Annotated in this window: 80 protein-coding genes, 1 tRNA gene and 1 pseudogene; 39 read left to right on the forward strand and 43 right to left on the reverse strand. The window is 64.3% G+C overall.

Going from position 1 to position 86,094, the window contains the following annotated elements; genetic code table 11:
* Nucleotides 1-322: 322 nt before the first annotated feature.
* The 5 genes from recF to rpsT form a co-directional block, all read right to left on the reverse strand.
* Nucleotides 323-1,459 (reverse strand): DNA replication/repair protein RecF, encoded by a 1,137-nt coding sequence (gene recF / locus AB4Z51_RS20560; RefSeq protein ID WP_441497860.1) that lies wholly within the window; start codon nucleotides 1,457-1,459, stop codon nucleotides 323-325.
* A 90-nt stretch (nucleotides 1,460-1,549) separates the two neighbouring features.
* The gene (locus AB4Z51_RS20565) at nucleotides 1,550-1,915 is read right to left on the reverse strand and encodes an endonuclease domain-containing protein (protein WP_441497861.1); all 366 of its coding nucleotides are present in this window, start codon (nucleotides 1,913-1,915) and stop codon (nucleotides 1,550-1,552) included.
* A gap of 127 nt (nucleotides 1,916-2,042) precedes the next feature.
* Nucleotides 2,043-3,161: a DNA polymerase III subunit beta gene (dnaN, locus tag AB4Z51_RS20570; RefSeq protein WP_014491013.1), complete on the reverse strand. Its 1,119-nt coding sequence runs from the start codon at nucleotides 3,159-3,161 to the stop codon at nucleotides 2,043-2,045.
* Nucleotides 3,162-3,441: 280 nt separating this feature from the next.
* Nucleotides 3,442-4,854, reverse strand: a complete 1,413-nt coding sequence (gene dnaA / locus AB4Z51_RS20575) for a chromosomal replication initiator protein DnaA (protein WP_063980098.1) — start codon at nucleotides 4,852-4,854, stop codon at nucleotides 3,442-3,444.
* Between the two features lie 1,245 nt (nucleotides 4,855-6,099).
* Complete coding sequence (rpsT, locus tag AB4Z51_RS20580; protein ID WP_028151115.1) at nucleotides 6,100-6,366, reverse strand: 30S ribosomal protein S20; 267 nt, start codon at nucleotides 6,364-6,366, stop codon at nucleotides 6,100-6,102.
* A gap of 398 nt (nucleotides 6,367-6,764) precedes the next feature.
* Between rpsT and AB4Z51_RS20585 the strand changes: the two genes are divergently transcribed.
* From AB4Z51_RS20585 to AB4Z51_RS20595, 3 genes are all read left to right on the forward strand, one after another.
* Nucleotides 6,765-7,082, forward strand: a complete 318-nt coding sequence (locus tag AB4Z51_RS20585) for a hypothetical protein (protein WP_007616084.1) — start codon at nucleotides 6,765-6,767, stop codon at nucleotides 7,080-7,082.
* A 168-nt stretch (nucleotides 7,083-7,250) separates the two neighbouring features.
* The gene (gene msrA, locus AB4Z51_RS20590; RefSeq protein ID WP_063980097.1) at nucleotides 7,251-7,907 is read left to right on the forward strand and encodes a peptide-methionine (S)-S-oxide reductase MsrA; all 657 of its coding nucleotides are present in this window, start codon (nucleotides 7,251-7,253) and stop codon (nucleotides 7,905-7,907) included.
* 210 nt (nucleotides 7,908-8,117) lie between these two features.
* Nucleotides 8,118-8,864, forward strand: coding sequence for a polysaccharide biosynthesis/export family protein (locus AB4Z51_RS20595; RefSeq protein WP_028151117.1), 747 nt, complete (start codon nucleotides 8,118-8,120; stop codon nucleotides 8,862-8,864).
* 1 nt (nucleotide 8,865) lies between these two features.
* On the opposite strand, the gene AB4Z51_RS20600 is transcribed toward AB4Z51_RS20595, so the two are convergent.
* The 4 genes from AB4Z51_RS20600 to AB4Z51_RS20615 form a co-directional block, all read right to left on the reverse strand.
* Nucleotides 8,866-9,345, reverse strand: coding sequence for a hypothetical protein (locus AB4Z51_RS20600; RefSeq protein WP_441497862.1), 480 nt, complete (start codon nucleotides 9,343-9,345; stop codon nucleotides 8,866-8,868).
* A 225-nt stretch (nucleotides 9,346-9,570) separates the two neighbouring features.
* Entirely contained in the window at nucleotides 9,571-10,242 is a 672-nt protein-coding gene (locus tag AB4Z51_RS20605) for a dienelactone hydrolase family protein (RefSeq protein ID WP_441497863.1), read from the reverse strand.
* 171 nt (nucleotides 10,243-10,413) lie between these two features.
* On the reverse strand, nucleotides 10,414-10,749 hold the full coding sequence (locus AB4Z51_RS20610; RefSeq protein WP_441497864.1) for a hypothetical protein: 336 nt from the start codon (nucleotides 10,747-10,749) through the stop codon (nucleotides 10,414-10,416).
* A gap of 24 nt (nucleotides 10,750-10,773) precedes the next feature.
* Nucleotides 10,774-11,538, reverse strand: coding sequence for an alpha/beta fold hydrolase (locus tag AB4Z51_RS20615; protein WP_441497865.1), 765 nt, complete (start codon nucleotides 11,536-11,538; stop codon nucleotides 10,774-10,776).
* Between the two features lie 489 nt (nucleotides 11,539-12,027).
* Here AB4Z51_RS20615 and AB4Z51_RS20620 point away from each other — a divergent pair, with 489 nt between their 5' ends.
* The 3 genes from AB4Z51_RS20620 to AB4Z51_RS20630 all read left to right on the forward strand — a co-directional run bounded on the left by AB4Z51_RS20620 (nucleotide 12,028) and on the right by AB4Z51_RS20630 (nucleotide 16,281).
* Nucleotides 12,028-12,519, forward strand: a complete 492-nt coding sequence (locus tag AB4Z51_RS20620; protein WP_014491023.1) for a (2Fe-2S)-binding protein — start codon at nucleotides 12,028-12,030, stop codon at nucleotides 12,517-12,519.
* A complete protein-coding gene (locus AB4Z51_RS20625; protein ID WP_441497866.1) occupies nucleotides 12,516-14,798 on the forward strand; it encodes a molybdopterin cofactor-binding domain-containing protein in 2,283 nt (760 codons plus the stop codon). The genes AB4Z51_RS20620 and AB4Z51_RS20625 overlap by 4 nt, the downstream gene beginning before the upstream one ends.
* Nucleotides 14,799-15,186: 388 nt before the next feature.
* Nucleotides 15,187-16,281, forward strand: a complete 1,095-nt coding sequence (locus AB4Z51_RS20630) for an HD-GYP domain-containing protein (RefSeq protein ID WP_166066153.1) — start codon at nucleotides 15,187-15,189, stop codon at nucleotides 16,279-16,281.
* Nucleotides 16,282-16,446: 165 nt separating this feature from the next.
* Here the strand turns inward: AB4Z51_RS20630 and AB4Z51_RS20635 are convergent, their stop codons facing one another.
* Nucleotides 16,447-18,027 (reverse strand): AMP-binding protein, encoded by a 1,581-nt coding sequence (locus tag AB4Z51_RS20635; RefSeq protein WP_441497867.1) that lies wholly within the window; start codon nucleotides 18,025-18,027, stop codon nucleotides 16,447-16,449.
* Nucleotides 18,028-18,255: 228 nt separating this feature from the next.
* Complete coding sequence (locus tag AB4Z51_RS20640) at nucleotides 18,256-18,675, reverse strand: VOC family protein (RefSeq protein WP_441497868.1); 420 nt, start codon at nucleotides 18,673-18,675, stop codon at nucleotides 18,256-18,258.
* A gap of 121 nt (nucleotides 18,676-18,796) precedes the next feature.
* On the opposite strand from AB4Z51_RS20640, the gene AB4Z51_RS20645 reads away from it, so the two are divergent.
* The 6 genes and pseudogenes from AB4Z51_RS20645 to AB4Z51_RS20670 all read left to right on the forward strand — a co-directional run bounded on the left by AB4Z51_RS20645 (nucleotide 18,797) and on the right by AB4Z51_RS20670 (nucleotide 22,249).
* Nucleotides 18,797-19,771 (forward strand): Bug family tripartite tricarboxylate transporter substrate binding protein, encoded by a 975-nt coding sequence (locus AB4Z51_RS20645; RefSeq protein WP_071908968.1) that lies wholly within the window; start codon nucleotides 18,797-18,799, stop codon nucleotides 19,769-19,771.
* A 149-nt stretch (nucleotides 19,772-19,920) separates the two neighbouring features.
* On the forward strand, nucleotides 19,921-20,199 hold the full coding sequence (locus AB4Z51_RS20650; RefSeq protein WP_247305812.1) for a DUF3551 domain-containing protein: 279 nt from the start codon (nucleotides 19,921-19,923) through the stop codon (nucleotides 20,197-20,199).
* A gap of 114 nt (nucleotides 20,200-20,313) precedes the next feature.
* Nucleotides 20,314-20,577 (forward strand): DUF3551 domain-containing protein, encoded by a 264-nt coding sequence (locus AB4Z51_RS20655; protein ID WP_063980087.1) that lies wholly within the window; start codon nucleotides 20,314-20,316, stop codon nucleotides 20,575-20,577.
* Nucleotides 20,578-20,677: 100 nt separating this feature from the next.
* Entirely contained in the window at nucleotides 20,678-21,154 is a 477-nt protein-coding gene (locus AB4Z51_RS20660) for an ArsR/SmtB family transcription factor (protein WP_063980086.1), read from the forward strand.
* An 11-nt stretch (nucleotides 21,155-21,165) separates the two neighbouring features.
* Nucleotides 21,166-21,498 (forward strand): annotated as a pseudogene (locus tag AB4Z51_RS20665) (SRPBCC family protein); the annotation flags it as partial.
* Between the two features lie 16 nt (nucleotides 21,499-21,514).
* On the forward strand, nucleotides 21,515-22,249 hold the full coding sequence (locus AB4Z51_RS20670) for a DUF899 domain-containing protein (protein WP_441497869.1): 735 nt from the start codon (nucleotides 21,515-21,517) through the stop codon (nucleotides 22,247-22,249).
* Between the two features lie 217 nt (nucleotides 22,250-22,466).
* On the opposite strand, the gene AB4Z51_RS20675 is transcribed toward AB4Z51_RS20670, so the two are convergent.
* Complete coding sequence (locus tag AB4Z51_RS20675; RefSeq protein ID WP_441497870.1) at nucleotides 22,467-23,711, reverse strand: S1C family serine protease; 1,245 nt, start codon at nucleotides 23,709-23,711, stop codon at nucleotides 22,467-22,469.
* A gap of 192 nt (nucleotides 23,712-23,903) precedes the next feature.
* Here AB4Z51_RS20675 and AB4Z51_RS20680 point away from each other — a divergent pair, with 192 nt between their 5' ends.
* From AB4Z51_RS20680 to AB4Z51_RS20700, 5 genes are all read left to right on the forward strand, one after another.
* Nucleotides 23,904-24,521 carry a hypothetical protein gene (locus AB4Z51_RS20680; protein WP_028155350.1) on the forward strand — a complete coding sequence of 206 codons (618 nt, stop codon included), beginning with the start codon at nucleotides 23,904-23,906 and terminating at the stop codon, nucleotides 24,519-24,521.
* Complete coding sequence (locus AB4Z51_RS20685) at nucleotides 24,508-24,882, forward strand: winged helix-turn-helix domain-containing protein (protein WP_063985952.1); 375 nt, start codon at nucleotides 24,508-24,510, stop codon at nucleotides 24,880-24,882. Before AB4Z51_RS20680 ends, AB4Z51_RS20685 begins: the two co-directional genes overlap by 14 nt.
* Nucleotides 24,883-24,911: 29 nt before the next feature.
* On the forward strand, nucleotides 24,912-25,652 hold the full coding sequence (locus AB4Z51_RS20690; protein ID WP_441497871.1) for a di-trans,poly-cis-decaprenylcistransferase: 741 nt from the start codon (nucleotides 24,912-24,914) through the stop codon (nucleotides 25,650-25,652).
* Nucleotides 25,653-25,773: 121 nt separating this feature from the next.
* Nucleotides 25,774-26,310, forward strand: a complete 537-nt coding sequence (locus tag AB4Z51_RS20695) for a GNAT family N-acetyltransferase (protein WP_166347665.1) — start codon at nucleotides 25,774-25,776, stop codon at nucleotides 26,308-26,310.
* A 76-nt stretch (nucleotides 26,311-26,386) separates the two neighbouring features.
* The gene (locus tag AB4Z51_RS20700; RefSeq protein WP_166347668.1) at nucleotides 26,387-26,875 is read left to right on the forward strand and encodes a Crp/Fnr family transcriptional regulator; all 489 of its coding nucleotides are present in this window, start codon (nucleotides 26,387-26,389) and stop codon (nucleotides 26,873-26,875) included.
* Here the strand turns inward: AB4Z51_RS20700 and AB4Z51_RS20705 are convergent.
* Nucleotides 26,814-27,641 carry a metallophosphoesterase family protein gene (locus AB4Z51_RS20705; RefSeq protein WP_166347671.1) on the reverse strand — a complete coding sequence of 276 codons (828 nt, stop codon included), beginning with the start codon at nucleotides 27,639-27,641 and terminating at the stop codon, nucleotides 26,814-26,816. The two genes, AB4Z51_RS20700 and AB4Z51_RS20705, sit on opposite strands and share 62 nt — an antisense overlap.
* Nucleotides 27,642-27,853: 212 nt before the next feature.
* Between AB4Z51_RS20705 and AB4Z51_RS20710 the strand changes: the two genes are divergently transcribed.
* From AB4Z51_RS20710 to AB4Z51_RS20720, 3 genes are all read left to right on the forward strand, one after another.
* A complete protein-coding gene (locus AB4Z51_RS20710) occupies nucleotides 27,854-28,543 on the forward strand; it encodes a DNA-3-methyladenine glycosylase I (RefSeq protein WP_166347674.1) in 690 nt (229 codons plus the stop codon).
* A gap of 25 nt (nucleotides 28,544-28,568) precedes the next feature.
* Nucleotides 28,569-28,862, forward strand: coding sequence for a DUF1330 domain-containing protein (locus tag AB4Z51_RS20715; protein ID WP_166347677.1), 294 nt, complete (start codon nucleotides 28,569-28,571; stop codon nucleotides 28,860-28,862).
* Between the two features lie 205 nt (nucleotides 28,863-29,067).
* A complete protein-coding gene (locus tag AB4Z51_RS20720) occupies nucleotides 29,068-29,361 on the forward strand; it encodes a hypothetical protein (protein WP_166347680.1) in 294 nt (97 codons plus the stop codon).
* 123 nt (nucleotides 29,362-29,484) lie between these two features.
* Here the strand turns inward: AB4Z51_RS20720 and dinB are convergent, their stop codons facing one another.
* Nucleotides 29,485-30,585, reverse strand: coding sequence for a DNA polymerase IV (gene dinB / locus AB4Z51_RS20725; protein ID WP_166347683.1), 1,101 nt, complete (start codon nucleotides 30,583-30,585; stop codon nucleotides 29,485-29,487).
* Between the two features lie 43 nt (nucleotides 30,586-30,628).
* Here dinB and AB4Z51_RS20730 point away from each other — a divergent pair, with 43 nt between their 5' ends.
* Nucleotides 30,629-31,072 (forward strand): TspO/MBR family protein, encoded by a 444-nt coding sequence (locus AB4Z51_RS20730; RefSeq protein ID WP_175627419.1) that lies wholly within the window; start codon nucleotides 30,629-30,631, stop codon nucleotides 31,070-31,072.
* A 94-nt stretch (nucleotides 31,073-31,166) separates the two neighbouring features.
* A complete protein-coding gene (locus tag AB4Z51_RS20735) occupies nucleotides 31,167-31,376 on the forward strand; it encodes a hypothetical protein (RefSeq protein WP_014491045.1) in 210 nt (69 codons plus the stop codon).
* 36 nt (nucleotides 31,377-31,412) lie between these two features.
* Here AB4Z51_RS20735 and AB4Z51_RS20740 read toward each other — a convergent pair whose 3' ends face one another.
* The 5 genes from AB4Z51_RS20740 to AB4Z51_RS20760 all read right to left on the reverse strand — a co-directional run bounded on the left by AB4Z51_RS20740 (nucleotide 31,413) and on the right by AB4Z51_RS20760 (nucleotide 35,792).
* Nucleotides 31,413-32,345, reverse strand: a complete 933-nt coding sequence (locus AB4Z51_RS20740) for a ferritin-like domain-containing protein (protein WP_166347686.1) — start codon at nucleotides 32,343-32,345, stop codon at nucleotides 31,413-31,415.
* A 466-nt stretch (nucleotides 32,346-32,811) separates the two neighbouring features.
* A tRNA-Arg gene (locus tag AB4Z51_RS20745) sits at nucleotides 32,812-32,888 on the reverse strand.
* Between the two features lie 103 nt (nucleotides 32,889-32,991).
* Nucleotides 32,992-33,711 carry a metallophosphoesterase family protein gene (locus AB4Z51_RS20750; RefSeq protein ID WP_441497872.1) on the reverse strand — a complete coding sequence of 240 codons (720 nt, stop codon included), beginning with the start codon at nucleotides 33,709-33,711 and terminating at the stop codon, nucleotides 32,992-32,994.
* A 25-nt stretch (nucleotides 33,712-33,736) separates the two neighbouring features.
* Nucleotides 33,737-34,672 carry a hypothetical protein gene (locus AB4Z51_RS20755; RefSeq protein ID WP_441497873.1) on the reverse strand — a complete coding sequence of 312 codons (936 nt, stop codon included), beginning with the start codon at nucleotides 34,670-34,672 and terminating at the stop codon, nucleotides 33,737-33,739.
* On the reverse strand, nucleotides 34,650-35,792 hold the full coding sequence (locus AB4Z51_RS20760; RefSeq protein WP_441497896.1) for an MBL fold metallo-hydrolase: 1,143 nt from the start codon (nucleotides 35,790-35,792) through the stop codon (nucleotides 34,650-34,652). The genes AB4Z51_RS20755 and AB4Z51_RS20760 overlap by 23 nt, the downstream gene beginning before the upstream one ends.
* Between AB4Z51_RS20760 and AB4Z51_RS20765 the strand changes: the two genes are divergently transcribed.
* Complete coding sequence (locus AB4Z51_RS20765; protein ID WP_441497899.1) at nucleotides 35,685-36,101, forward strand: hypothetical protein; 417 nt, start codon at nucleotides 35,685-35,687, stop codon at nucleotides 36,099-36,101. The genes AB4Z51_RS20760 and AB4Z51_RS20765 overlap by 108 nt on opposite strands.
* Before the next feature lie 68 nt (nucleotides 36,102-36,169).
* On the opposite strand, the gene AB4Z51_RS20770 is transcribed toward AB4Z51_RS20765, so the two are convergent.
* From AB4Z51_RS20770 to AB4Z51_RS20815, 10 genes are all read right to left on the reverse strand, one after another.
* Nucleotides 36,170-37,231, reverse strand: a complete 1,062-nt coding sequence (locus tag AB4Z51_RS20770) for a sensor domain-containing diguanylate cyclase (RefSeq protein WP_441497874.1) — start codon at nucleotides 37,229-37,231, stop codon at nucleotides 36,170-36,172.
* Nucleotide 37,232: 1 nt separating this feature from the next.
* A complete protein-coding gene (locus tag AB4Z51_RS20775; protein ID WP_441497875.1) occupies nucleotides 37,233-40,343 on the reverse strand; it encodes a bifunctional diguanylate cyclase/phosphodiesterase in 3,111 nt (1,036 codons plus the stop codon).
* A 176-nt stretch (nucleotides 40,344-40,519) separates the two neighbouring features.
* Nucleotides 40,520-41,605 (reverse strand): branched-chain amino acid ABC transporter permease, encoded by a 1,086-nt coding sequence (locus tag AB4Z51_RS20780; RefSeq protein WP_028149341.1) that lies wholly within the window; start codon nucleotides 41,603-41,605, stop codon nucleotides 40,520-40,522.
* Nucleotides 41,602-42,612, reverse strand: coding sequence for a branched-chain amino acid ABC transporter permease (locus AB4Z51_RS20785; RefSeq protein ID WP_085404082.1), 1,011 nt, complete (start codon nucleotides 42,610-42,612; stop codon nucleotides 41,602-41,604). Before AB4Z51_RS20785 ends, AB4Z51_RS20780 begins: the two co-directional genes overlap by 4 nt.
* Nucleotides 42,609-43,331: an ABC transporter ATP-binding protein gene (locus AB4Z51_RS20790; protein WP_212095247.1), complete on the reverse strand. Its 723-nt coding sequence runs from the start codon at nucleotides 43,329-43,331 to the stop codon at nucleotides 42,609-42,611. The genes AB4Z51_RS20785 and AB4Z51_RS20790 overlap by 4 nt, the downstream gene beginning before the upstream one ends.
* Nucleotides 43,328-44,092 carry an ABC transporter ATP-binding protein gene (locus AB4Z51_RS20795; protein WP_441497876.1) on the reverse strand — a complete coding sequence of 255 codons (765 nt, stop codon included), beginning with the start codon at nucleotides 44,090-44,092 and terminating at the stop codon, nucleotides 43,328-43,330. Before AB4Z51_RS20795 ends, AB4Z51_RS20790 begins: the two co-directional genes overlap by 4 nt.
* 63 nt (nucleotides 44,093-44,155) lie before the next feature.
* A complete protein-coding gene (locus tag AB4Z51_RS20800) occupies nucleotides 44,156-45,340 on the reverse strand; it encodes a substrate-binding domain-containing protein (protein WP_354113292.1) in 1,185 nt (394 codons plus the stop codon).
* Between the two features lie 345 nt (nucleotides 45,341-45,685).
* Entirely contained in the window at nucleotides 45,686-47,125 is a 1,440-nt protein-coding gene (locus tag AB4Z51_RS20805) for a sigma-54 interaction domain-containing protein (RefSeq protein WP_354239768.1), read from the reverse strand.
* A gap of 257 nt (nucleotides 47,126-47,382) precedes the next feature.
* Nucleotides 47,383-49,119, reverse strand: a complete 1,737-nt coding sequence (locus tag AB4Z51_RS20810) for a putative bifunctional diguanylate cyclase/phosphodiesterase (protein ID WP_441497877.1) — start codon at nucleotides 49,117-49,119, stop codon at nucleotides 47,383-47,385.
* A gap of 206 nt (nucleotides 49,120-49,325) precedes the next feature.
* On the reverse strand, nucleotides 49,326-50,291 hold the full coding sequence (locus tag AB4Z51_RS20815; protein ID WP_441497878.1) for a sensor histidine kinase: 966 nt from the start codon (nucleotides 50,289-50,291) through the stop codon (nucleotides 49,326-49,328).
* 179 nt (nucleotides 50,292-50,470) lie between these two features.
* Here AB4Z51_RS20815 and AB4Z51_RS20820 point away from each other — a divergent pair, with 179 nt between their 5' ends.
* Nucleotides 50,471-51,310, forward strand: a complete 840-nt coding sequence (locus AB4Z51_RS20820; protein WP_354239771.1) for an SDR family NAD(P)-dependent oxidoreductase — start codon at nucleotides 50,471-50,473, stop codon at nucleotides 51,308-51,310.
* Between the two features lie 305 nt (nucleotides 51,311-51,615).
* Here AB4Z51_RS20820 and AB4Z51_RS20825 read toward each other — a convergent pair whose 3' ends face one another.
* From AB4Z51_RS20825 to sthA, 3 genes are all read right to left on the reverse strand, one after another.
* Nucleotides 51,616-52,989, reverse strand: coding sequence for a cytochrome P450 (locus tag AB4Z51_RS20825; protein WP_441497879.1), 1,374 nt, complete (start codon nucleotides 52,987-52,989; stop codon nucleotides 51,616-51,618).
* A 138-nt stretch (nucleotides 52,990-53,127) separates the two neighbouring features.
* Nucleotides 53,128-54,363, reverse strand: coding sequence for an LLM class flavin-dependent oxidoreductase (locus AB4Z51_RS20830; RefSeq protein WP_441497880.1), 1,236 nt, complete (start codon nucleotides 54,361-54,363; stop codon nucleotides 53,128-53,130).
* A gap of 231 nt (nucleotides 54,364-54,594) precedes the next feature.
* Entirely contained in the window at nucleotides 54,595-55,986 is a 1,392-nt protein-coding gene (sthA, locus tag AB4Z51_RS20835) for a Si-specific NAD(P)(+) transhydrogenase (RefSeq protein ID WP_441497897.1), read from the reverse strand.
* A 148-nt stretch (nucleotides 55,987-56,134) separates the two neighbouring features.
* Here sthA and AB4Z51_RS20840 point away from each other — a divergent pair, with 148 nt between their 5' ends.
* Nucleotides 56,135-57,547: an MFS transporter gene (locus AB4Z51_RS20840; RefSeq protein WP_441497881.1), complete on the forward strand. Its 1,413-nt coding sequence runs from the start codon at nucleotides 56,135-56,137 to the stop codon at nucleotides 57,545-57,547.
* Nucleotides 57,548-57,685: 138 nt separating this feature from the next.
* Nucleotides 57,686-58,858, forward strand: a complete 1,173-nt coding sequence (locus AB4Z51_RS20845; protein ID WP_441497882.1) for an extracellular catalytic domain type 1 short-chain-length polyhydroxyalkanoate depolymerase — start codon at nucleotides 57,686-57,688, stop codon at nucleotides 58,856-58,858.
* Between the two features lie 48 nt (nucleotides 58,859-58,906).
* On the opposite strand, the gene AB4Z51_RS20850 is transcribed toward AB4Z51_RS20845, so the two are convergent.
* Nucleotides 58,907-59,209 carry a hypothetical protein gene (locus tag AB4Z51_RS20850; protein WP_223153830.1) on the reverse strand — a complete coding sequence of 101 codons (303 nt, stop codon included), beginning with the start codon at nucleotides 59,207-59,209 and terminating at the stop codon, nucleotides 58,907-58,909.
* A 200-nt stretch (nucleotides 59,210-59,409) separates the two neighbouring features.
* On the opposite strand from AB4Z51_RS20850, the gene AB4Z51_RS20855 reads away from it, so the two are divergent.
* A complete protein-coding gene (locus tag AB4Z51_RS20855) occupies nucleotides 59,410-59,778 on the forward strand; it encodes a winged helix-turn-helix transcriptional regulator (RefSeq protein ID WP_441497883.1) in 369 nt (122 codons plus the stop codon).
* A 3-nt stretch (nucleotides 59,779-59,781) separates the two neighbouring features.
* On the opposite strand, the gene AB4Z51_RS20860 is transcribed toward AB4Z51_RS20855, so the two are convergent.
* Complete coding sequence (locus AB4Z51_RS20860; RefSeq protein WP_441497884.1) at nucleotides 59,782-60,462, reverse strand: MBL fold metallo-hydrolase; 681 nt, start codon at nucleotides 60,460-60,462, stop codon at nucleotides 59,782-59,784.
* Between the two features lie 173 nt (nucleotides 60,463-60,635).
* Between AB4Z51_RS20860 and AB4Z51_RS20865 the strand changes: the two genes are divergently transcribed.
* Nucleotides 60,636-62,240, forward strand: a complete 1,605-nt coding sequence (locus tag AB4Z51_RS20865) for an alpha-amylase family glycosyl hydrolase (protein WP_441497885.1) — start codon at nucleotides 60,636-60,638, stop codon at nucleotides 62,238-62,240.
* A gap of 37 nt (nucleotides 62,241-62,277) precedes the next feature.
* Here AB4Z51_RS20865 and AB4Z51_RS20870 read toward each other — a convergent pair whose 3' ends face one another.
* The gene (locus tag AB4Z51_RS20870; RefSeq protein WP_441497886.1) at nucleotides 62,278-63,975 is read right to left on the reverse strand and encodes an alpha-amylase family protein; all 1,698 of its coding nucleotides are present in this window, start codon (nucleotides 63,973-63,975) and stop codon (nucleotides 62,278-62,280) included.
* 261 nt (nucleotides 63,976-64,236) lie between these two features.
* Between AB4Z51_RS20870 and AB4Z51_RS20875 the strand changes: the two genes are divergently transcribed.
* Nucleotides 64,237-64,728 (forward strand): MmcB family DNA repair protein, encoded by a 492-nt coding sequence (locus AB4Z51_RS20875; RefSeq protein WP_441497887.1) that lies wholly within the window; start codon nucleotides 64,237-64,239, stop codon nucleotides 64,726-64,728.
* 126 nt (nucleotides 64,729-64,854) lie between these two features.
* Here the strand turns inward: AB4Z51_RS20875 and AB4Z51_RS20880 are convergent, their stop codons facing one another.
* Both AB4Z51_RS20880 and AB4Z51_RS20885 read right to left on the reverse strand, forming a co-directional pair.
* Nucleotides 64,855-65,409 carry an ActR/PrrA/RegA family redox response regulator transcription factor gene (locus AB4Z51_RS20880; protein WP_441497888.1) on the reverse strand — a complete coding sequence of 185 codons (555 nt, stop codon included), beginning with the start codon at nucleotides 65,407-65,409 and terminating at the stop codon, nucleotides 64,855-64,857.
* Nucleotides 65,410-65,511: 102 nt separating this feature from the next.
* A complete protein-coding gene (locus AB4Z51_RS20885) occupies nucleotides 65,512-66,834 on the reverse strand; it encodes an ActS/PrrB/RegB family redox-sensitive histidine kinase (RefSeq protein WP_028149359.1) in 1,323 nt (440 codons plus the stop codon).
* 106 nt (nucleotides 66,835-66,940) lie between these two features.
* Between AB4Z51_RS20885 and AB4Z51_RS20890 the strand changes: the two genes are divergently transcribed.
* The 4 genes from AB4Z51_RS20890 to AB4Z51_RS20905 all read left to right on the forward strand — a co-directional run bounded on the left by AB4Z51_RS20890 (nucleotide 66,941) and on the right by AB4Z51_RS20905 (nucleotide 71,066).
* On the forward strand, nucleotides 66,941-67,744 hold the full coding sequence (locus tag AB4Z51_RS20890; protein ID WP_354177166.1) for an ABC transporter ATP-binding protein: 804 nt from the start codon (nucleotides 66,941-66,943) through the stop codon (nucleotides 67,742-67,744).
* Entirely contained in the window at nucleotides 67,741-68,559 is an 819-nt protein-coding gene (locus AB4Z51_RS20895; RefSeq protein WP_063980053.1) for an ABC transporter permease, read from the forward strand. Before AB4Z51_RS20890 ends, AB4Z51_RS20895 begins: the two co-directional genes overlap by 4 nt.
* Before the next feature lie 121 nt (nucleotides 68,560-68,680).
* Complete coding sequence (locus AB4Z51_RS20900; protein ID WP_063980052.1) at nucleotides 68,681-70,009, forward strand: polyhydroxyalkanoate depolymerase; 1,329 nt, start codon at nucleotides 68,681-68,683, stop codon at nucleotides 70,007-70,009.
* A gap of 217 nt (nucleotides 70,010-70,226) precedes the next feature.
* The gene (locus tag AB4Z51_RS20905; protein WP_441497889.1) at nucleotides 70,227-71,066 is read left to right on the forward strand and encodes a M48 family metallopeptidase; all 840 of its coding nucleotides are present in this window, start codon (nucleotides 70,227-70,229) and stop codon (nucleotides 71,064-71,066) included.
* 372 nt (nucleotides 71,067-71,438) lie between these two features.
* Here AB4Z51_RS20905 and AB4Z51_RS20910 read toward each other — a convergent pair whose 3' ends face one another.
* A complete protein-coding gene (locus AB4Z51_RS20910; RefSeq protein WP_441497890.1) occupies nucleotides 71,439-72,104 on the reverse strand; it encodes a hypothetical protein in 666 nt (221 codons plus the stop codon).
* Nucleotides 72,105-72,658: 554 nt separating this feature from the next.
* Nucleotides 72,659-74,872 (reverse strand): transglycosylase domain-containing protein, encoded by a 2,214-nt coding sequence (locus AB4Z51_RS20915; RefSeq protein ID WP_441497891.1) that lies wholly within the window; start codon nucleotides 74,870-74,872, stop codon nucleotides 72,659-72,661.
* A gap of 168 nt (nucleotides 74,873-75,040) precedes the next feature.
* Here AB4Z51_RS20915 and AB4Z51_RS20920 point away from each other — a divergent pair, with 168 nt between their 5' ends.
* Nucleotides 75,041-75,466, forward strand: coding sequence for a DUF1330 domain-containing protein (locus AB4Z51_RS20920; RefSeq protein ID WP_441497892.1), 426 nt, complete (start codon nucleotides 75,041-75,043; stop codon nucleotides 75,464-75,466).
* Between the two features lie 138 nt (nucleotides 75,467-75,604).
* Here AB4Z51_RS20920 and AB4Z51_RS20925 read toward each other — a convergent pair whose 3' ends face one another.
* The 3 genes from AB4Z51_RS20925 to AB4Z51_RS20935 all read right to left on the reverse strand — a co-directional run bounded on the left by AB4Z51_RS20925 (nucleotide 75,605) and on the right by AB4Z51_RS20935 (nucleotide 78,835).
* Nucleotides 75,605-76,831: an ABC transporter substrate-binding protein gene (locus AB4Z51_RS20925; protein WP_441497893.1), complete on the reverse strand. Its 1,227-nt coding sequence runs from the start codon at nucleotides 76,829-76,831 to the stop codon at nucleotides 75,605-75,607.
* A 273-nt stretch (nucleotides 76,832-77,104) separates the two neighbouring features.
* The gene (locus AB4Z51_RS20930) at nucleotides 77,105-78,331 is read right to left on the reverse strand and encodes an ABC transporter substrate-binding protein (protein WP_441497894.1); all 1,227 of its coding nucleotides are present in this window, start codon (nucleotides 78,329-78,331) and stop codon (nucleotides 77,105-77,107) included.
* Nucleotides 78,332-78,478: 147 nt separating this feature from the next.
* Nucleotides 78,479-78,835 (reverse strand): DUF1304 domain-containing protein, encoded by a 357-nt coding sequence (locus AB4Z51_RS20935; RefSeq protein WP_206706279.1) that lies wholly within the window; start codon nucleotides 78,833-78,835, stop codon nucleotides 78,479-78,481.
* A 97-nt stretch (nucleotides 78,836-78,932) separates the two neighbouring features.
* On the opposite strand from AB4Z51_RS20935, the gene AB4Z51_RS20940 reads away from it, so the two are divergent.
* The gene (locus tag AB4Z51_RS20940; RefSeq protein ID WP_441497895.1) at nucleotides 78,933-79,463 is read left to right on the forward strand and encodes a methylated-DNA--[protein]-cysteine S-methyltransferase; all 531 of its coding nucleotides are present in this window, start codon (nucleotides 78,933-78,935) and stop codon (nucleotides 79,461-79,463) included.
* A 230-nt stretch (nucleotides 79,464-79,693) separates the two neighbouring features.
* Here the strand turns inward: AB4Z51_RS20940 and AB4Z51_RS20945 are convergent, their stop codons facing one another.
* Nucleotides 79,694-82,483 (reverse strand): [protein-PII] uridylyltransferase, encoded by a 2,790-nt coding sequence (locus AB4Z51_RS20945; RefSeq protein ID WP_166347778.1) that lies wholly within the window; start codon nucleotides 82,481-82,483, stop codon nucleotides 79,694-79,696.
* 188 nt (nucleotides 82,484-82,671) lie between these two features.
* Here AB4Z51_RS20945 and AB4Z51_RS20950 point away from each other — a divergent pair, with 188 nt between their 5' ends.
* The 4 genes from AB4Z51_RS20950 (at nucleotide 82,672) to AB4Z51_RS20965 (ending at nucleotide 86,069) form a co-directional block, all read left to right on the forward strand.
* The gene (locus AB4Z51_RS20950; RefSeq protein ID WP_014491109.1) at nucleotides 82,672-83,643 is read left to right on the forward strand and encodes an aliphatic sulfonate ABC transporter substrate-binding protein; all 972 of its coding nucleotides are present in this window, start codon (nucleotides 82,672-82,674) and stop codon (nucleotides 83,641-83,643) included.
* A gap of 226 nt (nucleotides 83,644-83,869) precedes the next feature.
* The gene (locus AB4Z51_RS20955; protein WP_441497898.1) at nucleotides 83,870-84,715 is read left to right on the forward strand and encodes an ABC transporter permease; all 846 of its coding nucleotides are present in this window, start codon (nucleotides 83,870-83,872) and stop codon (nucleotides 84,713-84,715) included.
* Nucleotides 84,716-84,719: 4 nt separating this feature from the next.
* The gene (locus tag AB4Z51_RS20960; protein ID WP_085404059.1) at nucleotides 84,720-85,505 is read left to right on the forward strand and encodes an ABC transporter ATP-binding protein; all 786 of its coding nucleotides are present in this window, start codon (nucleotides 84,720-84,722) and stop codon (nucleotides 85,503-85,505) included.
* A 54-nt stretch (nucleotides 85,506-85,559) separates the two neighbouring features.
* On the forward strand, nucleotides 85,560-86,069 hold the full coding sequence (locus tag AB4Z51_RS20965; RefSeq protein WP_208083646.1) for an OsmC family protein: 510 nt from the start codon (nucleotides 85,560-85,562) through the stop codon (nucleotides 86,067-86,069).
* Nucleotides 86,070-86,094: the final 25 nt, after the last annotated feature.

The following is an 86,094-nucleotide window of genomic DNA, read 5'->3' on the forward strand; positions in this document are numbered from 1 at the left end:
ACGCTCCGCCACCCCCGGATGGGCGTTCCGCGTCAGTTCAAACGACCACTGGAGGAAATGACCTTGCAACCCCTCGACAACCCGAACGGCACGTGGTTGTCACCTATGTCTTAGGTACGTTCTGTTACCCATGTCTCCGGGTCGGACAACGCAAAGGCCAGCCATTGAGCCGGGACTCGCACCCCGGTCCTTACCGTCCGCATCTCATTCTCCAGGGTATTCGCGCGTGATGTCATTTGCGCGCTGGCGAAGGCCGTGACAGGCATCGCCGCGGCCTCAAAGGCTAGTCGCGATTGCAAACGGCCGGGTTCAACGGCGCGGTCTATCGCCGGGCGGAGACACGTCCGCTCTCGACGTCAAAGACATCGCCGCCTGCGCCAATGTCGGCGAAGGCGGCGGGGTCGGCGCCGGTCAGCCACACCTGCGCGCCGAGCTTGCGCAGCTCCTCGAACAGCGCCGCTCGCCGGTTCGGATCGAGATGCGCGACGACCTCGTCGAGCAGCAGCAGCGGCACGATGCCGGTCATCTCGGCGACCAGGCTCGCATGCGCCAGCACGAGGCCAATCAGCAGCGCCTTCTGCTCGCCGGTCGAGGCATCGCGCGCCGGCATGCTCTTCGGCGCATAGATCACCTGGAGATCGGTGAGATGCGGGCCGTCGGTGGTGCGGCCGGCGATGGCGTCGCGCGGGCGGTTGTCGCGCAGGATCTGGCGGTAGCGGTCCTCGACCGACGTCGCGGTCTCCGTGAGCAGCGCGTTCTCCATCCAGCCGTCCAGCGCGATTTGAGCGGACGGAAAGGCAGATTCCTGCGCGCGCGCGTTGAGCATGCCGGTGAGGCGCGCTGCGGTCTGGCCGCGCGTTGCGGCGACCGCGACCGCAAGCTCCGCGGTCTCGCGCTCGATTGCGTCACACCAATGGTCGTCGTAATTGCGCGTCTCGAGCAGGCGGTTGCGCGACCGCAGGGAGCGTTCGAGCGCGGAGATGCGGCTGGAATGCTCGCTGTCGATCGCCAGCACCAGGCGGTCGAAGAAGCGCCGCCGCTCGGAGGCCGCGCCCATGAACAGCCCGTCCATCGCCGGCGTCAGCCACACCATGCGAATATGGTCGCCGAAGGCGGTGGCCGAATTCACCGGCTCGCGGTCGATGCGGCAGCGCCGGCTGATCGTGCTGTCGGGGCGCGGCGCGTCGATACCGGTGCCGAGCGTGGCGAGCCCCAGCGCGCCCTCGACCTGCGCCGACACGGCCCAGGAGCCGTCGCCCTGGTTGTCGGCGACATCTTCCAGCGTGGCGCGCCGCAAGCCGCGGCCTGGCGACAGGAACGAGATCGCCTCGATGCAATTGGTCTTGCCGGCCCCGTTCGGCCCGACCAGCGCCACCATGTCGGCCGCCGTCTCGAGCCCCGCCGCCCGATAATTGCGAAAATGCGTCAGCGTCAGGCGTTGAATGCGGGAGGGGGTCATTTTAACTCGTCATTGCCGGGCAGTGCCTTCCCTCCCCCCTTGTGGGGGAGGGTGGCGCCTCACGAAGTGAGGCGACGGGTGAGGGGTATCTTACCGCCCGGCAAGCTTTGCAAGGATGTCTTCCAACACAGAAGTGGGCTGCTGTAGCACGTCATTGTTCCAGTAGCGGGCTATGGCGAAACCTTCGGCGGACAAGGCCGCGTCTCGAGCTGCATCGCTTTCTGATTCTGCATGTTGGCTTCCGTCAATCTCGATCACGAGTCTTTTCTCGAAACAGACAAAGTCGAGAATGTAGTTCTTGAACGGCTGCTGTCGGCGAAACTTGAATGTGGAGAGCCGACGATCCCTCAGCAAGCGCCACATTGCCCTTTCGGCGTCAGTCGGCTCGTGCCGCATCTTCCGTGCAAATTGGCGGAGAGGCGGGGAGGTAGGTCGATGGGACGGGTCTCGTGGCACCAACCCCTCACCCAAGTGAGTTTGCGTCAAACACCGGTGCAGCCCTCTCCCACAAGGGGAGAGGGCGCAGTAACGTGCATCGCGCTTGGTTCTAAAGGCAGTGTGCGCTGGCGAGGGAACACGTCCCTCACACCCGCATCGGCATCAGCACGTACAGCGCGCTCTTGTCGTCCTTGTCCTGCACCAGCGTCGGCGAGCCGGGGTCGGCGAGCTTCAGCGTGGCGACGTCGCCTTCGATCTGGGCGGCGATGTCGAGCAGGTAGCGCGAGTTGAAGCCGATATCGAGGGCGTCGGAGGCGTATTCGACTTCGAGCTCTTCGGTCGCGCTGCCGGAATCCGGGTTGGTGACCGATAGCACCAGCTTGCCCGGCGACAGCGAGAGCTTCACGGCGCGGCCGCGCTCGCTGGAGATGGTGGAGACGCGGTCGACCGCGTTCTCGAAATCCTTCTTGTCGACGACGAGTTCCTTGTCGTTGCCCTGCGGGATCACGCGGCCATAGTCGGGGAAGGTGCCGTCGATCAGCTTCGAGGTCAGCACCACATTGCCGATGGTGAAGCGGATCTTTGCCTGCGACAGCTCGATCGTGACTTCGGCCTCGTTGTCCTCGATCAGTCGCTGCACCTCGCCGACGGTTTTCCGCGGCACGATCACGCCGGGCATGCCGTCGGCGCCCTTGGGCTGGACCAGGTCGAGCTGGGCGAGCCGGTGGCCGTCGGTGGCAACGCCGCGCAGGGTGGCGGCCGTGGCCGTGCCCGCGGCGTGCAGATAGATGCCGTTGAGGTAATAGCGCGTCTCTTCGGTCGAGATCGCGAACTGGGTGCGGTCGATCAGCCGCTTGACGTCCTTGGCGGCGAGCGAGAACGAATGCGACATGTCGCCGGCGGCGAGATCCGGGAAATCATTCTCCGGCAGGGTCTGCAGCGTAAAGCGCGAGCGGCCGGCGCGGATCGCCAGCACGGCGCGGTCGCCGTCGGCCTCCAGCACGATCTGCGAGCCATCGGGCAGCTTGCGCACGATGTCGTAGAACATGTGCGCCGGCACGGTGGTGGAGCCCGCGGTCGCGGTTTCGGCCGGGAGCGTCTCGGTCACCTCGAGGTCGAGGTCGGTCGCCTTCAGCGACAATTTCGCGTTCTCGGCGCGGACCAGCACGTTGCCGAGGATCGGAATGGTGTTGCGGCGCTCGACCACGCGGTGGACATGACCCAGCGATTTCAGGAGTTGCGCGCGTTCGACCGTAACCTTCATTGCACTACTCGCCCGATCCCCAAGGAAACACAACGTTGGAAAAGCCGGGCGGCGGGACGCGCGCCACGGCATCGAAGACCCCGAAAAGCCGGATCATCCAGCCGATATGACCAAAGCCGTCAGGGTCGCGCAAGGTGGCGCGGAAAGCCATCCGTTTCAAGGGATTGCGGGGTGGTTCCCCACGATTTACAGCCCAAAAGGAGGGCGGCCGTCCCGGCAAACGAACACCGCCGCCCAGGCATGGCCGGGGCGGCGGGAGAATGGCAGGAGCCTTAGGCGTTTATTCCTGAAGCTGGCGCTTCAGCGACTCGACTTCCTCGGACAGCGCCGTGTCCTTGTTGACCAGCGCCTCGATCTTGCGCACGGCGTGCAGCACCGTGGTGTGGTCGCGCCCGCCGAAGCGGCGGCCGATCTCGGGCAGCGAGCGCAGGGTCAGCGTCTTGGCGAGATACATCGCCACCTGGCGCGGACGGACCACGTTGGCGGTGCGGCGCGAGGACAGGAGGTCGGAACGGCTGACATTATACTGCCGCGCCACCACGCGCTGGATGTCCTCGATCTTGATCCGCTTCGGCTCCTGCGGCCGGACCAGATCGCGGACCTCGCGCTCGGCCATCTCCAGCGTCACCGGCTGGTTGTTCAGCTTCGAATGCGCGAGAAGCCGGTTGATCGCGCCTTCGAGGTCGCGGCCGTTATGGGTGATGGTGCGCGCCAGATAGAGCAGCACCTCCTCCGGCACGTCGAAGGTGGCGTGATGGGCGCGGGCCGCGGCGACGCGCGACTTCAGGATGCCGTGCCGCAGCTCTTCGCCGAGCGAGCCCATCTCGACCACGAGACCGCCGGCGAGACGCGAGCGCACGCGATCGTCGAGGCTTTCGAGGTCGGACGGCGGACGGTCGGCCGCGATCACGACCTGGCGGCCGGCATCGATCAGCGCGTTCAGCGTGTGACAGAACTCGGCCTGGGTCGACTTGCCCTGCAGGAACTGGAGATCGTCGATCACCAGCACGTCGATGCCGCGCAGCGCTTCCTTGAAGGCGAGCGCCGTCTGCGTCTTCAGCGCGGCGACGAAGCCGTACATGAATTTTTCGGCCGTGAGATACAGCACCTTGCGCTCGTTGCCGGAATTGCCGGCCCAGGTCACGGCCTGGAGCAGATGCGTCTTGCCGAGGCCGACGCCGGCATGGATGTAGAGCGGGTTGAACATGACGGGATCGCCGCGACGCCCTTCGGCGACCTGACGAGCCGCCGCATGCGCCAGCGTGTTGGAGCGGCCGACGACGAAGCTTGCAAAGGTCAGGCGCGGATCGAGCGGCGAGCCGCCGAGCGCGTCATGATTTGCGGAGACCGGCGCAGTCGCCGTCGAGCGCAGTTCCGGCGCGGGTGCGCGGCGTGTTTCGACCGGCGCAGGCGTCTCCTTCTGCTGCACAACCGGGCGCACCGCGGAGCGAACGGTGAGATCGATGCGATGAACTTCCGGCGCCTCGGCCTGCCAGCACGACAGTACGCGCTCGGCATAATGCGCCTGAATCCAGCTCTTCAGGAAGCGCGTCGGCACCGAGAGCCGCACGCTCTCCTCCTGCACGCCTTCCAGATCCATACGGGCGAACCAGCTCGTATAGACGTCTTCGCCTACGTTCGAGCGCAGCCGGCTCTTCACGCGTGACCAGCGATCCTGTTCCGATGTGTTCATCGTCAAAAAACTTCTATTGAGAGATAAAGTTGCGTTGTGAGTGCCATGAAGGGGTCCCGCCAGGATCCTTCAAAGGGCACGACCTCGAGCGATTCCATCGTCGGACACAGCTCCGCCGTTCGGCGCGAACGCCGCGGGTCGGATTGGCGATGTCAGAGATGGAGGGGTCGCGAGGTCAGCGCGTACTCGGCGCTCCGTCACACGCGGGAGGCTGGAGGTTGGGCTGATCTAAACCGGCATCGTTGGAATAGGTGGCTTGTTTCAATACCGCGTTGAGTCCGTAAGACATGATACCCTCCCCGTCCTGCCGTGATTGCTCACGGCAAGGTCCTGCGTGTCCTGAAGACAACTGCGACTGAAGTCGCCGATGTCCCGCCCGTCTGCACTGTTCGTCCGCTCGGCTACGCCATCACGTGTGTCGCGGTAGTTTCATGACATCTCTCGTTTGCGTCTGGCGCGAGCGGGATCGAAGATCCCACTTGGAGACATTCAGACAAAGAGCTACCGTTCCCATATTGCTATGGGTTTTGAACCGACAATCGCTTGTTGAAGCGTCGCCTACGTGCACACCGCCGCCGATTTGCACGCTCGCCCCGTTTCTAAAACCGCGCTGGTCTTGAGATCGTGGGCGCTGCGGACGACTTAAGGAATACACTATGCGGAAAGACTCGCAACGAAATTGATTCACACTTGAGGCGACTAAAAACTTGACCAGCGTTAACGGCGCGCGGGAGTTGTGCACAGGCTTGCGAGCAAGAGTTTGAATCCGTGCACAGATTCGAAGGCGCCGCGCGTCATGTGACAAATCTCCGCCACCGCCAAAAATTTTTTACAAAAGCGTCACGCGCACGCCTTGCGGGCAATTTTTCCAAATGCTTGTCGGCGCTATGTCGATAAGTGATTATTGAGACACCGCTTTTTGAGTCTCGTTTCGCAGGGTAACTCCATCGCGAACCGGTTCCGGGAAAACTACGGTGTGCAGAACTCTCGCGCGCGCGGATTCAACTTAAGCCCGCCCCGCAGGGATTTTTCGCAGCGCAGTGAAAGTTTCCGCTGTTGCAAAAACATCCGCCAGTGAAATTACGGGCGCAGCGCAGCGAAGACGACACGAGTCTTCCAACGGAAGAGTAGTCGCCCAACGACCGCAAGCGTGAATTGTGACAGGCAACAAAAAGCCCGGCGCGAGCCGGGCTGATTGACGAGCGCGATGTCGATCCGATCAGTCGATCGGATGACTCGACGAGCTTACTTCGCGAGCTTGGCGATCTGCGCGGTGAGCCGGGAGACTTTGCGGCTCGCGTTGTTCTTGTGAACGATGTTGCGCTGCGCGGCCTGCATCAGCGCGGGCTCGGCGCTCGCCATCGCCTTCAGCGCGGCGGCGCGGTCGCCGGTCGCGATGGCTTCCTCGACGGTACGCACGGCACCGCGCATCTGGGTGCGGCGCGACTTGTTGACGGCGGTGCGGCGGGCGATCTTGCGCGTCGCTTTCTTGGCGGAAGTGGTATTGGCCATGGTCTCAATATCCTTTGCGGTACCGGTCGCGTCTTGGTCGGGTAGCGCCGGCTGCTTGACCGCTTAATCGACGCTCGGATTTAGGGTGTTCGGTTGCTGGGCTGTTCCCGGAACATGAGCGACGGCCTTGCGGTCGTCTCTGAGGCTCCAAGCCATTAAAGCTCATGGAGCCTGCAACTGCTCAAAGAACAGCGGCGGCAGGATTGCGCCCACCGCCAGTTGGCGCCCTTATAGAGGGGGTCTGCGGCACCGTCAACGCTTTCCGGGGCTGGAAAACGGGCCTTGGGCGCTCTAGCGCGCGCCGTAACGCCCTGAAGAGGTTGAATTTCTGCCGTCGCCCGGCTATTGGCTGGCGGCATTGCAGAGGTCGTCCGATCGGACGACCATATAGGTGAGGCATGATCCGCGGCTTTTTCCGACTGATTGGGCTGTTGCTGCTGGCCGGCGGGTTCATCTTCATGGTCTATGACGGCGCCCGCTGGGTGGCCGACCAGACCCTGCGGTTCACCCGGTTCGGCCAGTTCTGGAACGACATCAACCAGGCCAGCCAGACGGCGTTCCGGACCTGGGTCGAGGCCAAGGCGCCCTGGCTCTGGACCTCGGTGATCCGCCTCGTGCTGGATCAGCCGGTTTTCGCCGTGCTCGGCATTTTGGGCATCCTGCTGATGATCCTGTTCCGCCCGCGGAAGCCGCTGATCGGTTATTCCCGGGATTGATCTTTCAATTCCCGCCGAGACTGAACTTCGCGTTGACGGCAGCCGTAACAGAGCTGCCCCCTCCTGCGTAGATACCTATATTCCCACCTTGATCGCGAGCGCGCCGCCTGAGCCCTTGGCTTCTTGCATTGGCTCAAGCGACGGACAGCTCGTCTCGGAGAGCCAATCATGCTGTTCATGCGCAAGACCACCGCATTGCCGAGCGCCACGGAGGCGCTGCCGGGCCGTGCGCAAGCCATTCCCACCGCGACCACCCATTTCGTCAACGGCGCGAAGTTGCAGCCGCCCTATCCCGCGGGCCTCGAGCAGGCCGTGTTCGGGCTCGGCTGCTTCTGGGGCGCCGAGCGCAAATTCTGGCAGCTCGGCGACGGTGTTTACGCGACCGCTGTCGGCTATGCCGGCGGCCACACGCCGAACCCGACCTATGAGGAGACCTGTTCGGGACGCACCGGCCACACCGAAGTGGTGCTGGTCGTGTTCGATCCGAAGAAAATCTCTTACGAGAAACTCCTGAAGACGTTCTGGGAGAGCCACAACCCGACGCAGGGCATGCGCCAGGGCAACGATGTCGGCACGCAGTACCGAAGCGCGATCTACACTTACTCTGATGCGCAGAAGAAAGCGGCCGATGAATCGAAGGCGCTCTATCAGAAGGCGCTTGCTGCAAAAGGTCTCGGCGCCATCACCACCGAGATCGCGCCCGCCGGCGCGTTCTATTTCGCCGAGGACTACCATCAGCAATATCTGGCGAAGAACCCCGCCGGCTATTGCGGCCTCGGTGGCACCGGCGTGTCCTGCCCGATCGGCGTGGGCGTGAGCGCGTAAGTTCGCCACGAACAACTCGTCATGGCCGGGCTTGTCCCGGCCATCCACGATCTTCGTGCGGCACCAAGAACGTGGATGCCCGGGACAAGCCCGGGCATGACGGAGTGTGCGGTGTCATCGCATCCGCATTGCCGCGCTGCCCCCCTCAACGCTTTGTTAACCATAACCAGTGCAAGACTGGGGCCGTCTCGTTTCGAGGGATTAGGTCCGGTGCCGGTTGCACGCGCGTTTCGATGGTCGATCTTGACAGCCTCCTTGGCAGCGTCCGCCGCGCTTGCCCTCGGCGGCTGCATGCAGACCGCCGGTCCCGTCGCGGTCATGCAGCCCCGTGCCGATCTCGACTCCATGGCCTATGGTCAGCCCTATGGCGCACCACAGCCGGTCGTCGTCGCCGACGGTGGCGGCGCCATCGGCGCGTTGCGCAATTCCTTTGCCTCGTCGCCTGCACCCATGCCGGTCGGCTACGCCGCGCCGATGGCGGCGCCAGTGCGCTACGACTCCTCCTATCATCTCGATGCAGGCGACAGGCTGCGCGTCGTGGTCTACGGCCAGGAAGGCCTCACCAACAGCTACGCCATCGATGCCGGCGGTTCGATCACCATGCCGCTGATCGGCGGGGTGCCGGCCCGCGGCCGCACCCCGGCGGGTCTCGCCGGTGAAATCGCCGCGCGCCTCCGCAACGGTTACATCCGCGAGCCCTCGGTCGCGGTCGAGATCGAAGCCTACCGCCCGTTCTTCATCCTCGGCGAAGTCACCGCACCCGGCCAATATCCTTATGTGCCGAACATGACGGTCGAAAGCGCGGTCGCGATCGCCGGCGGCTTCTCGCCCCGCGCCAAGCGCGACGTGGTCACCGTCACGCACACCGAAGCCGGCGGCGCGATGCGCGCCATCGTCCCGCTCGGCACTCCCTTGAGCCCCGGCGACACCGTGTTCGTCGGCGAGCGCTGGTTCTAGCTCACCGCCTGAAATCCAGCCGCCCGTTCGGAAAGCATCCGTCGATGCGCGTGCCATCGACCACGTGCCCGACCCATGGCCGCGTGATCGCAGGCGTAGTCAGGTTGATGTACTTTCCAGCCAGGCGCGCGCCCTCGCGCGCAGCATCGATCAGGCCGTGCCGGCGGCCATGGTCCCAGTCGAAACGCAGATAGATCCGGCTCCCCGCGACGCGGACTTCGGCGTGCCCCTCTTTCCATCTGTCCGGCGTATCGCCCGCAATGGTCGGATCGGCGCCGCCATTCCATCTGCTAGCCCAGATGCCCTCGAGCGGATCGGAGAGGGCGGCAATGGATGTCCATGCCGCCGCGTTGATGTCGGCCGCATCGCCGGCCAGCGTGGCGGTCGCCGCGTAGTCCATGACTTCAGAATCGTCCGGGCCCGGGACGTCCATGGTTCCGAACGGATTGCGAATGACGAGGTGCGTGATGGCTTGCTGCATGGTGATCTCCCGGCGCGAGTTGGCTTGATCGGCCAGCTCTATCGCCGGGCGCCGTGATGCAGCCACCCGATTCCTGCTTTGAGGCCAGGCGCACGCACTCGCTCTGTCATTCCGGGGCGCGACGAAGTCGCGAGCCCGGAATCCATAACCCCAGTTCGTGGTTATGGATTCCGGGCCTGCGCCTTGCGGCGCATCCCGGAATGACAGCGGAGAGAGCCGCGCGCGCTATTTCAAATGCTTCGCGAAAAACGCCAGGCTGCGCGGCCAGGCGACATCCGAGCTCGCCTTGTCGTAGCTCGGCCGCTCGYCGCAATGGAAGCCGTGCTGGGCGCCTGGATAAATGAAGACCTCCACATCCGGTCGCTTCGCCTTGACGGTCTCGACGTCGGTCAGGGGAATGCCGGCGTCCTTCTCGCCGAAATGCAGTTGTGTCGGCACCTTCGGTTTCTCGTCGGCGAAGCGCACCACGGCGCCGCCGTAGTAGCCGATCGCGGCCTTCAGGCCCGACAGCCGCGTCGCCGCGACAAAGGCGACGCTGCCGCCCAGGCAAAATCCGATGATGCCGACCGGCCCGACGCTCTTCACCGCGTCGATCGCGGCCTGGGTGTCGCGCAGCATCGCGTCCCAGTCGGGACTGGCGACGAACTTGCGCGCCTCGGCGATCTCGTCGGGCGTGTAGCCCGACTGGAAGTTCGGCGAGGTCCGGTCGAAGATCGACGGCGCAATCGCGACATAGCCTTCCCCGGCGATACGGTCGCAGACCGAGCGGATGTGGTGATTGACCCCAAAGATCTCCTGGATCACCACCACCGCGCCCTTCGGGGCGCCTGAGGGATCGGCGCGATAGGCGCCGAGCTGGAAATTGTCGGAAGCCGTCAGCTTGATGTCTTGTCCCACGCGGGTTGTCCTTCTTGGTTACTACGAACTCTAATCTCTCCCCTCATCCTGAGGAGCGCGTCAGCGCGTCTCGAAGGATGGAGGCCGAGAAGCAGCAGCGGGGGCCTTCATCCTTCGAGACGCTTGCTCCGCAAGCTCCTCAGGATGAGGGGAGGCGGCTGTGCGTCGCTCTCACTCCCACATCCAGTTCTCGCCGTAGTCTTCCTTCCATCCCGCCAGCCGTCCGTGACGGAACTGCAGGAACAGGCGATGGCGGTAGGGGATCAGACCGCTGCCGCCGAGGTTGCGAAGCGCGAGATAGATCTCGTTGCCGGGCCGTCCGCGCACATATTGCAGCGGCTGCCCCAGTGCCCGCGCGGTCTGCTCGGCATCCATGCCGAAGGCGAGCGGCGTGTTGTTCGACAAGGTCGCAACGAAGGGCCGGCGCGGCGGCGTGCCGCCGAACGGCTCAGCCTGCACAGACATCGATAGCAGCACCGCGCTCGCAGCCAGTATCGCTTGCTTCATTGCCAGTGTCCCTGTCCGACCGTCCTATCCCGGCAAGTTCTTCAGGAAAGGCGTCACCGCGTCAATAAAAGCCTTGGGCTGATCGATGTTGACGGCGTGACCGGCGGCGGGGATCACGACCTTTTGTGCGCCGGGGATTTTTGCGGCCATGTAGTCGGACGCCGCGAGGAACGGCGCGTCGTCGGCGCCGACCACGACGAGCGACGGCACCTTGATGTCGGGGAGCAGCTCGATCACGCGGGCGTCGCGCTGGGTCAGCATGCCGCGTGCGGCGAGCGCCAATCCCCTGGCGTTGCGATGGCTCGCGGTGGCGCGCTCGCGTGTCGCCGACTTCAGCATGTCGAGACCTTCATGGTCGAGCTTGTCGGCGGTCGCAAGCGCCCGTGCATTCCAGGCCTCGCGCGCGTCGTCCTTCTTGAAGCCGGGGCCGGTGTCGATGATCAGCAGGGCACGGGTGCGTTGCGGATAAGCGCGATAGAACGCGAGCGACATGTAGCCGCCGAGCGAGAGCCCGCCGATGATGGCGCGCCCGGCGCCGACCGCATCGAGGATCGCGGCCATGTCGCCGACGGTGAGCGCTTCGCTATAGGCATGAGGATCGTCGGGATAGTCGGACTGGCCGTGGCCGCGCATGTCCCACAGGACGAGCTTGTGGTCCTTCGCGAGCGCGTCGACTTGGCCATGCCACATCGCCGAGGTCGAGGAATAGCCGTGGGTGAGCAGCAGCGGCGGACCGTCGCCGTGAACTTCGTAGTAGATCCCGACACCGTCCCGATCGATTTTTGGCATTGCTTCCGCCCTTGTTGTTCTATCTAGCCACGATGACGGTGCACCCTCGCCCCTTGTGGGAGAGGGTGGCTCGCCGCGTAAGCGGCGAGACGGGTGAGGGGTATCTCTCCGCACGCGAAACTGCCCATCGAGTTCGCGGACAGATACCCCTCATCCGGCGCTTCGCGCCACCTTCTCCCACAAGGGGAGAAGGGGCATCCGCGTCGGCGGTTACATTCTAGCCGGTCAAGTTACCTGGAAGAAACTGCCTGAACGCGATGGCACGCATGCCTGATGCATTCTCTGTTGCGTCCAGTCGCTGCATCGGGTGCCGTTGTCGCAACGCACAACACTGAGCTGCCGCGATAGTTTCGATCGATTCCAAATTGCATTTGCCTCTGGCTGCGAACCCGATCATTCTTGCGATCAAGGTGGGCGCCAGCCCGGTGGGCGTCCATTGTTCAAGTTGCCGCCGTAAGCGGCTTCATGCACCGGCAGGGGAAGACGCCTATGCCAACTCTCACCATCAACGGGCGGAGTCTGTCCGTGGATGCGGCGAACGACACGCCGCTCCTCTGGGCGATCCGCGAGCAATTGCAGATGACCGGCACCAAGTTCGGCTGCGGTGCCGGGCTGTGCGGTGCCTGCACCGTGCACGTCAACGGCGAAGCCGTGCGCTCGTGCCAGACCATGGTCGGCGATGTCGCCGGCAAGAAGATCACCACCATCGAAGGCCTTTCCGCCAAGGGTGATCATCCGCTGCAGAAGGCGTGGATCGCCGAGCAGGTGCCGCAATGCGGCTACTGCCAGTCCGGGCAGATCATGCAGGCGGCCTCGCTGCTGGCCAAGAATGCCAATCCGACCAAGGAGGAGGTCGTGGCGCATATGGACGGCAATCTCTGCCGTTGCATGACCTATTCGCGGATCCAGAAGGCGATCATGCGCGCCGCTACCGAGATGCGCACCGCATCCGTCTCCGGCAACGAACGGAGGCCCACATGAATAAGCACGTGAACACCGTCACACCCGAGGCGACCGATCTCAGCCGCCGCTCCTTCCTGGTCGGCACGGCCGCGACCGGCCTCGTGCTCGGCTATGCCGGCGTGCCCGGCATCGGTGAGGCGCTCGCTGCGCCTTCGAACTTCGAGCCGAGCGTCTGGTATGCGATCGCGCCCGATGGCCTGGTCACCGTGACCTGCGGCAAGGCCGACATGGGCCAGCACATCGCCTCCACCATGGCGCAGATTGTCTGCGAGGAGCTGGGCGCGAAGTGGAGCGATATGCGCGTCGCGCTTGCCTCCAACGATCCGAAGTTCAACGACCCCGTGCTGGGTGCGCAGATCACCGGCGGCAGCTGGTCGACCATGATGAACTTCGACGCGATGAGCCGGGCCGGCGCAGCCGGACGGACGGCATTGACGGAAGGCGCGGCGGCCGCGATGGGCGTGCCGGCGTCGGAGCTCGTGGTGCGCGATTCCGTGATCTCGCATCCGAAGTCGAAGAAGCAGATGTCGTTCGCCGATGTCGTGAAGAGCGGCAAGGCGACCAAGACCTTCACGCCGGACGAGCTGAAGGCGATCAAGCTGAAGACGCCGGATCAGTACACCATGATCGGCGTGTCGGTGCCGCAGCTCGACATCCCCTCCAAGACCAACGGCACGGCCAAGTACGGCATCGACGTGATGCTGCCGGGCATGGCCTATGGCGCGGTGGTGACGCCGCCGGTGCGCTTCGGCGCCACCGTGAAGTCGGTCGACGACTCGGCTGCGAAGAAGGTGCCGGGCTTCATCAAGGCCATCACCCTCGACGACAAGACCGGCACGACATCGGGCTGGGTCGTCGCGGTCGCCAGCACCTATGCCAACGCCAAGAAAGCGGCCGCGGCGCTGAAGATCGCCTATGACGGCGGTCCGAACGCGAAGGTCTCGAGCGAGTCGCTGCTCGACGAAGCCAAGCGGCTTCAGAAGCTCGAGGATTCCGGCCAGTTCTTCGTCAAGGACGGCGATCCCAACGCGGCGTTCGGCTCGGCCGCAAAGGTGCTGGAGGCGGAGTACACCACCAGCATCAACATCCACGCGCCGATGGAGCCGATGAACGCCACGGCGGAGTTCAAGGGCGACATCCTGCACATCTATTCCGGCAACCAGTTCGCGACGCGCTCCGGCGCGATTGCAGCAGGCGCCGCCGGGATCGATCCGAAGTTCGTGGTGATGCACCAGATGTGGCTCGGCGGCGGTTTTGGCCGCAGGCTCGATGCCGACATGATGGTGCCGGCGGTGCAGGCGGCGAAGGCCATCGGCAAGCCGGTGAAGGTGATCTATACGCGCGAGAACGACATGACGATGGATTTCTCGCGTCCGCTCACCTACCAGAAGGTCAAGGCCGGCGTGGATAGCGACGGCAAGCTCACAGCGCTCAGCCACGACGTCGTCTCGGCCTGGCCGACCGCGCGCTGGGGCATCCCCGACTTCCTGACGCCCTCGGTCGACAAGAAGGGCCCGCTCGATTCCTTCACGGTGAACGGGGCCGACTTCTTCTACACGGTGCCCAACCATTATGTGCGCGCGATCAAGAACGAGCTCGCGCACAATGCGACGCCGTCCGGGCAGCTTCGCTCGGTGGCGCCCGGCTGGACGTTCTGGGCAGTCGAAAGCATGATCGACGAGATCGCAGCTGCGACCGGCAAGGACCCGGCGCAGTTCCGCATCGCGCTGCTCGACGGCAAGGGCAAGAACGACGGCGGCGCGCAGCGGCTGCGCAACACGCTGCTCGCCGCGATGGGGCTGTCCGGCTACGGTACCAAGCAATTGCCGAAAGGCGAGGGCATGGGCGTCGCCTGCGTCTCCTCGCAGGAGCGCGCGACCGCGAGCTGGACGGCGTGCGTCGCCCATGTCGCGGTGGCGCCGTCGGGCGAGGTGACCGTGAAGAAGCTCACGGTCGCAACCGACGTCGGCACGCAGGTGCATCCCGACAACATCCGTGCCCAGGTCGAGGGCGCGGCGCTGTGGGGCCTGTCGCTGGCGATGTACGAGAAGGCGACGCTCAAGGACGGTGGCATCGAGCAGACCAACTTCGACAGCTACACGCCCTTGCGCATGAGCCAGATGCCCGAGGTCGCCGTCGCCGTGATCGCCAACGGCGAAAAGGCCACCGGCGTCGGCGAGCCCGCTGTGACGGTCATTGCCCCGGCAATCGGCAACGCCATCTTCAACGCCTCAGGCGCCCGCATCCGGGCCCTGCCGATCACGGCCGAGGCCGTGAAGGGGGCGATGAAGGCGTGAGGCGAGGCGCAATTGCCAAGTAAGCTGATCCGCCGGAGGGCAACTTCCGGCGGATTTGTTTTGGGATCCTGTGCATCCCACATTCACCGTCATGCCCGGGCTTGTCCCGGGCATCCACGTTCTTCGTGCCGCGGGCCAAGGCCGTGGATGGCCGGGACAAGCCCGGCCATGACGAAGTTGGGTGCTTGAAATATCCCTTTGCCATCAAGGCCGGTTCTACTGTGCATGGGGTTGTTTTCGCCGTTTTGACTGGAAGCAGGGCGGGGACCCAAAATCCCTAAAATTGCACCCAATTCCGGAGGGTTCCGTTGAGCACGCCTCTTAAGGGCCGGAGAACCTGATCCGGCTTAGGCTGACGCCAAATATACTCCCGTGCTCTGGGGAAGCCATGAACGCGCCAGCCAAATCCGCCGCCAAACGCCGGCTCTTGCTCGCTTCCGACCGGAGCGACGAGAGCACCGAGCTTGCCAGCATCCTGAAGGCCGTGGGCGACGTTTCGACGGTGACGACGCAGGATATTCCCGAGCAGCCGTCGCGCGATCTGTCCGGTCTCGTGGTCGACATCAATCTGCGCTCGCCTGAGAGCGTGCAGCGGGTGCGCAACAAGCTGCGCGGCGATGCCTATCGCACGATGCCGCGGCTGTTCGTGCTCGCCGATGCCCTGCATCACGGCACCATGCAGGCCTGGGCACTGGGCGCCACCGACACGATCTCGCGGCCGCTTCAGCCCGATGCAATTCTTCAGCGCATCCGCGCCGCGTTCCCCGACACCGCCACTTACGACGCAACCGATCGCGGCAAGACGCTCAATCGCGGCGTCGAGGCGGCGCATGCGGTGCTGAGGAAGATGTTCGAGAAGCTGCCGCTCGGCGTGCCCCTGACCTTCGACGACGTCATCGCCGCCGAGAGCAAGATCCTGAAGGCGATCAAGCATTCATCGCTGCGCGAATGGCTCACCACCGTCGGCTGCCATCATGTCGGCAGCTACCGCCACTGCCTGTTCGTCACCGGCTTCGCCGTCGCCTTTGCGCAGCATCTCGGCATGCGCGAGGACGACCAGCGTCGCCTGACCCGCGCCGCGCTGTTGCACGACGTCGGCAAGGCCTTCGTTCCCTCCGTGCTGCTCGACAAGCCGGGCAAGCTCACCGACGAGGAGATGGCCGAGGTCCGCCAGCATCCGCGCCGCGGCTATGACGCGCTCGCGGAGCAGGGCGGCTTCCCGCCGGAGATGCTCGACGTCGTGCTGCATCACCACGAATTCCTCGACGGCTCTGGCTATCCGAACGGCCTGTCGTCGAACCAGATCAGCGACATCGTGCGGGTCACGACGATCGTCGACATCTACGCGGCACTGGTGGAGAAGCGCGCCTACCGCATGCCCTTCACCCACTCGCGCGCCTTCACGATGATGGAAGGCATGGGCGGCAAGCTGGATCAGCAACTGCTGCAGGCGTTCCGGCCGGTGGCGCTGGGATCGTTCTGAGCACGATGCCGTAGGGTGGGCAAAGGCGCGCCCCTCGCGCGCCGTGCCCACCATGTATCCTCATTCGCTGCATGAATGGTGGGCACGCTTCCGCCTTCGCTCTTCGAGCTACGGCGGACAAGCCGCTTTGCCCACCCTACGAGAGTCGTCGTTTGGCGCGGCCGCTCACCCCACCATCTTCCGCAACTCCGCCTTCGCCACCTTCTCCAGCGTCGAGCGCGGCATGTCGTCGACCAGCCTGATTTCGCGCGGCACCTTGAAATCCGCGAGTCCCGCGCCGCAGGCCGCCATCACGCGATCATGCAGATCAGGCGCAGCGCCCGCGACGCCGCCGTGCGGGATGATGAAGACAACAGGCACCTCGTCCAGCATCGGGTGCTTCTTCGCCACCACCGCGGCCTCGCGCACGCCTGCTACCACCGCGATCACCTGCTCGATCTCGGAGGCCGCGACGTTCTCGCCACCGACCTTCAGCATGTCCTTGGCGCGGTCGCCGAACCTGATGAAGCCGTTCTCCAGCCGCTCGACGCGGTCGCCGGTGAGAAAGAAGCCGTGCTCGTCGAAGCTTTCGCGCGTCGCCTTTTCATTGTGCAGATACTCGGCGAACAGCGACAGCCCAGGGATGCCCTTGATCGCGAGATTGCCGGTGTCGCCGACCTCGGTCGGCCGTCCGTCATCGTCGGTGATGCGGATCTGATATTCGGGCGCGGCGCGCCCGATCGACATCGGGATGTTGGGCTGGTCAACCTCGCCGACGATGCCGTGGGTGATGGTCTCGGTCATGCCCCACCAGCCGATCATCTTGACGCCGAACGCAGCAAACGCCGGCGGCTCGTTGATCGCGGTGCCCCACAGGCGAAATTTGTGGTCTTTCGGGATCTCCTGCTCGAGCAGCGCCTTCATGCAGAACGGGATCGTCGAGGTCCAGGTCGAGCCGTGCTCGCGCGCGACGCCCCAGAAGCGGCTCGCAGAGAACCGCGGCTGGATCACGCAGGTGGCGCCGACCCACAGCGTTGCCAGCATCGAATAGGCCAGCGCATTGGTGTGGAACAGCGGCAGATAGGTCTGGTGCACGTCGCTGGCGTGAAGGTCCTCATGCGCGGCGTTGATCTTGGCGCCCCACAGCGCGTTGGCGTGGGTCCATAGCACCGCCTTCGGGCGCGAGGTCGTGCCTGACGTGTACTGCACGCTGCACGGCGCGAACGGGTCGGTCGCGCGAAGCGGCCGGTCAGCGCTATCGGCGAACAGTGCATCGAAACTGTCGCCGCGCGAGGCCGCTCGCGCGGGCGCCGCGCCCGCATCGTGCGAGGTCACCGCCAGCCAGCGGATGTTGCGGCAGCTTTGYGCGACGAGCTCGGCATAGGCCGGCTGCGTGATCGCGGCGACCGCGCCGCAATGATCGGCGAAATATTCCATCTCCGCCGGTGCCGAGCGGGTGTTGGTGGTCACCGCGATGGCGCCCAGTTCGACGCAGGCGAACCAGGCCAGCAGCGCCTCGATGCAATTGTCGAGATGAATGAGCACATATTCGCCCGGCTTCACGCCGCGCCTCGCCAGCCCCGCCGCGAGCGCGCCGACGCGCTCGTGAAACTCGCCATAGCTCCAGCGCCGCGCCGGCGCGCCGAACGGCGCCCAGATCAGGAACGCATGATCGCGTCGCACTTCTGCGCGCAGCTTCAGCAGCCAGGGCACGTCGAGCCCGTCGAACGGTCCTACGAGTCCGGCTGCGGTCTGTTGGATAGGCATGAATCCTCCCCGTGCAGCCTGCATCTTGATGGCGGCTGCCTTTTGATTATTGCGTCTTCCTGCCATCGGATGGCGCGGGGAGCAAATCGGGGGAGGTGTAGCGCCCGCTCTCTCCATTGTCATTGCGAGCGCAGCGAAGCAATCCAGACTGTCTCCGCCGGGGGCAGTCTGGATTGCTTCGTCGCAAGGGCTCCTCGCAATGACGGCGCTTGGACCGGCAGCGCGGCCCTATCGACCACCGTCCTCGTACGACGAAATCTCGATCAGACTGCCATCGGGATCCCGGCAATAGACCGAGCGTAGCGTGCCGCGGGCGCCCTGCTTGGGAACCGGGCCTTCCTCGATCGCGACGCCTTGTGCCGTCAAATGCGCCACCACCTCGTCGGGCGCGGCAGAGGTGAGGAAACACAGATCCTCGCTGCCGGCGGTCTGATGGTCCGCGGTGAACCACTCCACCTTGTCGGCATCGCGCGGCCGGACATTGATCTTCTGGTTACCGAATTGCAACGAAGTCCGCGGCGCTTTGCCGCCGCCGGGGTCGAACACCTTGACTTCCATGCCGAGAATCCTGCGGTACCACTCGGCGGTCACTGCGACGTCGGCGACGTTGATGACGAGATGATCGAGGGCTTCGACCTTGACCGGCACGCCTTATCCTTTCGTCGTGATGCGCCGGGCGCACTTTCCGCCTGCGGCAAGCTTTGTTACAACCGCGTCGACTTTGAAGCCATCTGGCTTTCAAGAACAACACGTTGGGAGAACCCTTGAGATGATCACTCGCCGTACCGCGCTGGGCCTGCTCGCAGCCAGTCCGCTTGCAGCCACCCCGCTGTCGAAGGCCCTTGCCGCCGACTATCCGGCCCGGCCCGTGAAATGGGTGGTCGGCTATCCGCCGGGCGGAGCCACCGACATCCTGGCGCGGCTGATCGGTCAGCGGCTGTCGGAACGGCTCGGCCAGCAATTCGTCATCGAGAACAAGCCGGGCGCCGGCAACAATATCGGCACCGAATCGGTCGTCAATGCCGAGCCCGACGGCTACACGCTGCAACTGGTCAATCCGGCCAACTTCATCAACGCTTCGCTCTACACCAACCTCAAATTCAACTTCGTGCGCGATATCGCGCCGGTCGCCTCGTTCCAGCGGGTGCCGAACGTGATGACCGTCAACAAGGACGTTCCGGCCAAGAACGTCGCCGAGTTCATCGAATATGTGAAGGCCAATCCCGGCAAGGTGAACATGGCTTCGTCCGGCAACGGCACCTCGGTGCATCTGTCCGGCGAGATGTTCATGGCGCTGACCGGCTGCAAGATGCAGCACGTGCCCTATCGCGGCGCGGCGCCGGCGATCACCGACATGCTCGGCGGCCAGGTGCAGGTGATCTTCGACAACATGCCCTCGATCATCCAGCACATCCGCTCCGGCTCGCTTCGCGCGATCGGCGTCACCACCACGGAGCGCTCGCCGCAGCTGCCCGACGTGCAGGCGATCGCCGAGACCGTGAAGGACTACGAGGCCAGCGCGCTGTTCGGCATGGGCGCGCCGAAGAACACGCCCAAGGAGATCATCGCCAAGCTCAACAATGAGATCAATACGCTCATGAAGGAGCCCGACATGACCAAGCGACTGGTCGAACTCGGCGGCGAGCCGCGGGTGCAGACGCCGGAGGCGTTCGGCGAGGAGATCAAGGCCGAGACCGAGAAGTGGAAGAAGGTCGTCGAGTTCGCCGGCCTGAAGGTCGAGTAGCGATCTTGTGATCCCTGAGATTGGAGCCCTGCCGCCTGGCAGGGCTTTTTTCTTGCGTACTTCGTTCCGTTGATCTGGAATAAAACGGCGCGGCGAAACCTGATGATACATGGCGCGTATCTCGCCCTGTGAAGAGAGGAGTCTGGATCATGCGCAAGACGCAATTGGCGCTGCTGACGCTGGGCGCGACGGTCCTTGCCGGCTTCGTCACCGTCACGCCCGCGGCGGCCCGCGACTATCCCTGGTGCGCCCAGGGCGGCGAGTATGACTATCCCGGCGAATGTGCCTACAGCACCTATGAGCAATGCCAGGCCAGCGTCTCCGGCCGCTTGCTGTACTGCGGGCCCAATCCGCTTGTGGCCTATGGCCAGGCGCCGCAGCCGCAACCTCGGCCGCACCGTCGCGCGCGGCCCGTCGCACCGTACTAGCCGCGCGCATTGCGCAGCCGCGTATTTTTGCGCGATCGCTCCGGAATAAACCGGCTCCGCGAGCCTTTCACTCTGTGAGGTCGGATGTCGCGCGGCGAACATGGGAGGTCGGTCATGGGCAAGGCGCAATTTGTGCTGGGCACCATAGTCCTTGTGTGGCTCGCTGGCGGGAGCCCGGCGCGCGCGGACTATGATTACGCGTGGTGCATTCAGAACTCGGAATACGGCTATCCCGGCGACTGCTCCTATCAGACCCGCGAGCAGTGTCAGATGAGCGCGTCGGGCCGCAAGGGATATTGCGCGCAAAATCCTGCCCAGGTGGCCGTACGGCCTCCGCTTCAGCCGTCACTACGCGGTCGGTACGTTCGTCCGTACTAGTCGCGCCTCACACTGAGCACTGCCTGATCACGCAGTCGTGCAGATCCGGACGCGCGGGTTCCTGCTTGACGCCTTCTCGTTCACGTTTATACTAAACCAAATGGTTAAGTATAGAGACGAGACGCTCGACCGGACCTTTGCGGCGCTGTCCGATCCGACGCGGCGTGCCCTTCTCGCGCGGCTCGGCGAGCGGGACGGCCTGTCGGTGAGCGAGCTGGCCGCGCCGTTTCCGGTCTCGCTGCCGGCGATCATGAAGCATCTCGACGTGCTCACGGATGCGGGCCTGATCGTGCGGGAGAAGACCGGACGCACGGTGTCCTGCCGGCTCACCGCGCAGCCGATGGAGCAGGCGATGAACTGGCTCAATCGCTACGCGCAGTTCTGGTCCGAGAAGTTCGACCGCCTCGCCACCTTCGTGGAGGACAAGACATGGCCAACGCAGCCGTCAACGCCGATCCCCGCACAGCCGAACGTCCAAGCGAGCGTCCAAACGAACGTCCAAGCCTCACGCTCACGCGCCGGCTCCGCGCACGGCCGGAGAAAGTCTACGCCGCCTGGACGCAAGCCGCGCAGCTAGTCCAGTGGTTCGGGCCGCCGAACATGAAGCCGGCGACGCTGGACGCCGAGCTCGATGTACGTACCGGTGGCCGCTACCGCATCAGCTTCACCGGTGACGACGGCGAATATTTCGAGGCCGGCGGCATCTATCGCGAGGTCGTGCCGAACGAGCGGCTGGTGTTCACCTGGGCCTGGCATTCGACGCCGGAGCGCGAATCGCTGGTGACGATCACGCTGAAGCCGGATAGCGCCGGCACGCTGATGATCTTCCATCACGCCCAGTTCTTCGACGAAACCGCACGCGACAATCACCAGCGCGGCTGGAGCTCGTGCCTCGACAAGCTCGACGCCTTCGTCGCCTGACACCAAGGAGGATACCGTGCAGCAACATCAGATCGTCTCGCGCGAGCAATGGATCGCGGCCCGCAAGGCCCACCTGGCGCATGAGAAGGAGCTCAGCCAGGCCCGGGAGCGCCTCGCCGAGCAGCGCCGCGCGCTGCCCTGGGTGAAGGTCGACAAGAACTACGTGTTCGACGGACCGAACGGCAAGGTGACGCTCGGCGATCTCTTCGGGGGCCGCCCGCAACTCGTGGTGCAGCATGTGATGTTCGCACCCGACTGGGAGGCCGCGTGCAAGAGCTGCTCGTTCTGGGCCGACGGTCTCGATCGCATGGTGCCGCACCTCGCCGCGCGCGACACCTCCACGGTTGCGATCTCACTGGCACCTAGCGCCAAGCTCGAGGCCTTCAAGAAGCGGATGGGCTGGACCTTCGACTGGGTCTCGTCAGGGAGCAACGACTTCAACTACGACTACGAGGTCTCGTTCACGCGCGAGCAGATCGACAAGGGCGTGTCGAAATACAATTTCGGCACCACGCCGTTCTACGGTCCGGAGCTGCCCGGTATCAGCGTGTTCTACCGCAACGAGGCCGGCGAGATCTTCCATACCTATTCATGCTTCGCCCGCGGTCTCGACATGATGAACGCGGCCTATCAATATCTCGACCTCACCCCGCTCGGTCGTCACGAGGACGGCCTGCCCTATCCGATGGACTGGGTCCGCCTGCGCGACCAGTACGAGCCGCAGGCGAAGGGAGCGTGCTGCCACGGGTGAGACGGCGGGTGCCCTGTGCCCACACCAACGGTGTCATCGCCCGGCTTGACCGGGCGATCCAGTACTCCGAGACGGTCGTGTCGAATCTAGAAGCCGCGGCGTACTGGATGCCCCGCTCGCCGCCGACGCTGAAGCTTCGGCGCCCCTAGACTGAAGCCCCGGCAAAGCCTTGGCGTAGCCGGGTCGCGGGGCATGACAGCGGAGGCTGAAGCGCAGTCTACCGCTTGGCGTCGGCCTGCTCCGTGCCGTTGCACGAGATCAGCATCGTGTACGGCCGCGCGTTGCCGGCGATGTCGGTGGTCTTGAGCTCGCCCTTCGGTTCGGCGGTCTGGTAGGGCACCACGGAATTGTCGAGGAAGTCGCGCAGCATGCCGGTCTTGATGGCGAAGTTGATGTTCTCCGGAATGTTGCCGGTCGCAGCGACGATGCGCAGTGCGGGGATCTTTGCGGTGACCACGCCCACGATCTGACCGGTGGTGTCGAACAGCGGGCCGCCGCTATTGCCGGGCTGCACCGGCGCGCTGATTTGCAGGAAACGCGTGTCGTTGCGCATGCCGCTGAGCGAGCTCGCGATACCGGTCGTCACGGTGAAGTCCGACGTGAGCAAGCCATGGAAGGGAAAGCCGATTACGATGACGGAATCGCCGGAGCGGATCGAGCGATCGCGGATCCGCGCAAAGTCCTTGAATGTCGTCGTCGACGGCGCCTGCAACAAAGCGAGATCGTTGTTGACGTCGCTCGACACGACGCGCAGCACCATCGCGGCCTCACCGGTGAGGTTGCCCTTGATGTCGCCGACACAGCCGTCGATCACATGGTTGTTGGTGACGACGTGGCCGTTCGCACTGACCACGAAGCCGGTGCCGGTCTTGGCCCTGGCAACTTTGCCGCCGGCCGGCGGCGCCTGCTTGTCCGGCGCAGGCTGCGGCTTGGCGGCGACCTTGGTGAAGTCGCCGGCCTTGTCGAGCCCGTCGGCTTTCACCTTGGTCACGCAATTGGCCAATGCGGCGATCACCGGCCCGGTCGAGGTCAGATCGAAATTCAGAACGGCGCGGCCGGCTGTCGCCACCATCAGGCTCGCCTTCTGAAACGTGCGCACAACATTGACCGGCATGATGGCCGTGAGCATGTTGGGCTGGTACGCCGTGGCGAACAGCCTGGCTTGCTCCTGCCCGTCAAAGGTCACGTCGATCGCGGCGTTCTCGCCCTTGTTGAAGCGGTAGCTGGGACTCGCAAAGGCGAGTGACCATGTGCCGGCTGCATTTTGGCTCACGACGAGGATGACGCCGTTCGCATAAGGCGTCGTCGCGGCGCAATGGGAGAAAGCGCCCGTCTCGTCATTGCTGAAGGCGCCGCCGATCCAGTTGCCGACATTGACGCTGCCGAATGGTCCTTTCGCATGGGCAGCTCCGACGACACTCGCCTGCAAAAGCGATGCAACGACAAACGACTTAAGCCACATACCATCCCCCCATAATGCTTTTCGATCCATCTTATCCGCGGGAGGATACGCAGTGCAATCGGCAGTTGTTTGTCCGGACAGGACCTCCTCGCCGGGCTTGCCTTTACTTTGCGGTGCTATATACTTTGCAATACAAAGTAGCGGGGCGGGCGGTCCCGGACAATTGGGCGGAGCGGGGTTTTGGCGTTGCCAATGCGCGATCTCGACAAGGCACTGGCCGACATCGTGGCGATCCGCAACCAGATTGCGGCGGGCACGGCGTTCCGCGGTTATGGCCCGGCGACGATCGCTGCGACGGGCGCCGTCGCGCTTCTTACCGCAATCCTCCAATTCTGGCTGCTCGGCGATCCCACAAGCGAGCCGGTCGGCTTCTTCTTCGGCTGGTTCATGGCCGCGGTGCTCTCCGTTCTGATGATCGGCATCGAGATGCGCGCGCGCTCGCGCCGTCATCATTCCGGCCTGGCCGATGCCATGATCCATCAGGCGGTCGAGCAGTTCCTGCCCGCGGGCGTCGCCGGCGTGCTGCTCGCGGTGGTGATGTGGAAGTTCGCGAGCGAGACGCTGTGGCTGCTGCCCGGCCTGTGGCAGATCCTGGTGTCGCTCGGCATTTTCGCTTCCGTCCGCTCGCTGCCGCGCACCGTCGCGCTCGCCGGCGCCTGGTATTTCATTTCCGGCTTCGCGGTCGTGGTGCTCGCGAGCCGGACTCACACGCTATCGCCGTGGACCATGGGGCTGCCCTTCGTGATCGGGCAGTCGGTGATGGCGGGCATTCTGTATTTCGCGTCCGGAGACCATGATGTCGAAGACTGACAGCGCACCCTTTTCCTATGAAGGGCTCGACCGCGTTATCCACGAGAAGGCGAGGCTCGGGCTTCTGACCTCGCTGATGGCGCATCCGAAGGGCCTGGCATTCGCCGACCTCAAGCAGCTCTGCGGCCTCACCGACGGCAATCTCAGCCGGCATCTCGCCGTGCTCCAGGAGGCCGGCCTCGTCGAGGTGACCAAGGGCTATGAGGGCAACCGCCCGCACACGACCTGCCGCCTGACCAAGGCCGGCCGCCGCCGCTTCCTCGACTATCTCGCCGTGCTCGAGCGGCTGGTGCGCGACGCCGCCAAGGCCGCCGGCCGCGACGCGCCGCCGCTCGGCCGTCTCGGTATCATCTCGACCTGATCCCCCCTTTTTTGACCGGAGACTTTGCAATGCAAAGCGACATGACCTCTCGCAACGAGAAGCTTCACGTCGGCATCATCATGGACGGCAACGGCAGGTGGGCGACGCGCCGCGGCTTGTCGCGCCTGCGCGGCCACGAGGCCGGCGTGGAGGCGATCCGCCGCATCGTCGAGGCCGCACCCAAGCAGGGCATCGGGACGCTGACACTTTACGCCTTCTCCACCGACAATTGGCGACGGCCGAAAACCGAAGTCGCCGCGCTGATGACGTTGCTGCGCTTCTATCTCGCCAACGAGGTGCAGAGCCTCGCCAGGAACGGCGTGCGCCTCACTGTGATCGGCCGCCGCGACCGTCTGCCCGACGGCATCGCCAATGCGATCRCGCGCGCGGAGGACGCCACCGCGCAGGGCGGCACGCTTCACCTGCGCATCGCGGTCGACTATTCCGCGCGCGATGCCATCCTCAACGCCGCAGCGAAGGCGGCGGCACTGACGAGCCTCACCCGCGAAGCCTTCTCCCAGCTCGTCACCGGTGAAGCCGGCCTGCGCGACGTCGATCTCATCATCCGCACCTCCGGCGAGAAGCGGCTGTCGGACTTCCTGCTCTGGGAAGGCGCCTATGCCGAGCTGCACTTCACCGAGCGGATGTGGCCCGAATTCGACGCGGGCGATCTCTCCGCGGCGCTGGCGTCGTTCCACGGCCGCGAGCGCCGCTTCGGCGGCCTCCAAGCGATCATGCCCGACGAGGTGCCGTCACTCTCCCGTGTGTGATGCACGGCACGGGACAACGAGCTGTTCGTTTTCAGCCGCATGATTGGCAGTGGTGTCCAAGCCGCGGAAGCGCGGTCTCGGTTAGGTGTGCGGTCCACGCAACCTGCCGAGAGCATCACGCATGTCACAGCTGTTTCCGGGAGCCGTCGTCGAGCCGGTCGAACTGGTCGAAGCGAAGGGCATGGTCTGCATCAGGACCGCCAGCGTATCCGACGTCGAGAACCTGTCGGTCTATTTCACCGGCCTGTCCACGACGTCGCGCAACAAGCGCTTCATGGGCGCGCGTACCGACTTCGTCCTGGTCGCGGCCGAATGCGTGGCGAGGACGGGCCGGCCCGGTCATTTCACCCTGCTCGCCGAAGTCAGGCAGGATGGGCAGCACACCATCATCGGCGAAGCGAACTACGCCTATGATGCGCCTGCACGGCATGGCGAGTTTGCCATCTCGGTCGCCGATGCGTTCCGGCGCCTGGGCCTTGGCTTGCAGATGATGACCGCGATGGAGACGCGTGCGACCGATCTTGGCCACGAGATGATCGCCGCCGAGACTGCGCGGACAAATGCCGAGATGCGCGGTCTGGCAAAGAAGGCGGGCTTCCGGGATACCGGCCTCGGAGACTGGCAGTCGGTTCACCTCGCAAAGCGCTTGTCGCGATAGCCGTCCGCGCGTTGCCGCCTGGCACGGATCGTGCTCTAGTATCGCCTGGATTTCCCCAGCGATGGGAGCATCGGCGATGCGCGCAGTTCTGGATCATTGCACCGGCGGAACGGAGCGGCAGGTCAAGGCCGGCACGTCGGTCGTCACCGAGGGCGGCACCAGCAGCGGCCACCTCTACGTGCTCGTCGAGGGCAAGCTCGACGTTCTCAAGGGCGACACGGTGGTCGCGGCCATCACAGAGCCCGGCGCCGTGTTCGGCGAGATGTCCGTGCTGCTCGGGCTGCCGCACACCGCGACGGTGCGGGCCAGCTCGGATTCGGTCATCTATGAGTTCGAGGACGCGGCGTCATTCCTCATCCAGCGGCCCGAGGTCGCGCTGCTGCTCGCGCGCACGCTGGCGCAGCGGCTCAACGTCGCCAACACTTATCTGGCCGATCTCAAGCGGCAATATGCCGGCCACGGCACGCATCTCGCCATGGTCGGCGAGGTGCTCCAGAGCATGATCAACCTGCCACCGCTCGAGGTGTCGCCAGGCTCGGATCGGCAATCCGATCCAAGGATGTGAGCCAGTCCGGCGGCTCCTCGACGGTGTTTGCGGGCCGCTTCAGCGGCGCGCCGAGGTCGATCCACTGCGCCTCGCCCGCAGCCAGCCAGAACGCCTTGTCCGCAGCGAGATCCAGCACGATATGCGTGGGCGGCCGGCCCGGTTGCAGGCCGGCGTTGAAGACCCATGTTTGCCCGAGCCGGTCGAACCACGAGCCGTCGGCGATGAAGGGCGACTGGTGCACATGGCCCGAGATCACCATCGACGGCTGATACTGCATGATCCACTGCACCAGATCGACATCGCCGAAGAAGCGCTTGCCGCCCCAGCTCGTCGGTGAATTCGCCGGCGGCGCGTGATGGGCCCAGATCCAGCGCTGCGGACGGTTGGCGGCGGCGTCGCGCAGCTGCGCGACGATGCGCTGCTTGACCAGCGGGCCATCCCACCACGGGCACACCGTGAACAGCGTGTCGCCGATGGTGAGGCTGTCGCCGTCACAAATGATCCCGAGCTCCCGCACCTCCGAGATCCAGCGCGAGATCTTTTCACCCTCCGCATTGCGCTCGTCGAGGTCGTGATTGCCGGAGCAGAGGATCACGCGGGTCTGCGCCGCGAGCAACGCGAGGTATTTCTTCACCACCACGATCTGCGCGCGAAAATCCACCATCGAGCCGATGTCGAGTGCATCGCCGGCGAAGATCACGAGGTCGAACTGCGGCGCCGCGCTGGCCAGCCAGTCGAGCTGCGGCAGCGAGTAGTGCAAATCGGCCACGACCAGGCAACGCATTGAAAATCCATGGGCGGGTTTGAAAAGGTCTGGAAATTCCAAAACGTTATTTACAAAGCAAGAAGCAGACCAGAATGGCTGCTTTCTTCGTCAGGCCAATGGCCGGCCGCATGCTGCGGTGCATTGGCGTGCGCAAGTAGCCTGGCACCGCGGGGCTGGACCGTGTCATCGAATTCTGATGTCGTGGCGCATCCTCAAACGCCCGTATCCGCATGACCTCCTTCAAGACCATTCGTGCCCGCGCCGAGAAACGCAAGGGCGGCCCCAAGGCACTGGACAAGCTGATGCCCGAAAAGCCCGACCTGAAGGGGCTGGCCAAGCTCGGCGACGATCGCATCCTCGCCGAGATGACCAGGCGGGTGTTTTGCGCGGGTTTTGCCTGGAGCGTGATCGATTCGAAATGGGACGGATTTGAAGAGGTGTTCCTGCATTTCCAGCCGGCCAAGCTCACCTTCCAGCCCGAGGACTATTGGGAGGGCCTCTTGCGCGACGCGCGCATCGTGCGCAACGGCGCCAAAATCATGTCGGTGCGCGACAACGCGGCCTTCGTCCAGGAGATCGCGAAAGAGCACGGCAGCTTCGGCAAGTTTCTGGCGAAATGGCCGCCATCCAACGAGGTCGGCCTTCTCGATCTCCTCACCAAGCGCGGCAGCCGGCTCGGCGGCAACACCGGGCAGATGCTGCTGCGCTTCGTCGGCTGGGATGGTTTTGTCACCTCCAGGGATGTCGTCGCCTGCCTGCGCGATGCCGGCCTCGACATCGCCGAAGAGGTCAAATCAAAGGGCGATCTCGCAAAGGTGCAGGCACAGTTCAACGCGTGGGCCGAGGAGACCGGTCTGCCATACACATATCTGTCACGCATCTGCGCGCTCTCGGTTGGCGAGAACCGAGGCGAACACTAAGTCACGAGAAACCAGGAGAACAAAAATGGCAAAAGCCTATTGGGTTGCGACCTATCGCGCGATCAAGAGCCCCGACGCCATGGCGGCCTATGCCAAGCTGTCGCGTCCGGCCATCGAGGCCGCCGGTGGACGCGTGCTCGCGCGCGGGATGCCGGTTGCGGCCTACGAGCATGGCCTGATGGAACGCGTCGTTCTCATCGAGTTCGACAGCGTCGAGCGAGCCAAGGCGGCGTATGAAAGTCCCGCCTACAAGGCCGCTCACGACCTGCTCGGCGACGGTGCCGACCGCGACATCCGGATCGTCGAAGCCGTCGAATAGCGGCATCGACAGGCGGATCATGTGCATCGTGTGGCGATCCCGTGCCGTGAGCGCGGCAGATGAAACTCGCGATCACGAAATGCATTTTTCCGGAACATTCGTGCGCAACACCCGTTCGGGAATTTGAGCCAGGCGACACAGGCGCAGGGAACGCCCGTTTTGGCTCAACTCACTGAAACCCGGCACGACAGAAACGGAGCAGCGCATGAAGCTCACATCCGAACAGGTGAAGCAGACCGTCAACCAACTCGGCGCCCAGGTGCTGCCCGACGAACATCCCGCCATGCCGCAGCTCAACAGCATGTTCGGCGAACACACCTTCTTCGTCGACGAAACGGGCCTGAAGGTGCTCGAGCCGACGCCGTCGGTCAGCGCCGAGTGCCAGACCGGCGAAGTCGTCAGCCTCGCCGACTGGAGCGATGCCGACCTCACGCGCCTGATGGCCCATGAGCCGGAGCCGACGGGTGTGATCGTCGTGTTCGAGCATGTGAGGCATTGATTGGCCCGAGCGGATCGGCTTCTACGGGTGGCGGGTCTGAAAATCCCGCCACCTTCCATGACTGGTTTGGAGCCGCGCCGCGGACAAGGATCTCGCGTTCGCGGCGGGGCTTTCCAGGCTGGTTCAAATGCCGAAAGTCAGCTGCGGCTCCGCATCGTCGCCGTCCTGGAGGGCAGACAGCGATACCCCCAGGAGCCTGACGCGCTTGGGCAGCGGCATCTCGGCTTCGAGCAGGCCGCAGGCCAGCCGCTCCAGGTCGTCCCGGCCCGCAACCGGCGCTGTGACGGACCTGCCGCGCGTGATGATCTCGAAGTCGGCGAACTTGATCTTCAGGGTGACGGTGCGGCCGCGGTTGCCGGTCGTCTCGCAATGGCGCCAGACCTTGTCGACGAGCGGCTTGAGCTCGGCGGCCAGCGCGCCGTATTCGTCGAGGTCGGTCGAGAACGTCGTCTCCGCGCCGATCGACTTGCGAATGCGGTTAGCCCGGACCGGCCGCTCGTCGACGCCGCGTGAGATCCAGTAGTAATAGGCGCCCGACTTGCCGAAATTCGCATTCATGAACTCCAGCGTCTGGTTGCGGATATCGAGGCCGGTGAACAGGCCGAGCGCATTCATCTTCGCACTGGTCGCCGGGCCGATCCCGTGGAACTTGCCGACGGGCAGCGTCTCGACGAAGGCGGGTCCCATCTCCGGCGAGATCACGAACTGACCGTTGGGCTTGCGATGATCGGAGGCGAGCTTTGCAAGAAACTTGTTGTAGGAGATGCCCGCCGAAGCGTTGAGGCCGGTCTCGGCCTTGATCTTCTCACGGATCAGCAAGGCGACGTCGCGCGCCAACGGGATGCCTTGCAAATTCTCGGTCACGTCGAGATAGGCCTCGTCGAGCGACAATGGCTCGATGATTGGCGTGTGCTCGGCAAAGATGTCGCGGATCTGCCTGGAGATCGCCTTGTAGACCTCGAAGCGCGGCCTGACGAAGATCAGGTCGGGACATTGCCGCTTCGCGGTCACCGACGGCATCGCGGAGCGAACACCGAACTTGCGGGCCTCGTAGCTCGCGGCCGCGACGACGCCGCGTTCCGCGGAGCCGCCGACGGCGACCGGCTTGCCGCGCAGCTCCGGATTGTCGCGCTGCTCCACGGACGCATAGAAGGCATCCATGTCGATATGGATGATCTTGCGGACGGGCGAGACATCGCCAGTCACCGTGCCGGATTCGCTCATGGAACGATGATACAGTTGCCCGAAGAGAAGCGCGAGGTGATGGATGCTTCAGCTATTGGCCTTCGTCGTCGGTGTGGTCGGCATCGGCTGGCTGATCGGTGCGACCAATCTTCCGGGAGAATGGTATGCGGCCCTTGCCAAGCCGGGTTTCGTGCCGCCGAACTGGGCGTTCCCGGTGGCGTGGACTATCCTTTACATCATGATCGCGGTTGCGGGCTGGCGGACTTTTCGCCGTGAGCCGTCGGGTCGAGCGATGCAGGTCTGGGCCGCGCAGCTGGCGCTCAATTTCGTCTGGTCTCCGGCGATGTTCACGATGCACCAGATTGGAGCCGCGCTCGTCATACTCATTTGCCTGTTCGTTGCGATCGTGACCTACATCAGTATCGAGATGTCACGGGACAGGCTGGCCGCCGCGTTGTTCGTGCCTTACGCAGCCTGGGTCGCCTTTGCCGGCCTGCTCAATGCGGCCATCTGGCGCTTGAATTGAGGCGATTTGTCCAAGGCTCATCAAAGGGCAATCTCAGGCTTGTGAGTGGCGAGCCTAGGCACGCGTTCCTACATGGGAGCGCGGAGGACAGCCAATGCAATACAGCTCCGAGCTCATTCAGACCATGCGCCAGGCCCTCGAGACCGTGATGGCGAGCGTACCAGCCGATCAGTCGGTGTTCGGTCTGAAAGCCGCTGTCGCCGAATGCATTTTGAAGGCTGCCGCGCACGGTCATACGTCGTATGACGCCCTGGTGACGTCCGCCTCCGATCAGATCCAGTCGATCATCTCGATGCTGACGTGAGTGCTTGTTCTGGGAGGCCGGCGGCAGATCCGGAGTTCATGCCGACGGAGGCGCCCATAGGAACTCAGGACGAATGCCCTGCTGGATGAGGTCCGTGCCAAGCGACTGAAGTGTGAACATGGCGCCGATGCTGGGTCTTGTACCGCTTGTCCAGCAAGTTTGAAGGCCGATCAAGAGCTGCGACAGGGCCTGATTGAACGCAAGCGACGGACTCGGTGTGACGGTCGATTGCTGAAAATCGAACCAGGTCGGAAACGGGATTGGTGCTCCCGTAAAGCTCCAGTGGCCCGCCGCATCCTGCACCAGCGTTTTCTCGGTGTAGATTTCCTTGAAGACATAATAGTGGGCGAATGTTGCATTACCGGTTGGGGGTTGGTTAGGAGAGCCTTCCGTACCTTCACCTTCGGCCTTGATCAGCTGGATCGCCGCCTGCGCATCGGCGATGCTCTTGATCGGCGTTGCTTCCCCCGAATTGACCGCGAAGGCGCTGGCATTGATCGCGGGATTGACTGTGGTGAAACCCTCGGCGATCGCATCGTAGAAATCACCGATCGTCGCGGGTCCCGTTCTTGCGGCGAGCGCAACCGGTGGAAATTCCGGATACTCGATCTGCATGAAGACCTGAACTTGATCTGGCGTAAGCGGCTTCAGATCAACGGGCAACTTTTGCAGAATTTCTCCGGGCAGGACATTGGTCGGGTAGCTCGGAATGAAGGTCGCATTGGCAATGGATGGCACGCCGCCGATCGCGGTCAGCATGTTGCCTGCCAGGGCAAAGTGATACATCTCTTGCACCACAATGTCCTCAATCATACCGCCGACGCCGCCCGGGTCGCTGTTGATCGACCATTGCGCGCAAAGATAAGGCGGGATGGTGGAGAACTCCAATTGCATCGCGGTCTGGAGTGCGTCTTTCAGGTCGGAAAGCGTCGTAATGCGATCCTCGACGAACTGGGCGATGGTTTTCATCTGAAGCACCCCTCCCGACTTGGTTGATTGCGAAGCCCTGTTCCTGGCGCCGCCACTGGACTGACGTCGTCAAGCAGGTTCAGTGTTGGCTCATTGCTTGCGGGACGAGCGCTCCTGGGGTGATTCAGTCCGACAATAACCGGATATCGGTCTGCGACATCACGCCTACAACCGGACCTGCCCCGATGATCGCGACCAGAAACGTGCCGCGATCAGGCTCATTTTCCGCAACCCATGAACAATAGTACAATTTAAGGGTGCAATCAATTGCGCAATTGGTCAGAAATTTGTGACCGCTTTTCCATTCGATATGCTTAGCCGGACGCGCGCGCGACGTTGCGAAGGCCAGATTGCGAGCCGCAACATTTGATGGATGGTGCCGTCACAGCGTCAAAAGCCGGCACACAATCTCGGCCCCGCACACAGTCTCGGTAAAGAGTACAGTCTCGGTAAAGAGAAAGGAGACTGGCGCACCCGACACGATTCGAACGTGTGACCTTTGCCTTCGGAGGGCAACGCTCTATCCAGCTGAGCTACGGGTGCTAGTCGAGGTTCATTTAGCCGATTGGCGGGGGGTGGGCAACCTCCGCTTTGCCCGGGCCCGGACGCCCGGCATCGCCCAATTCCTGGTCTTATGCTTCGCTCTTCAATCCCGGAGGGCGGCCGGTCCCGAGATCTCGCCGGAATCGGTCACGAACATCAACGGGCCCGTCTCCGAGGTGGCGAACACGGCCGCCGTGAGCGGGCCGCCGAAGCAGGCGCCGGTATCGAGGTTCAATCGGTTGGCCCGCAGATCGGGTGTCCCGGTCCGGACCGGCGTATGGCCATGGACAACGAAAAGCCCGTGGTCTTGATCCGACGACAGGAAGGGTTCCCGGATCCACAGCAGGTCCCGCTCGGATTGTGACGCCAGCGGCACGTCCGGCCGTAGTCCAGCATGGACGAACAGCCGCCCATGCTCGATTCTCGTCAGCGGAAGCGCGCGTATCCAGTCGAGATGCTCGCTCGGCAGATCGGCGGGATCGTCGATCCCGTAGCTGTCGAGCGTCTGCTCGCCGCCGTTGCCCCACCAATTCATGAGGTCGCGGTCGGTGCGCTCCATGTCGGCCGCGCGAAGCAGCATCTCCTCATGGTTGCCCCGCAGACAGACGAAGGGGCAGTCCTGCTTCCCCTCGCTGGCGACGAGAAAATCCATCACCTCGCGGCTTTGGGGTCCCCGGTCGATATAGTCTCCGACAAGCACAAATTGCGCGCTCCGCTCGCCGCGAAGCTCCTCGCACGCGGCGAGCAGCGACGTCAGCTTGTCAAAGCAGCCGTGGATGTCGCCGATCGCGAAGGTGAGCAGTTCGTCTTCGGGAAGGGGCAAAGCCAGGTTTCTCTCTCGTGCCAACTCAGATGGTGAGACCCTTTGGCGTGCCTTTGAACCTGATCCGCTTCGGGCCCACGCCCACCTGCGCGAGCGATTCAATCACTCTGTCATTCAGCCTCTTGCCGCCCTCGTCCTTGCGATCGCGTTGATCCTCGGTAAAATTATAGACGAGCAGTCCGATATTGGCGCTGTTCACGTTGAGCTGCCCCCCCTCCGCAACGGCGCTGATCGCTCCAACTGCGCTGCGACGCCCGTTGCTCCATTCCGCCATCTTGGCCAGATTCTTCGCAACCCATCGATAGCTGTCATCGATCTCCGTCTTGTGAGCGTCGATCACCTTCTGATAGTCCTCGATCTGACCGACAATATCGCGATTTTCCAGCTCGGGGTTGCTGAACATCTTGGCCTCCCAGAACACCAGATCGACGCCGTTTGCCGTCGTTTCGAAGTTCGCCAGGTCCATGCGGGGGAGCTTCCGCTTGATACCGGGGATGCCCGAGGCGTTGATCGCAATCTCCACGTCGACGACGGAGAGATTGGACGTCGCGATCTCGTGGACGCCTTCCTTCTCCTGTCCGGAATAGGCCGATGCAGCCCTTTTGAGCTTCGCCAGCGTCTCTGCGCCTTCGTAGTCGCGCGTCAGCATCCTTTGCTCGGCCTTGCCGAAGGAGAACTTCCCCTCGACGAGCGAAATCTGATCCTTCAAGTCCGGATTCAGCAGATACTTTTCGTGCGTCGAGGCGGTCACTTTCCCGCCCTTGAATGACACTTTGAAGATGGATTGCCCCTGCCAATAGACGTTAAGGTATTCGTCCCGAATGCCGATGATGAGTGTGGGATCGGCGAGAACGTCTTTCCACCAGCCATCCTGCTGGGCGAGTGTCTCGAGTGCCTTGCGAAAGTCGTCGCCCCGGATTCCGCGTCTGAAGCTCATCTCATACCTCCCACCATTCGCCATCGCTGCGTCGCGTGACGTTGTCAAAATATCTGGAGAAACTGTCGCCTTCGAATGTGTGAACGGGCACCAGCCTGTCCGGCTGTATTGCGTTCGCGAGCCGCTTGAGATCCAGGATGCTGGCGTGGCCCGAGGTGTGGATGATCTCGATGGGAACGCCGCGTGTCGCGAGATCCACCTTCAGTCTGGCGCCAGGACCGTCCTTCAGATATCCGTCCCATTGCGACCAGATCGCTCTGGTGCCGGGCCAGAGATTTGCGGCCTCCACGTCGTGGGCCATTGCCGGACGAAACAGCATCACGGTGCGATCGGCGATCTCGGTGATGCGCTCGCGGTAGATCCGTGCGGATTTGTAGGGATCCAGCAGGTCGAAGCGCTTGTTCCTTGCGATCTGTCGCCGCTGATATTCCGGCACATAGACCGACAAATTGGGCCAGCCGGCGTTCGGCAAGCGCTCGTTGCCGGTGGCCCGCAATATCTCCATCGCATAGAGGTCCAGCAGCAGCGTCCGGCCGCTGCGCTTGCAGGCGCGATAGATACTGACGATGCGATCGATGTTCTGCGCGGACGCCGAGAGGATGACGAAGCCTGGCTGTTTAAAACTCTGGGTCAGCCTCGCCTCGATGTCGTCCTCCGTCGGGAATTGCGTGTGCTCGTCGAGACGGCCGACGCTCGACCCCTCCATCAGCATCGTGTCGATATCGCGGGGCGGATGGCTGACCAAACGTTCGAACAGACCGCCCTTGCGACCGTGCGCACGGATGTCGCCGCTGTAGAACAGACGCCGGCCGGCAGCCTGGATCAGCAGCGCATAGGCATCATAGGCCGAGTGATCGACAAGATAGGGCGTGATGCTGAACGGGCCGATCTGGAAGGTTCTGCGATCGTTCAGCTCGAATGAAACATTGGGCACGAAGGCGTTGGGCACGAAAGGAGCTGCCGCACACATGATGCGCGCGGTCGCAGCGCCCATGGCGAGGGGGACATTGGGTCTGCACAGGGGGAGCAAACCCCAATGATCGCCGTGTCCGTGCGACAGGACAACCGCACGCAGGGTTGGATCTTCGACGCGAAGCCCGGCCACAGGCGGGAGAAGATCGTCGGACGCGCCGTCGGCATCCAGCGGAAGGCCAAGGTCGAGCAGGATTCGCTCGCCCGCGGCCTCGAGCTCGATGCAGGTGCCACCAATTTGCTGCGTTCCGCGGTGGACACGTCCGCGAAACGAACCGGCTGCTTCGGTCATCAGCGGTTGGTCTTGGCGGCCGAGCCGGGTTCGGCCGTCACTCGCGACCAGGCGATGGCGTTTTTGGCGGAGGGGAGGGCACTGCGAGATGGACAGGGAAATTTCAAAGCGAATACGGCTCCAGGCAACGACTTATCTATATTCAAACGAGCGCCCGAGAAATTGCGGCTTTTCGAGAAGAAAATGTGAGTGTTGTTCCGGCGCAACATCACCTGTTGGTCAGGCCGAACGCAATAGAACCTTCGGTGGGATGAACGTCAGCCGCGGCTGGACCGGCGATTGGCGGCGACTTGAATCCCGGGCGAGCCGCGATCGGCGCGCGCGAACTCGGCCAGCAGGCGTTCGGAGCAGATGACGCGGTTGCGGCCGAGCCGTTTTGCCGCATAGAGCGCCTCGTCGGCCGCACCCAGCAGCCGGTCGGGGCTGCCGTCGGCCTCAGTGGGAATATGGCTGGCGACGCCGACGCTGAGGGTGACGTGGTCGCCGGCTCCAACAGCTCCATGAGCGATCCGCAAGGTCATGACGGCACCGCGGATCTCCTCGGCGATGGCGCAGGCGGCATCGCAATCCATGTCGGGCAGGATCAGCGCGAACTCTTCCCCGCCATAGCGGCTGGCGAGGTCGAGCGGGCGCACGGCGTGGCGGCTGACGACATCAGCGACCGCACGCAGGCATTCGTCGCCGCTCTGGTGGCCGTGCCGGCCGTTGAACAGCTTGAAATGATCGACGTCGACGAACAGCAGCGCCATCGGCTTCTGCGTCCGCTGGGCGCGAGCCCATTCGCTCATCAGCATCTGGTCGAAGGCGCGCCGGTTCGACAGGCCGGTCAGCCCGTCCTTGGTGGCGAGCTCCTTCAGCGCCATCTCGGCGCGCTTCTGATCGGTGAGGTCGCGCAGCGTCTCCACCACGGCGATCAGATGGCCGGCCTCGTCGTGGATAGGACCGGCGTCGATCGCGAGATAGAGCTGGCTGCCGAGCTTGGGCATCACGCACCAGTTCTCCGCGGAAAAGCCGAGCCCGTTGTGGCCGCGTGCGGCATATTCCGAATAAAACTCCGGCAGCTGCTCGGGACGGTCGAGCGCGACCAGGTCGGCGAGGCAGGGGCGCCGGGTCTCGTAGAAGGCCTGCCAGTGTTTCGTCGTGCCGATCACCTCCGCGGCGGGAACGCCGGTCAGCCGCTCGCAGGCTCTGTTCCAGATCACGACGCGGCGCTTGGGGTCGATCACGAAGGTCGGCACCACCAGATGCTGCATCAGCCGCACGGCATAGGAATCCGCGACGTCGACGCCTTTCGCTGACGTTTTCCGCGGCTTCGCCATCTCAGGCCACCGCCGCCACCGGCGCGGCATCGTTCGGACCGAACAGCTTTCGCACCTCGGCGGCGGGCTTCGGTTTGCTGAACAGATAACCCTGCATCTCCGTGCAGCCGAGCGCGCGCAGCATCTCGCGCTGCGCCTCGGTCTCGACGCCCTCGGCGACGGTGGTCATGTGGCTCGCCGCGGCGATGTTCACCACCGCCTGCACGATCACGGGCGCGCCACTGGTCTCCGCGATGTCGGCGACGAAGCAGCGGTCGATCTTGATCTTGTCGAACGGGAAGCGCTTCAGATAGCTCAGCGAGGAATAGCCGGTGCCGAAATCGTCGAGCGCGATGCGCACGCCGATCGACCGGAGCTGGTGCAGGATCGAGAGCGCGGCCTCGTCGTCGCGGATCAGCACGGCCTCGGTGATTTCGAGCTCGAGCCGGGAGGGAGAGAGCCCGGAGGCGGCGAGTGCGCCGGCAATCCGCAGCGCCAGCGTGTCGCATTTGAGCTGCACCGGCGAGACGTTGACCGCAATCCGCACATGCGCCGGCCAGGTCGCGGCCTCGTTGCAGGCCATGCGCAGCACCCAGTCGCCGAGCTCGTTGATCAGGCCGGTATCCTCGGCGATCGGAATGAACTCCGCCGGTGACACCCAGCCGCGTTCGGGATGCCGCCAGCGCAGCAGCGCCTCGCAGCCCGACACGTCGTTGGTGCGCAGGTCGACCAGCGGCTGGTAGTGGATCTCGAAGCCGCCGTTCACCAGCGCCTGGCGTAGATCCTGCTCCATGGTCAGGCGCGCCTTGGCGCTCGCATCCATCTCCGGCTCGAAGAAGCGATGGGTGCGGCGTCCTTCGGCCTTGGCGCCGTACATCGCAAGATCGGCGTGCTTGATGAGCTGGTCGAGATCGGTTCCGTCCTGCGGCGCCAGCGCGATGCCGATGCTGGCGTCGGTGGAGAGCTGATGGCCGAGGCAGTGATAGGGCTGGCGGATCGCCTCGTAGATCCGCGTCACGAATGACAGCACGTCCGCAGAGGACTGGATTCCGCTCTGGATCACCGCGAATTCGTCGCCGCCGAGCCGCGCGATCAGGTCGCTCTTCTTGAGGCAGCCGCGCAGCCGGGTCGCGATCGCCTTCAGCAGCTCGTCGCCGACGTGATGGCCGAGCGAATCGTTGATGCCCTTGAATTCGTCGACGTCGATATAGAGCAGCGCGAACTGCTCGCCGCCGGCGACCTTCGCCAGCTCGCGTTCGATCTGTTCGCGGAACAGCGTGCGGTTCGGCAGGTCGGTCAGCGCATCGTAATGCGCCATATGCGCGATCTTGTCGTGGGCGCGCCGCCGCTCGGTGACATCCTCGACGACGCTGATGAGGTAGCGCGGCTCGCCGGACTTGTCGCGAATGCCGATCCGGGTCGAGGTGATGTAGCGCGGTCCCTTGGTCTGGCTCTGCCAGGCGTGCTCGTCCTTGAACAATCCCCCGGGCGCCTGCAGCGCCTTGCTGTCGTCGTCGTTGACGATCCTGGCGGCGGCTTCCGGATACATGTCGAAAGGAGTCTTGCCGACGATGACGTCACCCGACTGGCCGAACTGCTCCTCGGCGGTCCGGTTGACCAGCAGATATTGCCGCGTCAGGGCATCCTTCACCGTGATCTGCGAGGGGATGTGATCGATGATCTCGCGCAGGAACATGTAGTTGCGGTCGCGTTCCTGCTCCAGATTGCGCCGCTCGGTGATTTCCTCGATCGTGGCGACCCATCCGCCCTGCGCCAGCGGGGTGTTGATGACCTGGAAGGCGCGGCCGTTGGGCAGTTCGTGGATCCTGCTGGAGGCCTTGCCCTCGGCGACGACCCGCATCACATCGGTGCAAAACGTCTCGACGTCGCCGCCGAACGTGCCACGCTCCTTGCGATGCTGCATCGCCTCGCGGATGTGACAGCCGGGCTTGATGATGTCGTCGGACAGGCCGAACATCTCGGAGTAGCGGCGGTTGCAGGTGACGATAAATCCGGCGGCATCGTACAGGATCAGCCCTTGCGACATGTTGTTCAGGGCGGTGTCGAGCCGCAGCCGTTCCGCTTCGATCCGCTCCTGGGCTTCCCGGTTCTGCCGGCTGATCTGGCGGATGATCAGGAAGAGGATCAATGCGATCACGATCGCCGAAAGCGTTGCCGTGGTGACCATGAAGCCGGTCTGCTGACGCCAGTCGGCCAGCGCGGCGCTCGTGGTGTTGGTCGCGACAATGACCAGCGGGAAATGCGACAGCGAGGCCCCCGAGCCGAGGCGGTCCTCGCCGTCGATCGGTCCCTTGACGCGCAGCGTGTGCCGGCCGCCCTCGGCCAGCATCTTGCGCATCAGCGGCGCGTCCTTGAAATTCCTGCCGATCAGCTCTTCGACATGCGGATAGCGGGCCAGCATCTTGCCTTCGCGATCGAACAGCGAGATCGCCGTACCCTCGGCAAGCGCGACAGATGCGAAATACTGCCGGTAGCTGTCCGGATCGATCCGCCGGACCATGGCGCCGAGGAAGGTGCCGTCCGCGCCGCTCAGCCGCCGCGCGACGATCGTGGTCCATTTGCCGATGATGAAGCTGCGGACCGATTCCAGGATGACCGATTCGGCCATCGGATCGGATTTGAACGTCTGGAAATAGGCGCGCGAGGAGACGTTGATCTTGGGCAGCGGCTCGGCTCGCGACCAGTTGATCAGCTCGCCGTCGGCATCGTAGATCGCGATGTCGCCGAGATAGGAGACGGAGCTGATCTTGCTCCGCAGCATCTGGTTCGTCGCGAGCCCGGACATGCGCTCGCGGAACATCGCCGGCGAAGTGATCTCCGGCAGGTTCATCTGCCCGATCAGGTCGGCGGCGACGACGTCGGAATCCTGGAATTGCTGATCGAAGTGCCGCGCGATCAGCTGCACCGTGTTTTCCAGCTCGCGCTCGCGGTTGGCCAGGGTGCGCTCGCGGAATTCGCCGACGGCCATGGCGGTCACGGCGAAGATCCCGGCGACCAGCAACACACCGCACAGGGTCAGCCAGAGGACAGGACCACGCCGCGCCAAGGCCGCCCAGCCGTTGGTCGCGGCTGATGACATTCCGGCTGTCACCGTGGAAAAGACCTGGCGCATTTCCCCCCTCCCTGGAAGGACAGGAATACACCGCACAAATGGCGCAAACCTTAGGAAAGCCAGTTACCTAAGCATTAATCCGGTTGTGCAGTCGCGCCCGTATGCAGTGGGGCGGGAATCACGTCGCGGTTGTGCCGTGCCCATCACAACCGCTGCGCTGCATCATTAACCGCAGCTTAATGCGAAGCGCCCGCACTCTTGTCGCGGCCGGCATTGCGCAGACGTCCGACGACGCCGGTCGGGAAGAAGTAGACGCTGGCGATGAACAGCAGCCCGAGCCACAGCAGCCAGCGATCGGGATGCAACAGCCCCGGCAGCAACGGCAGGCCGGCTTCGCTCGCCGCCTTGGAGGCGACGCCCATCAGCGATTGCAGATAGTTCTGGGCGAGGATGAAGATGGTGGCGCCGATGATCGCGCCGTAGATCGTGCCCATGCCGCCGATCACCACCATCAACAGGATGTCCAGCATGATCGAGAAGCTGAGCGAGGTGTCGGGACCGGCATAGCGCAGCCACARCGCGTTCAAAATGCCGGCGCTGGCGGCGACCAGCGCGGCGAGGCAGTTGGCGTAGGTCAGGTGGAAGACGGTGCGAAAGCCGAGCGCCTCGGCGCGAAAGCGGTTCTCGCGGATCGCCTGGAGCACGCGTCCGAACGGCGAGTTCACGACACGCAACAAAGCGAGGATCATCAGGGCCGAGACGGCGAACACCAGGTAGAAGGTGAGGATGCGGCCGTTGATCTCGAATCCGAACAGGTTCTTGGAGATCAGCACCGTGCCGGGCCGCAGCAATTCCGGCAGCTGGAAGCTGCGCCCGTCCTCGCCGCCGGTCAGCCAGGAGAGCTGCGAGGCCAGCACCTGGAAGGCGGAGGCGACGGCGAGCGTGATCATGGCAAAGAAGATCGCGGCGACCCGCAGCGAGAACAGGCCGATCGCGAGCGCGAGCAGCGCCGCGAGCGGCAGGCCGACGACGATGCCGGTTGCGACCGCGGCCCAGTTCGGGCCCATCCCGTACAGCGCGATCGCGATCGCGTAACTGCCGATGCCGTAGAACATGGTGTGGGCGAACGACACCGAGCCGGTATAGCCGAGCAGGAGGTCGTAGGAGGCGACGAGCGCGGCGAAGACGCAGATCTTGGCCGCGACGTTCAGCGCCTTGGCGCCCGGGAACAGGAACGGCGTCGCCGCCAGCGCCAGGATGATGACGATGAGGAGAAGCGTGAGCACGCGGCTCTTCGGCGGATCGCCTGACAGGAGCATCATCGGCTGGTCACCGCATAGAGGCCGCGCGGCCGCCACATCAGAATGGCGACCATCAGCAGGATGTTGGAGACGAGGGCGAGTTTCGGCACCAGGAAGCCGCCGTAATTGGCGACCATCGCGACCAGGATGGCGCCGATGAAGCAGCCACCGATCGAGCCGAGGCCGCCGATGATGACGACGATGAAAATCAGGACGGTGAGGTCGTCGCTCATGGAGGCATGGACCTGCTCGCGATAGAGCGCCCACATCACGCCGCCGAGGCCGGCGAGCGCCGATCCCGTCATGAACACGCCGAGGAACAGGCGGCGGATGCGATAGCCGAGCGCCTCGACCATCTCGCGGTTCTCGACGCCGGCGCGGATCAGCAGGCCGAGCTTGGTGCGGTTGAGCACGAGCTGGATCGCGATGAAGACCGCGAGGCCGATCAGCATCGCCAGCACACGGTATTTGGCGATCGCGACGTCGCCGAGGATGAAGGAGCCTCGCAGCGAGGTCGGCAGGGGTGTCGGGATGATCTGCGGCCCCCACAGCGCATAGAGCGTCTGCTCGGCGACGATCAGGCCGCCCGTCGTCATCAGGATCTGCTTCAGGTGCTGGCCGTAGACGGGCAGGATCAGCACGCGCTCGACGACCAGGCCGAGCGCGCCGGACACTGCCATCGACAGCAGCGCTGCCGGCGCCAGCACGGCGAGGTTCATCCACAGTGAATCCGCCTGCATCGAGGCCGCGAACGGCGCCAGCACGAGGGTTGCCACATAGGCGCCGACGGCGATGAAGGCGCCGTGGCCGAAATTGAGCACGTCCATCAGGCCGAATACCAGCGTCAGCCCCGAAGCCATGATGAAGATCATCATGCCCATGGCGAGACTCGCGGCGGTCAGCGTCAGCCAGGTGCTGGGTGACCCCACCAGAGGAATCATCGCAAGCGCCAGCGCGATCGGCAGCAGGATCGGCGCGAGATCGCGCTTCGGCTTCGGCAGCGGATCATTTGCGGCGAGTTCAGTCACTGATGCGCCTCCAGGCTCAGGCCGAGCAGCCGCTCCTGCAGCGGCACGTCGGCGGCGAGCGCCGCCATCTCGCCGCGATGAACGATGGTGCCGTTGTCCATGACCAGCACGTTGTCGCCGAGCTCGCGGGCGGCAAAGAAATTCTGTTCGACCAGCAGGATCGTCGCACCCTTGCGCTTGATCTCCTTCAGGCACTCGATCAGTGCCATGACGATCGCGGGCGCCAATCCCTTGGTCGGCTCGTCGATCAGCAGCAGCTTGCGCGGCTCGACGATGGCGCGCGCGATCGACAACATCTGCTTCTGTCCGCCTGAGAGGCTTCCCGCGCGCGACAGCCAGAACCGGCGCAGTGCGGGGAAGAAGCCGAAGATCCAGTCGAGCTGGGTATCGTCGAGCGGCCCGTCGCGCGCCGCCAGCACCAGGTTTTCCTTCACCGTGAGGTCGGAAAACACCGCCATGCTCTCCGGCACGTAGCCGACGCCGAGCCGCGCGATGTCGGGCGTGGCGCGGCTCTCGATGCGCTCGCCCGCAAGCGTGATTTCGCCGCTGGAGGCCTGCCACAGGCCCATGACGGTGCGCAGCGTCGTGGTCTTGCCGGCGCCGTTGCGGCCGAGCAGCATGGTGGTCTGGCCCTGGGGGACTGCGAGGTCGATGCCCTGGAGGATGTGGTAGCGGCCGATATGCGTGTGCACGCCGGAGAGTTTGAGCAGATCGGTCATGCGGCACTCTTTGGAGCAACGCCGAGATAGGCTTCCTGCACGATCGGTGAGGCGATCACCTCGGCCGGCGGACCGTCGGCGACAAGTTGTCCGTTGTGCAGCACGATGATGCGGTCGGCGAGCGAGCGCACCACGTCCATCTTGTGCTCGACGAGGAGGATGATCTTGCTCTTGTCCTGCTTGAGCTGCGCGATCAGGTTCAGCACGACCGGCACCTCGTCGATGCTCATGCCCGCGGTCGGCTCGTCGAACATGAACACTTTGGGTTCGAGCGCGATCATCAGCGCCACCTCGAGCTTGCGCTGGTCGCCATGCGACAGCGCAGTCGCCGCGACGCCGCGGCGATTGCCGAGTGCGACCTGGTCGAGGATGGAATCGGCGCGGGTGATCAGGTCGCGGCGGACCATCCAGGGCCGCAGCATGTCGTAATGGGTGCCGCTGGCCGCCTGCACCGCGAGGCGGACGTTCTCTTCCACGGTGAGATTCGGAAACAGGTTGGTGAGCTGGAAGGCGCGGCCGAGGCCCGCGCGGGTGCGCAGCGGCGCGGAATGCTGGGTGATGTCGGTGCCGTCGAACAGGATGCTGCCGTGTGAAGCGCGCAGCTGGCCCGAGATCAGGTTGAAATAGGTGGTCTTGCCGGCGCCGTTCGGCCCGACGATGGCGGTGAGCTCGCCGGGGCGGAACGTGCAGGTGACGTTGTTGACCGCGACATGGCCGCCGAAGCGGATGGTGAGGTCGCGCGTCTCTAACGTCAGGGCCATGAGGATAACTCTGGAATAGGGAAGGATCCTCTCCCCGCACGGGCGGGGAGAGGGGATTCGATATCAGCGCTTGTTGCGGACCGGAACGTCCATGTCCTCGATCTTGAGCTCGCGCACCGGCTCGAGCACGGCCCAGGCGACGTTCGGATCGACCTTGACCTTGAAGTGATACATGCTCTGGAGCGCCTGATGGTCCTCTTTCCGGAACACCATCTTGCCCTTCGGCGTGTCGAACTCCAGGCCTTCCATCGCCGTGATCAGCTTCTCGGTGTCGGTCGACTTCGCCTTGGTGACGGCGGCGACGACGGACATCGCGGCGGCAAAACCACCCGCGGTGAAGAAGTCCGGCGGCGCATTGAAGCGCTTCTGGTGCTCGGCGACCAGCCAGTCGTTCACCGGGTTCTTCGGGATCTCGTAGTAGTAATAAGTCGCGCCTTCCATGCCGGGCAGGCCCTTATACGCCGCGAGCGCCGGCAGGATGTTGCCGCCGGTCGACAGCTCGATGCCGTAGCGCTTCGGGTCCATGTCCTGCAGCTTGGCCAGCGGATTTCCGGCGCCGGCCCAGATCACCCAGATCACCTTGCGGCCGGGCTTGTCCTTCAGCGCGTCGAACAGGCGCTGGCCGACCGCGGTGAAGTCGGTGGTGTTGGTCGGGGCGTATTCTTCCGCGGCGAGCGTCGCGCCGGTCTTGGCGAGCGCCTCCTTGAAAGCGGCGACGCCGTCGCGGCCGAAGGCGTAGTCCTGCGCCAGCGTCGCCACGGTGACGCCCTGCTTGCCGATCGCGACCGCGTTCGAGATCGCGTCCTGCGACGAGTTGCGCGCGGTGCGGAAGATGTAGCGATTCCACTTCTCGCCGGTAATCTGGTCCGCGACCGCGGGCTCGACGATCAGGATCTTCTTGTTCTCCTCGGCGACGGGGAGGATGGCGAGCGCCGCGGCGGACGAGGTCGTGCCGATCGCGATGTCGGCCTTGTCGTCCTGATAGGCTTCCGCGAGCGCGGCCTTCGACAGGTCGGGCTTGCCTTGGTCGTCCTTGGTGATGACGACGATCTTGCGGCCGTCGAGCATCATGGTGCCCTTGGTGGCGTATTCAAAACCCATCTGCAGGCCGGTTTCGGTCTGCTTGGCGTAGGCTTCGAGCGGGCCGGTCTTGCCGTAGATCAGTGCGACCTTGAGGTCGTCGGCCTGCGCGGAGGTGTTCGCGGCCAGGCCGAGGATGGCTGCCGTGAGAATGAGCGATCGACGCACGATGATTTCCTCCTTGAATGAACTGCCTTGATCACAGCGATTTGCACAAGTGTGCATACATTGCAATTCCACCTTCCGGCGGAGCTTGCACGAGGCTCATGTGACAGTTTCTTGACGTGCGCGTGCCGGATCGTCGCAGGCCGCGATGAGTTCGCGTTAACGATCCCCTGGCTTCACATCAGCCCATGCGTTTCCTCAGGCCGCCTCAGAGCAAGCCCTGCGCCAGATCCGGGGCTTGGCGCGGGAATGGCTGAAATTGCGGCGGATCACGCGCGAATGCCACAGGCGAGCGCCGATATGGCGGTGTCAGGAGTCCGAGACTCCGGACACGTGCCGTCTCGAAAATCAGACAGGCGGCGATCCCGACGCCAGTCCGAACTTGGCGAGCTTCTTGTAGAACGTCGCGCGCGAGATGCGCAGCATCCGCGCGGCTTCCGAGATCTGGCCGTTGCTGGCGGCGAGCGCATGTTCGAGCGTCTGCTTCTCGAACTCCGCCTCGGCTTCGGCATAGGGCACGACCGAGCCGGTCATCTGCGGCGCCGGTCCAGGGCCGGCCTCCGCGCTGACCGGCAGGATGTGAACGAAATCGTCGCCGGTCAGGCGCCCGGAATCGCTCAGGATCAGCGCGCGTTCCAGAATGTTGCGGAGCTCGCGGACGTTGCCGGGCCAGTCGTAGCGCGCGAGCGCCGACAATCCGCTCGGCGTGATCCTGGCATTGAGGAAATCGCCGGAGGCGCTGATGTCCTCGATCAGCCGCGCGCAGATGTCGGGCAGATCGTCGAGGCATTTTCTCAGAGGGGGCAGGTCGATCGAGAGCACGTTGAGGCGGTAGTAGAGATCGGCGCGGAAGGCGCCGTCGCTGACGCGCTTGCGCAAGTCCACGTTGGTCGCGGCAATGACGCGCACATCGACCTTGCTGATCTTGTCCGAGCCGAGCGGCTCGATCTCGCGCTCCTGCAGCACGCGCAACAGCTTGGCCTGCAATTGCAGCGGCATCTCGCCGATCTCGTCGAGGAACAGCGTGCCGCCATCGGCGATCCGGAACTTGCCCTCGCGTCCCCTGCGGTCGGCGCCGGTATAGGCGCCCGGCGCAGTGCCGAAGAATTCGGACTCGATCAGCGTTTCCGGGATCGCCGCGACATTGACGCTGACGAACGGCTTTTCCGCGCGCGAGGACGCATTGTGGATCGCCTGCGCCAGCAGCTCCTTGCCGGTGCCGGTCTCGCCGGTGAGCAGCACGGTCACGCTCTGCCGCGCCGCGCGCTTGGCGAACTCCTTGGCCTGCGCGATCGCCGGTGTCGTGCCGACGAAATCGGCAAGGGTGAAGCGCGCCGCGCGGGCGTTGGACAATTGCCGCCGCGCCAGCCGCAGATCGCTCTCGAGCTGGGTGACGCGGGCGAGCAGCGGCTTGAGGCTTTCGAGGTGGTCGTAGAGCACGAAGCCGATCGCGCCGATGACGTTGCGGTCCTCGTCCTCGATCGGCATGCGCGTCACCACGAGCTGCTCGCCGCCGAGCTCCATGATGTCGAGCAGGATCGGCTCGCCGCTCTCGGCGACGTTCCGCATCAGGCTGTTCGGGATGATCTCCTCGATCGGCCGGCCGATCGCTTCGGTGGTGTGCTTGAGGCCGAGCGAGGCCAGATATTTCTCGTTGACGTAGATCACCCGTCCGCCGCGGTCGATCGCGATCGCGCCCTCGCACAGATGCTCCAGCCGTTCGAACAGCGTCACCATCGCCCGCGCGCGGACATAGGCGGGATCGCTGACGTCGGGGGAGGAGGGCATGGCGTACCTCAGGGAAGTCCGCCTGTGTATTAGCAAAAGGGCAGCAATTTCAAAGGGGGAAATGGCACGTAAGCAGCTCAGCAATTGCCGTCGTCCCGGGGCGCGAAGCGAACCCGGGACCCATACCCACAGGGAGAAGTTTGGCGAAGACTAGGAGTGGGAGCCTCGCTCCACATCTGCTCCCTGGGGTTATGGGTCCCGGGCTCGCGCTTTGCGCGCCCCGGGACGACGGCGGTACTCGTTGCGCCGTTGTCGCCCTACCGCCGGTACCCGCTCGCCCGCGAATAGCCCTGCCGGTTCTGCTGCGTCGGGCGGTTGGACACGCCGGGACGGGATTCGCTGGAGGCGGGGGTCGCGAGCTTGAGCTCCTCCAGGAAGATCGGCCGGGCGAAATAATAGCCTTGCGCGTAGCGGATCTTGGTCGCGGCCTGGAGATAGGCCAGCTCCTCGAAGGATTCGAGGCCTTCGGCGATCACGGTCATGCCGAGCGCTTCGCTCAGGGATTCGATCGCGCGCAAGATACCCTGGCTGCGCGGGCGCTTATGGATGTCGGTGATGAACGAGCGGTCGATCTTGATCTCGTCGGCGGTGATGTCGGCGAGCGCCGAGAGCGAGGAATAGCCGGTGCCGAAATCGTCGATGGAGATGCCGACGCCGAGCTTGCGGAACATCGGCAGGATCTCGGTCTGGAAATGATTCTTGGCGACGAAGGCGTCTTCCGTCACCTCGATCATGAAGCGCTGCGGAAAGCCGGTCTCGTCCAGCGCCCGCGCRAAACTGCGCATGAATTCGGGGTTGCCGGCCTGCTTGGCGGCGACGTTGATGCTGATGGTCGCTTCCGCGCCGAAGCTGTCGTTGATCAGGTCGATCGACTTGACGATCTCGGCGAGCACGAGATGGGTGAGCTCGTCGATCAGTCCCAATTCGCCGGCAAGGTTGATGAACGAGCCCGGCGCCTGGATCACGCCCTCGTCGTCGCGCAGGCGCACCAATGCCTCGATGCCCGTCACGGCCTGGGTGCGGATGTCGACCTTGGACTGGAACGCGCAGCAGAAGCGCTTTTCGAGGATGGCGAGCCGCAGCGACTGCTCGATCTTCATCCGCGCCAGCGCCTCGCGCTCCATGCTGGCGTCGAAGAAGGCCGCTGATCCCTTGCCGCTGTTCTTGATGCGGTACATCGCGATGTCGGCGTTCTGACGCAGCGTCTCGAAGCTGCGGCCGTGGTCGGGATAGAGGCTGACGCCGACGGAGGTGGAGGCGAAGACCTCCGAATTGTCGATGAAGAACGGTGCGGTCAGCCGCTCCAGCGTCGCTTGCATGAATTCGGCGACTTCCTCCTGGCTCTGGATCGGGGAGAGCAGCAGCAGGAATTCGTCGCCGGAGATGCGCGACAGCATGTCGGAATCGCGCAGGTCGCGCCCGAGCCGCTTCGACAGCTCGACCAGCAGCGCGTCGCCGACGGCGTGGCCGTAATAGTCGTTGATGTGCTTGAAATTGTCGACGTCGAGAAAGGCGAGCGCGAAACGCTCGCCTTTGCCGTCGCGCGCGAGCAGGCTGCCGGCGCGATGCTCGATCACGCGCCGCGAGGGCAGGCCGGTCAGCTCGTCGAAATAGGCCGAGCGAAATAGCTGGTCCTCGAAATTCTTCTGTTCGGTGATGTCGGAGGACGCCGAGATCAGCAGCTCGCGTCCGGCAACGCGGACGGGGCGATGGGTGGTCAGCAGCACCTGGCGTGCAGCTCCGTCGTGGAGCGCTTCCTCGGAGATGACCGCTTCGCCGGACCTCAGTGCCCGCTGGCAGGCTGCCCGGCGCGGCGTCAGATCGGGCGACGGACGGCTGCCGTCCATGCCGAGCTGGGCGGCCGCGACATCGTTAACCAGCAGAAGCTCGCCCTGCGCGTCCTGCACGGTCAGGCCGGCAGGCAGCATTCTAACGATTTCCTTGAGAAATCCGAGTTCGGCTTCACTCGCGCCGGAATATCTGTTGTCGTTCATAGAAGTCATGAATCTTGTTGTTTCAACGCGCCTTTGCAATGGACGCGATCTTGCGCAGTTCCCTCTTAGGTTTGGTTAAGGGGTACGGAGAAATACGGGGGTGTTTTGCGGCGATGCGACGCGCCCGACCCATCGTCATTAACGGAGCGTCAACGCGCGCAACGAAACTGCGAGCGGGGCGCGCATCTCTTGCGCTCGTGCCGCGTCTAACCGTTCTGCGGGATGCGGCATTGCATGATGCAATGCAGGCCGGTCTTGAGATACGAGACCTCAGACTTGCCGTCGAAAGCCGACAGCGCTGACTTCAGTAGCTTGGTGCCGAAGCCGGGCTCGGAGACCTTGTCGATGCTCGGGCCCTCGGTTTCGTCCCAGGTGACGGTCAGACGGTCGCCGCTGACGGTCCACGACACCTGCAATAATCCGCGCGGCGCGGAGAACGCACCATATTTGCCCGCGTTGGTGGCGAGCTCGTGAAACATCAGGGACAGCGTGACCGCGAGCTTCGGCGGCAGGAACAGCCGGTCGCCGTTGAGCGTGAAGCGGACATGGCCGTAAGGTCCGAGCTCCGCGATCAGGAGATCGCGGATATCGCAGCCGCCCTTGTCGATCCGCGAGATCAGATCGTCGGTTGCGGCCAGCGACCGTAGCCGCGGATCGATCCGGGCCCAGACCTGCGGCTGGTCGTGCAGCACCTGGTGCAGCACGGCGTGCGCGGTCGACAGCTTGTTCTTCAGCCGGTGCTGGAGCTCGTCGACCAGCAGCTTGCGGTATTCTTCTTCCTCGATCAGGCGTTTGGAAATCCGGCGCTGTGCCGCCAGCATCCCGCGATAATGCTCGACGCCCCAGATGGTGAGGGCGGAGACGCCCCAATAAAGGGTCAGCAAGGTGAACCTGGAGCGATCGGCAAGAGCGTCGCTGAAATTGACGACGACGCCGAGCACGCCGCCGACCAGCGCGGTGATGATGCCGATCCGCAAGCCGCCGAATGCGGCGGCAAAGAACACGGCCGGAAAGTACGGGGTGAAGTAGACGTCGGGCCGCACATGCGCGAGACCCCAGCGCGCCACCGTCGCAACCAGCAGGCAGGCGACCGCGAAGCCGAGGCTCAGAGCGAGCGATGGCGCTGCCACGCCCTGCCAGCCCTTGCGGAATTCGTCGATCAGCTTCTCCATGCCCGGCCCGGTTGCGCTATGCGCGCGTAAATCGAGAAAGGAGCGGGAATGTTACGCATGTCGCATGCACAAGCAAAGCTTGCCTTGTCGCAGACCGGCAGGAATAGTGACTGTCGCGGCGCCGAGATCGATCGGCGTCCGCCATTTGACATCAAATCATTCGAAAACAGGAACATTCCATGGGTAGGTTGGATGGCAAGGTTGCGGTGATTACAGGCGCGACGAGCGGGATCGGCCTGCGTACCGCGGAAGTCTTCGTTGCCGAAGGTGCCAAAATTGTGATCGCGGGGCGGCGCATACCGGAAGGCGAGGCGCTGGCGAAGCAGCTCGGGGTCAATTGCATCTTTCGCCAGACCGACGTGACGGTCGAAGCGCAGATGCAGGCGCTGATCGCGCTCGCGGTGGAGAGGTTCGGCCGGATCGACTGCCTGTTCAACAATGCCGGCGGCCCGGCGCAGACCGGGGGCATCGAAGGCCTCGATGTCGAGCGGTTCGACGCGGCGATGGCGACCTTGGTGCGCAGCGTCATGCTCGGCATGAAGCATGCCGCGCCCGTCATGAAGAAGCAGGGGTCTGGCAGCATCATCAACAATGGCAGCATCGCAGGCCGTCTCGCCGGCTTTTCCTCCTCGGTCGTCTATGGCGCGGCCAAGGCGGCGGTGATCCATCTCACCAAATGCGTGGCGATGGAGCTCGGCGAGTCCAACGTGCGGGTCAACTCGATCTCGCCCGGCGCGATCGCGACCGGCATTTTCGGCAAGGCGCTGGGGCTCGCGACCGATGCGGCGGAGGCGACGCCTGCCGTGATGCGCGAAGTCTTCAAGACCGCACAGCCGATCCCGCGCGCGGGCCTCCCCGATGACATCGCGCAGGCCGCGGTGTTTCTGGCGAGCGACGAATCCAGCTTCGTCAACGGACACGATCTCGTCGTCGACGGCGCCGTCACCGGCGGCCGCAACTGGAGCCAGCAGCAGCAGGGTTACGTCGCCATGCGCAAGGCGTTCGATCAGGGGGCGTAGCGGATAGGCGGCGGTGCCGTAGGGTGGGCAAAGGCGCGCCCTTCGCGCGCCGTGCCCACCAATTCTTTCCATCGCGGCAGATCGTGGCGGCAAATCGTGGGCACGGCGCTGCGCGCCTTTGCCCACCGTACGAGACCTGCGCTCGCGGCAGGTCTCGTGCCCCGGACGCAGCGCAGCGCTTCTTCAGCGGTGCGCTGCAGAGCCGGGGCCCATCTCTCGGAGCGGACGGYGTCGCAAGATACTGGGTCCCGGCTCTGCGCAGCAGCGCTACGCGCTGCAGCGCGTCCGGGACAAGAGAGCGGCGCCTACGCCGCCTTCACCCGCACCCTCAAGCCATCCCGCGGCTTCGGGATCGGCCACATCTGCCAGTCCGGCTTGTAGCCCGGCTCCAGCGATACTTCGAGGTTCTGCAAAAAGTGCCGGGCAAAGCACTTCGCCTGCATGTAGGCGAAGTGCAGGCCGAGGCACATATGCGCGCCGCCGCCGAACGGCACCCAGGCGAAGCGATGCCGGTTGCGCTGGGCTTCCTCGGTGAAGCGCAAGGGATCGAAGCGATCCGGCTCCGGCCAGATGTCCTTCATGTGGTGGGTGTAGAGCGGATTGACGCCGACGGCGGTGCCGGCCGGAATCGTAAAGCCCTTGAAGGTGAAATCGCGCATCGCGCGGCGCGGCATCGACGGCACCGGCGGCTTGATCCGCAGGGCCTCCTTGAACGCCATCTCCGACAGCGGCATTTTTTCGAGGTCGTCGAAGCTGCTCGGCGAACCCGGTGCGAGCCCCAGCGCAAGAACCTCTGCGCGCAATCTATCCTGCCAGTCCGGATTGGCGGCGAGCTCGCCGATGAAGGAGGTCAGCGACGAGGTCAGCGTGTCGTGCGCCGCCATCATCAGGAAGCTCATATGGTCGATGATGTCCTGCTCGGAGAGCAGGGCGCCATCCTCGTGGGTGGCGCGGCAGAGCTGCGAGAACAGATCGTCGCCGCCGTGATTGCCGCGTCGCAGCGGGATCTGCTCGCGGAAATAGGCGACGATGCGTTTGCGTCCCTTCACGCCGGCGGCCATCTGCGTGCCCGGCAGCGGCCGGCGGATCGGGGCGACGGCGGCCGCGACCATGTCGACGAACGCGCGGTTGATCTCGTCGACCTCCGGCCCGATGTCGGCGCCGAGGAACGACGCCGCCGCGAGGTCGAGCGTGAGCTRCTTCATCGCCGGATAGAGCTTCATCTCGCCAGGCTTCGCCTTCCACTGCGCGACGCGCGCGGCGATGCCGTGGTCGAGATCGCTCAGGTACGACTTCATCGGCCCCGACTTGAACGCGACCGACAGCGCTTTGCGATGCAGCCGGTGCTCGTCGAAATCGAGCAGCATCAGGCCGCGCGGAAACAACAGGCCCAGCACCTTGTTCCAGCCATGGGTCGACGAGAACAGCTTTTGCTGGTCGAACAGCACGAGCTCGTTGGCCTCGGGCCCGAGCAGCACGACATTGGTTTCGCCGAAAATATGGGTGCGGTAGACCGGGCCGTATTTGGCGCCGTTCGCCTCGATATGCCCCTTGGGATCGGCGAGCACCTGAAAGGTCTTGCCGATGATCGGCCAGCCCTCGTCGCCGGGAATGTGCGTCAGCTCGTTGCGCCTGGGTGCGGTGAACGGAAGCGCAGGGGCGACATTCTGCATCGACATGACGATTGCTCCGGTTGACCGACCGAACAGGCGCGCGAACACAGATGACTACGACCCGCGCCAGCTGACGGGGGTCAGCATAGCACAGGCCGGTATGTCTTTCTTGTGAACGTCGTTACAAGCGTAGTTCCGACGGGCCTACCGCTTCGCCGCTTCCTTCTGCAAATCCGGGGCGTTGACGGCGGGAATGGCGACGCGGCCGGCGCCGGTCACCTTCAAGGCCTCTGCAGCCTTTTCGTTCTCCATGATCTTCGCCATCACGGCCTGCCCGGCGCGTTCGAAGATCGCGCGGTTCTCGATCACGAACTTTTGCGACTTGCGCAGTCCGTCGATATAGCCGTTGATCTCCGGCACGACGTAGCGCGCCACCAGGTCCCAGCTTCGGCGGGTATTTTCGGGATTGGCCCAATCGTGCACGAAGCCGATCACGGCGCCGACGCCGCCCGACACCTGCATCACGTTCTTGATCATCTTGACGAGGTCGTCCGGCGTGCCGATGACGGAGGCCGCACCGTCGACGAAAGCGGTCTTGTCCACGGCCTCGTCGGGCGAGGCGAACGCGGTCAGGCCCGGCCGCTGCAGCGTGCCGACATTATATTCGTTGTGCCAGCGCATCAGGCCGGCGCCGGCCTCACGGCGGGCCTGTTCGCGCGTTTCGGCAACATGCCAGGTCAGCAGCACGCGCCAGTTCGCGCGATCGACCTTGGTGCCATGCTTCTTGGCCGCGTCCTCGGCGAACTGCCATTGCTGTTGCAGCGACATCAGCCCCTGCGTCGTCATCGAGCCGAGCGAGATGATGCCGATGCCGTATTTGCCGGCGAGCGTCATGCCCGAGGGCGAGATCTGCGAGGCCACCACGAACGGCATCTCCTCCTGCAAGGGCAGGAGCTGGAGCGCGGCGTCGTTCATGGTGAACCAGTCGCTCTTCGCGGTGACGCGCTCGCCGTTGAACAGGCGGCGGATCACGCCGATGGCCTCGTCCTGGCGGTCGCGCTGCGTCATCGGGTCGATGCCGAGCGTGTGCGCGTCCGACGCCAGCGCGCCGGGGCCGGAGCCGAAGATGGCGCGGCCGCCGGTCATGTGGTCGAGCTGCACCATGCGCTGGGCGACGTTGAAGGGATGATGATAGGGCAGCGACACCACGCCAGTGCCGAGCTTGATCCGCTTGGTGCGCTCGCCGGCCGCGGCCAGAAACATCTCGGGCGAGGCGATCATCTCCCAGCCGGAGGAATGGTGCTCGCCGCACCAGAACTCGTCATAACCGAGCGCGTCGAGCTGCTCGACCAGGTCGAGATCGCGCCGGAACTGGAGCATCGGATGCTCCCCGATCGGGTGATGCGGGGCAAGGAAGGCTCCGAACTTCAGGCGCGCCATGGCGTTCTCTCCGGCTGAATTTTCTGTTTGTTGAGGTGGCGAGGCTACGTGGTGGGGGCACTTAACGCAATCGCGCGGTGTCCCGCGCGGCGGAATGCAGGCATGCGTTGAGACGCTGCAACGACCTGCTTGGCCTGCATGGTTCGAGACGCCCGCTTCGCGGGCTCCTCACCATGAGGGTCTAAATGGCCGCAATGGGACTGTTCGCCAAATTCGCCGCGAAGAACGCCGCTACCGCGTCATCCTGTTCCACGCATCCAGCCCGGCGATCTTGTACGCCTCCGCCAGCGTCGGATAGTTGAACGTGTTCTGGATGAAATAGTCGATGGTGCCTTTGAGGTTGAGCACGGCCTGGCCGATATGGATCAGCTCGGTGGCGCCTTCGCCGAGGATGTGCACGCCAAGCAGCCGGCGCGTCTTGGTCGAGAAGATCATCTTCATCATGCCGCTGTTCAGCCCCATGATGTGGCCGCGGGAGGTCTCGCGGAAGCGTGCGATGCCGACCTCGTAGGGAATGCCGCGCGTGCGCACCTCTTCTTCGGTGAGCCCTGTGGTCGATATCTCCGGCACCGAATAGATGCCGTAAGGGAAGAACTCCGGCGGCGCGAGCGGCTCCATGCCGAGCGCGTGGCAGGCGGCGACGCGTCCCTGCTCCATCGAGGTGGAAGCAAGGCTCGGAAAGCCGATCACGTCGCCGGCGGCGTAGATGTGCGGCACGCTGGTCTGCAAGGTCACGGGATCGACCGAGATGCGGCCGCGATGGTCGACGACGATGCCGGCGGCCTCCAAGTTGAGCCGATCGGTGGCGCCGACGCGCCCCGCCGCGAACAGCAGCATTTCAGTGGTGACGTGCCGCCCGTCCGACAAATGCGTGACGATGCCACCCTGCGCAGTCTTCTCGATCGAATTGACCTTGGCGCCGAGCCGCAGCGCGACGTTGCGGTCGCGCAGCTCGTGCACGAATTCGTCGATCAATTCCTTGTCGATGAAATCGAGGAAGGTCGGCCGCGGCTCGATCAGTGTGACGGGCACGTCGAGCGCGCTGAAGATGGTGGCGTATTCGACGCCGATCACGCCGGCGCCGATCACAGCCAGGCTGCGCGGCAGCTTTGCCAGCTCGATGATCTCGTCGCTGTCGAGCACGGTGGTGCCGTCGAACGGCACGTAGTCGGGGCGGAACGGGCGCGTGCCGCAGGCGATCAGGATGAAGGCGGCCGACACCACCTTTACCTCGCCATTTGAGCTCGTGATCTCGACCTCGTGCGGTGAGACCAGCCGCGCCTCGCCATTGGCGGTGCGCACCAGGTTGCGGCTGAACTGATGCTCGAGTACCTCGACCTCATGGTCGAGCGTCTTCTGAAGACGGATCATCAGGTCGCTTGCCGCGATGTCCTGCTTCACCTTGTAGGAGCGGCCGTAAAAGCCGCGCTCGCGCCAGCCGGAGAGATTGAGCACGGTCTCGCGCAGGGTCTTTGAAGGAATCGTCCCGGTATGGACCGAGACGCCGCCGACCCGCCGGCCCTTCTCCACCACCAGCACGGCCTTGCCGAGCTTGGCACATTGCACCGCAGCCCGGCGCCCCGACGGGCCCGAGCCGATCACCACCATGTCGTAGTCGTACATCCGGAAAACTTCCGAGCCCGCAAAACCAGCGGGAATTGCCATGCAGCAATCGGGCCAAAGCGGCAAGTCCTACCTCGGAGGTAATCGCGCCGATGACGCCGATCTGCGAGTTTTGCGCGCAAATAAATCGCCGAAGGCTCGCGCGAAAATGCATCAAACCGTCACAAAACAAGTCGATTCGTCGCGCCGCTGGGGCGTGTTGGCGATCGTCGTCGCCGCGCAGTTCATGTTCGGCGTCGATGCCTTCATCGTGAACGTCGCCATTCCCACTATCGCGGCGGACCTGCACGCGACGCCGGCGCAGATCGAATCCGTCATCGCGATCTATCTGATCGCCTACGCCACGCTGGTCGTCACCGGCGGCCGCCTCGGCGACATCCACGGCACGAAGAATGTCTTCCTGGCCGGCGTGCTCGGCTTCACGGTGACCTCGCTGTGGTGCGGGCTGGTGCAATCGGGCGCGGAGCTGATCATCGCGCGGCTGGCGCAGGGCGCGACTGCAGCGCTGATGGTGCCGCAGGTGCTGGCGACGCTGCATCTGCTGTTCACCGACGAACAGCGCAGCCGCGCTTTCGCCATCTACGGCATCGTGCTCGGGCTTGCGGGCGCCGCGGGCTTCCTGCTCGGTGGTCTCCTGGTCACGATCGACCTCGCCGGTACCGGCTGGCGCTCGGTGTTCTTCGTCAACGTGCCCTGCGGCCTCGTCATTGCGGCTGCCGCCTGGCGCATCATGCCGTCAGTGCCGCGCCGGGCCGGCACGCGGCTCGACATCAAAGGGAGCATGGTGCTGTTCGCGGGGCTGTTGTGCCTGATCGGACCGCTGCTGTTCGGTCACGATGTCGGCTGGGCGCCGTGGCTCTGGGCCGTGATGGCAAGCGGCGGCGCGATCCTTTTCGCCTTCTTGAAACTCGAGCATGCGGTGGCGCGCGCCGGCGGCATGCCGCTGATCGATCTGACGCTGCTGTCCGATGCAGCCTTCCTGCGCGGGCTCGGCGCGGCGTTCTTTTTCTTCGTCGCCAACCTCTCGTTCTATCTGGTCATGACGCTGTTCATGCAGCGCGGCCTGAAGATCCCGCCGCTCGCAGCCGGCATGGCCTTCATTCCGCTCGCGCTGGCTTTCGTGGTCGCGTCGCGCCACAGCGGCGCGCGGGCGCGCCATCGCGGGACCAAGGTGTTGATCGAAGGCTGCATGCTGCAGATCGCGGGCCTCGCTGCACTCGCGCTGGTCACGGGGTATATCGATGCGCCCGCGCCGATCCTGCTCGCGCTCGTCATGATCATCTTCGGCTGCGGCCAGGGGATGGTGATGGCGCCGCTATCCGGTGCGGTGCTCTCGACGGTGAAGCCTGTCGCGGCAGTCTCGGCGTCCGGCATGTACGGCACGACGGCGCAGATCGGAAATGCGGCCGGAGTGGCCGCAATCGGCGCGGCGTTCTTCGCGGTTGAAGCGTTGCAATCGGCGCGCGCAGGCTTCTTCGTTTCGCTCGCCGCGTTTGCGGCGTTAATCACGATCTGCGCCGCATTTCTGGCGTGGATGCGCCGCGTCTCTGCACGAAGTTGAGGCATTGCGGTTAATTCATGCGTATTCCTGCGGATTTTGCGTGATTTCGGGTGATAGACAGCACACGGGCTTTTTATTTTGCACCGCAGCAACTATTTGGTTTGGGTGAACGTTGAACGTCGCCTGCCAGGAGTTGCCGTGTCGCTTGCCAAAAATCTCGCTCTCTTGAGACATCTGCCAAAGGTGGATGGTCTGCGCCTTGCCGAATTCGGCCGGAGCGCGGACGTGTCCAGCCCGTTGGAAGAAGTCACGGGCTTCGGCGACAATCCCGGAAACTTGCGCATGTTCGCGTTCGTGCCGGCGCAGCTCCAGAAGCCGCGCGCGCTCGTCGTCGTGCTGCATGGCTGCGGCCAGACCGCCGCTGCTTACGATCTCGGCGCGGGATGGTCGACGCTCGCGAAGCATTACGGCTTCGCGCTGGTGATGCCCGAGCAGCAACGCGTCAACAATGGCAACACCTGCTTCAACTGGTTCAATCCGGAAGACACTGCGCGGGACGGCGGCGAGGCGCGGTCGATCCGCGAAATGATCGCGCATATGGCGGAAGCACACCGCATCGATCCCAAGCGCGTCTTCATCACCGGTCTCTCCGCCGGCGGCGGCATGACGTCGGTGATGCTCGCGACCTATCCCGAAGTCTTCGCGGCCGGTGCGGTGATCGCCGGGTTGCCCTATGGCATCGCCTCGAATCTGCGCGAGGCGCTGGACGGCATGTTTCATTCGCCGCAGCGGCCGGAGCGCGAACTCGGCGACTTCGTGCGGCGTGCCTCGAACCATCGCGGGCCGTGGCCGAAGATGTCGGTGTGGCACGGCAGCGCCGACCGCACCGTCAATCCCGGCAACGCCAGCGAGATCGTCAAGCAGTGGCTCGATTTGCACGATCTGCCGGCCGTGCCGATGGCGGAGACGATCGTCGATGGCTATCCGCGCCAGGCCTGGTGGAACAAGGACGGCGAAACGCTGGTCGAGTCCTACGCCATCACCGACATGGCCCACGGTACGCCGCTCGGCCTCGCCGACAATGATCAGCGCTACGGCATCGAAGGCGCATTCCTGATCGAGGCCGGTATTTCCTCGTCGTACCACATCGCAAAGTTCTTCGGCCTCACCGGCTGGATTCCGGACGCGGCCGGGAAGAAGGCCGGGCCTGGGACGTCGAAGCCGGCGCTTTCACCCGCGCCGCATCTCGCCCGCTCGATCCGCGCCGCCGTCGCCGAAGAGCCGGCCGAGCCGAAGCGCGAGGCGGCGCGCGGCTTCGATCTCGGCCAGATCATCACGCGCGCACTCACCGCTGCGGGATTGATGAAGTAGCCCACTGTCGCCCCGGGGCGCGACGTAGTCGCGAGCCCGGAATGACGGCTACGCCGTCTGATCGATCCATTCGATCGGCGCCACCGTCACCTCGCCGCCGGCGACCTTCCGCGTCATCTCCTGATAGGCCTTGAAGAAGTCGCGCGATTGCAGCGCTTTTTGCGCGGCCTCGTCGGTGACGCTGGCGAGGTGGAAATAGCTGGCGTCGTCGCGGTTCTTCAGGACCCGATAGCCGATCCGCCCCTTCAACTCCGGATCGCCCTCGATCGCCTTGATGAAGCGGCCGATCTCCTGGTGCCAGGCTTCCGTCGTGCCGTTCCTGAATTCGTACCTGATCATGAAGTGCTTCATGTGACGCTCCCTGTTCGTCTGGTGCGCCATCATCTGCGCCTTGCAGGCGATCCTGCAAGTATGGACAAAATTGATAGTATGGACTTTTTCGACGTCGCTCCTATCCTTATCGCATAGCGTTTTCGAGCGAAGTGGATACCGGTTCGCGTAAAGAAAACGCGTCAAAACAAGAATCGCTGGCTGCGTATGGAGGAGGCGACATGGCAAGGGCAACCCCGGCGCGCACCTGTCCGGTTACGGCCTTTCAGAAGATGATCAGCGGCAAGTACAAGCTCCGCATCGTCTGGGACCTCAGGGTCGGCCCGCGCCGCTATGGCGAGATCAGGAGCGGCCTGTTGCGCGGCGCGGCCGGCAGCGCCGAGATCACCCCGCGCGTGCTCAGCCGCGAATTGAAGGCGCTGACCCAAAGCGGCCTGATCGACCGCAAGGATTTTGGCGAGGTGCCGCCGAAGGTCGAGTATCGCCTGACCCGCAAGGGCAAGAGTTTTGTGCCGGTCGTTGCGGCCATCCGCGAATGGGGCGAACGCAACCTCAGTGACACCGCGGCGTTGGCGGAAGCCGCCGAGTAACGCTCACATCTCGCCGGTGATGAACGGATTGGTCATCCGTTCCTGGCCGATGCTCGAGCCGGCGCCGTGGCCGCAGATGAAGCCGACGTCGTCGCCGAGCGGCAGGAGCTTGGTCTTGATCGAGTTGATCAGCGTGGCGTGACTGCCGCCGGGCAGGTCGGTGCGCCCGACCGAGCCGGCGAACAGCACGTCGCCGACATGGGCAAAACGCAAGTCCTTGTTGAAGAACACCACGCTGCCGGGCGAGTGGCCCGGGCAGTGCAGAATGTCGAACTGCAGGCCGCCGATCGACACGCTGTCGCCCTCGTCGAGCCAGCGGTCCGGCTCGAAATTGCGCACCTCCGTCATGCCGAAGCGCGCGCCGCTCTCGACCACGTTGTCGAGCAGGAATTTATCCGCGATATGCGGCCCCTCGATCGGCACCTTCAGCGCATCGCGCAATTCGGCCGCGCCGCCGACATGGTCGATATGGCCGTGGGTCAGCCAGATCTTCTCCACGGTGACGCCGGTCTGCTTGATCGCGTCCAGAATCTTCGGCACGTCCCCGCCGGGGTCGATCACCACGGCCTTCTTGCCGGGCTCGTCCCAGATGATGGTGCAGTTCTGCTCGAACAGCGTCACGGGGACGATGATCGCGCCGGCCTTGGCTTGTTGGGATTCTTGGGTGTCGTTTTGCTCGGTCATGGGCCTCACAATGCCGATTTTTGCCATGCCGCCAAGCAAAAGATTCGTGCCTCGCCCGGGAACAGCCGCACCCGCCGTCACACGGCCGTCCCAATTCGCCTGCTGGTTTGAACCGCGGCGTTCGTTCCGCGTTCACTCGCGCGAGACGCAGATTTTTGGGTGGGTTTTCCGGCATGGCTCAGGGCGGCGACAATTGGTGGCGCGACGGCATCTTCTATCAGATCTACCCGCGCTCCTTTCAGGACTCAGACGGTGACGGCGTCGGCGATCTCGCCGGCATCTTGCGGCGGCTGCCTTACGTGAAATCACTCGGCGTCGATGCGATCTGGCTGTCGCCGATCTTTCCGTCGCCGATGGCCGATTTCGGCTACGACATCTCCGACTATACCGGCATCGATCCGCTGTTCGGCACGATGGCGGATTTCGATGCGCTGCTCGCGGCTGCGCATGACAGCGGGCTGAAGCTGATCCTCGACCTCGTGCCGAACCACACATCAAGCCAGCACCCCTGGTTCGTCGAGAGCCGGTCCTCGCGCGACAATCCCAAACGCGACTGGTACGTCTGGCGCGATCCGGCCGCCGATGGCGGTGTCCCGAACAACTGGCTGTCCGAATTCGGCGGCAGCGCGTGGGCTTTCGACGAGACGACAGGTCAATATTACTACCACGCCTTCCTTGCCGAGCAGCCGGACCTCAACTGGCGCAATCCGGATGTCCGCGCGGCGATCTACGACGCGATGCGGTTCTGGCTGGAGAAGGGCGTCGACGGCTTCCGCGTCGACGTGATCTGGCACCTGATCAAGGATGCCGAATTCCGCGACAACCCGCCGAACCCGCATTACGTCGAGGGCCGGCCGCCGAACGAGAGGATCCTGACGCAATACTCCACCGACCAGCCGGAGGTGCATGACGTCATCGCCGAGATGCGGCGCGTCACGGACGCGTATCGCGATCGCGTGCTGATCGGCGAGATCTATCTGCCGCTGCACCGGCTGATGGCCTATTACGGCAACGATCTCACCGGCGCGCAGATGCCGTTCAACTTCGCGCTGCTCTCGACGTTCTGGAGCGCGCGCTCGATCGAGACAATCGTCGAGGATTACGAGAAGGCGCTGCCGAAGGGCGCCTGGCCGAACTGGGTGCTCGGCAATCACGACCGTCCGCGCGTCGCAAGCCGCGTCGGGCCGGAGCAGGCCCGCGTCGCTGCCATGCTGCTGCTGACGCTGCGCGGTACGCCGACGCTCTATTACGGCGACGAGATCGGCATGCACCAGCTGGCGATCTCCCCTGAGGACGTGCGCGATCCCTTCGAGAAGAATGTGCCCGGCATCGGGGTGGGTCGCGACGGCTGCCSCACGCCGATGCAGTGGGACTCTTCGCAGACCGGCGGCTTCTCCGGCGTAAGGCCCTGGCTGCCGCTGCCGGAGGACCATATCCGCGAGAACGTCACCGATCTCGAAGCCGATTCGCGTTCGATCCTCAGTCTGTACAAGCGGCTGATTGCCTTGCGGAAGGCATCTCCGGCGCTGGTCGAGGGCGACTACCATCCGATCGCCGCGCAAGGCGATCTGCTGGTCTATCGCCGCGAGGCCGAGGGCATCGCGATCATCGTCGTGCTCAATCTCGGGCCCGACCCGATCGCCGTGACCACCAGCGCGATCCGTTTCAACAGCGAGATATTGCTGTCGACGTTTCTGGATCGCGAGGGCGAGAGGCTGGAAGGCGTGCTGGATCTGCGCGGCAACGAGGGCGTGGTGGTGATGCCGCCACACATGTAGCCGTTCGCGGGGACGACGGCCGTGTGCGGAGATGCACCTACCCCGGATGCTTGTTACCCGCGGCATTCCCGTCGATGTCGCTCCGCTTCAGCAAATAATCCAGCCCTCCGACGCGGTACCAGCGATAGCCATAGGGCTCCAGCACGACGCGATGCTGGCCGCGCTTGTCGGCGTGGCTGTGATCTTCCGCGAGCAGGTTGATCAGGTGCGCGCCGGCCTCGCCGGACAGCCCCGCCGAGAATGCGATCTCGCGCGGCTTCTCATCCAGATTGTGAACGAACAGCACGGAATTGTTGCGCCAGTCGTAACGCATGATGAACACGGAGGGATCGCGCGTCGGAATGATCACGAAGTCGCCCCAGCCGATCTCGGGCACCTCCTTGCGCATGCGGACGATGCGCTCGGTCCAGTTCAGCATGGAATTGGGATCGCGCCGCTGTTTTGCGACATTGACGTGCTCGTAGCCGTAGGGGCCCGTGTCGATGACCGGGCATGCCGGCTTATCGTTCTTGGTGAAGCCGCCATGCGGCTCGGTCGACCATTGCATCGGCGTGCGCGCGCAATTGCGCTCGGGGAGCGAGAGATCGTCGCCCATCGCGATCTCGTCGCCGTAGCGGATGACGGGCGTTCCCGGCAACGTGCACATCAGGCTGTAGGCGAGCTCGAGCCGCCTTCGGTCGCCGCCGACCATCGGCGCGAAGCGGCGGCGAATGCCGCGGTCGTAGAGCTGCATGTCCTTGTCGGGGCCGAAGCGCTTGAACACGATGTCACGCTGCGCCTTGGTCAGGCGTCCCAAATCGAGCTCGTCGTGATTGCGCAGGAACAGACCCCATTGCGCGCTGGCCGGCCGCGGCCTGGTCGCCTTCAACGCCTTCGCCAGCGGACGCGAATCGCCGGATGCCAGCGCATAGAACAGATGCTGGTTGACGTGGAAGTTGAACATCATGTGCATGCGGTCGCCGTCGCGGCCGAAATATTCCATGTCCGTCTCAGGCAGCACGTTGGCTTCGGCGAGGATGATGGCGTCGCCCTGCCGCCATTGCAGGAATTCGCGGAACGCGCGCAGCATGTCGTACTGCTCGACCGGCTTCTTCACCTTCGCGCCCTTGGTGGCGATCACGAACGGCACGGCGTCCATGCGGAAGCCGGAGACGCCGAGCTGGATCCAGAAGCCCATGATCTTCAGGATTTCGGCCTGCACATGCGGATTTGAGGTGTTGAGATCGGGCTGGAAATCGTAGAAGCGGTGGAAGAACCAGGCGCCGGCTTCCTTGTCGCGCGTCCACGTCGACTTCTGCACGCCGGGAAACACCATGCCCTTGTTGGCGCCGGCCGGCTTCTTGTCCGACCACACATACCAGTCGCGATAGAGCGAATTCCTGTCGCGCCGCGCCTCCTTGAACCAGTGATGCTGGTCGGAGGTGTGGTTGACGACGAGGTCGATGATGATGCGGATGCCGCGCTGCTTGCAGCCGTGGGTGAACTCGACGAAATCGCCGAGCGTGCCGTAGCGGGAATCGACGCTGTAATAGTCGGCGATGTCGTAGCCGTCGTCGCGGCCCGGCGAGGTCTGGAACGGCATCAACCAGATCGTGGTGATGCCGAGGCCGTGCAAATAGTCGAGCCGCCGCAGCAGGCCCTTGAAGTCGCCGACGCCGTCGCTGTTGGCATCCATATAGGTGCCGACGGAGAGGCAGTAGATCACGCCGTTCTTGTACCAGAGATCGTCGATCATGCGCGAGCAGCCTCGATGCTCCGCCGAGGTGTGGCGGCTGCGTGATAAGTGCGTGGGGGAGGCGAGGTTCCCGCACTCCGCTGTCGTCCCGGGGCGCGACGTAGTCGCGAGCCCGGGACCCATAACCACAGGGAGTAGTTTGGCCAAAACTCGGAGTTACCTGCTCACCCGACAACTTCTCCCTGTGGCTATGGATTCCGGGCTCGCGACTGCGTCGCGCCCCGGAATGACGGGCCCACCGGAATCGGCTAAGCTCCCCCCATGGACAGCCCCGCCCGCAACATCGCCGTGGTTCCGCCGCCTGACCGCCGCCAGTCCGAGACGGCGCTGGCGATCGCGCGCGGCACGGCGCGGCTGCTGCGCTCGCTCGGCTTTACCTGCATCAGCGAACTGCCGCTGCCGTCGGGCCGGCGCGCCGATCTGGTGGCGCTCAACGAGCGCGGCGAGATCTGGATCGTGGAGATCAAATCGTCGGTCGAGGATTTGCGTGCCGACCAGAAATGGCACGAATACCGCGCCCATTGCGACCGGCTGTTCTTCGCCTTCACGCAGGATCTGCCGTGCGAGATTTTTCCGCAAGACACCGGCCTGATCATCGCGGACGCCTATGGCGCGCACATGCAGTGCGAGGCGCCCGAGCACAAGATCGCCGCTGCCACGCGCAAGCAGATGACGGTGCGTTTCGCGATGGCGGCAGCGCTGCGGATCAACCGTCTGGTCGACCCGCAGGGCCACGCGGATTTTTGGGAGTAGCGGCGCGGCGAACGCGGACGCCGTAGGGTGGGCAAAGCGAAAGCGTGCCCACCATCCAAGCCGATCAGGATTGAAGTAGAAGCGGTGGGCACGGCGCTACGCGCCTTTGCCCACCCTACGAGACCGTTACCTCGGCGCGCGCTTCGCCAAGATCCRCTGCAACGTACGACGGTGCATATTCAGCCGCCGCGCCRTCTCCGAGACGTTGCGGTTGCACATCTCGTAGATGCGCTGGATGTGCTCCCAGCGGACGCGGTCGGCGGACATCGGGTTGGTCGGCAACTCGGACTTCTCCGAGCTGGTCGAGAGCAGGGCGGCGACGACGTCGTCGGCATCCGCGGGCTTCGACAGATAATCGATCGCACCCATCTTCACGGCGGTCACGGCGGTGGCGATGTTGCCATAGCCGGTCAGCACGATCGCGCGGGCTTCGGGGCGCTTCTTCTTCAGCGCGGAGACGACGTCGAGACCATTGCCGTCGCCGAGCCGCAGATCCACCACGGCGAATGCGGGCGCGGCCTTGCCGATCTGCGCGAGGCCATCCGAGACGGTGTCACACGACGTCACCGCAAAGCCACGGGTCTCCATCGCGCGCGACAACCGCTCCAGGAACGGCTTGTCGTCCTCCACGATGAGAAGCGAGCGGTCGGTCTGTTCGTTCAGTTCGGCGATGGCGTTCAAGGTGTTGTCCTCTCTCTGCACATCTACATATGGCGTCGCAATCAGGCGGTGCCAAGGCCGCAAATAGTCGATCGGCCCTGCTGTGCGACGCAAGGTCGCGGCCTATCCTATTGTTTCTTCGAGCGTCTCGATAGTCTCAAAACGCTCTCTCGGCCAATTGATGTGAACCACAGCACCGTGTTCCGGAAAGGTCCGGTTGGTAAACGAGACCTTGGCCCCGGTGCGTTCCAGCAAGGTGCGCGCGATGAACACGCCAAGTCCGAGCCCGCGCCGCTCGCCGCCGCCGTCATCCAGATTGCGCCGCCGCGACAAATAGGGCTCGCCGATCCGGTTAAGGATATCAGGCGGAATGCCCGGGCCGTCGTCGGAGATCACGAGCTCGATCGTGTCCTTGTTCCACCATGCATTCACCTCGACGGTGGTGCGGGCGAAATCGACCGCGTTCTCGACGATGTTGCCGACCCCGTAGAGGATCGCGGGGTTGCGCGAGCCGATCGGCTCGGCGAAGGCCGCCACTGCGATCCGCACCTTGATGTCGACGCCGAAATCGCGGTGCGGGGCCACCACCTCCTCGATCAGCTCCGACATTTTCATGCGGTCGAACGGTGCGCCTTCGGAGGAAAGCTGGGTGATCTTGCTCAAGATGTCGCGGCAGCGCTGGGTCTGCTCGCGCAGGGTTTTCAGGTCGGCGGCGAAGCTTGGGTCCTTCACCGTCTTCTCCAGCTCGCGCGAGATCAGGAAGATGGTCGCGAGCGGCGTGCCGAGCTCGTGCGCGGCTGCGGCAGCCAGGCCGTCGAGCTGGGTCAGATGCTGCTCGCGTGTCAGCACCAGCTCGGTCGCAGCCAGCGCGTCGGCGAGCTTGCGCGCCTCCTCCGTCACCTGGAACGAGTAGAGACTGGTGACGCCGATCGCGAGCACGATCGAGAGCCAGATGCCGATGAGATAAATCGGCGGCAGCACCAGGGGATCGTCCGAATCCCAGGGCAGCGGCAGATGGAAGAAGAACAGGACCGAAGCACAGGCCACCGCGAGCAGGCCGAGGCCGAAGGTGAGGCGGGCCGGCAGCGCCGTGGCCGAGATCAGCACGGGCGCGAGGAACAGGAACGAGAACGGGTTCTGCAGTCCGCCGGTGAAGAACAAGAGCCCCGCCAGCTCCACGATGTTCAGCGCCAGCAGTCCGGCCGCCTGCATCGGCTCCAGCCGTTGCAGCGGATTGGACACGGTCTGGAGCGCCAGGTTGAGCGCCGCCGACAGCGCGATGATGCTGACGCAGGGGACGATCTCGACGTTGAACTCCAGCCCCTGTGCCACGATGAAGATCGCCGCGAGCTGGCCGAGCACCGCCAGCCAGCGCAGCCGCAGGATCGTGTCCAGGCGGATATGCCGCTGTGCGTGGCGGAAATCGGTATCGGCAGTCTCGGTCATCTCGGCCAATGTGGCGGTGCCTTCTCGGTCACAAACGCGGGGCTCGCGGAACCACCCGGATTACAAGCCTTGCGCTATCCGCTGCAATAGCAGAAGAACGGCTAGCATGACCGGGAACGACAAAGCTTCAAGTCCGCCGACTGTCGCGGAGCGCGGCTCCTCTGCGGCCATCGCGGTCGATCACCTCGTCAAGGTCTACAAGCAGACCCGCGCCGTCGACGATATCTCCTTTTCGCTGCCGCGTGGCAGCATCACCGGGCTCCTGGGCGGCAACGGTGCCGGCAAGACCACGACCATCGCGATGATCATGGGCCTGGTGCTGCCGACCTCCGGCCGCGTGCAGGTGCTCGGGCATCGGATGCCGGAGCAGAGCGCGGCGGTGCTGGGGCGGATGAATTTCGAGAGCCCCTATGTCGACATGCCGATGCGCCTCACGGTGCGGCAGAACCTCACCGTGTTCGGCAAGCTCTATGCGGTGAAGAACGTCTCCGATCGCATCGCCAGGCTGGCCGACGAGCTTGATCTCACCGAATTCATCGACCGCGCCAACGGCAAGCTCTCCGCCGGGCAGAAGACCCGCGTCGCGCTGGCGAAGGCGCTGATCAACCAGCCCGCGCTGCTGTTGCTGGACGAGCCCACCGCCTCGCTCGACCCGGATACGGCCGACTGGGTGCGGGCGCATATGGAGCGCTATCGCAAGGAGAACAACGCGACCATCCTTCTGGCTTCGCACAACATGCTCGAGGTCGAGCGTCTGTGCGACCGCGTCATCATCATGAAGCGCGGCCGCATCGAGGACGACGACACGCCGGAGGCCATCATGGCGCGCTACAACCGCACCACGCTGGAGGAGGTGTTCCTGGACGTCGCGCGCGGGCGGGTGAACGGTGCGAAGGAGGCGGCGCGATGACCGAGCTCTCCCTTCACCGCGGCATTTCCATCCATCGCATCGGCGCGATGATCCTGCGCTACTGGTACCTGTTGATGTCGTCCTGGCCGCGGCTGCTCGAGCTGCTTTATTGGCCCGCGCTCCAGGTCATCACCTGGGGCTTTCTCCAGCTCTACATCGCCGAGAACGCCAATTTCTTCGCACGCGCCGGCGGCACGCTGATCGGCGCCGTCATCCTCTGGGACATCCTGTTCCGCGGCCAGCTCGGCTTTTCGATCTCGTTCCTGGAGGAGATGTGGGCGCGCAACATCGGCAACCTCATGATGAGCCCGTTGAAGCCGATCGAGTTTCTGCTGTCGCTGATGATCATGAGCATGATCCGGCTCGCGATCGGCGTCATCCCGATGACGCTGCTCGCGCTGTTCCTGTTTCACTTCAACGTCTACGCCCTCGGTCTGCCGCTGATTGCATTCTTCTGCAATCTGATCTTCACCAGCTGGGCGGTCGGCATCTTCGTCTCGGGGCTGGTCTTACGAAACGGCCTTGGCGCCGAGAGCATCGTCTGGACCCTGATGTTCGCGATCATGCCGCTCGCCTGCGTCTACTATCCCGTCAGCGTGCTGCCGGCATGGCTGCAATACGTCGCCTGGTCGCTGCCGCCGACCTATGTGTTCGAGGGAATGCGGGCGCTCCTGATCGAACAGACCCTCCGGATCGATCTGATGTTGCGTGCGTTGGCCATCAATGCGGTGCTGCTGGTTGCATCTTTTGGGGCATTCCTTGCCCTTTTGCGGAGCGCCAAGAAGCACGGCTCGCTGCTCTCGAGCGGTGAATAATCTCACTTTCCCGTGGATTCAGGCTGATTTAGCCGTTCCGGCTCCGTAGATGTACGGAACCATGCATTGACGCAATATTACGCATTCGGCAGTATGTTGCGATGCGAAGAGGATTTTAACAATGCCTATTGGTGAGTTCGGCGGCGCGCCGCCCCTGGCGGCCGAAGGCAGTCCGGTCCTGACGACGCCGATGTACTGGATGTACGAGATGGGGCAGGCCTCTCTCAATCCGGCGCGCGCGGTCACCGATGCGACCAAGCTCTTGTTTCAGAATCCCCTCAATCCGTGGGCGCGCACCGAGGTCGGCAAGTCCGTCGCCGCGGCCTGTGAATTGTTCGAACGCACCACGCGCCGTTACGGCAAGCCGGAATGGGGCCTCAACGACACCGAGGTCAACGGCATCCGCGTTCCCGTCGAGGTCCGCTCGGTCTGGGAAAAGCCGTTCTGCAAGCTGCTCTACTTCGATCGCAAGTTCGCCCGTCCCTTGCGCAGCCCGCAGCCGCGCGTGCTGATCGTGGCGCCGATGTCCGGCCACTACGCGACGCTGCTGCGCGGCACGGTCGAGGCGTTCCTGCCGGCGCATGAGGTCTACATCACCGATTGGGCCGACGCCCGCATGGTGCCCCTGAGCGATGGCCGCTTCGATCTCGACGACTACATCGACTACGTCATCGAGATGCTGCACGTCCTTGGCGGCAACACCCATGTCATGGCGGTGTGCCAGCCCTCCGTTCCCGTCGTTGCCGCCGTCTCGATCATGGAAGCGCGGCGCGACCCCTTCGTGCCGACCTCGATGACGCTGATGGGCGGCCCGATCGACACCCGTCGCAATCCGACCGGGGTGAACAAGCTCGCCCAGGAGCGCGGCATCGACTGGTTCCGCAACACCGTCATCACCAAGGTGCCGTTCCCGCATCCGGGCATGATGCGCGACGTCTATCCGGGCTTCCTGCAGCTCAACGGGTTCATCAGCATGAACCTCGACCGGCACATGGACGCCCACAAGCGCCTGTTTGCCAATCTGGTGAAGGGCGACGGCGACCTCGTCGACAAGCATCGCGACTTCTACGACGAATATCTCGCGGTGATGGATCTCTCCGCCGAGTATTATCTGCAGACGGTCGACACCGTGTTCGTGAAGCACTCGCTGCCTAAGGGCGAGATGACCCATCGCGGAACACGCGTCGACCCCTCGAAGGTCACGCGCGTGGCGCTGATGACGGTCGAAGGCGAGAACGACGACATCTCCGGGCTCGGTCAGACCGAAGCAACACACACATTGTGCAGCTCGATCCCCGATCACCGCCGCGTTCATTACGTCCAGAAGGGCGTCGGGCATTACGGCGTGTTCAACGGCTCGCGCTTCAAGTCGGAAATCGTGCCGCGCATCCATGACTTCATGGTCTCGGCTGCGAATCCGAGCTCGTTGCAGGCCCTCGCGGCCGAATAAGCGCGTTTTTCGGCTTTCCCGCTGAAAATCGGCGCCCTGTCGGAGGTTCCGKCAGGGGTTGGTTCCCTCCAGATTCGCGGTATTTAGGTAGCTTCATAGGAGTGATTCCCACCTCAGCCCTTGGGGGTGCCGCATGCGTTCAGCGGGGGCGAAAAAACCGGGTTCCAACCCCAGTCTGTAGGGTCTCCCGGACGCTAGACCGCTGTATATTGGGCAAATGATTTGTTTTTGCGCCGAGCGCTTTCCCTGGCGGCGGTTATGGCAGAATCCGGGCGCCCTCCTGCCCCCCGGACTGACAGACATGGCCACTCGCGCACTCCTCTATCGACGGCCCCACGAGCCGAAGACCCTGGTCATCACCCATGGATCGCAGTTTTTTGCGATTCGATTGCGCCGGCACCGCCGCGCGCGCCGCTACACGCTCAGAATTCATCCAAGCGATCGCGAAGCCATCCTCACCATCCCGCCGCGCGGCACGCTGGCCGAAGCCAAGGACTTCGCACAACGTCACGGCGCGTGGATCGCTGCACGTCTTGGTCGTTTGCCGAAGGCTGCGCCGTTCCAACCCGGCACAGTGATACCGCTACGCGGCACGGCCCATCGTATCGTTCATCGTGCCGGCACGCGCGGCACGGTATGGACAGAAGTGCGCGACAGCGGTGAACGCATTCTCTGCGTCGCCGGCGGGATCGAGCATGTCGACCGCCGCGTCAGCGACTTCCTCAAGCGCGAGGCGCGCCACGATCTCCAGCGCTCGGCGGAGGCCTATGCCGTCGAGCTCGGCGTCAGGGTCAAGCGCCTCTCGATCCGCGATCAGTCCAGCCGTTGGGGCTCCTGCACCTCGGCTGGCTCGCTGTCGTTCTCCTGGCGCCTGATCCTCGCGCCGCCCTACGTGCTCGACTACCTCGCCGCGCACGAGGTCGCCCATCTCGTTGAGATGAACCACTCGGCGCGGTTCTGGCGCGTCTGCGGAAAGGCCTGCCCGTCGATGGAGCGCGCCAAGAAGTGGCTCGATACGCACGGCAACGACCTGCACCGCTATGGGGTCGAGGATTGATCCTCGTCGCAGACTAGGCCTCGCTGCTAGCCCAACACTCACTGTCGTCGCCCGGCTTGACCGGGCGACCCAGTATCCCAGAGGCCGTAGTGATTGAATCGAGAGGCCGCGGCGTACTGGATTCCCCGCTTTCGCGGGGAATGACAGCGGAGGACGGGGCGACATCAGTGCGTCTCGTGCCACGCTTCCCGATTTTCCCGAACGACCGACCATCGGACTATCCAGGCGAGCAGCTCTTGTCGCGCGACATCGCGGGCGTTGAACGCCGACGATGGCTGCTCGTTGTTCGGCGTTAGCCGGGATGATTTTGCTTGATGTGCTTTGACAAAATTCGTCGCCTGGATGCCGCGCGTCCTCAAACCATCTCTCAGGTCAGGCGCTGATATCTGCGCCTGTCCCCGGCTGCGCGCGCGAGGCGAGATAGGACGATTGCAGTTGCACGGCGGCCTTCTGGCCCTCGGCCAGCATCGCCTGGAAGGCCGCGTCGAGTTGATCGCGACTATAGGTCGCAGAATTGCTCTGACGCGGTGTCCATTGCGATTGCGTGATCGCGGTGGACGCTTTTTCGACGGTGCCGCCAAGCAGCTTGGCGTAATTGTCGGCCCGCCATTGCGCCAGATCAGGTCCACTCAGACCGGGAGGATCCTCGAGCTTGCCGATCTTTGCGGCCGCCGCGTTGGTCATCGTCGAGGACCCGCCATTGTACAGTGTGGCCACCACCTTGCCGTCAACCTTCACCTGGGCATAGGTATTTTCAGGCGCATCGTCCGAGACGGCCGGTTGGGTCGCGTTCGCGCCGTGGGTCATCAGCCAATTCGTTGCCATCAGGTCGCGCAGGACCGGGTTATCCGCCACCGAGATCGGCTTGGCGCCTTGCAGCGGCTTGAGTTGCGACACGCTGATTCCGGGGCTGCTGGTCGCAGCGTCAGTTGCAGTCGACGCCTCCGGCTGGAGATCTGATGTCGTTGTCGCATTGGAACCGGACGTTGATGCAGGACGCAGATAGGGCAACGCCGCGCTGGATAGACCTGCAATCATGGAACGCTCCTTCCCACTAAATCCGAGTCTTTGGGACTCAACCTAAGAGAGCAATTCCTGGGCCGATGTCGGAGCCTTGAAGAGACTGGTGTTTTGGCGTTCAGGGATATCTCGGCATCGGTAGATCTTGCCGTCTTGGGCAGGACTTGTTGGGCAGGACTTGCCGAAGCCGTGGCGCGATGTCAGCCCGAGCAAACGCTGCTGGCCGCATCCATCACTGTCATCGCCCGCGAAGGCGGGCGATCCAGTACGCCGCGGCAGCTGTTTTGAATCTCGACGTCTCGGAATACCGGATTCCCCGCTGGAGCCTGTCATCGGGCTCGCCGAAGGCGAGTCCCGGTGGCGGGGAATGACAGTTGAGAGTGGGGCGACGTCAGCGCGCTTTGCGCGATCCCCGCCATACTTCGCGACGATTACGCGGCACGCTCGATTTGTCCCGCCGGATCAAACGTTTCGTACAATCCACCGCGCGGCGCGCCTGATATCAACGGCTACTGTGCATGGGGTCGTTTTCGCGTTTTTTGTCTTGAGGCCCTGGGGACCTCAGCTCGAAGCTACCGATTTCCGCCGAACAGCCGGTCCATCAGCCAGCCGTCGAGGCCTGCTGCGGCTTCCGGCCGCACATTCGCGCGCGTCGGAGGCGGGCGATAGCCGCCACTGCTCGCCGGTGCCGGCCCCGGCGCTACCGCTGTCGGCGGCGACACCTGCGATGCCGCCTGCGCGAGGTTCGACAGGCCCCAGGTCGCTTGCGAGTTCGGCAAGGCGGCCACCGGCACGCCCTCGTGCGCCGTGCGCATGAAGCGGGACCAGACCTCGACGGGCAGGCCGCCGCCGGTCGCCTTCTTGGTCGGCGAGTTGTCGTCATTGCCGAGCCAGACGCCGGTGACGAGGTTGGCGGTGTAGCCGATGAACCAGGCATCGCGGTAATCCTGGCTGGTACCGGTCTTGCCGGCCGCCGGCCAGCCGGGGATCTCCGCCTTCTTGGCGGTGCCTGATATCAGCGTCTCCCGCATCATCGTGTTCATCATGCCGACATAGCGCGGGTCGACCACCTGGTTGCGCTCTTCCGCTTGCCGCATGTAGAGCAGCTTGCCACTGATCGTCCTGATCCGCGTGACGACATGCGGCGCCACCGCGAAGCCGCCATTGGCGAAGGGGGCATAGGCGCCGACCAGCTCGACGACCGAGACTTCGGAGGTGCCAAGCGCGATCGAGGCATTGGGCTCGAGCTTCGAGGAGATGCCGAGCCGGTGCGCGGTGCGCACCACGTTCTTCGGTCCGACCTCGAGACCGAGGCGGATGGCGACGGTGTTGAGCGACATCGCCAGCGCCTGCGTCAGCGTCACCGCGCCGAAATATTCGTGGGTGTAGTTCTCGGGTTTCCAGCCCTTGACCTCGATCGGGGCGTCCTGGCGCACCGTGTCCGGCGTCAGCCCCTGCTCGAGCGCGGTCAGGTACACGAACGGCTTGAACGAGGAGCCCGGCTGGCGCTTCGCCGTGACCGCGCGGTTGTACTGGCTGTCGGAATAGTTCCGTCCGCCGACCATGGCGCGTACCGCGCCGTCAGGCGTCATCGCCACCAGCGCGCCCTGGCTGACATTGAACTTGACGCTCTTGGCCGCGAGCTCGTCGATGATGGCGGCTTCCGCCACGCTCTGCAGCTTCGGATCGATCGTGGTCTCGACCTTGATGCTCTCGTCGATCTGGCCGACCAGATCGTCCAGCACCTCGCCGATCCAGTCGGCGACGTAGTTGAGCGTGCCGGCTCCGGCCGGCTTCACGTTGTAGGAGGGGTGGCCGATCGAGGCCTGCGCCTGTGCTTCGGTGATGAATTTTGCATCCGCCATCGCCGCGAGCACGATCTGTGCGCGCGCTTCCGCGCCTTCCGGATTGCGGTTCGGCGCCAGCCGCGACGGCGATTTGACGAGGCCCGCCAGCATCGCGGCCTCGGCGACGGTGACGTCCTTCGCCGACTTGCCGAAATATTTCTGTGCCGCGGCCTCGACGCCATAGGCGCCCGAGCCGAAATAGACGCGGTTGAGATAGAGCTCCAGGATCTCGTTCTTGGAATGCTTGCGCTCCAGCCAGATCGCGAGCTCCGCCTCCTGCAGCTTGCGCGCCATGGTCCGCTCCTGGGTCAGGAACAGGTTTTTCGCGAGCTGCTGCGTCAAGGTCGAGCCGCCCTGCGAGACGCCGCGATGGAGCACGTTGGTGACGAGGGCCCGTAGGATGCCAATCGGGTCGATGCCGAAATGCGAGTAGAAGCGGCGATCCTCGATGGCGATGAAGGCCTTCGGCAGATAGGGCGGCAGGTCCTTCAGCGAGACGTTGGCGCCGGCCATCTCGCCGCGCTGCGCCAACATGCTGCCGTCGATGCCGACGATCTGGATCGTCGGCGGCCGCTTGGGAATCTCCAGCGACTGGATCGGCGGCAGATGGGCGCCGACATAGATCACGACGCCGATCACGGCGATCATGCCCCACAGGCCGAGCACCGCACCCCAATAGACGAGGCGGCCGAGGCTGAAGCCTCCGCCCGACTTCGACCGGCGCTTGGCTCCGCTGCGGCCGGCTTGTGCCTTCCGCTCGCGCGGCGGCTCGTCGCCGGCATCCTCGCTCTTGCGCTTGGCGGATGCTTTCGTTGATTTCTTCGGCTTGTCCTCGCCGCCGGGGACGCGGTCGGCCGCGGTCAGGCGCAGATCGGCGAGCGCAGCAGGCAAGCCGAACAACGGCTCCTTCCGCCCACCCTTTTTCTTTCCCCACGCCATACACAAAACGCCCGGTCAGCCCGCCCCGCCGCACGGTACCGGTCGCTGTTTAAGGCCCGGTTACCCAGAGCTTAACGCGCGATTAGGAGGTGCGGCATTCGCCTGCCGCAGTTCCGCTCGCCGGGCGGCAGAGCTAGGATCGCCCGCATAAAACAAGAGGGAACCGGCATGGGCCATATCGATCCGAGCAAGGAGATTTTTGCGCAGTTCCGGGACAACGACCGCCCCGGCCCGATCCACATGCTCAATCTGGTGCGCTTGCGCGAAGAGGCGGCCTATCCCGACGGCCGCAAGGCGAGCGGCGCGGAAGCCTATGCGGCCTATGGCCGTGAGAGCGGCCCGGTGTTCGAGCGCCTCGGCGGCCGCATCGTCTGGCAGGGCAAATTCGAGCTGATGCTGATCGGCCCGCAAGAGGAGCGCTGGGACCATTGCTTCATCGCGGAGTATCCGAGCGTCGCCGCCTTCGTCGAGATGATCCGCGATTCCGTCTATCGCGAAGCGGTGAAGCATCGGCAGGCCGCGGTGGAGGATTCACGGCTGATCCGGTACGCGGTGCTGCCGGTGGGGAAGAATTTTGGGGAGATACCGGAGTAGATGTCTCTGCGCGCATCCCCCTCCGCCGTCATGGCCGGGCTTGACCCGGCCATCCACGCCCTTGCCTTGCCGCTCCAAGAACGTGGATGGCCGGGACAAGCCCGGGCATGACGTCGTTGAGGCAGTTGTTTCCGAGAACTAATCGATCGGGCCGGCATCCTCCAGGATCGGGCCGAACAGCTCCCAGCGCTCGCCGTTGAACTTCATCATTTGAAGCTGCTTGTTGACGCGGTAGTCGGTCGGCGAGGTGTTGGCCTTGATGCCGGGCAGCGCGGTGTCACTGACGACGTCCTTCAGCGACGCGGCCTGCTTCATGACGTTCTCGCGCGTCAGGTCGTCGCCGCACTGCTTCAGCACATGGACCAGCAGCTGCGCCGTGCTGTAGCCGTAGGTGTTGAAGTTCGAGTCCTTGTCGCCGTCCGGATAGTACTTCGCCATGAAGTCGAAATACCTCTTCAGGCCGGCATCGTCCTTCCAGGTCGGATCGAGCGGTTCCTTGCCGTAGTTGACGCTGATCAAGCCCTTGGCGGCATCGAGGCCGGCCGGCTTCAGCACCGCGCCGACCGAGGTGGCGTTGATGTCGACGATCTGCACCGGATGCCAGCCCATCTCGGCGATCTTCTTGATCGCTTGTGCGGCCTGCTTCGGCGTGGTGGCGCTGAAGAACAGATCGGCGCCGGCGTCCTTGATCTTGAGGACCTGCGAATCGACGGTCGGATCGGAGACTTCGTAGGAGGCTTCGGTCACGATCATCTTGGCGGCCTTGTCGCCGAGGCCGGCCTTGATGCCGTTCAGATAGTCCTTGCCGAGGTCGTCGTTCTGATAGAGCACGCCGATCTTGGCGTTGGGATGCTGCTTCAGAATGTACTGGCCGTAGATGCGGCCTTCGACGAAGTAGTTGGGATTGAAGCCCATGGTCCACGGGAAGTTCTTCGGATCGGTGAACCTCGATGCGCCGGTGGCCGCGAACAACTGCGGCACCTTCTTGGAATTGAGATATTTCTGCACCGCCGCGTTCACGGGCGTGCCGATGATCTGGAAGGTCAGCAACACCTCGTCGCTCTCGACGAGCTTGCGGATCTGCTCCACGGCTTTCGGCGGCGAATAGGCGTCGTCGTACTGGATCAGGTTGATCTTGCGACCATTGACGCCGCCCTGGTCGTTGATCATCTTGAAATRGGCGGCCTGGGTCTTGCCGATCGACGAATAGGCCGACGCCGGTCCCGAAAACGGCATCGTCTGTCCGACCTTGATCTCGGTGTCGCTGGCGCCCGGGTCATATTTTTTCTGGGCATTGGCCGCAGAGACGGACAGCGCCAGGGTCAGCGCCGTTGCCGTGGCCAGATGCAGCATTCCATTCCTCATTCGCAGTTTCCTCAGTTTGTTATTGCCGATGATCTGCCCGGGTGCTCTTGCGCACAGGACGTCACCGCTGAGGGCGATTGTGGATGAGGCGTTGCTGCAACGCAAGGTGGGTGGAGACGCGCAGTTCGTAGGGTGGGTCAGCCTTGCGGCTGCGCGAAGCGCAGTCCGCCGAGCGTAACCCACCACTTCTGTTGCCGCGGATGTCGAAGAGGCGGATTACGCCGAGCAGATGAGCTTTGCGCATCTGCAGGGCTAATCCACCCCACGCAGTTACTAACCCGCCGGGCCGTTGTCCTCGATGATCGGGCCGAACAGCTCCCAACGCTCGCCGTTGAACTTCATCATCTGCATCTGCTTGTTGACGCGATAATCGTTCGGTCCGGTGTTGATCTTGATACCGGGCAGCGCGAAGCTCGGGGTGAAGTCCTTGATGTTGGCGACCTGCTTCATCACGTTCTCACGCGACAGGTCGTCGCCGCACTGTTTCAGCACCTGCGTCAGCAACTCGGCGACCGAATAAGCATAGGTGTTGACCGTGTTGAGCTTGTCGCCTTCGGGGAAATACTTGTCCATGAAGGCGAAGAACGCTTTCACGCCCGGATCGTCCTTCCACTGCGGGTCACTCGGCTCCTTGCCGTATTGGGTCGAGATGATCCCCTTGGAGATGTCGAGACCGGCCGGCTTCAGCGTCGCCGAGATCGGACTCGCATTGATGTCGAGGATGTGCACCGGCGTCCAGCCGAGCTCGGCCACCTTCTTGATGGCCTGCGCCGCGAACTTCGGCGTCGAGGCATCGTAGAAAAGATCTGCGCCGAGCGACTTCAGCTTGACCACCTGCGAATCGACGGTCGGGTCGGTGACCTCGTAGGACACTTCGCCGACGATCATCTTCGCGGCCTTGTCGCCGAGGCCGCTCTTGAGGCCGGCGAGATAGTCGCGACCCATGTCGTCGTTCTGGTAGAGCACGCCGATCTTGGCATTGGGGTGATTGGCGAGAATGTATTTGGCGTAGATGCGTCCCTCGGACACGTAGTTGGGATTGTAGGCGATGGTCCAGGGATAGTTCTGCGGATCGTTGAAGCGTGCGGCGCCGGTGGAGGCCAGCAGCTGCGGGATCTTCTTGCCGTTGAGATATTTTTGCACGGCGGCGTTCGCGGCCGTGCCGATGATCTGGAAGGTGAACAGCACCTCGTCGCCTTCGACGAGCTTGCGCACCTGCTCGACCGTCTTCGGCGGCGAATAGGCATCGTCATACTGGATCAGATTGATCTTGCGGCCGTTGATGCCGCCCTGATCGTTGWTCATCTTGAAGTAGGCGGCCTGGGTCTTGCCGATATTGGCGTAGACGGAATAGGCGCCGGAGAACGGCACGGTCTGGCCGATCTTGATCTCGGTGTCGCTCGCGCCGGTGTCATATTTCTTCTGGGCGAGGGCTTGGCTGGCGGTGAACGCGAAGGCGATCGCCGCCGTGGCAGCTATGAAGGCTCTGCGATTGTTCATCTTGGTTGTTCCTCCTGACGGAATTTCCGGTTGACGGTCTTTTCCCGTTGATTGCAACGGTCGCCATCGCTGCCGGAGAGTGTGGAGGAAGGTCCGGCGCCGCGCAAGGATCGCGACGCTGCGCCGTAGCGTCTCAGGTCACGAGAATCAGGTCAGAAACAGTGCAACCAGTGCGATCGCCGCCGGCAGCGCCTGCACGAGCAGGATGCGGGTGCTGACGGTCGCCGCGCCGTAGACGCCGGCCACGATCACGCAGAGCAGGAAGAATGCCTTGATCTGGAATGCGAAGGCCGGGTTGCCGTGGACGAGGCCCCAGATCAGGCCGGCGGCGAGGAAGCCGTTATAGAGCCCTTGGTTGGCCGCCAGCACCTTCGTGATCTCGGCCTTTTCGGGCGTATTGCGGAATGTCTTCAAGCCAAGCGGCTTGTCCCAGAGAAACATCTCCAGGATCAGGAAGTAGGCATGCAGTGCGGCGACCAGCGCCACCAGGACATTGGTGATCAGAATCAAGTTGAGCCCCCCAAAGCGTCAGCTTTCGGGTGGACGTTAGCACGGCCGGCATGGCAAGTGCGATGGCGTGTTTCGATGGCCTGGTGTCGCAATGCCCGCTCGATCAACCAAACCGCCTGAACGATTCGGCCTCGATCGCCTGACGACGCCGATCGGGATCGCGCTGCTCGTCACCGATGCCGAGGGCGCCTTGCGTGCGCTCGACTGGGAAGACTACGAGCCCCGCATGCGCGAGCTGTTGCGCCTGCAATACGGCGCCGTGGACCTGGTTGATCGGTCCGCGCCGGCGGCGATGAAGACCGCGCTGTCAGCATATTTCGAAGGCGATCTCGGCCAGCTCTCGGGCGTCGCATGGCGCATCGCCGGCACGCCGTTCCAGCAGAAGGTCTGGACCGCGTTGGCAAAGATCCCTGCCGGCACCACGATGAGCTATGGCGCGATGGCCGCTAGGATCGACATGCCCAAAGCCATTCGTGCCGTCGGCCATGCCAACGGCTCCAACCCGATCAGCGTGGTGCTGCCCTGTCACCGCCTGATCGGCGCCGACGGCTCGCTGGTGAAATATGGCGGTGGCCTCGAGCGCAAGCGCTGGCTGCTCAGGCATGAGGGGGTCGAGGTCTGAGCCGAAGCGTCAAGTACTATTGGGGTTGTCCTCGGAGTTCCCTGTTTCCAGGCAACCCATTCCTCCGCGTCTTGAAGCGAGACGAAATCAGCGATCGGAATGTCGGTAAGGTCGGCACGACGTTCGATCACGCGCCATCCGCCCTGTTCGAGTCGTTGGATGATGAAAGACGCGACCGGAAGAAAATCAGCCATGGGTCAACAATCATTTTGAGGCCGAGAGATTTGGCCTTACGCCGCCGGCTGCACCGCCTTGTCGCCGGCCATCACATGGGTCAGCGCGCTCTTGATCGCGGACTGGCGCGTCGGCGCGTTGATCTGCGCGCCCAGGAGGTCGGTGACGTAGAACACGTCGCGGGCGCGCTCGCCGAAGGTCGCGACATGGGCCGAGGCGATGTTGAGGTTGAGCTTCGAGATCGCGGTGGTCAGCTCGTAGAGCAGGCCGGGGCGGTCGAGGCCGGACATCTCGATCACCGTGTAGCGGTCGGACCATTGGTTGTTGATGGTCACTTCCGGCTCGATCGTGAAAGGCCGCGCCTTGCTGCGCACGGTGCGCCGCGCCACCACTTCGGGCAGCCGCAGCTTGCCTTCCAGCACGTCCTCGATCATCTCGCCGATGCGCGTGGCGCGCCGGCCCTCGTCCTCGTCGCGGTCGTATTCCCTGGAGATCGAGATCGTGTCGAGCGCGCGGCCGTCGGTCGTTGTGTAGATCTGCGCGTCGACGATGTTGGCGCCGGCCGAGGCGCAGGCGCCGGCGATGATCGAGAGCAGCCAGGGATGGTCGGCGGCGAAGATCGTGAGCTCAGTGACGCCGCGCACCTCGTCGAAGCCGACATTGATCGCGAGCTTGTGGCCGGCCTGCTCGCTGGAGCGGACGAAGCGGGCATGGCGGATCTTTCGCGGCAGCTCGACCTTGAGCCAATAGGCGGGATAGTGCCGGCCGATATAGGCATCGAGCTCGTCCGCCGGCCATTCGGCGAAGGCCATGCGGAATTCGGCGTAGGCGGCCGTCAGGCGCTTGCCGCGGTCGACTTCCGAGAAGCCGCCGGTCAGCACCGGTTCGGTTTCATAATAGAGAGAGCGCAGCAGCTGCGCCTTCCAGCCGTTCCACACGCCCGGGCCGACGCCGCGGATGTCGGCGGTGGTCAGGATCGTGAGCAATTTCATCTGCTCGACCGACTGCACCACGGCAGCAAAGTTCTCGATGGTCTTGCGGTCGGAGAGATCGCGCGACTGCGCGACCGTGGACATCGTCAGATGCTCCTCGATCAGCCAGGCCACGAGCTCGGTGTCGGCCGCGCTGAAGCCGAGCCGCGGGCACAGCCGGCGCGCCACCTTGGCGCCCGCGATCGAGTGATCCTCCGGCCGTCCCTTGGCGATGTCGTGCAGCAGCGTCGTGATGTAGATCACCGCACGGTGCTCGGGCCGGATCTTGCGGAAGAGATCGCTGGCGACCGTGAACTCCTCGATGCCGCCGCGCTCGATGTCCTGCAGGAAGCCGACGCAGCGGATCAGATGCTCGTCGACGGTGTAGTGATGATACATGTTGAACTGCATCATCGAGACGATCTTGCCGAAGGCGCGGATGAAATGRCCGAGCACGCCGGTCTCGTTCATTCGACGCAGCACGATCTCGGCGTTGTCGGAGGTCAGGATCTCCATGAACAGCCGGTTGGCTTCCGGGTTCTCGCGCAGCTGCGCGTTGATCAGGCCGAGCGAGCGCGTCACGTCGCGCATCGCGTCCGGATGGAAGGCGAGGTTGTTCTTCTGCGCCAGGCGGAAGATCCGGATCAAATTGACCGGATCGTGCTTGAACACGTCGGGCGCTGCGACGTTGATGCGGTTGTTGTCGACGAGGAAGTCGTCGCTGTCGGGGACGCGGCGCTTCGCGGGGGCGGGGCGCAGCCGCGCCATCATCCGGCTCAGCACCGGCGCGGGCTTGGCCTGCTGGTCCTCGAGCTTGGCGCAGAGGATGGCGGTGAGGTTGCCCACTTCCTTGGCGACCAGGAAGTAGTGCTTCATGAAGCGCTCGACGTCCTGCATGCCGGGATGCGAGGTGTAGCCGAGCCGGACCGCGATCTCGCGCTGGAGGTCGAAGGAGAGGCGCTCCTCCGCGCGGCCGGAGTAGAAGTGCAGATTGCAGCGCACCGACCAGAGGAAGTCGGCGCAGCGGCGAAAGGTGCGGTATTCCTGCGCGTCGAACACGCCGCGCTCGACCAGCTCGTCGGTATCTCGGACGCGGTAGACGTATTTGGCGATCCAGAACAGCGTGTGCAGGTCGCGCAGGGCGCCCTTGCCGTCCTTGACGTTGGGCTCCACCAGGTAGCGCGACTGGCCGCCGCGGCGGTGGCGCTCCTCGCGCTCGGCGAGCTTTGCGGTGACGAATTCGGATGCCGTGCCCTGCACCACGTCCTTGTCGAAGCGCGCGACCAGTTCGTCATAGAGCGGTTGGTCGCCGGTCAGGAAGCGCGTTTCCAGAATCGCGGTGCGGATGGTCATGTCGCCGCGCGCCTGCCGGATCGATTCATCGACCGAGCGCGTGGCGTGTCCGACCTTCAGCCCCATGTCCCAGAGACAGTAGAGAATGGCCTCAGCCACCTGCTCACCCCAGGCGGTCTGCTTGTAGGGCAGGATGAACAGCAGATCGATGTCGGATTCCGGCGCCATCAGGCCGCGGCCATAGCCGCCGGTCGCGACCACCGCCATGCGCTCCGCGCCGCTCGGGATCGGCGAGCGGTAGAGATGCCGGGTCGCCGCCGAATACAGGATGCGGATGATCTCGTCCTGCACGTGGCACAGCCGCTCGGCGCAGCGCCTTCCGTGACGGTCCTTCAGCAGGATCGCCTGCGCCGCGGCGCGCGCCGCGATCAGCTCGGCCTTGAGCATTTGCGCCATGGCCGTGCGGAACGTGTCCTCACGTCCCTGATGCTTCTCGGCAAGCGCATCGACCGCGGCGGTGATCCGCGCGGTGTCGAAGCGATCGTCCACCTCGGCCTTGTGCTCAGTCGCGACGCTGTCCATGTCTCACCGGATATAAGAGGTGACAGGCGCTGTCACCCGCCATTCTCTGGCAATAGTCGTTCCATGCTGGAAAAGGCCGGCCTCGGGCAAAATCGTTCTCGGTCGAGGGGCTTTCGGGATAGCGATTTTCTCGTTGACCTCTAGAAATAACTCATTGAAAAACAATGAAGTTTTTGAGGAGGCTGGGCATGACCGGGATTACACGACGCATTCTGTTGGCGGGGGCTGTTGCGCTCGCCATGACCCCTGCGGCACGGGCGGCGGATCCGCTCAAGGAAATCCGCATCGACTGGGCGACCTACAATCCGGTGTCGATGGTCCTGAAGCAGAAGGGTCTGCTGGAGAAGGAGTTCGCCAAGGACGGCATCAGCATCATTTGGGTGCAGTCGGCCGGCTCCAACAAGGCGCTCGAATTCCTCAACGCCGGCTCGATCGATTTCGGCTCGACCGCGGGCTCGGCGGCGCTGGTGGCGAAGATCAACGGGAACCCCATCAAGTCGATCTACGTCTATTCGCGTCCCGAATGGACGGCGCTGGTGACATCAAAGGATTCCAAGATCGCGAGCGTTGCTGATCTCAAGGGCAAGCGCGTCGCGGTGACGCGCGGCACCGATCCGCACATCTTCCTTGTGCGCGCGCTGCTCGGTGCAGGCCTAACTGAGAAGGACATCACGCCGGTGCTGCTCCAGCACGCCGACGGCAAGACCGCGCTGATCCGCGGCGACGTCGACGCCTGGGCCGGCCTCGATCCGATGATGGCGCAGGCCGAGGTCGAGGAAGGTGCAAAACTGTTCTATCGCAAGGCGGATGCCAACACCTGGGGCATCCTCAATGTGCGCGAGCAGTTCTTGAAGGACTATCCGGACGCCGCCCGCCGCGTGCTCGCGGTGTATGAAGAGGCGCGCAAATATTCGCTGGCGAATTACGATGATCTCAAGAAGACCTTCATCGCCGTGACCAAGCTGCCGGACGCGGTCGTCGACAAGCAGCTCAAGGAGCGCACCGAGCTCACCCACAGCCGCATCGGCGCACCCCAGCGCGAGTCGATCCTCGCTGCCGGCCTTGCCCTCCAGCAGGCCGGCGTCGTCGACGCCAAGGTCGATGTGAAGGCGACGCTGGATGCCTTGATCGACGACCAGGTCCCGCTGCCGACGAATTAGTTCGGCAAGCGTGCGCGGCAAACTCCACTGTCGTCCCGGGGCGCGAAGCGAGCCCGGGACCCATAACCACAGGGCGTGGTTTGGCGCGAAGGCCGTCACTCCGGGTCCCCGTAACCATATCGCCCTGTGGTTATGGGCCCCGGATCTGCGCTTCGCTTGTCCGGGGCGACAACCGAGATTGCCGCGCGCCCTTGCATTCCCCGATCAGACGCGCTTCCTACCGGCCATGATCTCCGACGCGCCAGTCCTGCAACAGACCTCGGAACCGGCCGAAAGCGCCGCCGCGCCCTCGCGGCTGTCGCGTTATGCGCGGCCGTTGCTTGGAATATTGCTGCCGCTCATCCTCGCGCTCGGCTGGGAGCTGGTGGTGTGGTCCGGCTGGTCCAACGGCCGTCTGGTGCCGCCCCCCTCGCGCGTCCTTGCGACCATCACCGAGCTCGCCCGCTCCGGAGAGCTGGTCCGCCACATCGCCGCGACGCTATGGCGGGTCGGCCTCGGCTTCGCTTTCGGCGTGATCGCGGGCACCGTGCTCGGCGCCATCTCCGGCTACTGGTCGCTGGCGCGGCGGCTGCTCGATCCGACCGTGCAGGCGCTGCGTGCGATCCCTTCACTCGCCTGGGTGCCGTTGTTCATTCTCTGGCTCGGCATCTTCGAGACCTCCAAGATCGCGCTGATCGCGGTCGGCGTGTTCTTCCCGGTCTATCTCGGCGTGATGGGCGCGATCCTTTCCGTCGATCGCAAGATCGTCGAGGTCGGTCGCACCTTCCGCCTCTCCGGGTTCGCCATGATCCGCCGCATCCTGCTGCCCGCGGTGCTGCCGGCCTATGTGGTGTCCTTGCGTGTCGGCCTTGGTCTGGGCTGGATGTTCGTGGTGGCGGCCGAGCTGATCGGCGCTTCCGAAGGCCTTGGCTATCTCCTGCTCGACGGCCAGCAGCTCGGCAAGCCCGCGCAGATTTTGGCCGCGATCGTCATCTTCGCCATTCTCGGCAAGCTCACCGACTGGCTGATCGAGGTCGGGGCCGCGCCGTTCCTGCGCTGGCAGGACGCCTTCGGGCGCGCGAAGGGAGCGTAACGCGATGCTGGCGCTCGACCGGGTCAGCAAGACCTATCCCAACGGCGTGCAGGCGCTGGCGCGATTCTCCGCTGAGATCAAACAGGGCGAGATCGTCGCCATCATCGGCGGCTCCGGCTGCGGCAAGTCCACGCTGCTGCGTGCCATCGCCGGCCTCGATCGCGCGAGCGCAGGCATGGTGACGCTCGACAGCGAGGCGATCAGTTCGCCGCACGCAAAAATCGGCATCATCTTCCAAGAGCCGCGGCTTCTGCCCTGGCTCAGCGTCGCGGACAATATCGGCTTCGGCCTTGCCGACCTGCCCGCGGCCGAGCGGCGCGAGAAGGTGGCGCGCGCGCTCGCCCGCGTCGGGCTCACTGATAAGGCGCAGGCCTGGCCGCGCGAGCTCTCGGGCGGGCAGGCGCAGCGCGTCGCGATCGCGCGTGCGCTGGTGCCGCAGCCGGAAGTGCTGCTGCTCGACGAGCCGTTCTCGGCGCTCGACGCCTTCACCCGCAGGGATCTCCAGGATCATCTGCTCGACCTCTGGGCCGACACCCGGCCGACCTTGATCCTCGTCACACATGACGTCGACGAGGCCGTGGTGCTGGCCGATCGCGTGCTGGTGATGCGGCCGCGGCCGGGCCGGCTGTTCGACCAGATCGAGATCAATCTCGGCCGTCCGCGCGACCGCAACTCGCCGCTGTTCGAGAATTTCAAGCGAAGTGTGCTGACATCACTCGACCGTTCGCTTGACCGTAACGTGCCCGACCGTGACGCAACCCAGGGTCCCGGTCAGGCCATGTGGTGGTGACAATTTCTCTCTGAGCCGGTACATCGAGGGACGATTTTTCCGGGAGAGAACAAGATGGACGCCGCAGAACTGCGCCAGATGCAGGCCCCGATCAAGGAACGCTACAAGACCGATCCCAAGACCGCGATGATCACGCTGAAGGCCAAGGGCTCGACCGACAGCGAAGGCATCGCCTGCAAGGTCGAGACCGGCCGCGCCATCGCGATGGCGGGCCTGCATCCGGCCACCGGCGGCTCCGGCCTCGAGCTCTGCTCCGGCGACATGCTGCTGGAAGCCTTGGTCGCCTGTGCCGGCGTCACGCTGAAATCGGTCGCGACCGCCATCGAGATCCCGCTCAAGACCGGCAATGTCTATGCCGAGGGCGATCTCGATTTCCGCGGCACGCTCGGCGTCGACAAGGAGACTCCGGTCGGCTTCGCCGAGATCCGCCTGCGCTTCGAGGTCGACACCGACGCGCCGCAGGACAAGCTTGATCTGCTCCTGAAACTCACCGAGCGCTATTGCGTGGTCTACCAGACCATCAAGAACGGCCCGAAGGTTTCGGTGTCGATGCAGCGGATGTGACTTCCTGACCCTCCCCTTGAGGGGG

The sequence above is a fragment of the Bradyrhizobium sp. 2TAF36 genome, assembly GCF_052114925.1.
Classification (GTDB): Bacteria; Pseudomonadota; Alphaproteobacteria; order Rhizobiales; family Xanthobacteraceae; genus Bradyrhizobium; species Bradyrhizobium barranii.

Excerpts from the sequence above, each read along its gene's own strand:
- AB4Z51_RS20695 (WP_166347665.1), top strand. The coding sequence starts at position 25,774 with ATGTCACAGCTGTTTCCGGGAGCCGTCGTCGAGCCGGTCGAACTGGTC.
- AB4Z51_RS20675 (WP_441497870.1), bottom strand. The coding sequence starts at position 23,711 with ATGTGGCTTAAGTCGTTTGTCGTTGCATCGCTTTTGCAGGCGAGTGTC.
- AB4Z51_RS20715 (WP_166347677.1), top strand. The coding sequence starts at position 28,569 with ATGGCAAAAGCCTATTGGGTTGCGACCTATCGCGCGATCAAGAGCCCC.
- AB4Z51_RS20625 (WP_441497866.1), top strand. The coding sequence starts at position 12,516 with ATGAATAAGCACGTGAACACCGTCACACCCGAGGCGACCGATCTCAGC.
- AB4Z51_RS20955 (WP_441497898.1), top strand. The coding sequence starts at position 83,870 with ATGATCTCCGACGCGCCAGTCCTGCAACAGACCTCGGAACCGGCCGAA.
- AB4Z51_RS20840 (WP_441497881.1), top strand. The coding sequence starts at position 56,135 with ATGCATCAAACCGTCACAAAACAAGTCGATTCGTCGCGCCGCTGGGGC.
- AB4Z51_RS20965 (WP_208083646.1), top strand. The coding sequence starts at position 85,560 with ATGGACGCCGCAGAACTGCGCCAGATGCAGGCCCCGATCAAGGAACGC.
- AB4Z51_RS20895 (WP_063980053.1), top strand. The coding sequence starts at position 67,741 with ATGACCGAGCTCTCCCTTCACCGCGGCATTTCCATCCATCGCATCGGC.
- AB4Z51_RS20700 (WP_166347668.1), top strand. The coding sequence starts at position 26,387 with ATGCGCGCAGTTCTGGATCATTGCACCGGCGGAACGGAGCGGCAGGTC.
- AB4Z51_RS20615 (WP_441497865.1), bottom strand. The coding sequence starts at position 11,538 with ATGCCAAAAATCGATCGGGACGGTGTCGGGATCTACTACGAAGTTCAC.
- AB4Z51_RS20600 (WP_441497862.1), bottom strand. The coding sequence starts at position 9,345 with ATGCAGCAAGCCATCACGCACCTCGTCATTCGCAATCCGTTCGGAACC.
- AB4Z51_RS20905 (WP_441497889.1), top strand. The coding sequence starts at position 70,227 with ATGATTTGTTTTTGCGCCGAGCGCTTTCCCTGGCGGCGGTTATGGCAG.
- AB4Z51_RS20710 (WP_166347674.1), top strand. The coding sequence starts at position 27,854 with ATGACCTCCTTCAAGACCATTCGTGCCCGCGCCGAGAAACGCAAGGGC.
- AB4Z51_RS20765 (WP_441497899.1), top strand. The coding sequence starts at position 35,685 with ATGATCGCCGTGTCCGTGCGACAGGACAACCGCACGCAGGGTTGGATC.
- recF (WP_441497860.1), bottom strand. The coding sequence starts at position 1,459 with ATGACCCCCTCCCGCATTCAACGCCTGACGCTGACGCATTTTCGCAAT.
- AB4Z51_RS20805 (WP_354239768.1), bottom strand. The coding sequence starts at position 47,125 with ATGCCCTCCTCCCCCGACGTCAGCGATCCCGCCTATGTCCGCGCGCGG.
- AB4Z51_RS20630 (WP_166066153.1), top strand. The coding sequence starts at position 15,187 with ATGAACGCGCCAGCCAAATCCGCCGCCAAACGCCGGCTCTTGCTCGCT.
- AB4Z51_RS20705 (WP_166347671.1), bottom strand. The coding sequence starts at position 27,641 with ATGCGTTGCCTGGTCGTGGCCGATTTGCACTACTCGCTGCCGCAGCTC.
- AB4Z51_RS20815 (WP_441497878.1), bottom strand. The coding sequence starts at position 50,291 with ATGGAGAAGCTGATCGACGAATTCCGCAAGGGCTGGCAGGGCGTGGCA.
- AB4Z51_RS20920 (WP_441497892.1), top strand. The coding sequence starts at position 75,041 with ATGGGCCATATCGATCCGAGCAAGGAGATTTTTGCGCAGTTCCGGGAC.
- AB4Z51_RS20885 (WP_028149359.1), bottom strand. The coding sequence starts at position 66,834 with ATGACCGAGACTGCCGATACCGATTTCCGCCACGCACAGCGGCATATC.
- AB4Z51_RS20940 (WP_441497895.1), top strand. The coding sequence starts at position 78,933 with ATGCCCGCTCGATCAACCAAACCGCCTGAACGATTCGGCCTCGATCGC.
- AB4Z51_RS20850 (WP_223153830.1), bottom strand. The coding sequence starts at position 59,209 with ATGAAGCACTTCATGATCAGGTACGAATTCAGGAACGGCACGACGGAA.
- AB4Z51_RS20950 (WP_014491109.1), top strand. The coding sequence starts at position 82,672 with ATGACCGGGATTACACGACGCATTCTGTTGGCGGGGGCTGTTGCGCTC.
- AB4Z51_RS20790 (WP_212095247.1), bottom strand. The coding sequence starts at position 43,331 with ATGACCGATCTGCTCAAACTCTCCGGCGTGCACACGCATATCGGCCGC.
- AB4Z51_RS20645 (WP_071908968.1), top strand. The coding sequence starts at position 18,797 with ATGATCACTCGCCGTACCGCGCTGGGCCTGCTCGCAGCCAGTCCGCTT.
- dinB (WP_166347683.1), bottom strand. The coding sequence starts at position 30,585 with ATGAGCGAATCCGGCACGGTGACTGGCGATGTCTCGCCCGTCCGCAAG.
- AB4Z51_RS20960 (WP_085404059.1), top strand. The coding sequence starts at position 84,720 with ATGCTGGCGCTCGACCGGGTCAGCAAGACCTATCCCAACGGCGTGCAG.
- AB4Z51_RS20860 (WP_441497884.1), bottom strand. The coding sequence starts at position 60,462 with ATGACCGAGCAAAACGACACCCAAGAATCCCAACAAGCCAAGGCCGGC.
- AB4Z51_RS20875 (WP_441497887.1), top strand. The coding sequence starts at position 64,237 with ATGGACAGCCCCGCCCGCAACATCGCCGTGGTTCCGCCGCCTGACCGC.
- AB4Z51_RS20610 (WP_441497864.1), bottom strand. The coding sequence starts at position 10,749 with ATGAAGCAAGCGATACTGGCTGCGAGCGCGGTGCTGCTATCGATGTCT.
- AB4Z51_RS20655 (WP_063980087.1), top strand. The coding sequence starts at position 20,314 with ATGGGCAAGGCGCAATTTGTGCTGGGCACCATAGTCCTTGTGTGGCTC.
- rpsT (WP_028151115.1), bottom strand. The coding sequence starts at position 6,366 with ATGGCCAATACCACTTCCGCCAAGAAAGCGACGCGCAAGATCGCCCGC.
- AB4Z51_RS20735 (WP_014491045.1), top strand. The coding sequence starts at position 31,167 with ATGCAATACAGCTCCGAGCTCATTCAGACCATGCGCCAGGCCCTCGAG.
- AB4Z51_RS20620 (WP_014491023.1), top strand. The coding sequence starts at position 12,028 with ATGCCAACTCTCACCATCAACGGGCGGAGTCTGTCCGTGGATGCGGCG.
- AB4Z51_RS20820 (WP_354239771.1), top strand. The coding sequence starts at position 50,471 with ATGGGTAGGTTGGATGGCAAGGTTGCGGTGATTACAGGCGCGACGAGC.
- AB4Z51_RS20720 (WP_166347680.1), top strand. The coding sequence starts at position 29,068 with ATGAAGCTCACATCCGAACAGGTGAAGCAGACCGTCAACCAACTCGGC.
- dnaA (WP_063980098.1), bottom strand. The coding sequence starts at position 4,854 with ATGAACACATCGGAACAGGATCGCTGGTCACGCGTGAAGAGCCGGCTG.
- AB4Z51_RS20775 (WP_441497875.1), bottom strand. The coding sequence starts at position 40,343 with ATGCGCCAGGTCTTTTCCACGGTGACAGCCGGAATGTCATCAGCCGCG.
- AB4Z51_RS20900 (WP_063980052.1), top strand. The coding sequence starts at position 68,681 with ATGCCTATTGGTGAGTTCGGCGGCGCGCCGCCCCTGGCGGCCGAAGGC.
- AB4Z51_RS20755 (WP_441497873.1), bottom strand. The coding sequence starts at position 34,672 with ATGGCGAATGGTGGGAGGTATGAGATGAGCTTCAGACGCGGAATCCGG.
- AB4Z51_RS20870 (WP_441497886.1), bottom strand. The coding sequence starts at position 63,975 with ATGATCGACGATCTCTGGTACAAGAACGGCGTGATCTACTGCCTCTCC.
- AB4Z51_RS20915 (WP_441497891.1), bottom strand. The coding sequence starts at position 74,872 with ATGGCGTGGGGAAAGAAAAAGGGTGGGCGGAAGGAGCCGTTGTTCGGC.
- AB4Z51_RS20680 (WP_028155350.1), top strand. The coding sequence starts at position 23,904 with ATGCGCGATCTCGACAAGGCACTGGCCGACATCGTGGCGATCCGCAAC.
- AB4Z51_RS20650 (WP_247305812.1), top strand. The coding sequence starts at position 19,921 with ATGCGCAAGACGCAATTGGCGCTGCTGACGCTGGGCGCGACGGTCCTT.
- AB4Z51_RS20585 (WP_007616084.1), top strand. The coding sequence starts at position 6,765 with ATGATCCGCGGCTTTTTCCGACTGATTGGGCTGTTGCTGCTGGCCGGC.
- msrA (WP_063980097.1), top strand. The coding sequence starts at position 7,251 with ATGCTGTTCATGCGCAAGACCACCGCATTGCCGAGCGCCACGGAGGCG.
- AB4Z51_RS20685 (WP_063985952.1), top strand. The coding sequence starts at position 24,508 with ATGTCGAAGACTGACAGCGCACCCTTTTCCTATGAAGGGCTCGACCGC.
- AB4Z51_RS20830 (WP_441497880.1), bottom strand. The coding sequence starts at position 54,363 with ATGGCGCGCCTGAAGTTCGGAGCCTTCCTTGCCCCGCATCACCCGATC.
- dnaN (WP_014491013.1), bottom strand. The coding sequence starts at position 3,161 with ATGAAGGTTACGGTCGAACGCGCGCAACTCCTGAAATCGCTGGGTCAT.
- sthA (WP_441497897.1), bottom strand. The coding sequence starts at position 55,986 with ATGTACGACTACGACATGGTGGTGATCGGCTCGGGCCCGTCGGGGCGC.
- AB4Z51_RS20660 (WP_063980086.1), top strand. The coding sequence starts at position 20,678 with ATGGTTAAGTATAGAGACGAGACGCTCGACCGGACCTTTGCGGCGCTG.
- AB4Z51_RS20855 (WP_441497883.1), top strand. The coding sequence starts at position 59,410 with ATGGCAAGGGCAACCCCGGCGCGCACCTGTCCGGTTACGGCCTTTCAG.
- AB4Z51_RS20770 (WP_441497874.1), bottom strand. The coding sequence starts at position 37,231 with ATGGCGAAGCCGCGGAAAACGTCAGCGAAAGGCGTCGACGTCGCGGAT.
- AB4Z51_RS20795 (WP_441497876.1), bottom strand. The coding sequence starts at position 44,092 with ATGGCCCTGACGTTAGAGACGCGCGACCTCACCATCCGCTTCGGCGGC.
- AB4Z51_RS20730 (WP_175627419.1), top strand. The coding sequence starts at position 30,629 with ATGCTTCAGCTATTGGCCTTCGTCGTCGGTGTGGTCGGCATCGGCTGG.
- AB4Z51_RS20740 (WP_166347686.1), bottom strand. The coding sequence starts at position 32,345 with ATGAAAACCATCGCCCAGTTCGTCGAGGATCGCATTACGACGCTTTCC.
- AB4Z51_RS20890 (WP_354177166.1), top strand. The coding sequence starts at position 66,941 with ATGACCGGGAACGACAAAGCTTCAAGTCCGCCGACTGTCGCGGAGCGC.
- AB4Z51_RS20910 (WP_441497890.1), bottom strand. The coding sequence starts at position 72,104 with ATGATTGCAGGTCTATCCAGCGCGGCGTTGCCCTATCTGCGTCCTGCA.